The following is a 115,343-nucleotide window of genomic DNA, read 5'->3' as shown; positions in this document are numbered from 1 at the left end:
TCCGCGGACGCGAAGGCCAGCCTGGACCGGATCATCGACCCGAAGACCGCGTCGGTGGCCCGCTCGTACCTGGCGAACGTGTCGGCCGTCGACGCGCCCGACCCGCGGACGCTGAAGCTGAACCTCACCCGGCCGGACGCGTCGCTGCTGACCGCGCTGTCGTACACGGGGACGTCGATCCTGTCGGCCAAGGACATCAAGGCCGGCACCGTCGACAAGAAGCCGGACGGCACCGGCCCGTACTCGTGGAAGTCGTGGAAGCAGGGCCAGGAACTCGACCTCGCCGCGAACACCCACTACTGGAACGGCAAGCCGAAGAACGCGGGCGTGCAGTTCCGGGTGATCCCGGACGAGGCGTCGATCGTGTCCGGCATGAAGGCCGGCAGCTTCAGCCTCGGCATCGTCAGCGACCCGGCGCTCACCAAGCAGTTGTCGACCAACAAGAAGATGAAGCTGGTCGCCAACCCGACCCTGGACTACCACGTACTCCAGCTCAACGGTCGCCGCGGCCCGCTCAAGGACAAGAAGGTGCGCCAGGCGATCGCCTGCGCCGTCAACCGCAAGGACGCCATCGACACCGTCTACTTCGGACAGGCGAAGGAGACCGGGCCGATCGTGAGCCCCGCGTACCAGTTCGACGCGAACGCCGGGCTCGGCTGCACCGCCGGGGACACCGCCGGCGCGAAGGCGATGCTCGCGAAGGCCGGGTACGCCAAGGGATTCCACCTCAAGACGATCGTGATGACCGGGCAGTACTCGACGTCGACGAACCTCGCGCAGGTGCTCCAGTCGCAGCTCGGCAAGATCGGCGTCACGCTCGACCTGGACCGCCAGCAGACCAACGTGTACGTGCCGAACTGGTCCAAGGCGAACTTCGACGCGGCCGTCGCGCTCAACGGCGGCAGCACCGACCCGTACCTCCAGTACAACCGGTACTTCACGAGCGACGGCAGCCTGAAGGTGCCCGCCGGCCTGGCCGACCCGAAGCTGGATTCCTTGCTGCGCAAGGCGAACGGCACCACCGACGAGGCCACCCGCGAGCAGGTGTTCGGTGACCTGTCCAAGCAGCTGAACGACGACTCGCCGTGGGTCTGGCTGTTCCGCAACCAGACGTACTACCTGGAGTCGACGGGCCTGACCGGGTTCACCGCCACCCCGTCCGACTCGCTGGAGAACCTGCGCGTCGCGGGCCTCGCATGAGCCTGCGGTACCTGCTCGGCCGGGTGGCCGGCATGCTCGGCACCCTGGTGGGCGTGGCGGTGGTGGTGTTCGTCGTACTCCGGGCCCTGCCCGGCGACACCATCACCGCCAAGCTCGGTACCCAGGCGGCCACCCTCACCGCCGACCAGCGCGCGGCACTGCGCCACTTCTACGGGCTGGACTCCTCGCCGGTGACGCAGTTCTTCCGCTGGTTCGGCGGGTTGCTGCACGGCGACCTCGGCGTCTCCATGGACACCGGCGTACCGGTGACGCACCTGATCGGCGACGCGCTGCCGGTCACCCTGGAACTGGCCGTCCTCGCGATGGTCATCGCGGTACCGGTCGGCGTGCTGTTCGGCATGCTCGCCGCGAGCCGCCCCGGCGCCGTACGGGACCTGTCGGTCCAGGGCGTCGGGCTGCTCGGGCTCGCCGTACCGGAGTTCGTGGTGGCGACGGTGACCGTGGCGTGGCTGGCGTCCGCGTTCGCGTACACCCCGAGCGCCGGGACGTACGTGTCGATCGGCGACTCGTTCGGCGGGAACCTGCGCCAGATGCTCTACCCCGCACTGGTTCTCGCCATCGGCCTCGCGGCGACGGTCATGCGCACCACGCGCTCGGCGTACCTGGAGGCGGCCGGGTCGGACTTCGTCCGTACCGCGCGCGGCAAGGGCGTCACCGAGGCCCGCGTACGGTTCCGGCACATCCTGCACAACGCCGGCATCCCGATCGTCACCATGGTCGGCATCCAGTTCGGGTACCTGCTCGGCGGCACGCTCGTGGTGGAGCAGGTGTTCGCGCTGCCCGGCCTCGGACGGCTGCTGCTGGACGGGATCCTGCACCAGGACTACGCGATCGTGCAGGGCGTCACGCTGCTCGTGGCCGCCGCGTTCGTGGTCGTCAACTTCGGCGTCGACGTCGTCTACCGGCTGCTCGACCCGCGTACCCGAAGCGAAGGGAGGCGGGCATGACGCGCGCCGCGACCCTCGTCGCGCCGGCACCGCGTACCGCCGGTCAGCCCTCGCTGCCGCGGCGGATCGTCGCCGACCGCAACGGCCTGATCGGCGTCGTACTCGTCGGGCTGCTCGTCGTCGTCGCCGTCGTGTCCCTGGTGCACCTGGGCCAGGATCCGTTGGCACAGAACAGGACCGGCCAGCTCGCCGGCCCGTCCGGCGCGCACTGGCTCGGTACCGACCAGTTCGGCCGGGACATCGCGGCGCGGGTCGCGGCCGGCGTCTTCGCCTCGCTGCGCGTCGCGCTCGTGTCGGTCGGGATGGCGACGATCGTCGGCGGCCTGCTCGGCGTACTGTCCGGCTTCGCCGGCGGCGTACTCGACGCGGTCGTCGGCCGCTGCACCGACGTGCTCTTCGCGTTCCCGGCGACGCTGCTGGCGCTCGCCCTGGTCGCCGCGCTCGGCCACGGCTGGTTCAACACCGCGATCGCCATCGCCGTCGTCTACACCCCCATCTTCGTACGGGTCGCGCGCGGACCGGTGCTGACCGTCCGCGAGTCCGAGTACGTGAAGGCGGGGCGGGTGCTCGGGTTCTCGCGCAGCCGCCTGCTGTTCCGGCACGTGCTGCCGAACGTGGGCGCGCCGATCGCCGTACAGGTGGCGTTGGCGCTGTCGTGGGCGATCCTCACCGAGGCCGGCCTGTCGTTCCTCGGCCTCGGTACCCAGCCGCCCAGCCCGTCGCTCGGCCTGATGGTCTCCGACGCCCGGAACTTCTTCCCCGACGCGTGGTGGACGCTGCTGTTCCCCGCCCTCGCCGTGGTCGTCGCCGTGGTCGGCCTGAACATGGTCGGCGACGGCCTCCGCAACGCCCTCGACCCGAGGAGGTCCTGACCCATGGACGCCTGCCGCACCACGCCGGTGGCGGACCGATGACGGTACTCCGGATCGAGGACCTGCACACCGTCGTACGCTCGCGCGGCCGGGACCTCCCCGTCGTACGCGGGGTCTCGCTCGACGTGGACGCCGGCGAGATCGTCGGCCTGGTCGGCGAATCGGGCAGCGGCAAGAGCTTCACCGCCCTGTCCGTACTCGGGCTGCTGCCGGAGGGCGCCCGCGTCACGTCCGGCCGGATCCTCGTCGACGGCGAGGATCTGGTGGCGCTGCGCGAACGCGACCGCCGCACCCGGCGCGGCAGTACCGTCGCGATGATCTACCAGGACCCGATGACGGCGCTGAACCCGCTGATGACCGTCGGCGCGCAGATCGCCGAGGGCCTGCGGGCGCACGGGATCCGCGGCCCGGAGGCCAAACGGCGCACCCTGGCTGCGATCGAGGAGGTCGGGCTGCCGAAGCCGGACCGCATCGCGCGCAGCTACCCGCACCGGCTGTCCGGCGGGCAGCGGCAGCGGGTCGTCATCGCCAGCGCGCTCGCCCTCCGCCCCCGCGTACTCATCGCGGACGAGCCGACGACCGCGCTCGACGTGACGATCCAGCAGCAGATCCTCGCCCTCGTCGACGAACTGCGTACCGAGCACGACCTCGCCGTCCTGTGGATCACGCACGATCTCGGTGTGGTGGCACGGATCGCGGCCCGCGTCGCCGTCATGTACGCCGGCCGCGTCGCCGAACAGGCCGGCACCCGCGAGCTGTTCGCAGCCCCGCAGCACCCGTACTCGGCGGCCCTGCTCGCGTCGATCCCGTCGCCGACCGACACCGAACGCGGACCGCTGCCCCAGATCGGCGGCGCACCACCGGATCTGGCCGCGCTGCCGGCCGGCTGCCCGTTCGAGCCGCGCTGCGCGTACCGCGAGGACCGGTGCGCCACCGGCGAACCCGAGCCGGTGCACCGCGGCGGTTCCGACACCGCCTGTTTCGTACCCCGGGAGCGGTGGGGCGTGCGCGGCGACGCGATGGAGGAGCCAGCATGATCGAGGTGACCGACCTGGTCCGGCACTACCGGACCGGTGACGGCGTCGTACGCGCGGTCGACGGCGTGACGTTCTCGGTGGCCGAGGGCGAGACGCTCGGCCTGGTCGGCGAGTCCGGCTGCGGCAAGTCCACCACCGCGAAGCTGCTCGTCGCCCTGGAACGCGCGGACGGCGGGGCCCTCAGCGTCGGCGGCATCGACGTGCGTACGGCCCGCGGACCGCACCTGCGCCAGCTGCGCCGGACGATCCAGCTCGTGTTCCAGGACCCGTACGCGTCGCTGAACCCGCGGCGCCGGATCGCGGCGACCCTCGCCGAGGTGCTGACCGTACACAGGCTGGCGCGGGGCGGGACGGTCGCCGGCCGGGTCGCCGACCTGCTGGACATGGTGGGGCTGCCCGGATCCGTCGCCGACCGGTACCCGCACCAGCTGTCCGGCGGACAGCGCCAGCGGGTCGGCATCGCCCGCGCCCTCGCCGTCGAACCCCGCGTCCTCGTCCTGGACGAGCCGGTCTCCGCGCTCGACGTCTCGGTACGTGCCGAGGTGATGAACCTGCTCGCGTCGCTGCGCGCCTCGCTCGGCCTGACGTACGTGTTCATCTCGCACGACCTGGGCATGGTGCGGCACCTGTGCGACCGCATCGCCGTGATGTACCTGGGAAAGATCGTGGAGACGGGCGGCTGGCGCGACGTCTCCGACGAGCCGCTTCATCCGTACACCCGGTCGCTGCACGACGCGGTGCCGGTCGCGGACCCCGCGGTCGAGTCCGGCCGCGCCCACCGTACGTTGCGCGGCGAGGTGCCCGACCCGGCCGCACCGCCGTCCGGCTGCCGCTTCCACCCGCGCTGCCCGATCGCCGAGGACGCCTGCCGTACCGACGAACCGGTACTCACGGTGCGCGGTGACCGCGCGGTCGCCTGCCACCTGGTGTGACGACGGACGGTGGCCGGCGCGATGCCGACCACCGTCCGGTACGCGTCAGTTGCTGCTGTAGTTGTAGGTGCCGTCGCCGTTCGAGTCCGCCTCGCTGTACGTCCCCGTCGACGAGTCGTACTCCGACGCGCTGGTGACGTTGCCGTTCGCGTCGACGTGCTCGCTCGCCTGGTCCCCGTACTGGTCCTGCGCGTTCACGTCGTAGCTGCCGTCGGCGTTCTCGTGCGCGGAACCGGCGTCGACCACGTTGCCGCTGCTGTCGGTGTCGCCGGCGACGTAGTCCCCGCTGGCGTCGTGGCCCTCGACCGAGTACCCACCCTCGGAGTTCTGGTCCACGGTGTAGGAGCTGCCGTCGCTACCCTCCACGTGGTACTCCCCGCTGGAGTCCTCGCTCACCGAGTAGTCGACGCCGTTCTCCTCGTAGTCACTCACCGCTTCGTCCCCCTCTGTGTTTCCGTCCGCCGATCTGGCGCTGCCGGAAACGTACCGTCACCGGCAAAGCATGCAGATCCCTCGTTTGTGCCACGGCGGGCAAAAAGCTGGTAAGGGACATCAGGAGACGGTGAAGCGGCGCGCCGACGCAGGTCGACGCGCCGCTCCGGAGTACCTCAGGCTCGGCCGGACGCGCGCTGGCTGCGCCGGGAGATCGAGTCGATCACCACGGCCGCCAGCAGAACCACACCCGTCACCATGTACTGCGCGTAGTCGGTGATGCCGACCAGGTTCATGCCCGCCGCGATCGACTGGATGACCAGCACACCGAGCAGCGCCGAGTACGTGCTGCCCCGCCCACCGAACAGGCTCGTACCACCGATGACGGCCGCGGCGATCGCGTCCATCAGGATGTCCTGCCCGGTACCGGACTTGGTGATGTTCTGGTTGACCGAGGCGAAGAAGACGCCGCCGATCGCCGCCATCGTGCCGGAGATCGCGAACACGCTGATCCGGATCGCCGTCACGTTGATGCCGGCACGGCGCGCGGCCTCGACGTTCCCGCCGACCGCGAACACCTTGCGGCCGTAGCTGGTGTGCCGCAGCACGAAGTCCAGCCCGACCACGAACACCAGGAAGATGACCGGCGCCAGCGGCAGGCCGCGGGCCTGGTTGAACACCACGGCGATGCCGAACAGCACCACGCCGAGCAGTACCGACCGGACGATGATCTCCACCGGCCGCCGGGTCGGGATGCCCGCCTTCACCCGGCGGCGCCACCCGTACAGGCACACCGCCAGGTATCCGACGGTGACCACCCCGGCCAACCCGTACGCCCAGAAGGTCTCCGCGAAGTAGGTGCCGGTCAGCCGGTCGATCAGCCCGTCGGTGTTGGACAGGTTGTACGACCCGGTCGAGCCGAGCACCCACAGCATGAAGCCCAGCCAGCCGAGCAGACCGGCCAGCGTCACGATGAACGCCGGTACGCCGATCTTCGCGAAGAAGAACCCGTGGATCAGACCCATCGCGAGGCCCACCACCACGGCCATCAGGATGGACTCCCACTCGCTGAAACCCCAGCGCTGGTTGGCGACCGCGAGGATCGCCGCGCACGCGCCCGACACCGACCCGATCGACAGGTCGATTTCGCCGAGCAGCAGCACGAACACGATGCCCGTCGCCATCATGCCGGTGGCGACGATGTCGACGCTGATCTGGCTCAGGTACCCGGGTGCGAGGAAGCCCGAGTTCATCGTCTGGAAGATCGCCCAGATGATGATCAGGCCGATCACGACCGGGATCGACCCGAGCTCGCCGCCGCGGATCCGCCGCCACGTCTCGCTCAGGTACCCGGAGAGGCCGCGCTGCTGGACCACCAGCCGCGGGTCGGTCACGACCACCGCCGGCTGCGGTGCGCCGTCTCGGGTGGCGGTCACTGGCCCTCCTCCGTCCCGCTGGTCTCCGCGGCCACCGGGTCGGCGTCGGCCGCGCCCGGTTCGGCGCTGCGGGCGGCGCGGCGGGTCACCGCGTTGTCCGTGGCGCCGGTGATCGCCGAGATGATCTCCTCCTGGCTGGTCCCCCGGCCGTCGAAGAACCCGTTGTTACGACCCAGCCGCAGCACCGCCACCCGGTCCGCGACCGCGCGTACGTCGGCCATGTTGTGGCTGATCAGGATCACGCCGAGACCGCGGTCGCGCAGCCGCTCGACCAGGTCGAGTACCTGGGCGGTCTGCTCGACGCCGAGCGCGGCGGTCGGCTCGTCCAGGATCACGATCTTCGGGTCGCCGAGCAGCGACCGGGAGATCGCCACCGTCTGCCGCTGACCGCCGGACAGCGACGCGACCGGGATCCGTACGCTCGGGATCTTGATCGACAGCGTGTCGAGCAGCTCCCGCGACCGGCGTTCCATCTCGACCTCGTCGAGTACGCCGAACCGCCGGACCTCCCGGCCCAGGAACAGGTTTCCCACCACGTCCAGGTTGTCGGCTAGCGCGAGGTCCTGGTAGACGGTCGCGATGCCGAGCGCCTGCGCGTCGTGCGGCCTGCCGATGTGCACCGGCCTGCCCTCGAACTCGATGGCGCCCTCGTCCGCGGTGGTGACCCCGGAGATCGCCTTCACCAGCGTCGACTTGCCGGCACCGTTGTCACCCACCAGCGCGACGACCTCACCGGCGTGTACCTCCAGGTCCACCGCCGTGAGCGCCTGTACCGCGCCGAACCGTTTCGACACCCCGCGCAGCGCCAGTACCGGTGGATCGGTCCGGGCAGCTTGGCCTGTCACCTCTCACCACTCCCGTCGGAGCAAGTGGGCCCCGGCGCCGGACCACGGCACCGGAACCCGGTACGTCCACTTCGGACGGTCCACTGTGGACCGCCAGGTCACGCCGTACGGCGCCGCGGAGCGGGACCGCTGCGGCCCCGCCCGCGACCACCGCCTACTTGACGCCCGCCGCCGCGCAGTCCTTGGCGAACGCCGGCGTGCAGATCTCGGACGCCTTCCAGTACCCGTCGGCGACGACCGTCGACTCGATGTTGTCCTTGGTGACCGTGGTCGCCGGGACGATCTTCGCCGGCACGCTGACCGTGCCGTTGTTGACGGTGTCGCTGCCGTTGGTCCACTTCTTGCCCTGCGCGAACGCCACGGCCATCTCCGCGGCGGCCTGCGCCTGCGGCTTGATCGACTTGTAGATCGTCGCGTACTGCTCGCCCGCGAGGATGCGCTGCAGACCCGCCAGCTCGGCGTCCTGCCCCGTCACCGGTACGAGCGGGCTGACGCCGGCGGACTTCAGCGCGGCGATCGCGCCACCGGCCATGCCGTCGTTCGCGGCGTACACACCGATCACGTTCTTCGCGCCGATCTTGCTGATCGCGCCGCCGACCTCCTGCCGGGCACCGTCCGGGCTCCAGTCCGTCGTGTCGTACTCGGCGCCGACGTTGACCTTGCCGTCCAGGATCTTGTGCATGCCCTTCTTGAAGTCGGGCGCGTTCGGGTCGTCGGGCGACCCGTTCACCAGGATCACCTTGCCGCGCTTCGGGCTGCCCTTGGCGGAGATCGCCTTCAGGAACGCGGTGCCCTGCAGCTCGCCGATCTTCTCGTTGTCGAACGACGAGTACCCGGCGATCGGGCCGGTCGCGAGCCGGTCGTACGCCACGACCGGGACGCCCTGGGCCTTGGCCTTCGCCACCGAGGGCTGGATCGACTTGTAGTTGACCGAGTCGAGGATGAGCACCTTGACGCCGGCGGCCAGCACCGAGTCCACCTGCTGGCGCTGGGTGTCCGCGTTCTGGTTGGCGTTCCGGTACTCGATGGTGCACTTCGGACAGAGCTTCTTGATGTCCTGCTCCAGGTACGGCCGGTCGAACTTCTCGTACCGTGCCGTCTTGCTCTCCGGGAGCAGGATCCCGATCTTGAAGCCCTGGCTGGCGCTCACGCCCTTGCCGGAATTGTCACTACCGCCGGACTGCTTCGCCTTCCCACAGGCCGACACGCCCACGGCGATCACGGCGACAGCGGCGACGGCGAGCCCGCGACGCAAGTAAGTCCTCACGTGCTCGAAACCTCCCTGACACAGGCCGCACTGGCGCGGCCAGGTTCACGACAGTCAACCTCCATGTCGAAACACCGTCAATAAGTGAAGATGCTTCGCGCCCAAACCAGGCCCATTCGTTATCTTCCCGAACCGAACGGTCCCATCACCCGGTGATCATGAAGTGCACAAAGGACCGGCGTTTCGAACCCGACACGCCGACCCCACGCCATGATCCGCGTACGGACAGTTCATGATGCCGCTCAGCCGACGACCGCGTGGTCCGTTTCGGACATGGCGAGCGCCAGCGCCCCCAGCACCTCGGCCCGGTCGCCCAGCGTCCCCGGTACGACACGCAACTGGCGCGCCGCGCTCGGGATCGCGTACCGGGCGACCGACTCGCGCAGCGGTCCGATCAGCAGGTCGCCCGCGCCCGCCAGGTCACCGCCGATGATCGCGGTACGCGGGTTGAGCAGGTTGCACAGGCTCGCCACGCCGATCCCCAGGTGCCGCCCGATGTCCGCGAGCACCCGCCGGCAGCCCGGGTCGCCGGCCTCGGCCAGCTCCACCACCCCGGCCACCGTCAGGTCCGGACCGTGCGCGTCCGCCAGCAACGACAGCAGGTACTTCGCGTTCGCGTGCGTCTCCAGGCAGCCGCGGTTGCCGCACCGGCACACCGCGCCCGACTCGTCCAGCGTGATGTGCCCGATCTCCCCCGCCGTACCGCCGGCGCCGTGGTAGATCCGCCCGCCCAGCACCAGCCCGGCGCCCACCCCGGTCGAGACCTTCAGGTACACGAGGTCGCCCTGGTCGCGGCCGGCGCCGAAGACCAGCTCGCCGAGCGCACCGAGATTCGCGTCGTTGTCCGCGTGTACGGGCAGGTCGAGGCGTTGCGCGAGAGCTTCGCGCGGGCGTACGCCGACCCAGCCGGGCAGTAGCGCGCTGGAGCCGATCTCGCCGGTCTCCACGTCGATCGGCCCCGGTACGCCGAGGCCGACGGCGAGTACCCGGTCGCGTTCGACGTCGCTCTCGGCGAGCAGTACGCCGATCATGTGCTCGGCGCGGGCCAGGCACTCCTCGGCCGAGGCGTCCACGTCGACCGGCTCGCGGTCGGCCGCGAGTACCCGGTGGGAGAGGTCGCCGATCGCGACCCGCAGGTGGGAGTGGCCGAAGTCGACGCCGACCACCGCGCCGGCGGAACGGCTGAGCGTGACGCGGCGGATCCGCCGGCCGCCGACCGACGCGGTCTCCACCTCGACCGGGCCGGAGTCGGCGAGTTCGTGCACGATGTTCGACACCGTCGCCGCGGACAGCCCGGTACGGCGGGAGATCTCGGCCTGGCTGAGGGTGCCGGCGGCCCGGACCGCCCGCAGGACGCGGGTCACGTTCGCCCGGTGCAGCGACGGCTGCGATCCGGGCGGGTGTCCGTCGGAGGCAGGCATCCGCTCGTTCTCCTCCCTGGCCGCGACACCGGGTGCGGTGCGCGGGGCGTTCGGTGTCGGGCTTGTCTACAAGAACCGAAGCTATGGTGCTCCACCGCTACATACATCCGTCAAGAGGCGAATCCAGCCCGCGCCCCGGCCCGGTGCGGCACCTCACGCCCCCGGCACCCCGGATCCCCCGGTACGCGTCGGTAGCGTTGACGCCGTGGATCTCACCGCCGACGCCCTCCTGTTCGACCTCGACGGCACCCTCGTGGACTCGACCCCCGCGGTCGTACGCGCCTGGACCCGCTGGGCCGTGGAGCACGGGGTGACGGAGGCGCAGTTCCGGTCCGTGCACGCGCACGGGCGTACCGCGGCGGAACTCGTCGCCGACCTGCTGCCCGCCGAGCGGGTGGCCGGCGCGGTCCGGCGGATCGAGGAGCTGGAGCTGGCCGACGTCGACGGTGTCGTACCGCTGCCGGGGGCCGCGCGACTGCTCGCCGAGCTGCCCGCCGACCGCTGGACGATCGTCACCTCGGGCGTCCGATCCCTTGCCACCAAACGGATCCGGGCCGCCGGCCTGCTCGTACCGGAGCGCTTCGTGACCGCGGACGACGTCCGCCGCGGCAAGCCCGACCCGGAGCCGTACCTGGCGGGTGCGGCGCTGCTGGGCGTACCGCCGGAGCGGTGCGTGGTGGTGGAGGACGCGCCGGCCGGGCTGACCGCCGCCCGGGCCGCCGGCGCCGGCACCCTCGGCGTGGTCAGTACGCACCGGGCGGACGAGCTGAAGGCCGACCTCGTCCTGCCCGACCTGTCGTACCTGGTGGTCGACGGCACGGGCCCGCTGCGGCTCCGGGCCCGCTGACCGCCGCCGAGCTGGCCCGACCGGGCGCACATCGGCTACCCTGCGGCAACACCGGGTGAACCCCTACGGGCAGACCCCGACGACGGCCGGCCGCCCGCGAGCGTCCGGGGCCCGCGGATCCGAGAGGGGCCAGTCCCGCGCATGTCCGAGCACACCACCATCCACCTGCCCGCGCTGGGCGTACACCTGCGCCACGGCGTGAAGCACCTGCTGGAGGCCACGCTCATCCCGCTCGGGTTGTTCTACCTGGCGATGACGTTCGCCGGGCTGCACGGTGCGCTGTTCGCCGCGCTCGGCTGGTCGCTGGCCGCGCTGGGCTGGCGCGCCGTGACCCGCCGACCCATCCCGACCGTACTGGCGCTGATGACCGGTCTGCTCGTGGTCCGCACCGCCGTCGGGTTCGCCACCGGCAGCGTCTTCCTGTACTTCCTGTCCCCGTCACTACAGGACTTCGTGATCGGGCTGGCGTTCGTGGCGCTGCTGCCGTTCCGGCGGTCGCTGATCGCGAAGCTCGCCGGGGACTTCTGCGTCTTCCCGCCCGCGCTGACCGGCAACCCGCGGGTGAAGCGGTTCTTCCACCGGGTGTCCGTGCTGTGGTCGTCGGTGTTCCTGGCCAGCGGCGCGCTCACGCTGTGGATGCTCGCGAACGCAAGCCTCGGCTCGTACCTGCTCGTCGGCACCGCCGTGTCGTACGCGCTGATCGCGCTGGCGATCGTGGTGTCGCTGCTGTGGTTCCGGCGCTCGCTGCGCGGCGAGGGGATCCGGCTCCGGCTGCCGCTGCGCGCCGCCGCCGCCTGACTCAGGACACCAGGTCGGACCAGAACGGTACGGTGCACACCGCGCCCGCCGTCAGGTCCGCGCCCGTACCGGCGCCGAACTCGGCCCGCAGGTAGCGGGGCAGGTCCGCGCCGTACACGACGATGTCCGTCTGGTGCACCGACAGCACGGGATGACCGGCCCCGCCACCGGTGCCCGGCAGGTACCGGTGGCCGTACACGGGGACCAGGGGCGGGGCCGCCGCCAGCCGCTCCACCGCCACCGCCCGCGCCGCCGCGTCCCCGGACGGCCGCGCACCCCAGCCGTCGTACCAGAAGGCGTTGTGCTCGACGTCGAACAGCACGCCGTCGGCCGGGGCGACGAGCCGCCGCCGCAGGTCGTCGGAGTCGGTGCGCCAGTCCGGGAACCCCGGGCCGACCGGCAGCGCGGCCGCCAGCATCTCGCGGTGGTCGGCGGCGAAGCGGAACCCGTACCGGGACTCGACCTCGTCCAGGTACTCCTCGGTCAGTCCCGGCGCGAGCGGCTCCGGCAGCAGCGACATCCAGTCCGTCACGGTTCGCCAGCCTATGCGGTGAACCGGCGCCCCGCCCGCCGACTCGTCCGGCCTCCCGTACCGCTGTCGCCCGTCGGGTGTCCGGCGGCGCCGGCGACGCCCGCCTCGTGCCCAGCAGCCGACCTGCGCGGGCTCGTCGCCCGTCGGCGGTCGGTCAGTCCGGGATCCAGTGGCCGTCGCGCATCAGGTCCTGGCGGGCCTCCACGGGCGACTCGCGCCACGCCCGGATCCGCCGCGGCCGGACCCGGAAGTACCGGTAGGGCGTGGTGATCCGGCGCGGGTCGAAGCCGGTCGCCGCGGCGAACGCGTCGAGCTCGCCGGGTGGCAGGTCGGCCGCCGCCAGTACGTCGATGGTGCCGTCGACGAGGACGACGTCGCGCGTCGCGCCGAGCCCGAGGCGTACCTCGCCGGTGGCGGTGAGGTTCCGGGCGGTCGGTGTGTCGGCGCCGGTGGCGAGCAGCAGCGTCGAGCCGTCCCACCGGTACGACAGGGGCACCAGGTACGGCTCGCCGTCGGCGGTCGCCACCCACGCGTCGACGGTGGTCTCCAGCAGGTGCAGGGTGTCGCGGCGGCGTTCGGCGCGGGTCCGGGGCACGCCTCAGTCCGCCGGGGTGAACAGCGCGACGCACTCGACGTGCTGCGTCATCGGGAACGCGTCGAACGCGCGCAGCGTCGTCAGCCGCCACCCGAGCCCGGCGAACGTGCCGGCGTCGCGGGCGAGCGCGGCCGGATCGCATGCCACGTAACAGATCGCGCGCGGCGCGGCGCCGGCGAGCGCGGTGACGACCTCCCGGCCGGCGCCGGACCGCGGCGGGTCCAGCAGCACCACGTCGACGTCGCCGAGGGTCGGCAGTACCCGTTCGACCCGCCCCGCCACGGTACGCACGGCCGGCAGGTCGCCCAGGTTGTGCGCCGCGGCGGCGACCGCGGAGCGTCCGGACTCGACCAGGGTGACCGCGCCGTCCGGGCCGACCGCTGCGGCGAGCGCGGCGCTGAACAGGCCGACCCCGCCGTACAGGTCCCAGCAGCGTTCGCCGGGTCGCGGCGCCAGCAGGTCCAGGGCCGCGTCCGCCAGCGTGTCCGGCGCCGCCGGATGCACCTGCCAGAACGCCTCCGCCGGCACCCGGAACTCGCGCCCCACCGCCCGTTCGACGACCTCGCCCACGCCGTACGCCCGGCGGGTCACGGTGCGGCCGCGGACCGACCGGTGCTCCAGTACGGCCGGGTCACCCGCCGACGAACTCACCACCGACAGCTCCGTACGCGGGTGCCAGCGGCGGTCGGTGACCGGCAGCTCGCGTACCGCCGGGGTGGCGATCGGGCAGGCGTCCACCGCCACCACCCGGTGCGAACGGTGTGCGCGCAGACCGGGCCGGCCGTCACGGGCCACCGCGTACCGGACGCGGGTGCGCCAGTCGAGCGGACCGCCGGGCAGCTCCTCGACCGTGACGCCCAACGCGTCGACCTCGGCCGGGTCGAGCCGGCCCAGCCGGGTGAGCAGCTCCGCGACCGTGACCGCCTTCAGCTCGCGCTGCGTCGCCGGCGCCGCGTGCTGCCAGTCGCACCCCCCACAGTCCCCCGCGTACGGGCACGGCGGCGTGACGCGGCCGGCCGCCGGTGTCAGGACCTCGACGGTGTCGGCGCGCAGGAAACCGGAACGTACCTCGGTGACGCGGGCGTCGACCCGCTCCCCCGGCAACGTGTGCCGGACGAACACGACCCGCCCCTCGTACCGCGCCACGCAGTGCCCACCGTGCGCGACCCGTTCCACCGCCAGCCGCAGCACGTCCCCCACGACCGGCCCGCCGGTCCCACGCCCGGCGTCCGACGTACGATCCGGCTCAACCGCACCGTTCCCGGCCCGACCGGCAGTCGCCTCGTCGTGCGCCCGCTCGGGGTCCGCGGCACGATCCGGCTCAACCGCACCGTCCCCGGCCCGACCGGGGTGGTCGCCGGGCGCGCGATCCGTTGGTACGGCGGCGTTTCCGGGCTCGCCGGGGGTCGCACGGTCGGGGCTGGCGGCGCCGGTCACTTGCGCAGCACCAGGTCGTCGGCCGAGCCGGGCTCGGTCCCGTCGGTACCGCCGGGCTGCGGTCCGCGGACCACGCCGCGCTTCAGCCGCCGGTCGTACCGGGTGAGGTTCTTGTTCTCGGTGGAGGCGAGCTGCCACGGCACGCTCGTCACCATCACGCCCGGCTCGAACAGCAGCCGCGCCTTGATCCGGAGCGCGGACTGGTTGTGCAGCAGGTGTTCCCACCACTTGCCCACCACGTACTCCGGGATGAAGACGGTGACCACGTCGCGCGGCGAGGCGCGGCGCAGGTTCTGCACGTACCCGATGATCGGGCGGGTGATCTCCCGGAACGGCGAGTCGATGACGGTGAGCGGGACGGGCAGTTCCCTTTCCTCCCACTCGTTCTGGAGGCGGCGGGTGTCGGCCTCGTCGACGTTGACGGTCACCGCGGTCAGCGTGTCCGGCCGCGTCGCCCGCGCGTACTGCACGGCGCGCAGCGTCGGCAGGTGCAGCTGGCTGACGAGGACGACGGCGTGGTTGCGGGCGGGCAGCACGCCGCGCTCGTCCGGCGGGACGAGTTCGCGCGCGACCCGGTCGTAGTGCTTGCGGATGCCGACCATCAGCGCGTAGATGACGGCCATCGCGGCGATCGCGATCCACGCGCCCGCCAGGAACTTGGTCACCAGCACGATCACCAGCACGATCGCGGTCAGGCAGGCGCCGAACCCGTTGATCGCGCGGGACCGGATCATCCGCCGCCGTACGGCCGGGTCGCGTTCGGTGCGCAGCAGCCGGTTCCAGTGCCGCAGCATGCCCGTCTGCGACAGCGTGAACGACACGAACACGCCCACGATGTACAGCTGGATCAGGTGCGTCGGGTTGGCCTCGAACGCCACGATCAGCACGATCGCGAACGCCGCCAGGAACAGGATCCCGTTCGAGTACGCCAGGCGGTCGCCGCGGGTGTGCAGCTGCCGCGGGAGGAACCGGTCCTGCGCCAGGATCGACCCCAGCACCGGGAACCCGTTGAACGCGGTGTTCGCGGCCAGCAGCAGGATGATCGCGGTGACCGCGGCGACCACGTAGAAGCCGGGGGTGAAGCCGGCGAACACGGCGTGCGCGAGCTGCGCCGTCACCGTCTTCTGCTCGTAGTTCGCGGGCGCGCCGGTCAGCTGGGTGGCCGGGTCGTCCACGATCTTCACGCCGGTCAGCCGGGACAGCATGACGATGCCGACCAGCATCGTGATCGCCAGGACACCGAGCAGCAGCAACGTGGTCGCGGCGTTCCGGCTCTTCGGCTTCTTGAACGCGGGCACCCCGTTGGAGATCGCCTCGACCCCGGTCAGCGCCGCCGACCCGGACGAGAACCCGCGCAACAGCAGGAAGAAGAACGCGAACCCGGTGTACGAGTGCTCCGCCTTCAGGCCGAACCCGGCGCTCTCCGCCCGGACGTCCTGCCCCAGTACGAAGATCCGGAACAGGCCGACGCCGACCATGCCCAGGATCGCCACCATGAACGCGTACGTCGGGATGGCGAACGCGGTGCCGGACTCCTTCAGCCCGCGCAGGTTCGCCGCGGTCAGCACGAGTACGCAGACGACCGCGATGACCACCTTGTGCGTGGAGATGAACGGGATCGCCGAGCCGATGTTCGCGATGCCGGACGAGGTCGACACGGCCACGGTCAGCACGTAGTCGACCATCAGCGCGCTGCCCACCGCCAGGCCGAACTTTCGGCCCAGGTTCACGGTGGTGACCTCGTAGTCACCGCCGCCGGACGGATAGGCGTGCACGTTCTGCCGGTAGCTCGCCACCACGGTGATCATGACGACGGCGACCGCCAGCGCGATCCACGGCGAGAAGACGACCGCGGCACCGCCCGCCACCGACAGCGTCAGCAGGATCTCGTCCGGCGCGTACGCCACCGAGGACAGCGCGTCGGAGGCGAACACCGGCAGCGCGATGCGCTTCGGCAGCAGGGTGTGCTGGAGCCGGTCGGAGCGGAACGGCCGCCCCACCACCAGCCGCTTCAGCAACGAGGTCGGAGACTTCACGAGCGAAAGCCTACGATCCGCGGTCACGACCCGCGCCCCGGCCGTGCCGCGCGGGCCGGTCCCGGCCCGGAGGGCGCCCGCCGTGTACCGTCGCGCAGGCGGCCGGCGCGTCTGGCCACCGATGTCGGATACTCGAATTCGCCAGGCGGTCGAGCGCGGGAGGCCGAGTGCACGTCGTGATCATGGGCTGTGGCCGGGTCGGGTCGACCCTCGCGCACAGCCTGGAGGCCCGCGGCCATTCGGTCGCCGTGATCGACCAGAACCCGGACGCGTTCCGGCGCCTCGGTGACGACTTCGGTGGCATCACCATCACCGGGACCGGTTTCGACCAGCAGGTGCTCGTCGAGTCCGGGATCGAACGGGCCGACGCGTTCGCGGCCGTCTCGTCCGGTGACAACTCGAACATCATCGCCGCCCGGGTCGCCCGCGAGACGTTCGGCGTGAACAACGTCGTCGCCCGCATCTACGACCCGCGCCGCGCCGAGGTGTACGAGCGGCTCGGCATCCCCACGGTCGCCACCGTGCGGTGGACCGCCGACCGGATCCTGCGGCACATGCTGCCGGAGGGCCACGTCGAGATGTGGCGCGACCCGACGAACTCCGTCGCCGTCGTCGAGGTGCCGCTCGACCCGGGCTGGATCGCCCATCCGGTACGTGCACTGGAGGAGGCGACCGGCGCCCGCGTGGCGTACGTGATGCGGTTCGGGATCGGCACCCTGCCGACCAAGTCCGCCGTACTGCAGGACGGCGACCAGGTGTTCTTCCTGGTCACCGACGACATGCAGGAGACCGTCGCCCGGGTCGCGGGTACCGCCCCGGCGGAAGCCGCGCACTGAACGGAGAAGCCATGCGAGTCGCCATCGCCGGCGCGGGCAACGTCGGACGTTCGATCGCCCAGGAACTGATCGACAAGGGCCACCAGGTGATGCTCATCGAGCGGGCACCGACGGCCATCCGCCCGGAGCGCGTACCCGACGCCGAATGGGTCCTCGCGGACGCCTGCGAGGTCTCCAGCCTCACCGACGCCGAGCTGGACACCTGCGACGTGGTGGTCGCCGCGACCGGCGACGACAAGGTCAACCTGGTGGTCTCGCTGCTCGCCAAGACCGAGTTCGCGGTGAACCGGGTCGTCGCCCGCGTCAACCGCGCCGAGAACGAGTGGCTGTTCACCGAACAGTGGGGCGTCGACGTCTCCGTCTCCAAGCCGCGGCTGATGGCCGCACTGGTCGAGGAGGCCGTCAGCGTCGGCGACCTGGTGCGGCTGATGAGCTTCCGGCAGGGCCAGGCCAACCTCGTCGAGATCACCCTGCCGGACGGCGGCCCGCACGTCGGCAAGCCCGTCCGGGACGTACCGCTGCCGCACGACACGGCGCTGGTCAGCATCGTGCGCGGCAAGCGGGTCCTCGTACCCAGCCCCGACGATCCGGTCGAGGCCGGCGACGAGCTGGTGTTCGTCTGCGTCCCCGAGGTCGAGCCCGAGGTACGCCGGGTCATCCTCGGCGCCGTCAAGCAGCCCTGACCGGCGCCGCCCAGCGGGGTCAGGCGGGGTCAGGCTTCGGCGTGGTCAGGCTTCGCGACGGCCGGCGCGGCGGGCGGCCCAGAGCGTGACCGCGAGCTGCACGACGTACAGCGGCCAGGACAGCGCGATCCGGCTCACGCCGAGCAGCGTGGTCTGGTCCGCGTAGTAGAGCGCGCCCTGGACGGCGCCCCGCAGTACGAAGCAGCCGGCCCACAGCAGCGTCAGCCACTGGAACGTGCGCAGCAGTACGGCGCTGTCCCGCCAGGTGTGCCGCCCGCGCGTCATGACGACACCCCAGACGTACCCGATGAGGGGGCGTCGGGCGATCATCGACACGAGCAGTGCCGCCGCGTAGCCGAAGGCGATGAAGATGCCGGGGAGGTAGAAGTCCTTGGCGTGTCCGGTCTTCCAGGCGATGACGCCGCCCAGCGCGATGCCGAACAGGCCGTTCACCGCGTGCCGCACGGGCTGGCGCCGGATCAGCCGGAACGCGCCGATCAGCACCGCCACGGCCACCGCGGCGATCAGCGCGGGACGCAGCGAGACCGCGATGTTGACACCGATGAACACGAGCACCGGGATACACGACTCGACCACGCCGCGGACGCCGCCGAGCTGGTCGGCGATCTGCTCCGAGAACGTCGCCTCCGGCCGCTCACCGTCGCCGGCCCCACCACCCTCCTCCGCCGGTACCTCACCGGTACGGTCGTCGGCCGGGTCGCCGGTCAGCGCCTCGACGGCCAGGTCGTCGAGCGCCTCGTTCAGCGCGCCGTCGAGGGCCGGGTCGAGCGGCGGCTCCAGCCGTGGGTCGTCGGCCGGCGCGGACCCGGCGCGCTCGTCGGTCGGCACACGCTCACCTCGGCGTCTCAAGCTCGTAGTACGGGTTGTAGATGACCTTGCGGTCGTCGCGGACGGCGACCCGGCCGCGGACCGTCAGCATCCGACCCGGCTCGATGCCGGCGATGTGCCGGCGGCCCAGCCAGACCAGCGTGACCACGTCGCTCCCGTCGAACAGGTCGGCCTCCAGGGTCGGCAGGTTCGTCCGGGGCGTGTAGACCACCGTACGCAGCCGTCCCGAGACGGTGACGAGCTGCCCCCGAGCACAGGTCCGCGCCGGCGTGCAGCCGGACTCCGCGCTCTCCCGCTGGAGATCCTCCGCCTCCAGCTCGGCATCGCTCGCGGCGAGCCGACGCAGGAATCGCTTGATGGTCGACTCCCGTTGACCGGTCGTCATGACCGTACTGACACCTCCTCCGGCGTGCCGCCGTGCAGCAAGCGTACGCCCTGGGTCCGACGAAATGATGGGACGAGATGACCGGAAACGGACGTGACATGGCGCTGTGCCCGGTCGACGGAATCCGCGGCCGACCGGCCGCCGTACTTCTCCCCGGAACGGCCTCGACCGGGGACTTCGTGGCCGCCACCTTCGGCCCCGCCCTGACCGCCGCCGGGTACGCACTGGTCACCGGCGACCCGCCGCGCGGCCCGGATCCACTGACCGCCTGGTACGGGCAGCTCGGAGCCGCGGTCCGGCGGTACCGGCCGCTGCTGGTGGGTGGGATCAGCCTCGGCGCGCATCTCGCCGCGCGCTGGCTGGTGGAGAACGGACGTGGGACCGTACGGGCCGCTGACCCGTACGGTGCCGGTATCCGGGGGCTGGTCGTCGCGCTGCCCGGGTGGCTCGGCCGCCCCGGCGCCGACACCCCGGCCGCCGCGCTCAGCCGGGCCGGCGCCCTCGCCGTACGACGGGACGGGCTCGCCGCGACGCTCGCCCGCACCCGAGCGCACACGCCGGGCTGGCTGGGCGCCGAACTGGTGTCCGGTTGGTCGCGGTACCGGCCGGACGAGCTGGTGGACACCCTGCTGGCCGCGGCGTCGGCGGCGGCGCCGGACGCGGCCGGACTGGCGCGCATCCGTACCGCGGCGGGGGTGGTCGGGTTCGTCGACGATCCGGTGCATCCGGCCGGCATCGCCCGCGACTGGGCCCGGCTGCTGCCCCACGCCGGTCACCGTGAACTGCCGATGGCCGCGATCGCCGCGGACCCGGGCCGGCTCGGTACGGCGGCCCTGGCCGCGCTCGCCGACGCCGGCTGACGGCACCGTTCCCCCGCCGCCGGGTTTTCGGCGCGTCGACGGTACGGGTGTGTCCGTCGTGCCCCGGGGCACGACGGACATCCGCCGCGGGTACGTGACCTGCGGCGGAAGGGTGGGCCCGGCGTGACCGGGCCCGGTATGCGGAGGCACCCGGCTACCGCCCGCCGTCGACCTGCGAGCCGTCCGTGCCGTCGGCGTCCCCCGCCTCGGCCTGCTGCTGCGCGACGGCCTCCGGCGGCAGCTGCAACGGCAGCGGCTCCCGGACCGGCATGGCCTCCTTGCCGCGCTCGACCAGCATGTTCTCCAGGCACTCGATCAGCTGCGGCGCGGCGGACCGGTCGGTCGCGACCGCACCGTGGAACACCGCCCGGACGAACCAGCGCGGCCCGTCGATGCCCACGAACCGCACGTCCTGCGGGCCGTCGGGGGTGGCGATGCGCCCCGCCAGCTCCCTCCCGTACGGCCCGGACTCCTCGCGGACCTTGCCGCCCTCGGCCGTCAGACCGGTACGCAGCTCGGCGCGCACCTCGTCCCAGATGCCCTCGGTACGCGGCGCCGCGAACGCACCGACCTGTACCGCGCTGTTGCCCGCGATCAGCGCCACGGCGGCGATCTCGCCCTGCTCGTTCGCCTGGATCTGCACCTCGACACCGGGCATCGCCGGGATCTTCAGGCTGCCCAGGTCGAGCCGCTCCAGGTCGTCGTCCGGCGCGTCGTCCACGTCGTACGGCCCGGCCTCGGCCCGCTCGCCGGCCTCGTCGTCGTCCTCGTCGGAATCATCGGCGTCGTCGGTGTCGTCGACGTCCGCGGCGTCGTCCGCCGCGTCCGACTCCTCGGCGTCGTCCGGCTCGTCGGCGTCGTCGGCCACGGTGGGCTCGGCGTCGTCGGCCAGGTCGGCGGAATCCTCCGCGGACCTGCGCCGTCGGAACAGGCTCACTAACCCTCCAGCGTCGTCGTCTCGATCAGCCCGGCCGGAACGGTGAAACCGCCGGTCGAACCGTGCCCGCCGGCGCCCCGGCGGGACTCGGGCAGCTCGGCCACCACATGGAACCGGGCCCGTTCCACCCGTTGCACGACGAGCTGCGCGATGCGGTCGCCCCGGCTGATCCTGGCCGGCCGGTCCGGGTCGTGATTGACCAGGTTGACCAGAATCTCTCCGCGGTAACCGGCGTCGACCGTACCCGGTGCGTTGAGCACCGTCACACCCAGCCGGGCCGCGAGCCCCGAACGCGGGTGCACCAGCCCCACGTACCCGTCCGGGAGGGCGATCGCGACGCCCGTCCGGACCAGCGTCCGCGTACCCGGGGCGAGCTCGACGTCCTCGGCGGCGACCAGGTCGGCGCCCGCGTCACCGGGGTGCGCGTAGCACGGCTCGGGCAGCCCGTCGTCCAGCCGGCGGACCAGCACCTCCACCGTCCCCGACGCCGCGACCTCGGCATCCACGACCGACCCTCCCGTACGCTCGCTTGCGTGACGCATGACAGCACTCCCCGGCGGTACACGGAACGGTACGCGGTGCCCTGGTGGTTCTGGCCGGTCGGGCTGGTCATCGGGGTCCTGCTGGCCGCGCTGTTCGACGGGCCGCTGAGCACGTTCCCGGCCTGGCCGGCGTACGTGGTGGTGCTCGCGCTGACCGCCGGCGGGCTGTGGTGGGCCGGCCGGATTCGCCTCACCGTCACCGCCGACGAGCTGCTCGTCGACGACGCCCGGCTGCCGCGCGCGGTCGTCGCGGACGTACGCGAGCTGACGGCAGCGGACAAGCGGCGGCTGCTCGGCGTCGACGCGCACCCGCTCGCGTTCGTGGTGCAGCGGCCGTGGATCGCCGGCGCGGTGCGGGTCGAGCTGGCCGACCCCGACGACCCCACCCCGTACTGGATCCTCAGCTCACGCCACCCGGACCGGCTCGTCGCCGCGCTGCGCGCCACCGCCGACCAGCCCGCCTGACCCCGGCAGGTCAGCGCCCCCGACGCGGCGGCCCCGGGTACGGACCGGGCGGCGGCGGATACGGCCCCTGCGGCGGGTACGGACCGGGCCGCCCCGACGGCGGGTACGGCTGCCCCGGCGGCGGCTGCTGCGGCGGGTACGGCGGCGGCCCCGGGTACGGCACGCCCCCCGGGTACGGCTGCTGCGGCGGCGGGACTGGCATGCCGGGCGGCGGCTGGCGCAGCTGCTGGCGGGCGATCCGGGCCAGGTCGGCGCGGATCTCCTGGCCGACGGCGCGGGTGGCCCGGCGGTTCAGCTCGGCGCCGACGGCGGCACCGGTCAGCAGCGGCCCCAGCGTGGTCAGGTTGCGGCCGAACCGGCGCAGCAGCTTGTCGCGCAGCTCGCGCCGGGCGGCCAGGCCGAGCGACGCGGTCAGGCCGCGGCCGGCGGTGGTCAGGCTGACCCCGCGACGCCCCGCCCACGAACTCACCAGCGCGGCGGCCCGCTGCGTCGCGTTGCCGCGCACCGGCATCCGGTACACCTCGTGCAGCTCGCCGAGCAGCTTGATCTCGACCGCGACCACGGCGACCGTCTCGGCGGACAGCAGCACCGGCGCGGTCAGCAGGGTCGGCGGGGTGGCCCACTCGATCGCGCTCAGCCCGCCACCGGCGGCGCCGATCGTCGCGGTCACCCGGGACGCGTTGCGGATCAGGCGCTCGGCCAGCGCGTCGCCGTCGAGCCCGTGGTAGTGCCGGCGCAGCGTCTCCAGGTCCCGGATCGGGATGTGCGGCGCGGCGTCCATCACGGCGTCGGTGATCCACCGGAGCACCCCGCGCGGCCGGGACATCAACCGCCATCCCGTACGCCCGGCCTGGCCGGCCAGACGCCCCAGCAGTCGGCGCCGTTCGGCCGGCTCCAGCGTCTCCTCGGTCAGCCGCGCGACCGTACGACTGAGGTCGTCGGACGCCACCGGGCCGCCGTCACGCGACAGCAGCTCGCCGGAGAGCACCTCACCGTCGATCACGTCCGCCGGCCCGTCGTCGACGGGGTCTGCGGGGTCGCCAACCGGCCCCGTGCCCGGTACGGACGCGGGGTCGCGTCCCGCCGCACCGCCCTCCGGTGGTACGGAAGGGTCGGGTGCGGCGTGGTCCGCCCCCTTCGTGCGCTTGGCCACGATGTGTCCCTCCGTCCGACGTGCCGCCCTCACCATGGTGCCCCGGCCGGATGCGGATCAGCATCCGACCGGGGCACCAGGACGTACCAGCGGTCGCGGACCGGGCGACGCCGGACCGGGAACCGGGGCCGGGCCCCGGTGCCGGTCGGTCGTCAGGCTGCGCACTCCCGGCAGATCAGCTCGTTGCCCTTCTGCGCGGCGAGCTGGCTGCGGTGGTGCACCAGGAAGCAGCGCGAGCAGCGGAACTCGTCCTGCTGCATCGGCAGGACCTTGACGGTCAGCTCCTCGTCGGCGAGGTCGGCGCCGGGCAGTTCGAAGGCCTCTGCGACCTCCGTCTCGTCCACGTCGACGCTGCCCGACTGCGCGTCGGTGCGACGCGCCTTGAGCTCCTCGAGGCTGTCCTCCCCCAGTTCGACCTCGTCACGCCGAGGGGCGTCGTAGTCGGTGGCCATCGGTATTCACTCTCCCGTTTTTCTGTCTTGCGCCCGGTGTAACGCCGCGCGGACCGGTTGCAGTCCCGTACCGCACCCGCTTCCCCCCACGGATACGAGCGACCGGTCGTTCGGTCCTCCCCAGAAGCCCGTTGGAAGGAAACGACCCCGCCGGGCCGGGAACCTTACCTTCCTTCTCGGACTGATGTACGTCCTGCCTCCGTCCGTTGTTCCCGATGTGATCGAGGCGACACACTAAGGTGTCCAGTGGCCCGACGGTGTCCGCCGCGCCGGACAGGTACGCGTACGACCGGACCGCACACGCTAACCTCTCCGCAGGGCGCGTGCGAGGAGGACTCGGCGGGCCATTCGGGGGTACGGGGGATGGCGCGGTGACGGTTCACGTCGCCCTGGGGAGGCCGCAGATGTCGCTTGTGTGGGTGCACACCCGATGGGACCGGGTATGAGTCTGTCCAGGGTGCGGGCGCTCGCGATCGTGGGCGTGCTGCTGATCGCCGCGGCCGTGGTCGTCGTGTGGACGCTCGTCTCCGACGACCAGGGCACCCGGGCGAGCGGCGGGCGCACCTGCGCGGCCGGCGCGAAGCCGGCCGCGACGGCGGTGCCCAAGGAGAAGGACGTCACGCTCAACGTCTACAACTCCACCGACCGGTCCGGGCTGGCCCAGTCGACCGCGAAGAGCATGCGCGGCGTCGGCTTCAAGATCAAGTCCGTGAAGCAGGACCCGACCGGCGCCGTGGTGCACGACACGGCACAGGTACGGTTCGGCCGCAAGGCGGTGGGCGCCGCCCAGCTCGTCCGGGCGTACGTGCAGGGTGCCAAGCCCGCGTACGACCCGAACCGGGACGACGACACCGTCGACCTGGTGCTGGGCGAGGGCTTCACCCAGGTGCTCGGGCCCACCGAGGTGAAGCAGGCCGAGATCGCCCTCGGTGTGCCGTCGCCGCCGCCCGGCACCTGCTGATCAGACCCCGTCGACGCCCTCTCAGACCTCGTCGATGCCCAGCTCGACCAGCAGGTCGTGCAGGGTGTCGAACAGCTCGGGCCGCGCCGCGAGGACCAGCTCCCGGCCGGCCGGTGCGCCGCGCAGGCCGCCGACCCGCAGGCCCGCCTCGGTCGCCACGAGGGCTCCGGCGGCGTGGTCCCACGGCTGGATGCCGCGCTCGTAGTACGCGTCCAGGCGGCCCTCGGCGGCGAAGCACAGGTCGAGCGCCGCGGCCCCGATCCGCCGGATGTCCCGCACCCGGGGCAGCAGCCCGGCCAGTACGGCGGCCTGCCGTGCCCGCCGCTGCCGGTCGTACGCGAAGCCGGTGGCCACGAGGGCCTGTTCCAGCGCCGTACGCCGGGGCCCGGTCAGCCGCACGCCGTCCCGGTACGCCCCGCGCCCCCGGACCGCCGTGTACACCTCGCCGCTGACCGGGTTGCGCACCACCCCGGCGACGACCTCGCCGGCCACCTCGGCCGCCAGCGACACCGCGTACGCGGGCAGCCCGTACAGGTAGTTGACGGTGCCGTCGATGGGGTCGAGGATCCAGCGCACCTCGGCGGACGGCGCGTCGTGGCTGCCGCTCTCCTCGCCGAGTACCGCGTCGCCGGGGCGGGCGGCGAGCAGCCCGTCCACGACGAGCTTCTCCGCCGCCTTGTCCGCCGCCGTCACGACGTCGGTGGAGCTGCTCTTGGTGTCGACCTCGGTGATCGCCTCCTCGCGGGTCTGCCGGACCAGCCGGCCGGCGCGGGCCGTCAGGTCGATCGCGAGGTCGAGCAGTTCTTGCGGATCCGCCGGCACGGACACCTCCCGGTACTCGCGGCCCACGCTCCGCGGTACGCGGGCGCGGCGCCGCAGGCCGCGGACCGTCCGCGGCCGAGACTGCCGAATGCGACCGTATCGGCAGGTCGGCGGCGTACCGGGGGCAGCCCCCGTCGCGCGGACAGGATGAACCGGGCCGGCGAGCGTTACAATTCACGCCTGTCCCACGTGTGACGCCCCGCAACGCCGTGGGCACCGCAGTGCCCGGTCGTGCCGACCGGTCCGGCCGGGCATTCTCGTCGCCTCGGGAAGGTCGTTCGTGACAGACGCACACCACGCCACCGGCCCCGGGTGGGAAGGGCACGAACCGACGCCACCCTCGCCGCCGACGAGTCCCGCCAGGTCCACCACGCCGGCCTCGCGCGCCAGTACGGCGAAGGTGCCGGCACGGGCGAAACCGGCCAAGGCCGCGGCGCGCAAGGCGAAGCCGCCCGCGGAGCCGGACATCACGGACGAGTCGGCCACGCCGGAGCCCGAGTCGGGCACCGCTGCGAAGACCGCCGCGAAACGGGCTGCGAAGAAGGCCCCGGCGAAGAAGGCGACCAGGTCGGCGAACGGCAAGACCGCGACCGCGAACGGGAAGCCGGCGAACGGCAAGGCGGCCGCGAAGGACGGCGAGGAGGGCGAGGGCGAGCCCGGCGCCGCCGACTTCGACTGGGACGACGAGGACTCCGAGGCGCTGCGGCAGGCCCGTAAGGACGCCGAGCTGACGGCCTCCGCGGACTCCGTCCGGGCGTACCTGAAGCAGATCGGCAAGGTCCCGCTGCTGAACGCCGAGCAGGAGGTCGAGCTCGCCAAGCGCATCGAGGCCGGGCTGTACGCGGCGGAGCGGTTGCGCGAGAACGAGGACGGCATCCAGGAGATCGCCACGCAGATGCTGCGCGACCTGCGCTGGGTGAACCGCGACGGCGAGCGCGCGAAGAACCACCTGCTGGAGGCGAACCTGCGGCTCGTGGTGAGCCTCGCCAAGCGGTACACGGGGCGCGGCATGGCGTTCCTCGACCTGATCCAGGAGGGCAACCTCGGCCTGATCCGGGCGGTCGAGAAGTTCGACTACACCAAGGGCTACAAGTTCTCGACGTACGCGACGTGGTGGATCCGGCAGGCGATCACCCGGGCGATGGCCGACCAGGCACGTACGATCCGCATCCCGGTGCACATGGTCGAGGTGATCAACAAGCTCGGCCGGATACAGCGTGAGCTGCTGCAGGACCTCGGGCGCGAGCCGACTCCGGAGGAGTTGGCCAAGGAGATGGACATCTCCCCCGAAAAGGTCATGGAGATCCAGCAGTACGCGCGGGAGCCGATCTCGCTCGACCAGACCATCGGCGACGAGGGCGACAGCCAGCTCGGCGACTTCATCGAGGACTCCGAGGCCGTCGTCGCCGTCGACGCGGTGTCGTTCTCCCTGCTCCAGGACCAGTTGCAGCAGGTACTCCAGACGCTGTCCGAGCGGGAGGCCGGCGTCGTACGGCTGCGGTTCGGGCTGACCGACGGCCAGCCGCGCACGCTCGACGAGATCGGCCAGGTGTACGGGGTGACCCGCGAGCGCATCCGGCAGATCGAGTCGAAGACGATGTCCAAGCTGCGGCACCCGTCCCGGTCCCAGGTCCTCCGGGACTACCTCGACTGACATCGCCCGGCCAGCTCACCTGCCCGGGTGCCCGAGCACGGGCGGCACCAGGTCGGGCCGGTTGTGATGATGTTGGAGTCGACGGAGACCGCTCCGGCATGGCAGTCTGGCGGCACGGTCGGCTGTGACATTGATCCTTCACCGCGAGGCGGGGAACGATGTCGCTGGCTTCCGTGTTGGAGCATGGTGTGAAGCAACGACAGTGCAGCACAGAGTGCCTGGCAGCCGGTCGGGCATCCGCGGCAGCACGGTGACGAGCAGAGGAGGAGGCGTATGACCCCGACCCTGACCCCGCCGTCGGAAGCGGCGGTGCCGCCGGCCGCAGGCGAGCAGTGCGACCGGTGCAGCGCGGCGGCGAAGCTCCGCGTTGCCGTAGCGGGCGGCGGTGACCTGGTCTTCTGTGGCCACCACGCCAACAAGTACGCCGAACAGCTCGTCAAGATCGCCACGGATGTCTCCGTCGATCCGGAGCTGACCTGGCGCGGCACCCAGCTGATGAGCGAGAACTAGACCAGACAAACCCCATAACCGATCCGGAACGCCCCGACCCCCGTCGGGGCGTTCCGCCGTATCCGGCCCCTCCGTTTGTTCGCCCGTAGCGGAACCGGAGCCCACCCCGTAACCGGCGAAAGCCCCCACCCGACGCGATCAACGCTGCCCCACGCCCCGTCGGGTTGCTGCCCCACGCCCCGTCGGGTTCGGTTACCCGGATCGGCCGGAAGCCCTCCAATACCCCGCCGGGTTTCCCCACGACACCGGCCCCGGGGTTGCCACGCCGCGTCTGACCCACGCTCGGCCTGAGGGCGCCCGAGGCCGGCTGGGTTTTCCCTGATTCGGTCGGGTTCCACGGTGATGTGTGGGGACGGGAGCGAGCCGTGCCTGGGGCGTTCGCTCGCAAGGCGGAGGAGGGTCCGTGTGCGTCAAGCACTCGGGCCCGACGACAACGCCGCGAGCGGACGTCCCAGGTGCGGCGCAGCGCCAGCTACCACGACTGGATGGTGGCTATGCGCTCTTCGAGCTGTTCGACGGTGGCCTGGGCGCTCGGCGGGCCGCCGCAGGAGCGGCGGAGTGCGGCGTGGATCTGGCCGTGCGGCTTGCCCGTACGGTTGTGCTCGGCGCCGACGAGCGCGTTGAGCTGGCGGCGCAGCGTGACCCGGCGTTCGGCGGTGGTCATGTCCCGGTTGGGTCCGGACGGCGGCGGCGGGGTGCTCGGCGAGTGGGACTTCTGCCGGGCGAGCTGTTCGGCCTGGCGCTTGGACAGCAGGGTCTGCACCTGGTCGGGGGTGAGCAGGCCGGGCAGGCCGAGGAACTCCTCCTCCTCGGGAGTACCGGCGGCGATGGGGGTGCCGAACGAGGTGCCGTCGTAGATGACCTGGTCGAGTTCGGCGGTGGCGGAGAGGTGTTCGACGCCGCGTTCGAGTTCGCCGGCGGCGTCCTCGGCGCGCTGGGCTTCGGCGAGCGCGTCGTCGTCCCAGCCGTCCTTCTTGGGCGCGCCGAGCACGTGGTCGCGTTCGGCTTCCATGGCGCTGGCGAGTTCGAGGAGGGGGGTGACGGAGGGCAGGAAGACGTTGGCGGTCTCGCCGGGGCGGCGGGCCCGGACGAACCGGCCGATGGCCTGGGCGAAGAACAGCGGCGTGGACGCGCTGGTGGCGTACACGCCGACGGCGAGGCGCGGGATGTCGACGCCCTCGGAGACCATCCGTACGGCGATGAGCCAGCGCGCGTCGGACTCGGCGAACTCGGCGATCCGCGCGCTCGCCCCGTCGTCGTCGGACAGGACGACGGTGGGCGCCTCGCCGGTGATGGTGTGCAGCAGCTTCGCGTACGACCGGGCGGCGTTCTGGTCGGTGGCGATGACGAGGCCGCCGGCGTCGGTCATGCCCCCGGCGCGCAGGACGCGGAGCCGGTTGTCGGCGGCGCGCAGCACCTGCGGCATCCACTCGCCCCGCGGGTCCAGCGCGGTACGCCACGCCTGTGCGGTGAGGTCCTTGGTCAGCGGCTCACCGAGCCGTACGGCGAGCTCGTCGCCGGCGCTGGTGCGCCAGCGCGCCTCGCCGGAGTACGCGAGGAACATGACGGGGCGGACGACGCCGTCGGCGAGCGCGTCGGAGTAGCCGTACGTGCTGTCGGCGGCGGAGCGCAGCAGGCCGTCGCCGCCGCGCTCGTACCGGACGAAGGGGATGGGGTTGTCGTCGGACCGGAACGGCGTGCCGGTCAGCGCCAGCCGCCGGACCGCCGGACCGAACGCGGTGCGCACGCCGTCGCCCCAGGTCTTCGCGTCGCCGGCGTGGTGCACCTCGTCGAGGACGACCAGGCTGGACCGGGTCATGACGCGCCGCCTGTGCACGCCCGGGTCCATTCCGACCTGCGCGTACGTGATGGCGACGCCGTGGAAGTCGGCGGACGTGTGCACGTCGGAGTTGCGGAAGTTCGCGTCGAGCTGGATTCCGACCCGGGCGGCGGCCTGCGCCCACTGCGTCTTCAGGTGCTCGGTCGGCGCGACCACGGTGACCGAGTCGACGGTGCCGTCGGCGAGCAGTTCGGCGGCGATACGCAGCGCGAACGTGGTCTTGCCGGCGCCGGGCGTGGCGACCGCGAGGAAGTCGTCGCTGCGCCTCCGCAGGTACTCGACCAGGGCCTTGCGTTGCCATGCGCGCAACGGGGGCGCGGCATCGGGCGACGGTCTGACGGGCACGGCACTCCCCCTTCGACGTACGTGGTGTGGTGCGCCGCGTGACGGGCGGTGAGGTGGACGAGGCGGACGCCTGGGCACACGACACCCCCGCCTGGGCCGGTCCGCCGTGGTCGGCGCCGGGGTCGGGCGAGGGCCGTCAATCAGACTAGCGGCCGGTCGGGCGGGACGGCCGAGACACCCCGCCGCGGTGGTACCTGGCGCACACTGGAAGGGGGCAGCACGTACCGTTCTGCTCATGGCCTCGCATGCAGCGCCCGATGATGCCCCGGTCGGGCCGGTGGTGGGGATGTCACGTCATCGTGGTCGCCGGGTGGTCTCGGGCGTGCGTGCCGCGCTCTCGGTGAGCCGGCGCACGCTGGCGAAGGCGTGGCACGACCGCATCCTCGGCATGTCGGCCGAATCGGCGTTCTGGCAGCTGCTGTCGTTGCCGTCGCTGCTGATCGCGCTGCTCGGCACGCTGGGGTACGCGGCGCGGTGGATCGGGCCGGACGCCGTGGACCAGATCCGCGACTGGGCGCTGGACACCGCCGGCAAGGTGCTGACGCCGCGGGTGATCGACCAGGTCGTGGCGCCGGTGGTGAGCCAGATCCTGGACCAGAACCGTACCGACGTGATTGGGATCGGCACGATCATCGCCCTGTGGTCCGGTTCGTCCGCGACCGCGACGTTCGTCAACACCATCACCATCGCGTACGGCCAGCGCGACCTGCGCGGCGCGGTCCGCAGCCGGCTCGTCGCGCTCCGGTTGTACCTGTTCACGGTGGCGGCCGGGGTGGTCGTGCTGCCGGCGGTGGTGTTCGGGCCGGGCGCGCTCGACAGGCTGTTCTCCGGCAGCTGGCACCGGGTCATCTCGACCATCGTGCACGGCCTGTACTGGCCGGTCCTCGGCATCGTCGTGTTCACCGGGATCAGCACCTTCTACCACCTCGCCACGCCGGTACGGCTGCGCTGGCGGCGGGCGTTCCCCGGCGCGGCGGTGGCGCTGATCCTCTTCCTGGGCCTGTCGTACGGGTTGCAGGTCTACTTCACGGCCATCGCCACCAACCTGCGCGTGTACTCGACGCTCGCCGCCCCGATCCTGACCCTGATGTACTTCTACGCGCTGGCCTTCGCCGTACTGCTGGGGGCGGAGTTCAACGCGGCGCTGGAGGAGCGGTGGCCGCGGGGCACCCGGGCGCGGGCCGGCGAGTGGCTGCGCGAGACGGCGACCCGGGTCCGCAGCCGGCGTACCGACGAGAAGACGGCCGAGCTGCCGGAGCCGGCGGCGGCGAACCCCGGGGACGCGGACGGCGCGACACGCCACGAGGACGGCGCCGCCGACGCGCCGGGCACCCGCGCCAGGCCGAGCAGCGCCGCGGCCTCCTCTGTCGAGGACGGCACCATGCACGCCCCGGACGGTACGGAGCGGCGCCGGAACGGCGCCTCGGGTACGCCGGACATGACGAAGCGGCGCCGGAACGACGCCGCCGACATGCCGGAGGAGGCCGGAACGGACGGCTCGGGACCGCGCCGGGAGCGCGCCGCCGAACCGGACCGGGACCAGGCTCAGGCCGACATCGACTCGTAGATCTCCTTGCAGCGCGGGCAGACCGGGGAGCCCGGCTTCGCCGCCTTCGTGACGGGGAACGTCTCGCCGCACAGCGCGCGCACGAACGTGCCCATCACCGCGCTCTCGGCGATCTTCTCCTTCTTCACGTAGTGGAACATGTCCGGGCCGTCGTCGGTGTCGCTGTCCCGGGGCCGGACCTCGGGTTCGGTGAGCGTGCTCACGTATGCCTCCCTCCGGGCGCGTGACGCGCCTCGGCTCCGCCTACCTGGCCCCCAGTGTCGCAGGTACGCCGGGGCGGCTGCCAATGCCCACGCGCACAGTACGAGCGCCTGACGGCACGCCGGACAGGTGCCCGCCGTACCGTGACGGCGTGACGTACGAGATCAGCTTGGGTGACGAGGTGGCGGCGGCGCTGGCCGACGGACGGCCGGTGGTGGCGCTGGAGAGCACGATCATCTCGCACGGCCTGCCGCAGCCGGACAACCTGCGGGTGGCGCGCGAGATCGAGGCGACGGTACGCGCGGCGGGCGCCGTGCCGGCCACGATCGGGATGCTCGCCGGCCGGATCACCGTCGGGCTGGACGACGCGGCCCTGGAACGCCTGGCGAACGCCGACGGCGTCGTGAAGCTGTCCGTACGCGACCTGGCGCCCGCGGCGGCGGCCGGCGTCGACGGCGCCACCACGGTCGCCGCCACCTCCGCCATCGCGGTACGCGCGGGCATCGGCGTGTTCGCCACCGGCGGCCTCGGCGGCGTGCACCGGGCGGCGCGCGACTCGTGGGACGAGTCGGCCGACCTCACCGCCCTGTCACGTACGCCGATCTGCGTGGTGTGCGCCGGCGTGAAGTCGATCCTCGACGTGCCCGCCACGCTCGAACGGTTGGAGACGCTCGGCGTCACCGTGCTCGGCTACCGCACGACCCGCTTCCCCGGCTTCTACCTGACCGACTCCGGGTACGGGCTGGACTGGCAGGTCGACTCGCCCGAGCAGATCGCCGCAGTGCTCGCCGCGCGCGCCGGCCACGGCGTACAGGAGGGTGGGGTGCTGGTGGCGAACCCGTTGCCGGCCGACCAGCAGATCGACCCCGAGCTGCACGACCGGGTACTGCGCGACGCGCTCGCCGGGATGGCCGCCGACGGCGTCACCGGGCACGACGTCACGCCGTACCTGCTGTCGTACATGCACGAGCACACCGGCGGGGAGAGCCTCGCGGTCAACGTACGGATCATCCTGCGCAACGCGGACCTCGCCGCGCGCATCGCCGTCGCCCGCACCGATGCGCACTGACCCCACCGGCCGGGTGCTGGTGGTCGGCGACATCGCCACCGACATCCTCGCGGTACTCCCCGCCCCGCTGTCCGGTGGCCTCGCCCTCGGCACCGACACCGCCGTACGGATCGGGTTGTCCGCCGGCGGCTCCGCCGCGAACACGGCCGCCTGGCTCGCCACCACCGGTACGCCGGTGACGCTCATCGGCGCCGTCGGTACGGACGACGCGGGGGCCGCCCGGCTCGCCGAGCTGACCGCCGCCGGCGTCGACTGCGCGGTCGAACGGGTCGCCGGCAACACCGGCGCGATCGTCGTCCTCAGCGACCCGGCCGACCGCACCATGCTCTGCGACCGCGGCGCCAACCACCTGCTGTCCCCCGCCCACGTCACCGCCGCCGTACGGGACGCCGGCGCGCGGCACCTGCACCTCTCCGCGTACCCGCTGTTCGACGAGGGTTCCCGGCCCGCGGCGCTGGCCGCCCTCGCCGCCGCGCGCGACGCCGGGCTGACCACCAGCATCGACGCCGCGTCCGCCGGCCCGCTGCGCGCCGCCGGCGACGCCGCCGCCGACTGGCTGCGCGGTACCGATCTGCTGTTCGCCAACCTCGACGAGGCCCGCGTACTCGTCGGCGACCCCGCCGCCGACCCGGCCGACGCCGCCCGCGCCCTCACCGCGCTGGCCCGGTCCGTCGTGGTGAAACTCGGCCCGGACGGCGCGGTCCGCGCCACCGCCGACGATCTGGTCCGCGTACCGGCCGTCGCCGTCGAGGCGGTGGATCCGACCGGCGCGGGCGACGCGTTCGCCGCCGGGCTGCTCGCCGCGGAACTGTCCGGCGCGGACCCGGCCGCCTCGCTCCGGGCCGGCGCGACGCTCGGCGCCCGCGCCGTCGCCACCCTCGGCGCCCGCCCTCGCTGACCCGGCCCGGCGGTACGCCACGGGTCACGGTCGGCGTTGGCGCGGCGGCGGGAGCCGTGCGGTGGTTACGGTTCCTGGTCGAGGGTGCGGTCCGCGGCGGTGGGCAGCGCGGGGGGCTCGGCCGGCGGTTCCGGGGTCTGCCGGTGCAACCGGTGGCGGAGCGTGTGCTCCTGGCGCGGCAGCCGGTCGTTCGCGATGATCACGGCCATCCACGGCAGCAGCACCATGCCGACGACACACAGGCCGGACCAGACGCCCCACAGCGGCACCCGCGCGTACGCCAGGAGCGCGCCCGCGACCAGACACACCACCCGGATCCCCATCATCACCGCGTACCGGATCTCGCGGCTGTGCAGCTGCGCGTCCTGGCTCTTCTCCGCGTCGGTGATCAGCACCGGGCGACCGGTGGTGCGCTTCACGGGTGCCTCGATTCGCTGGGGTACACCCCGATCCTCCCACCGGTACCCCGGGCCGGCCACGGGTGGGGGCACGCGCGACGATGGCACGGTGATCGAACCGCTGCTGGGCTCCGACGGGGTACGCCGGCTCCGTGACGCGCTCTTCGCCGCCGGGTACACGGGGCCGGAGCTGTCGGCGCGGATGGACGCGCGCACCGCCGCCGCCGTACGGGCCGGTGAGGCTCCGCTGGTGCGCCGTTGGCTGACCGGCGACGACCCGCAGGCGACGCTGGCCCGGCTGTTCCTGGCCGGTTCGACCGAGCCGGCCGCCGCGGTCGCCACCGCGTTCGGTCAGGTGGACGTGTCCGACGCGCTCGCCGCCGGCCTCCTCGTACCGGACGGCGACGGGCTGCGCGCCGGCGTCGAGATCCACCCGTACGGCGACGTGGACGCGTCGGAGCCGGGCGACACCTGGTGGACGGTCGCGGACCTGCCGGCGACGCTGCGCGGCCCGCTCCCCGCCGACCACGTACTCGGGGTCGGCGGGGCGTCCACCACGCTCGCGCTCGCCACCACCCGGGTACCGGTGGGCACGGCTCTGGACCTCGGTACCGGCTGCGGGGTGCAGGCGCTGCACCTGTCGCGGCACGCCGGCCGGGTCACCGCCACCGACCTCAGCACCCGCGCCCTGCGGTACGCGGCGACGACGGCGGCGCTGTCCGGCCAGGACTGGGAACTGCTCGCCGGCGACCTGGTCGGTCCGGTCGCGGGCCGGCGCTTCGACCTGGTGGTGAGCAACCCGCCGTTCATCGTGGGGCCGACGAGCCGGGACCACTTCACGTACCGGGACTCGGGGCGGGCGGGGGACGCGGTCTGCGCGGAGCTGGTCGCGGCGATGCCCGGCCTGCTGACCGACGGCGGGTACGCGCAGTTCCTCGCGAACTGGATCCACCCGGCGGACGGCGACTGGGTGGACCGGCTCGCCGGCTTCCTCGCCGGTACGGGGCTGGACGCGTGGATCGTGCAGCGCGAGGTGAGCACGCCGGCGGAGTACGTGCGGATGTGGCTGGCGGACAGTACGGCGGGCGCGGGCGGTGGCGACGCGGCGGCGGGCGACTGGCTGGACTGGTTCGACGCGGAGGGTGTCGCGGCGGTCGGCTTCGGCATCGTGACGCTGCGCGCCGGCGGGCACGCGGTCCCGACCGTACGGATCGAGGACCTGCGGCAGCCGACCGACCCGATCGGCGGCCTCGTACCGGAATGGTTCGCGCGGCAGGACTTCCTGCGCGCGCACCCGGGCCCGGCACTGCTGTCGACCCGGCTGCGGGCGGCGGATTCCCTTGCGCTGCATGCCGAGTCGGCCCTCGGCCCGGACGGCTGGGCGGTGCACACCCGGCGGTTCGCGCTGTCCGCGGGCGCCCGCTGGGTGGAGGAGACCGACGAGCTGGTCGCCGCCGTGGTGGCCGGCTGCTCCGGCGCCCTGCCGCTCGGCGACGTGCTCGGCCTGCTCGCCGCCGCCCACGGCCTCGACGACACCGCCGTGTACGACGCGGCCCTGCCGGTCGTCGCCGGCCTCGTCGAACGCGGCATCCTGGTCCCGGCCGACGCACTCCCCACCGCGGAGGCCACCGCGAAACCGGCCGACGCGCTCCGCGCCGCGGAGGTCGTTTCGACACCAGCCGAGAGGGGTTGATCGCGTGCGCGCGGTGGTACAGACCGTCAGCCGGGCCAGCGTCACCGTCGACGACGTGACCGTCGGCGAGATCACCGACGGGCTGCTCGTACTGCTCGGGGTCACGCACACGGACACGCCCGAGGTGGCGGCGCGGCTCGCGGCGAAGGCGTACCGGCTGCGGATCATGGACGGCGAACGGTCCGCCGCCGACCTCGCCGCACCCGTGCTCGTCGTCAGCCAGTTCACCTTGTACGCGGACACCCGCCGCGGTCGCCGCCCGTCGTGGAACCAGGCGGCCCCGGCCGAGGTCGCCGAACCGCTCGTCGAGTCGTACGTGACGGCGCTGCGGGAGCTGGGCGCGACCGTCGAGACCGGGAAGTTCCAGGCGCACATGCTGGTGCACTCCACCAACGTCGGCCCGTGCACGATCCTGCTGGAAGACGGCTGATCACATCGTGTTGACGATCAGCCCGATGTGGGTGAAGTAGTTCAGCGCGCCGAACACGAGGAACCCCAGTCCGGACAGCCCCCAGGCGAGTCCGGTCAGCCCCACCACCAGCCGGTTCCGCCACCGCAGCGCGAACGGGAACAGCACCGCGCCGCCACCGACCCCCACGTACAGGAGGGACATGAAGGTGGCCTCGACCAGTGGGTGCGACGCGAACTGACCGGAGATCGGCTCCTGTGGCGGCGCGGCGAACAGCGTGTACCGCCAGCCGGCGGCGGCGATGCCGAAGCACGCCAGCCCCATCCCGAACACGAACAGCGACACCGGACCGGACACCCGGCCGACCGTCCCGGCCACGTCGTCGTCGGCGATGCGTTCCTTGGCGAGTACGGCGCCGCGCTTCCACAGCCACAGCGCCGCCGCCAGCATCAGCACCCCGAACGCCAGCGCCGGCTCGCCGAAGATCACGTTGTCGAACGGGAACCCGCCGGCGGCGAGGGGCCAGGTCAGCGTCATGTGCAGGCCGGTCAGCGTCAGGACGAGACCCAGCACCCCGAACGCCAGCGCCCAGCCGTCCGGCGTCACCCGCCGCCCCCGCACCAGCAGGTACCCGAGGGACACGACCAGCAGGAGCCCGGCGCCCGCCGCCACCGCCATGATCGTGTTGTACGTGGGCATCTGCGCCCAGTTGATCTTCAGATCCGCCGCCAGTACCGGCATGTCGGCCCCCCGTCGTGCGGTCGAACGCGGGGGGCGTCGACTCAGACGGTATCCACGCCGTGGCCCGACATGTCGTCAAACGCCGGACAACAGCAGCGCCGCGGTCGGCAGGGCGAGCAGCGTGACGGCGACCGTGACCAGCGCGTACCGCAGGCGGGGCGAGCGCGGCGGCGGGTCCAGCAGCCGGTGTACCCGGGTCAGCACGCTGCCGGTGCCGGTCGCCGCCAGCGCACCCGCCGGTACGCCCGCGGTCCCGAACCGCGCCAGCGCGCAGGCCAGCACCGTACGGTCGGCGTGCAGGCAGGCGCGGTCGTCGGCGACCATCTCCACCAGCCCGTCCACCGCCGCCCGCGAGCGCCGTACGGTCGGCAGCCAGGGCAGCGCGGCCGACCACGCCGCGAACGGCAGTACGACCAGGTCGTGGCGCTCGGCCAGGTGCGCGCGCTCGTGCGCCAGGACGGCGGCCAGCTCCGCGTCGTCGAACAGCTCCAGCGCGCCGGAGGTCAGCACGACCCGCGGCGTCCCGCCGGGCAGGCAGTACGCCGCGGGCGCCGGGTGGTCGAGCACCAGCCCGTCGCGGTCCGCGGTCAGCGGCGTACCGATCAGGTCCACCATCCGCCGGTGCCGACCGCGGGCCCGCACCGTACGCCACGCGGACAGGGCGAGCACGCCCAGCAGCCGGGCCCCGAGTACGACGGCGACCATGAGCAGGACGGTGTGCAGCGGCCCGAGCCCGCCGGTCGGCTCCCCCGCGACGAACCGCTCCGCGAACCGTCGCAGCGCGCCGAACAGCGTGTCGGACAGCGGCGCCACGGCGACCGCGGCGACCGCGCCCAGCGCGGCCAGCCCGGCGGACAGGCCGATCGCCTGCCACAGCACCAGCGTGGCGCGCGGCTCGGCCACCGCCCAGCCGGCCCGGGGCAGCAGGTGCGACACCGGGCCCAGCAGTACGACGGCCAGCAGCGCCAGCGTCACCGCGGTCACCACCATCGTCATCCGCCCCCGGTACTCCGGTCGTCCGGCGCCCTGCCCGCCCGCATCCTCATCCGCCCCCGGTACGCCGTCTGACCGCCTCGGCCAGGGCACCCGCCAGCGCCGCCGCCTCACCCGGGCTGACCTGGCTGGCGAAGCTCGCCAGCGCCGCGCTGCGGTCCTCCGCGGTGTCCAGCGCCTCGCGCATCAGGGCCGCGGCGTGCTCCTCCCGGCTCGCGGTCGGCCGGTACCGGTGGGCCCGGCCGTCGCGGTCGCGCGCGACCAGGTCCTTGCGCTCCAACCGGGACAGCACGGTGAGCACCGTCGTGGCGGCCAGGTCACGATCGGGCAGCGCCGTGACGATGTCGCGCGCCGTTACCGACTCCGGCGCGGACCACAGCACCTCCATGACCGCCCGCTCCAGCTCACCGAGCCGAGCCATTCGCGTACCCCTTCCGTCGTACCACGGTACTCATTCTACGCACCGTAGAAAGATCCGCGGGCACCGGGCCGGAGTGGCCACTTCACACCGATCTCACATCGGCCTCACCAGGGTTTCACGCGCGTACCGCGACCCTTGAGGGCAGAACGAGGCATTCTTGGGGCCGCGTGTCGCACATCGAGCCTTGTGCCTGATATGGGCGGCTCGCGACCCCGTCGAATACGGGGAGGCGAAGACGGTGGCCCTACCGCTGGTCGACGAGACCGCGACGATCTGGGACAGCGCCGGGCGAGACACCGACACCGACCGCGGCACGTCCGCGGACCTGGTCCGGGCCTATCTGAACGGCATCGGACGCACCCGGCTGCTGACCGCCGCCGAGGAGGTAGAGCTGGCCAAGCAGATCGAGGCCGGCCTGTTCGCCGAGGAGAAGCTGCTCGACACCGCGATCACCGACCCCGCGCTGCGCGGCGACCTCGCCACCGTCGCCGAGGAGGGCCACGCCGCCAAGAAGCGGATCCTGTCCGCCAACCTGCGGCTCGTCGTCTCCATCGCCAAGCGGTACACGGGGCGGGGGATGCCGTTCCTCGACCTGATCCAGGAGGGCAACCTCGGGCTCATCCGCGCCGCGGAGAAGTTCGACTACACCAAGGGCTTCAAGTTCTCGACGTACGCGACGTGGTGGATCCGGCAGGCGATCACCCGGGCGATGGCCGACCAGGCGCGCACGATCCGCATCCCGGTGCACATGGTCGAGCAGGTCAACCGGATGGTCCGCACCCGCCGCGAGCTGACCGCGACCCTCGGCCGGGAGCCGAGCCACGAGGAGATCGCCGCCGAGCTGGGCGTCACGCCGTTCCAGGTCCTGGAGCTCGCGTCGTACGACCGGGAGCCGGTGAGCCTCGACCAGACCGTCGGCGACGACGGCGAGAGCACCCTCGCCGACTTCCTCTGCCGTACCGAGGACCGGCACGAGGGCGACGACACCGTCTCGTTCGGGCTGTTGCGGCACACCGTGGAGCGGGTGATGGACCGGCTCTCCGACCGCGAGCGCACCGTCATCCGCCTGCGGTACGGGCTGGACGACGGGCGGCAGCGCACCCTCGACGAGGTGGGCCTGGAGTTCGGGCTGTCGCGGGAGCGGATCCGGCAGATCGAGAAGCACACCCTGATCAAGCTGCGCGAGCCGGAGAACGCCGTGCTACTCCAGGAGTACGTGTCCTGACGTGAACCGACCGCGGCCCCGGCGTACGACGTCGGGGCCGTGTCGTGTCCAGGGTCAGCGCAGCCGGCGCGGGCCGGAGTCGAGCCGCGACCCGGGCTGCCCCCGGTGTACGGAGGCGTGCAGCACGGCGACGCCACGCGGGCCGGCGAGTACCGGGTTGAGCTGGACGGCGCGGATCTCGGGCTGTTCGTCGGCGAGCAGCCCGACCCGTACGAGCAGGTCGGCGAGGGCGGCGGTGTCGGCGGGCGCGGCGGCGACGGGTGCCGGGTCGCCGGCGCGGGGCGTCTCGCCGAGCAGCAGCGGCGCGGCGAGCGGCGCCCGGACGAGAGCCTCGGCGTCGGCGACGGACAGCGGCGCGGCCCGCCAGGCGTGGTCGCCGAAGAGTTCGGTGGCGACGCCGGCGAGGCCGAAGCCGACGACCGGGCCGAACGCCGGGTCCTCCACCAGGTCGACCACGCAGGCGACGCCGGGCGGGCGCATCGGCTGCACCACCACCGGCAGCGTCCCGCCGAACCGCCCCGCCATGTCCGCGTACGCGCGGCGGACGTCGTCGGCGTCGGCCAGGTCGAGTCGTACGCCGCCGAGGTCGAGGCGGTGCCGCAGCGGGCCCTCGGCGACCTTCATCGCGACCGGGTAGCCGAGAGACTCGGCGGCGTCGACGGCGGCGCGGGCGTCGACGGCGCGCACCGACGCCTCCACCCGGATCCCGTACGCGGCAAGGATCGGCGCGGCGTCCGCGTCGACCAGGGTGGCGTCCCCGGGTGCGGCCGCGACCAGCGTACGGGCCCGCTCACTGTCCACATCGGACAGTACGGGGACGCGGCCGGCGGGGCGCCGCCGCCACTCGGCGTACCGGGTGACGCGGGCCAGCGCGCGCACCGCCTCCTCGACCGAGTCGTACGACGGGACGGTGCCGGGGCCGGGCGCGCCGTCCGGGCCCGGGCGTACCAGGCGGGCGTTGGGCGGGTCGCCGGGGCTCGCGTCGCCGGCGACGAACGTGGCGACCACCGGCTTGCCGCCGCCGACGGTCTCGTCCACCAGCACCGCGGCGTACGCGGCGCTCGGCACCGCCAGCGGCGGTACGAACACCGCGACCAGCGCATCCACCGCGTCGTCGTGCACCGCCCGGCGCAGCGCCGCCGCGAACTGCCGGGACGTCGCCGACGGCCCCACGTCCACCGGATACCCGTCCGGTACGGACAGGTCGGCCGCGGACAGCGCCTCGACCGCGAGTACGCCGAGGGCGGTGGAGTTGCCGACCACGCCGACCCGGGTACCACCGGGCAGCGGCTGGTGCGCGAGCAGCGCGCCGACGTCGAACAGTTCGGGCACGGTGTCGACCCGGATCACGCCGGACCGGGCGAACAGCGCCTCGACCGCGCGCTCGTCCGGCGCCGGGCCGACGCCGGCCAGCGACGGCGGGCGGGCCCGGCCGGCGACCGCCACGACCGGCTTGCGGCGCGCCAACCGCCGCGCCAACCGGGCGAACTTGCGCGGGTTGCCGAACGTCTCCAGGTACAGCAGGACGAGGTCGGTGGCCGGGTCGTCCAGCCAGTACTGGAGGAGGTCGTTGCCGGAGACGTCGGCGCGGTTGCCGGCGGACACGAAGCTGGACAGGCCGAGCCGGCGGCGGTGCGCCTCGGCCAGCAGCGCCACCCCGAGCGCGCCGGACTGGCAGAAGAACCCCGCGCGGCCGGGATCGGGCAGCGTCGGCGCGAGCGTCGCGTTCAGCCGTACGGCGGGGGCGGTGTTGGCGATGCCGAGACAGTTCGGCCCCACCACCCGCATCCCGTACGCGCGGGCCGTGCCGGTCAGGGCACGCTGCCGGGCCAGCCCCTCCGCGCCCAGCTCGCCGAACCCCGCCGACACGATCACCAGCCCGTGTACGCCGGCGCGCGCGCTGTCCGCCACCACCTCCGACACCGCCTCGGCCGGTACGGCCACCAGCGCCAGGTCCACCGGCCCCGGCACGTCCGCCACCGACGGGTACGCGGTGAGGCCCCGGACCGTCTTCGCGGTCGGGTGGATCGGGTAGACGGCGCCGGGGAAACCGCCCTCCCGCAGGTTGCGCAGCAGGGTGTGGCCGATCGTGCCGGGGCGGGTGCTCGCGCCGACCACCGCCACCGACCGGGGCGCGAGCAGCCGCGCGATCGACGCGGCCTCGGTGCGCTGCTCCCGGTCCCGCGCCACCTCGACCGAGCGTTCGGTCGGCGCGATCTCGAACGTCAGATGCACCACCCCGTCCGCGTACGACCGGTCGACGGTGTACCCGGCGTCGGAGAAGACGCGCAGCATCGTGCCGTTCTCCGGGAGTACCTCGGCGACGAAGCGGGCGATGTGCTCCTCGCGGGCCGCCGCCGTCAGGTGCTCCAGCAGTACCGAACCGAGGCCGCGCCGCTGGTGCGCGTCCTCCACCACGAACGCGACCTCCGCCGAGTCCGGGTCGATGCGGTCGAAGCGGCCGACGGCGATCAGCTCGCCCGCCAGTTCGGCGACGAACGCCTCCCGGTCGTGGTGGTCGACCTCGGTGAAGCGGCGCAGGTCCCGCTCCGGGATCCGCGGGTACGGCGAGAAGTAGCGCAGGTAGCGGGTGCGCTCGGAGAAGCGCGAGTGCATCGCCACGATCCGCGGGGCGTCCGCGGGCCGGATCGGGCGCAGGTGCACGGTGCCGCCGTCGGACAGCACCACGTCCGCGGCCCGGTGCCCCGGGTACCCGGGCGCGGCACGCCGGTCGGCGGGATCCGAGGCCGCGCCCATGTCAGTCCCTCGGGTCGTACGGGTCGAGGCCGAGCAGCGGGAAGACGGCGCGGCGGGTCGCCAGGATCGCGCGGTCCACGGCGTCCGGTTCGCCGGTCGGCTCCCACGGGGTGTGGTCGAGTACCAGGCGCGCGCCGCCCGGGAAGTCCGTCATCCGCACCGGCGGGTACGACCCCGGCACGCGTGCCTGCGCCAGCGCCCGCCACTCCGCCGGCGTCGCCGTGTCCGGGTCGATCGGCTCGCCGGTGGCGACCGCCAGCAGGTGCGTCCACGCCCGCGGTACGACCTCGACCACCGCGTACCCACCGCCGCCGTACGCGACCCAGCGGCCGCCGCACACCGCGTCGGCCAGGCCCCGGACCGCCAGGTACGCGGTGCGCTGGCAGTCCACGGACAGCCGCAGGTCGGCCAGCGGGTCGGACCGGTGCGCGTCGGCGCCGCACTGCGTGACCAGCAGGTCCGGCTTGAACGCCCGTACCGCGCCCGGCACGACGGCGTGGAACGCGCGCAGCCACCCCGCGTCCCCCGTACCGGGCGGGAGCGGCACGTTGATCGCGGTGCCGGTGGCGTCCGGACCGCCCGTCTCGCCGGGGAACCCGGTGCCGGGGAACAGCGCGTACGGCGTCTCGTGCAGGCTGATCGTCAGGACCCGCGGGTCGTCGTAGAAGACGTGCTGGACGCCGTCGCCGTGATGTACGTCGAGGTCCACGTACGCGATGCGGTCGGCGCCGCGGTCCAGCAGCCGGCGGATCGCGATCGCCGGGTCGTTGTACACGCAGAAGCCGCTGGCCCGGTCGGGCATCGCGTGGTGCAGGCCGCCGGCCACGTTGACCGCGCGCAGGCTCGCGCCGGACCAGACCGCCTCCGCCGCCGCCACGCTGGCGCCGACGATCAGCGCGCTCGCCTCGTGCATGTGGCTGAAGACCGGGTCGTCGGTGGTGTTGAGCCCGAACCCGGTGAAGCCCGGATCGCTCGGCGCCACCTGCACCGCCGACAGGTACTCGGGGGTGTGCACGGTCAGCAGCGTCGCGTCGTCCGCGGAGCGCGGCTCCACGATGCGCACACCGGGACGGTCGAGTACGCCGAGGGCGCGGGCCAGCGCGATGGTCAGCTCGACCCGGACGGGGTTCATCGGGTGGTCGCCGAAGTCGTAGTCGAGCAGGGCGGGGCCCCACACCACCGTCGTACCGGCGGGCTCCGCCATGCCTACCGTCCTTCGCGTCGACTGCCCACATCGTGTCACGGCCGGCTCCGGGCCGGCGGATTCGGCGCGATGATGGAGTACGGGCGAGGGTCGCGGCTAGAGTGCGAAGGATTCTCGCGTTGCCTCGGGGAAGGTGCCACACATGACCGAGCGACTCCCGGACGGGTTCCCCGCCGACTTCCTGTGGGGCGTGTCGACCTCCGCGTACCAGATCGAGGGCGCGGTGGACGCGGACGGGCGCGGACCGTCCGTGTGGGACACGTTCTGCGCCGAACCGGGGCGGATCGACCGCGGCGACACCGGCGCCGTCGCCTGCGACCACTACCACCGGTACGCCGAGGACGTGGCGCTGATGGCCGACCTCGGCGTCGGCGCGTACCGGTTCTCCGTGGCGTGGCCGCGCGTACTGCCGACCGGGTCCGGGCCCGTCAACCCCGCCGGCCTCGACTTCTACGACCGGCTCGTCGACGACCTGCGCGCGCACGGCATCGCCCCCGTGCTCACCCTGTACCACTGGGACCTGCCGCAGCCCGTCGAGGACGCCGGCGGCTGGCTCAGCGCCGACACCGCGCACCGGTTCGCCGAGTACGCGGGGGTGCTGGGCGAACGGCTCGGCGACCGCGTCGCCCTGTGGATCACGCTGAACGAGCCCGCCATGGTCACCATGCTCGGGTACGGCGCCGGCGTGCACGCGCCCGGCAAGGCGCTGATGTTCGACTCCCTGCCGACCGCGCACCACCAGCTCGTCGGCCACGGCCTCGCGGTCCGCGCGCTGCGCGCCGCCGGCGTCACCGGCCGGATCGGCATCGCCAACAACCACACCCCCGTCGTACCGGCGTCCGCGACGGCCGGCGCCGCGACCGGGCCCGCCGACCTCGCCGCCGCCACCGCGTACGACACGCTGCACAACCGGCTGTTCGCCGACCCCGTGCTGCTCGGCCGGTACCCGGAACTGCCGGCGGGTTTCGACGCGCTCGCCGACCTCACCCACGACGCCGACGCGCTCGCCACCATCGCCGCACCGCTCGACTTCTACGGCGTGAACTACTACCAGCCCACGCGGATCTGCGCGCCGAGCCCGGTCGGTACCGAGGTGCCGCCGGAACTCGCCGGCGCGCTGTCGGCGATCCCGTTCGGGTTCGCGGCGTTCGACGACGACGTGCCGCGCACCGGGTTCGGCTGGCCGGTCGTACCGGGCGGGCTGGCCGACCTGCTCGACGACTTCGCCACCCGCTACGGCGACGCCCTCCCCCCGGTGTACGTCACCGAGAACGGCGCCAGCTTCCCCGACCCGGTCGCCGCCGACGGCACAGTCCACGACGACGACCGCATCGCGTACCTCGCCGGGCACCTCGACGCGGTGGCCGCCGCCCGGGCCCGCGGCGCCGACGTCCGCGGCTACTTCGTCTGGTCGCTGATCGACAACTTCGAATGGTCCGCCGGCTACCAGCAACGCTTCGGCCTCGTACACGTCGACTACCCGACGCAGCGCCGCACCCCGAAGTCCTCGTACGACTGGTTCCGCCGGGTCATCGCCGCCAACCGCTGACGGCGCCGACCCGGCCGGTCACAACCGGTCCAGCAACGTACGGACCGCGGTGTTGAACCGCTCCGGCGCCTCCAGCGCGGTCAGGTGCCCGGCCGCCGGGATACGCCGCAGGTGCGCGCCGGGGATCCCGTTCGCCAGCAGGATCGCGTCCTCCGGCGGCGTCACCGCGTCGTCCTCACCCACGATCACCAGCGTCGGCACGGCGATCCCCGGCAGCAGGTCCGTCGAGTCCGGACGGGCCGCCATCGCGCGCTGCGCCCACGCCACCGCCGCCGGCGGCTGACCGACCGCCAGCGCCGCGACCGTCTCGTACACCTCCGGGCGCTGCCAGCGGGTCGTCGCACCGATCAGGTTCGGCACCACCTCGCGGCGCAGGACTCCCGCGTCGCCGTCGGCCTCCACCTGCGCGGCGATCCGCAACCGGTTCTCCGCGGCCGCAGGCTGGTCCGCCGTCGCCTTCGTGTCCGCCAGTACCAGGCCACGCACCCGCTCCGGATGACGCCGCAGGAACTCGAACGCGACGTACCCACCCATCGACAGGCCGCCCAGCACCACGTCCGGCAGCTCCAGCAGGTCCAGCAGGTCACGGAGATCATCGGCCGCCGTACCGAGATCAGGCTCGTCGTCCGGCAGCTTGCTGGCCCCGAACCCGCGCTGGTCCGGCGTGATCACCCGGCACGTGTCGGCCAGACCGGTCCGCTGCGCCACCCACATCGCCGCGGTGAGCGGAAACGCGTGCAACAACACCAGCGGTACGCCCCGGCCGGCCTCCGTATATCCGATCTCCATCCGCCCATCCTGCCGGTACCGCCGGCCGCGCGCAGCACCGTCCGGTGTGACGCACTTCCCTTCCCGCGGTCAGCGACCCGGTACCGGTTTGTCGCCGAACGCCGCCACCGTACGGTCCGCGTACGCCGAGGCGTCGCCGAACTCCATCGGCCCGTCCCACGTCCGCGGCAGCGGGAACGCCGCCGGCGCCACCCGCCGTACGATCTCGTCCAGCACCAGCTCCGCGTGCCCCACCCACAGGTGCCGCGCCCCCGGCACGCCCACCACCTCGGCCTGCGGAACCGCCGCGAACCGCTCCCGCGCCTCCGCCGGCCGCAGGTAGTCGTCCAGCTCCGGGACGAGCGCCGTGACCGGCTTGCCCGACTCCGCCCAGGTCGCCAGGTCCGAAGCCCCCGCGTACCGCAGCGGCGGCGACAACAGGATCGCGCCGCGCACCGCCGGATCGCAGCCGTACATCAACGTCAGATCCGTGCCGAACGACCAGCCGAGCAGCCACACGTCCGGCAGATCCTGGAACTCCGCGTACTCGATCGCGGCCGCCACGTCGAACCGCTCCCCCCGCGCCTCGTCGAACCGGCCGCCCGACGTACCACGCAGGCTCGACGTACCACGGGAGTTGAAACGCAACACCGCCAGACCGGCCAGCGCCGGCAACCGCCACGCCGCCTTCCGGTACAGGTGGCTGTCCATCATGCCGCCGTGCGTCGGCAACGGATGCAGACACACCACCGTCGCCACCGGCGGCCGGTCCAACGGCGTCGCCAGCTCCCCGACCAGCGTCACCCCGTCCGCGGTGTGCAGCTCGATGTCCTCGCGACGGGCCGGCAGGATCGAATTCGCCCGGATGGCAGCACTCACGATCCCCCAGTCTGGCACGCCATCCTCTCCCCTCGACGCGACGGTGGCCCGCGACCGTGTGCGCCCTGCTCGGGTCGGGCTCGGTCCGGCGCCGGGCAGCGGCTCGACTCGACCGGAGTGCGGGGTGGAGCCGTGACGGTCGCTGCGGCGGGGCCGACGGCGGCCGGGGTGCGCGCGACCGGCGAGCGGCGCAGCCGCGGTGGTAAAGCGCCGCGTGGGCCGACGCCGGGCAGGGGTGTGCTCGACCGAAGCGCGGGTGAGCCCTTACTGGCGGGCGCTATGGCGGGGCCCGACGCCGGCCGGGGTCCGACCGACCGCGGATGAGCCACGGACGGGCGGGGCCCGACGCCGGCCGGGGTCCGACCGACCGCGGATGAGCCACGGACTCCGACTCTGGGCTGGGATGCGCTCGACCAGACCGCGGGCGAGCCACGGCGGGGCGGGCACTGTGGCCCGACTCCGACGCCGGGCTGGGGTGCGTTCGACCAGAGTGCTGGCCATGACGGCCGGGCACGCGCTGTGGCGGGGCCCGACGCCCGCTGCGGTCCGCTCGACCAGAGTGTGGGGCAACCGCGGTGGTCGAGCACTGTGGTGGCTGCGGCGCGGCGTGGTCGCGGGAGGTGCGAGGTGCGGCGGTTGGTCTGCGGCGGGGAGGGGCGTCAGCCGTAGCGGGGCGCGTTGCGGGAACGCTGGAGTACGGGGGCGCGTCGCAGCCGGGCCCGCCAGCAGCCGGTGTGCCAGTGCCGGCGGTCGTCCACGGCACCGTCCGGCCAGCACACGAGATGGCCCGTACCGGGGCGGATCTCCTGGTCGCAGCCCGGACAGCGGTACGTCTTGCCCGCGTCACCGGTCACCGGGCGTACCCGCCACACGCCGTCCGGCCAGGACTCCGACGTCTCCACACCGCGCCGTACGCCGGAGTCGGGCTCCTGGCGGGCGGTGGAAACGTGGCGACGGTTGCGGCGGGGACTCACGGCGTCAAGCGTATTTCACCGCGCCAGCGGGTACGCGCGCCGATCGTGCCGGCGGCGCGGCGGTCAGCGGCGGTAGCGGTTGTAAATGAGGTTGATCATCGCGATGCCGATCCAGACCATCGCCACCGCGACCAGGCCGGCACCCTTGAACTGCGTGGCGATGCCCGTCAACGGGATGCCCGCCCCGAGCGAGACGATCGCCAGTACGAAAGGGGTGTGATCGGTGTGGGGAAGCGGCATGTTCGGGAGCGGCGGCGGGGGCGGGACCTGCTGCAGCCGCGCGTCCACCCGCTTGTCGATGGCCTGCCCGGTGCGCTCCAGGAACGCCTCGATGACCGCGTCCTCCGCGTCCGGGCCGAGCGCCCGGCGAGCCGCCAACGACCCGGCGACCTCCTCGGCGGACGGGCCCGATCCGTCCGACGTACCGCCATCTGCCATGCGGATCAGCATAAGACGCGCGGACGGGTCACCGCGGGCGCGCGACCCCGGAGAGGACCCTGATTTCCGAGCCGATCGGTACGACCGATTTTTGTTCAATTGTTGAACTGTTGGACAGTTGAACAATTGGACAATCGATAGCGCAGTTGATCTTGCTTCAAGCGCGCGAGACGCACCCAACGCACCCGACGCGACAAGCCGCGGCCAAGCCGACCAGCCCGACCGGGCCGACCGGGCCAACGCCGAGAAACTCGACCGCGAAACCTGGCCTGGTGTCCAGCCCCGCCAAGCCCCGCTCGGTCCATCAAATCCACACAGGCCGCCCAGCCTGTCCCCGGCAGAACAGGCCACCCAACCTCGCTTAGCCCGAACAGCCTGTCCCCGCCGACCAGGCCGCCCAGCCCCGCTCAGTCCATCCAAGCCGAACAGACCGCCCAGCCCGTCCCGGCAGAACAGCCCGAACAGCCTGTGCCGGCCGGCCAGGCCGCCCAGCCCACCCGGCAAGGCGGCCAGTCCCGGCCAGGCCAACGACGGCTCAGCGCCGCAGCGCCACCCCCGCCGCCACCACCTGCGACAGCAGCGGTACCGGCGCAAGGCTGGCCTCGCCGCTTTCCGCCCACAGCGCCCGGGCGATCTCCAGTACGGTCGCACCCCCGAGCCGGTCGGCGAGCGCGATGGGCCCTTCCGGGTATCCGCAGCCGAGGGTCATGGCGTGGTCGATGCCGTCGGCGTCGGCGTACTTGGCGGCGAGGAGTCCGACGGCGTCGTTGAGGTACGGGACGAGTAGTGCGTCGACGACGAGTCCGGCGCGTTCGGCGACGACGATGGCGCGTCGGCCGAGTGCGCCGGCGAGGCCGCGGGCGGCGGTGACGGTGGCGTCGGCGGTGAGTACGGTGCGGGCGATCTCGACGAGGTCGCCGACGAGGTGGAGGCCGGCGACGGTGTCGGGGTGTCCGGTGGCGGTGGCGAGTGCGGTGACGGGGTCGGTGGAGGAGTCGACGGCGATGACGGTGCCGGCGCGTACGACGGCCCCGAGGGTCCGGTACGTCTCGGCCGGTGCGCCGTGCCCGACCAGTACGAGGTCCACTGTGGACAGTGCGGGGTCGTCGGCCGCGGTGGCCCGGTGCACCCGTACGCCGGCGGCGGACAGCGCGTCGGCCGCGGCCGGATCGTCCAGTACCGCAACGGATTCCGGCGCCGGGGCCGCCTCGGCCACCAGCGGCGCGGTCGTCGGGTACGGGTGGAAGCCGTGTCCGGTCTTGCGGCCGAGCCGGCCTGCGGCGGCGAGCTGGCGCAGGATCGGCGCGCAGGCGTGCCGGCGGCTGCCCCCGCCGTACGCGTGGATGACGTCGAGGATCTCGACGATCGTGTCGATGCCGATGAGGTCCATGAGGGTGAGCGGCCCCATGGGCAGGCCGGCGCCGAGCCGCATGGCCTCGTCGAGGTCGTCGCGGCCGACGTACCCGTCCTGGACGAGCCAGGCGGCCTGGTTGAGGTAGCCGAGGAGCAGGTAGTTCGCGACGAAGCCGGGCCGGTCGGCGGCGGTGACGGGGGTCTTGCGCAGCGTGCCGCACAGGTCGGTGACGGCGGCGGCGACGGCCGGATCGGTGCGTACGGTGCTGATGACCTCGACGAGCTTCATCACCGGCGCGGGGTTGAAGAAGTGCATGCCGACGACGCGTTCGGGCCGGCCGGTGTGGTGCGCGATCTCGGTCACCGACAGCGAGCTGGTGTTGGTGGCGAGGATCGCGTGCGGCGGGCAGACCCGGTCGAGTTCGGTGAACACGGCCCGCTTGACCGCCATCCGCTCGGGCGCCGCCTCGACCACCAGGTCGACCCCACCCATCCCCTCGTACGAGGTGGTGAAGGTGACGCGGTCGTGGATCTCCGCGGCCTGTTCCGCGGTGAGCCGGCCCTTGGCGACGGCCCGGTCGGTGGACTTCACCAGCGTGGCGCGGCCCCGGTCCAGCGCCGCCTGGTCGATCTCCAGCGCGGTCACCGGCAGCCCGTTGCGGGCGAACACCTCCACGATCCCGGCGCCCATCGTGCCGAGCCCGACCACCCCGACCGCACCGATCCCGTCCGCCACCGTCGACCTCCCTGTACGCGACATCCGCCGGCGATCCTCCCACCCGTACCCGAACGCTCGTTCACCGCCCGTAGCATCGGCTCGTCGGGTACGGGACCGGGAGGGGTACGGATGGTCGCCACGGTACTGACCGGGGTGTCGCGCGGGCTGGGCCGGGAGCTGTTCGCGGCGCTGGCCGCGCGCGGGGACACGCTGCTCGCCGTGGGTCGCGGGTTCACCGACGAGCAGCGGCGGGCCGCGCGCGCCGAGCCGGACCGGATCCGCCTGGCCACCGCCGACCTGTCCGTACCGGAGGTGCCGGACGTCGCCACGTTCGTGGCCGCGACGGACGGGCCGCTCGCGCTGGTGCACAACGCCGGGTCGGTCGAGCCGGTCGGTGCGGTCGGCACGCTCGACGCGGCCCGGGTCACCGCGACCGTGCACGTCAACCTGCTCGCCCCGATGCTGCTCACGAACGCGCTGCTGGCCGCGGCCACCGACCGTCCGGTACGTGTCGTGTTCGTGTCGTCGGGTGCGGCGCGCCGCGTCATCGGCGGCTGGGCCACGTACTGCGCGACCAAGGCGGGCGGCGAGATGTTCTTCGACGCCGTCGCCGGGCAGTACGCGGAGGATCCGCGGGTGAGCGTCGCGAACGTGAACCCGGGCGTGATGGACACCGACATGCAGGCGCTGCTGCGCGGCAGTACCGACGTGTACTTCCCGGACCGGGAGCGCTACGCCGGGCTGGCCGCCCGCGGCGAGCTGCCCTCCCCCGCCGAGGTCGCCGCCCGGATCGTCGCCGAGCACCTGTGATCGTCGGTCTCGCCGGGGGTGCGGGCGCGGGCAAGTCGACGCTCGCCACCGCCCTCGCCGACCATCTCCGCGCCGCCGTCGTACGCCTGGACGACCACTACCGCAGCACCGACCGGGAGCTGGACCGGAACCGGCCGGACGCGTTCGACGTACCGGGTGCGCTGGCCGCGGTCCGCGCCGCCGGCCCGACCGTCGTCCTGGAGGGCCACTTCGTACTGGCCCTGCCCGCGGTGCGCGCGGTGTGCACGCACCGGCTCTGGCTGGAGACCCCGCCCGACGTACGGCTGGCGCGCAAGCTGCTGCGCCAGTCCCGTACGACCGAGCCGCCGTCGCTGGCCGACGCCGCCACCCGCTACCTGACCCGGGTACGCCCCGGCTACGAGCTGCACGTCGCCCCGTCCCGGGCGTACGCGGAGGTGGTGGTGGACGGGCTGGGTCCGCTCGCCGACCAGCTCGCCGCCGCCCTCGCCGCGCTGCGCTGAATCACCGGGTCGGTGCCGGGCCGTCCGGTTCTCGTGGTTACCGCCGGGTACGGAATCGGCCTAGACTCGCGGCATGACGACCGAGACGCACGCGACGGCCGGATCGCAGGCACCGGGCATGCCGGTGGTCGTGGACGGCCGGCTCCGGTCCACCAACCCGGGAACCGGCGCCCTCGTCGGGGAGTACCCGGTGGCCGGGCCGGGCGAGGTACGCGCGGCGGTGACGCGGGCGCGGGGCGCGGCCGACTGGTGGGGCGGCCTCGGCTTCGCCGGCCGGGCCGAACGCCTGCGCCGCTGGGCCGCCGCGCTCGCCCGCCGAATGCCCGAACTGGCCCGGGTCGTGCACGCGGACGGCGGGAAGCCGGTCAGCGACGCGCTGCTGGAGGTCACCGCCGCCGTCGAGCACGTGGCCTGGTCGGCCCGCAACGCCCGCCGCGTACTCGGCCCGCGCCGGGTCGGCGGCAGCCTGCTGATGCCCGACATGGGCGCGGTCGTGGAGTACCAGCCGTTCGGGGTGGTGGGGGTGATCGGCCCGTGGAACTACCCGGTCTTCACCCCCCTCGGTTCCATCGCGTACGCGCTGGCCGCGGGCAACGCGGTCGTCTTCAAGCCCAGCGAGTACACGCCGGCGGTCGGGCAGTGGCTGGTCGACTCGTTCGCCGAGGTGGTGTCGGACGCGCCGGTGTTCCAGGTGGTGCACGGGCTCGGTGACACCGGCGCGGCGCTGTGCGGTTCGGGCGTGGACAAGGTGGCGTTCACCGGCTCGACGCGTACCGGGAAGCGGGTCATGGCGGCGTGCGCCGAGACGCTGACCCCGGTGCTCGTGGAGTGCGGTGGCAAGGACGCGATGATCGTCGACGCGGACGCCGACCTCGACGACGCGGCCGACGCGGCCTGCTGGGCCGGCATGAGCAACGCCGGACAGACCTGCGTCGGCATCGAGCGGGTGTACGTGCTGGACGCGGTCGCCGACGAGTTCGTGGCGAAGCTCAAGGCGAATGCGGAGGCCCTGACGGTCGGCGACGAGGACGCCGATCTCGGCCCGATCACCATGCCCGGCCAGGTCGACATCATCCGCCGGCACATCACCGACGCGGTCGAGCGCGGCGGCACCGTCGTACTCGGCGGCCCCGACGCGGTGCAGCCGCCGTACGTGCACCCGACGATCCTGCTCGACGTACCCGAGGACGCCGCCGCCGTACGCGAGGAGACGTTCGGGCCGACGCTGACCGTCACCCGGGTACCGAGCCTGGACGAGGCGGTCCGCCGCGCCAACGCCACCCCGTACGGGCTGGGTTCGTCGGTGTTCTCGCGGCGCCGGGCGATGGCCACCGCGCGGCGGCTGCGGTCCGGCATGACCTCGGTCAACTCGGCGATGGCGTTCGTGGCGCTGCCGTCGCTGCCGTTCGGCGGCGTCGGCGACTCCGGCTTTGGGCGCATCCACGGCGCCGACGGGCTGCGCGAGTTCACCCGGCCGAAGGCGATCGCCCGCCGCCGCTTCCGTACGCCGCTGCCGGTGCTGTCGTTCCGCCGCGGCCGGCGTACCGACGAGTTCGTGCAGCGGCTCGTACGTTTCCTGCACGGCCGCGGCTGACGGTCGCCGCACCACAGGCTCCCGGACCTCCGTCCACTGTGGACGGATCGGTCAGAACAGGGTCAGCTCGTCCGATCCCATACCGCGCAGCTTGTGGTAGTCCACGGTGACGCAACGGATGCCGCGGTCGCCGGCGAGTACCTTGGCCTGCGGCTTGATCTCCTGCGCGGCGAAGATGCCGGCGACGGGCGCGAGCAGCGGGTCGCGGTTCAGCAGTTCCAGATAGCGGGTGAGCTGCTCGACGCCGTCGATCTCGCCGCGCCGCTTCACCTCGACCGCCACGGTGCCGCCGTCGGCGTCCCGGCACAGCAGGTCCACCGGCCCGATCGCCGTCGGGTACTCCCGCCGCACCAGCGTGTACCCGTCGCCGAAGGTGTCGGGGTGCTCGGCCAGCAGCTCCTGCAGGTGCGCCTCCACCCCGTCCTTCTGCAGCCCGGGATCCTTGCCCAGCTCGTGCTCCGAGTCGTGCAGCACCTGCTCGATCGTGATGCGCAGCTCCTCGCCCGCCTTGTTCACCACCCGCCACACGCCCGGCTCCTCCTGGACGCGGCACGGCGGGCTCATCCAGTTCAGCGGCTTGTACGCCCGGTCGTCGGCATGTACGGACACGGAACCGTCCGCCTTCACCATGATCAACCGGGGGGCCATGGGCAGGTGGGCGGTCAACCGCCCGATGTAGTCGACCTGGCAGACAGCGATCAGCAGACGCACCGCCCCACCCTACGCGGCGCCGGTCGCCCGCCCCGGTGCCGCACCCGCCCGGTCGTACCTGACCGGATCGTGGAACGCGGGCGGCGGAACGGCGCGTCGGCGTACGTCCCGGCGGTGTCTCGTGACCAGCGCGTCCGTCGGCGCCATCACGCTCCGGCCACCCCTCGACACCGGGTGTTGAATCTCGCACCTTCCGACAGGCGGCGCTCCGGACCATACTTGGGGAGGAACGAGACAGCGCACGCCGGTCCGGCAAGAATGTGGATCAACGACGACCTGGCAACAACTGACAGTGGCGATGAAGACGCGACACGTGAGGGAAAGACTGGTCGCCATTTGTCGTTCTTGACATGATTGATGCGCCCGCGCGTGCAGGCCGCCGCGGCAGTCCTGCTCCTGTCCGGACGTCGGCTCGAAGCACCTGCCTGTGCCAGCGCTCGTGAGGAGGGTGTACGTGACGATCAACGTCTCGGAGGTCAAGGCCGCCATCCACGCCGCCGTGACCGAGGTGCAGGACAGCCAGCAGGCCGTCCAGCTCGCCACGGAGAAGCTCGACGCCGCCCAGCAGAACCTCGCGCTCGCCGTCGAGGGATCCGGCGCCGAGGCGGTCGAGACCGCGCAGGCCGCGCTGGTCCAGGCCCGCGACGACCTCGACAACTGCCTGGCCACCACGGTCGGCGCGGTCGAACAGGCGCAGACGTACCTGGCCAGCCTGTAGCGCCGATGGCCGACGACCGGAGACATCCCCCCGTACCCGGGACCGCGCCGCTCGCCGCGCCACCCCCGCCGAGCGCGGACCGGGCGCACCACCGCGCGTCCCGCGTCACGTCGGCCGAGCCGCGCCGACTCCCGCCGACCACCCCCACCCGTCACCCGGTACGCCCGGGGGCGGCGACGCCGCCGCCCCCGACGGGCCCGGCGCCGCGGGGGCCGTCCCTGGTACAGGAGCTGGGCGAGCACCTGCGCGGCATCGGCGCGGACCTGCCGCTCGGTGAGCTGACCCGCGCGGCGACGCGGCTCAACGACGCCACGAGCCGGTGCGCGCAGGTGATGACCGAGTCCGGGCACGCCGAGTGGGTCGACCAGCTCACCGCCGCCGGTACGCACCTGGACAGCGCGATCACCGCCACGCTCGCCGCGCTGGACGGTCTCGACGGCTACCTGACCGGCATCGGTCTGCCCGGCGTACCGCGGGACGAGGTGCGGCGGGTGGCCCCGACGACGGCGGGGCCGCGGGCGGGCGGTGCCGGGCAGCGACCCGACGCCGTCCTCGCCGTACGGGTGTGGTGGGTGGACCGGGTCGACCTGCTGACCGGCCACGAGCCCGCGGCGGAGCGCCCCGCGACGGAACGTACCGGCGGCGACCGGCCGGACGGCGCGTCGCCTGAGGACCCGGCCGAGACGCTGCGCCGGCTGGTACGGGTGGCGCGCGGCGGCGGGCGCGACGCGTACCGGGAGGCGTTGCTGCGGACGCATCCGGCGAGCGGGCTGCAGCTGCCGGCGCCGGCGACGCGGGTGTTCCGGCCGCTGGCGACCGACCTGCTCGGGCACGCGCCGGGCCCCGACGACCGCCGGACGCTGACCGAGCGGTACGCGGGGCGGGTGCGCGAGCTGTTGCCGCGCGTACCGGAGAGGTTGGCGGCGGATCTGGTGGCGGAGGTGTGCGACCCGTTCGGCGGGCGCGGTGGTGGCCGCACGACGCCGCACCACCCGGTCGACGCCGCCGCGTCCTGGCCGGTACTCGTCGCCGAGCTGCTGCGCGCGCTGGGTCGCGACGACGCCGAGGTGACGAGGCTGACCGCGCTGGCGGAGCAGCGCCCGGACGAGACGTTGCAGCGCGATGGCCGGTAGACACCGCGAACTCGTCGAGGAGGTGCGGCAGACCCTCGGGTACGCGCGGGGTGCCGCGCGGGCGGCCGTCACCGAGGCCGAGGACCGTGCCGCGAAACGCCGGGCCGACCATGCCGCCGTCGAACGCGAGGCGCACCGTGCCGGGCAGCGGCTGCTCGCCGCGCACGCCACCCGCAGGGGCGCCGTGGACCGGCAGTGCCTGGCCCGGCTCACCGCGGCGGCGGAGGAGCTGACCGCGCTGGCCGACGAGCAGGCCCGCGGCGCGGCCGGCGCACCGTGGGACGGCTGGGCGCCGACCCCGCCGGCCCGCGACGAGTCCCCCGGCCTGTACCGGATCGGCCGGCTCACCGCGCGCGCCGCCGTACCGGGGCCGGCGGAGCCGGACGTACCGGCACTGGTGGGATTGCTCGACGCCGGCCACCTGCTCGTCGAGGACCCCGGCCACGACCGGCTGCCGGCCGTCGCCGACGACCCCGCGCCGCCGGTGACGCACCGGCCGACCGACCGGGTGCACGCGCTCGTCGGCGGCCTGCTGCTGCGCGTACTCGGGTCCACCGCGCCGGGCGCCGTCCGCCTCACCGTGTACGACCCGGAGCGGCTCGGCGGCAGTCTCGCCTCGTTCGCGCCGCTGGCCTCGGCCGACCTGCTGACGTTCGTCGGCCCGGGCGGTCTCGGCGGCGTACTCGACGAGCTGGTGGAGGAGATCCGCCGGATCAACGAGACCGTACTGGCCGGTGAGTACCGGTCGTTGCGGGAGCTGCACGCCGCGACGGGACGCCGACCCGAGCCCTGGCGCGTCGCCGTACTGCTGGGTGAGGGGTGGACGCCGGACGGCGGTGGCGCCGAGCTGACCGCCGCACAGCAGGCGCAGCTGGACCGGGTGATCCGTACCGGACCGGCCTGCGGCGTACACCTGGTGGTGTCGGGGGTGGGGCCGGCGGGCGACTGGTGCGAGCACCCGCTGGTGGACCGGATCGTGCTGTGGGGCGCGACGGCGTGGACGACCGCGACCGGCAACCGTTTCCTGGTGCAGCTCGACCCGCCGCCCGGCACCGACCTCGCCACCGGTACGTGCCGGGCCATCGCGGAGAAGGTGCTCGCCGGGCCGGATCCGGCGGTGTTCGCCGACCTGCTCCCGGCGGAGACGTGGACGGGCTCGTCGGCGGAGCGGCTGGTCGCCCCGGTCGGCGCCGGCCCGGACGGCCGGCTGGTCGACGTCGAGTTGGGCGACTCGCCGCCGCACGCGCTGATCGGCGGCCCGTCGGGCGCCGGCAAGACCAACCTGCTGTACGCGTGGCTCGGCTCCCTCGCCGCCCGCTACTCCCCCGACGAACTGGCGCTCTACCTGCTCGACTTCAAGGAGGGCGTGTCGTTCGCGCGGTTCGCGCCGGGGCGGCGGGATCCGAGCTGGCTGCCGCACGTACGGCTGGTCGGGGTGAACGTCAACGCCGACCGGGAGTATGGGCTGGCGTTGCTGGCGTTCCTGCACGACGAGCTGCGGCGGCGGGCCGAGGCGGCGAAGGCGCACGAGGCGACGAAGCTGTCCGAGCTGCGCGCCGAGGACCCGGACGGGCACTGGCCGCGGATCGTCGCCGTGATCGACGAGTTCCAGGTACTGCTGGACGGGCGTGACCCGGTGGCGCTGGAGGCCGCGCGGCTGCTGGAGGACCTGGCGCGGCGCGGCCGTTCCCAGGGCATCCACCTCGTACTCGCCAGCCAGGACCTGTCCGGCATCGACGCGCTGTGGGGCCGGGCGTCGATGGTCGCGCAGTTCACGTTGCGGATCGCGCTGCCGAAGGCGCGCCGGATCCTCGCCGAGGGCAACCTGGCCGCCGACACCGTGCCCCGGCACCACGCCGTCGTCAACCCGGACTCCGGTGCCACGCCGGCGAACCGCGTCGCGCACATCCCCGACGCCGGCAGCCGCGGCACGCTCGACGCGCTCCAGCAGGCGCTCTGGCGGCGGCTGCCCGCCGACACCGCCCCTCCCGTACTCTTCGACGGCGGTCGGGTGCCGCGGCTCGCCGAGGCCACCGAACTCGCCGAGCTGGCGCCGGACGAGCCGGGTGGCCGGGTCCGCGCGCCGGTCGCGCTGGTCGGCCGCACCATCGACGTCACCGGCCGGTCCGCCGCCGTACGACTGTCCCGGTCACCCGGCCGCAACCTCGCCGTCCTCGGCGCCCGCGGTACGGAGGCGTGCGACGTGCTCGCCACGGCCGCGCTGTCGCTGGGCCGGCAGTACCGGGCGGGCGGGGTGCGGTTCAGCCTGGCGTGCCTGGACGACGACGCCGTCGACGCCACCAAGCAGGTACTCGACGAGCTGCGCGTCCTCGGCCACGACGCCGACTGGTACGACCGGGACGGGGTGTGCGGGCTGCTCGCCGCGGCCGCCGCCGACCTCGGCACCGACCGAGCCCCGGACACCCGACCGCACATCCTCCTGCTGTACGCCGTGGACGCCGCGTCGTCGCTGCTGGAACGCAAGGACCCGGCGACCCGGCGCAGCGCCCGCGACGACCTCAAGGACCTCGTCGCCCGCGGCCCGGAGCAGCGTACGCACGTGGTCGGCTGGTGGCGTTCGGTCCCGCGGTTGCGCGACGACCTGGGCGGGGTGGGCGCGCGGCTGGACGCGTTCGGTGCGTGGGTCGCGCTCGACGTACAGGGGCCGGATCTGGCGCCGTTGTCGACCCAGCCCGGCGGCCCCGCCTGGTACCCGCGGACCCGCCGCGCGCTGTTCTTCGACCGCGCCGTGCACCGCCGCCCGGTCGTCGTCATCCCGTACGACACGACGGAGGCGCCGTGACCACCCGCCCGCACCGCACCGTTCCCGCCAGGTACGGGCAATGAGCGAGATCGGCGACCCCACCCCCCGCGACCGGTACCGCCGGGCGGTGGCCGCGCTCGCCGAGCCGCTGCACGACCGGGTGGCGGGGCACGACCGGGCCGACCAGGCGCTGCTGGCGGGGCGCCGGGAGATCGCCGCGCGCGTCGCCGACTCGGCCACCCTGGTCCGCGCGAGCGACGAGGACGTCGCCCGGGCCCGCGCGGGCGTACGCGAGACGGACGACGAGGCGGCCCGGATCTGGCGTGAGCTGCGCGCGTTCGCCGGTCGGCGCGGTGAGCTCGGGCCGCCCCCGCCGGCGTTGGCGCCCGAGCCGAACCGTCCCGCGTACCCGGCGGAGTTGCTCGCGCACGCCGACCGTACGGTGGCGCGGGCCCGGCGCGGGGAGTTGCGCATGCCGCCGCCGCTGCCGATCTGGCTGGCGATGCTGGCCGCGGGGCTGCTCGGCGCGCTGATCCTCGCCGGCGTCGGCCGGGCCCTGCTGGTCGCCGCGCACGGCATGCCCACCGGCGAACGGTCCGCCACCCGCATCGTCGCCGAGATCGCGTTCTTCGCCGCGCCGGTCGCCGGCATTCCCCTCGCCCTGGCCTGGCTCTCCCGGTACGGCCAGCCGATGACGCCGCGCGGGTTCGCGGTGGTGTTGGGTACCGGCATCGTGGTCGGGTGTGGTCTGTTCGGCCTGCTCGCGCATTGAGTGGTCACGACGGCGTGCTGCCAGGAAATTCACATCTGGTTGGTCGTAGGATGACATTCCCGGTGGGCGCTGGGCCGTGAGGGATGTCGAGATGTGAATTCGTGTGGTATTCCCCTGCGTGGGCAATTGTGCTTGACTTTGCCCACCACGCGGCTGACAGAACACTTCTGGCATCGAGGACGCCGATGGACGACATGCAGGGACTGAGCTTGGCCGAGGCCGCCCGCGAGGCGTACATGCAGTTGATCATGTGCGACCTGCCGCGGTCGGGCACCGAGGTCGAGGCCTGGGTGCCCGCCATGAAGGCGGTCAGCCGGATGAACGCGGTCGCCCTGCATCCCGCCCTGATCGCCATCGCGGATCAGCTCGAAGCCGGTTTCCACGATGCGGTGTGCTCGCAGGATCCGCACCGGTTGCGTACCGCGTTTGACGCGGCGGCGAAGCGCTTGCGCCCGCACACCGGAGCGGCCTGACTCTCGGTGACGCCGGTTCCCGAACGGGAACGGTGGCGTAATCACAATGCGTTGCGAAAACCGCGGATAAAGCCGCGGTGAATGAAGCGGGAATTGCGCATCGCGTCAGGCTGCCGAACTCACGGCCACCGCCGCGGCGTCCTCGTCCTCCGCCGGTACGGTCGGCAGGAACCGGTCCAGCCGGGTGACGTGCAGCAGGCGCGCCAGGCGCCGGGGCGTACCGCGCAGGGCGATGGGGCGGCCGGCGCGCTCGGCCAGCCGGTGCGTACCGACGAGGACGCCGAGCCCGGTGACGTCGATGGTGTCCAGCGCGGACAGGTCGATCAGCAGCAGCCCGTCACCCTCGCGTACGGCGGCGTGCAGGCGGTCCCGGACGGTGCCGGTGGTGTGCGCGTCGAGCCGCCCGGCGAGCCGCACGACGGCGTGCCGGTCCTGACGACAGGTGTTCACGACCATCCCCCCAACGGTCGACGGACCCTCCCCGGCAACGGCGCCACCCCCATGTCGCCGCCGCGCGGGAAGGATCCGCGGCTCCACGCTCCCCCGTGGTCGATCACCACGCTACGGTCGCGGCCGGTACGGCACGACCGGGGAACACCCTGAAATCTGCCAGGGCAACCCCGAGATTCCCTCCTCCACCGTGGCGATTCCGGCGTCCACCTTCCGGCGGACGCCGACTACGCCGGAGGTCCTGCACCCGGCCGCACCGTCCACAGTGGAGTTTCTACTCGTACGAGTAGAAACCCTGGCCGGACTTGCGGCCCAGGTGCCCGGCGGCGACCATGCGCAGCAGCGACTCGGGCGGCGTGAACTTGCCGTCCTTGGTGTCGGCCCAGATGTTCTCCGTCGCGTGGACGAGAACGTCGACGCCGGTCAGGTCGGTCGTGGCGAGCGGGCCCATGGCGTGCCCGAAGCCCAGCCGGCAGGCCGTGTCCAGGTCCTCCGCGCTGATGACGCCGTTCTCGACCAGCCGGGTCGCCTCCATGACCAGCGCGCAGATCAGCCGGGTGGTCACGAAGCCGGCGATGTCCTTGTTCACCACGACGACGGTCTTGCCGATCTCCTCGGAGAACGCCTTCGCCGTCGCCATCGTCGCGTCGCTCGTCTGGTACCCGCGGACCAGCTCGACGAGCGCCATCATCGGTACCGGCGAGAAGAAGTGGGTACCGACGACCGACTCCGGCCGGTTCGTCACCGACGCGATCGTGGTGATCGGGATCGCGGAGGTGTTGGTGGCGAGTACCGCGGTGTCCTTGCAGAGGCGGTCGAGTTCGCTGAACACCCGCTGCTTGATCTCCACCTGCTCGAACACCGCCTCGACCACGATGTCCGCCTCGGCCACCGCGTCGCCGAGGTCGGTGGTGGTGGCGAGCCGGCCGTACGCCGCGTCCGCGTCCTCGGCGGACAGCTTCTGCTTCGCGACGAACTTGTCCAGCGACGCCCGGATGCCGGCGGTACCGCGGGCGATCGCGGCATCGTCCACGTCGCGCATGGTGACCTGCCAGCCGGCCTGCGCCGCGACCTGTGCAATGCCCGAGCCCATCAGGCCCGCGCCGATCACCGCGAGTCGTCCCGCCATGTCCGCTTCCCCTCGTCCGAGCCAAAGCTACTGTCCAGTAGTTGGACTCTACCGAAGGGAACGGGCCGGACCGACCGCCCTGGCGACGACGCTCAGCCGTCGTGCCGCACCGTCAGCCCGGAGATGCGTACGAAGACGCGGGTCTCGGTGATCTCCAGGCCCTCGGCGAGCTCCCACCCGTCGAGGTACACCCAGCCCGGTACGGCCGGGGACGGCTGCACGCCGATGACCCGGAACCAGATCGGCCGGTCGAACTGCGAGCTGGCCTGCGCGTCCAGCCGTACGAGATCGCCCACTCTGGGCGCGATGCCGGTCACCGCCATGCCGCACCGCCGACGCCGGCCAGCTCCCGGGCGGTACGTACCGCGGCGTCGTCGGCCTGCGCGGCGGCCTGCGCCGCGACCCGTACCGTCGAGCACGGGAACGGCTGGTGGCAGCGCGGGTGCGCGCACCGTGACGGCTGCGCGTCGTCCGGGTGGTGCCCCCGGAGCAGCCTGTCGGCGGCGCGGGCGAGCAGCGGGTTGGCGGTGTGCGGGTCCATGGCCGTCTCCCGGCAGGGACTCGGGTCCGTCGGTATCTCTGGCGTCCACCGGTGGACGTGCCGGGACCGGGTCGGCACGCCCACCGGCCATCACGGGAGCAAGCCCATAGCCACTGGACGCAATCATGAGGCTACTTTCCGCGCTGCCGGAAAAGTTCACCAGAGTGAACTCTGTCTGAGTCGCCCAGTGAAGCCGTAAGGTCACTATCAGTACGTGAAGACCGGGTCACCTTGCCGAGTGTCAGATACACATAACCGTCCGAGTAGATCTTCCGCAACGGTCAAACCGTCCGTACCGTGGATTTATGGCTCGGGATTCGTACCTCCCCGATGACCGGCCGATCGTCGGGGAACGCATCCGCACCTGGCGGCGCTACCGCGGGATACCGCTGAAGACGCTCGCCGGTCTCGCCGGCATCTCCGTCGGTCTCCTCTCCGAGGTGGAGAACGGCAAGCGCATCCTCGACCGGCGCTCGCAGCTCACCGCCGTCGCGTCCGCGCTCCAGGTCTCCACCGCCGACCTCACCGACCAGCCGGGCACCCCGCTGTTCCCGGAACACGCGGCCGCGCTCGCCACCGTCCCCGCCGTACGGTCGGCGCTGGTGATGCTCGCCCTCGGCGACGAGAGCACCCCCGGCCGCGGCATCGACGAGCTGCGCGCCGCCACCGACGCACTCGGCCCCCTGCGCGCCGCCGCCAGGTACGACCGGATCGGGCCGGTACTGCCCGAGCTGCTGCGCGACCTGGGCGTGCTGTGCCGTACCGGGACGGGGCCGGAACGGGCCGAGGCGCTGCGGCAGATGGTCCGGGTCACCTACTGCACCACGTACACGCTGAAGTACCTGGGGCAGCGGGACCTGGCGATGACCGCGGCGGAGGCGTGCGGCCGGGCCGCGGGCGAGCTGGACGAGCCGGCCTGGACAGGGCTCGCCGACTTCACCCGGCTGCACTCGCTGCCGCCGGAGACGAAGACGCTGACCGGGCGGATGGCGGCCGAGGCGGCCACCAGGCTCCAGCCGCACCTCGCCGACCTCGACGCCGCCCAGGTGTACGGGATGCTCCACCTGTCCGCCGCGTTCGCCGCCGCGGTCACCGAACGACCGGGCGAGACGCGTACGCACCTGGCCGAGGCCGATGCCGTGGCCTCGCGTACCGGGGAGGGCGGGTTCGCGGGGTTGTGCTTCGGGCCGACCAACATCGGGTTCTGGCGCGTCGCGATCGCCGTCGAGATGGGCGAGGGCGGCCGGGTCGACGAGATCGCCCGGGACATCACGCCGGACGCGGTCGACTCCGCGTCCCGGCGCGCGTCGTTCTGGTCCGACCTCGGCCGCGGGTACGCGCAGGACCGCCGGGACGAGCGCGCGGTACAGGCGTTCTGCGTCGCCGAACGGCTGGCGCCGCAGCGGATCCGCGCGAGTACGACGGTGCGGGAGACCGTGGGGGACATCCTGCGCCGCGCCCGGCGGGAGGCCGGCGGCCGGGAACTGCGCGCCCTCGCCCGGCGCGTCGGCGTCGTCTGAACCAGCTCCGCGGAAGGCTGGGTGCGGGTGCTGGCCAGGCAGTGGCAGACTGGCGGGCGTGCCCGCCCCAGTCAGCATCCTGATCGCGTTCGGCCTCATCGCCGGCCTCGCGATCGTGCTCCGCTGGACGTACGGCAGCGACCTGGCCGAGCGTCGCTACCAGGTGTCGCCCGCGGACGACGATCCGATCACCCCGGCGGCGGCGACCGGTCCCCCGTTCCCCGCCCACGACCTCGTCCCCGACGGGGCGCACGAGGCGATCGACCCCGCCCCGCACGACCACCGCGTCGACGCCGCCGAGTCCGGCGACGAGGGCTTCGGGCTGCTCCGCACGGCGTACGTGGCGGACACCGACCGGGCCGCCTCGCTCGTACGGGAGGTGCTCGCGGAGGCCGGCATCCGCTCCACGGTGGCGCACCGCGCCGGCCGGCTCGCGGTCATGGTCTTCGCCGACCAGCTCGACGAAGCCCGCCGCCTCGTCGGCTGACCGACCTCAGTAGCGGTAGTCCTCGTCGGGGACGGTGACCCGCTCGGCCTTCACGCCCAGCGACCGCAGCTGGTCCACGAAGTTCGGGTACCCGCGGTCGATGTGGTGCACGTGGCTGACCTCCGTCGCCCCCTCCGCGCACAGTCCGGCGATCGCGAGCCCGGCGCCGGCACGGATGTCGGACGCCCGCACCGGGGCGCCGGACAGCCGCTCCCGCCCGCGTACGACGGCGTGGTGGCCATCGGTGCGGATGTCGGCGCCGAGCCGGGACATCTCGTTCACGAACATGAAGCGGCCGTCGAAGATGTTCTCGGTGATCAGCGAGGCGCCGGCGGACACCGCGCCCAGCCCGATCGCCATCGGCAGCAGGTCGGTCGCGAACCCCGGGTACGGCAGGGTCACCACGTCGACGGCGGTCGGCCGCGCGTCCATGCGTACCCGGAAGGCGTCGTCGGGAAGGTCCTCGACCTCGGCACCGGCGGCGGTCAGCTTGTCCAGCGCGGTGCGCAGGTTGCCGGCGCCGACGCCGCGGACGACCACGTCGCCGCGGGTCATCACGGTGCCGAACGCCCAGGTGCCGGCGACGATCCGGTCCCCCACCGTACGGTGCGCGGTGGGGTGCATGGTTTCCACGCCCTCGACGGTGAGCGTCGACGTACCTTCGCCGGTGACGTGCGCGCCCATCGAGTTGAGCATCGTGACCAGGTCGACGATCTCCGGCTCGCGGGCCGCGTTGTCGATCACCGTGGTGCCCTGCGCGAGAACCGCCGCCATCAGGATGTTCTCCGTGGCGCCGACGCTCGGGAAGTCCAGCCAGATCGACGCGCCGGACAGCCGCGTCGCCCGCGCCACCACGAAACCGTGCTCGCTGCCGATGTCCGCGCCCATCCGGGACAGCCCGGCCACGTGCATGTCCAGCCCGCGCGACCCGATCGCGTCGCCACCCGGATGCGCCACCCGGGCGTGCCCGCACCGGGCCAGCAGCGGACCGAGTACGCAGATGGAGGCGCGCAGGCGGCGGACCAGGTCGTAGTCGGCCTCGGGTTCGAGCCGCTCGGGCGTGTCGATGGTGATGTCGCCGCCGTCGAGCGTGACCTGGCAGCCGAGGCGACGCAGCACCTCCGCCATGATCGAGATGTCGGTGATCGCCGGCGCGTTGGCGATCGTCGTACGACCAGGCGCGAGCAGCGCCGCGGCCATCAGCTTGAGGGCGCTGTTCTTCGCGCCGGCGACGGCGACCTCACCGGCGAGTCGAGCGCCGCCGTAGACCCGGATGACATCCACGCGCGTCATCGTATTCGGACATCCGGTGCCGCCCGCCGCCCGGTCTGGGGTGCGTGGCGTACACCGCGGATAGGCTGGGCGGATGGCTGTCCACCTCACCCGGATCTACACCCGTACCGGCGATGACGGCACCACCGGGCTGAACGACTTCAGTCGCGTGCCGAAGACCGATCCGCGCATCGTGGCGTACGCGGACTGCGACGAGACGAACGCCGTGCTCGGCACCGCGATCGCCCTCGGCGGCCTCGACGACGAGCTGCGCGGCGTGCTGACCCGGATCCAGAACGACCTGTTCGACGTCGGCGCCGACCTGGCCACCCCGATCGAGGAGCAGCCGAAGCACCCGCCGCTGCGCATCACCGGCGAGTACGTCGAACGGCTCGAAACGTGGTGTGACGAGTTCAACGCGCGATGCTCGACGCTCGACTCGTTCATCCTCCCCGGCGGTACGCCCGGGGCCGCGCTGCTGCACCAGGCACGTACCGTGGCCCGCCGGGCGGAACGGTCCGCGTGGGCACTGCTCGACCGCGATCCCGAGCACACCAACGTGCTCACCGCGAAGTACCTGAACCGGCTGAGCGACCTGCTGTTCATCCTGTCCCGCCTGGCGAACCCGGACGGCGACGTCCTGTGGAAGCCCGGCGGCGAGCGGTGAGCGACGCGCACCGACCCGCGTCACCGGACGGCGGCTCGGCGAAGGCGCGGCCCGGTGGAGAGCGGCGCGCGGTGAAGGCGGCGCGGTGAAAGGCAGCCCGGTGAAGGGCAGCGCGGTGAAGGGCAGCGCGGTACAGGGCGGTGCGCGGTGAAGGGCGCGCTGCACCACCTGGAGCTGTGGGTTCCCGACCTGGCCCGCGCCACCGAGTCCTGGGGCTTCCTGCTCACCACCCTCGGGTACGAGCCGTTCCAGTCGTGGGACGCGGGACGGTCGTGGCGGCTCGGCGCGGGATACGTGGTGGTGGAGGAGTCGCCGGCGATGTCCGCCGACCGGCACGACCGCACCCGGCCGGGGCTCAACCACGTCGCGCTGCACGCCGGCGACCGCACCGAACTCGACGCGCTGGTCGCCGCGGCCCCACCGTACGGCTGGACGCTACTGTTCCCGGACCGCCACCCGTACGCCGGGGGTGAGGGCCACTACGCCGCCTACCTCGCCGACCGCGACGGGTACGAGGTCGAGCTCGTCGCCGAATGACCGCGGCCCGGCCGGTGCGGCAGCGGCTCAGCTCGCCTCGTCGGTCGGGAGCCGGAAACGACGCGAGGCCGCCCCCGGAGGGGCGGCCTCGAGCCAGGAGAGGAAGCCCGTGAGGGCGCCCTCGGTCATCGCTACCTCGACCGTGCTGCGGCTGCTGCTACAACACAGGATCAGGCTGTCGGCGGGAAGGCCGAGCAACTCCGGACCATCCGGCGCGCGCCGGGACCGGATCGCCAGATCCCGCCGGGAGAAGATCTCCCGCGGCCGGAGCGCGAAGCTGAACATCCGGTACCACCGGAGCTCGTCGCCGGAGAACCGGCCGAAGCCCGGCGCCCAGCCACGGCCGGGAACGCGCGAGGTGAGCCGGACGCTCACCTCGACGGTGCCGCCCCCGCGGGCAAGCACCGCGCGCCGCAGGAACAGCAGGCACAGCACGGCGAGCACGACGAGAACACCGATCCCGACCGCCTCGAAGAACCGCATCGGTGCCTCACGTCCGCCGTCTTAGTGGACGTCCGCGCCGGCCTCGGCGGGCTCGCAACTCTCGGCGAGCACCGTCACCCCGCGGTCGGTCACCGACAGGAAGCCACCGTTCACCGTGTACGCCAGGTCCTCGGCGCCGTCGCGCTGGATCCGGACCCGGCCCGGGTCGGCGAGCTGACCGAGCAGCGGAGCGTGGCCGGGAAGGACACCCAGCTCACCCTCGGTGGTCCGGGCGATCAACATGGTCGCGTCGCCGGTCCAGACTTTCTGCTCGACCGCGACGAGCTCGACGTGCAGTGGGTTGGCCACCTGGACTCCTAGCGCGACGGGGGTTTGGCTCCGCAGTCTAATGCGTGGCCGACCAGCGGAAACCGGCGGCCCGGTGCTCAGATCAGTGACGCGCCGCACGTGCCCGACCACGGGCCCGGCGGATCCGTACGGACCGGATCGGGCACCACGCGCGACCGGGTACGAACCCGGACCGAGCGCACCCGTACGTGGTCGGTGCCGTCGGCGTTGCGCCGGGTCGGGTACGTCCATGGCGCGGTGGAGTACGTCGCTGGCCGACGGCGGCGGCACGGTCCACCCCAACCGGCGACGTGCCGTCGGGAGCCGCCACCGGGGGCGTACGAGCGGCACGCGGGCGGTCGCCGCGCGGGCGGCGAGTACCGGGAAGGGGTGGAACGCGACCGGGCCGGTGTCCACAGTGGACGACCGGCCCGGGGCGGGATGCGCAGGTCTTACTCGTTCTTGGCGAGCTCGTGCGCGTTGCGCTCCAGGTCCTCCAGACCACCGCACATGAAGAACGCCTGCTCGGGGAAGTGGTCGTACTCCCCGTCGACGAGCTTCTTGAACGCCTCGATGGTCTCCTTCAACGGCACGAAGGAACCCGGGATCTGGGTGAACTTCTCCGCCATGAAGGTGTTCTGCGAGAGGAACCGCTCGATCCGGCGGGCCCGCTGCACGGTCACCTTGTCCTCTTCGGACAGCTCGTCCATACCGAGGATGGCGATGATGTCCTGCAGATCCTTGTACTTCTGCAGGATCTGCTTGACGGTCTCCGCGACCTGGTAGTGCTCGTTCCCCACGTACGCCGGGGCGAGCAGCCGGGACGTCGACGCCAGCGGGTCCACCGCCGGGTAGATGCCCTTGTCGGAGATCGACCGCTCCAGGTTGGTGGTCGCGTCCAGGTGGGCGAACGTGGTCGCCGGCGCCGGGTCGGTGTAGTCGTCGGCCGGCACGTAGATCGCCTGCATCGAGGTGATCGCCTTGCCCCGGACGGACGTGATGCGCTCCTGCAGGATGCCCATCTCGTCGGCCAGCGTCGGCTGGTAACCCACGGCGGACGGCATCCGGCCCAGCAGGGTCGACACCTCCGAACCGGCCTGGGTGAACCGGAAGATGTTGTCGACGAACAACAGCACCTCCTGGTTCTGCACGTCACGGAAGTACTCCGCCATGGTCAGCGCGGAGAGCGCGACGCGCAGACGCGTGCCCGGGGGCTCGTCCATCTGGCCGAAGACGAGCGCCGTCTTGTCGAAGACGTTCATCTCGGTCATCTCACCGATGAGGTCGTTGCCCTCACGGGTGCGCTCGCCGACACCGGCGAAGACCGACGTACCACCGAAGTTCTGGGCGACGCGGTAGATCATCTCCTGGATGAGCACCGTCTTGCCCACGCCGGCGCCGCCGAACAGGCCGATCTTGCCGCCCTTGACGTACGGCGTGAGGAGGTCGAGAACCTTGATGCCGGTCTCCAGCATCTCGGACTTCGGCTCCAGGTCGGCGAACGCCGGGGGCTCGCGGTGGATCGCCCACCGCTCGGCCGGCTCGAACTTCTCGCCGTCCTTCAGGTTCAGCACGTCGCCGATCACGTTGAACACGTGGCCCTTGGTGGCGTCGCCCACCGGTACCGAGATCGGGGCGCCGGTGTCACGCACCTCGGCGCCACGCACCATGCCGTCGGTCGGCTTCAGCGAGATCGCCCGGACCATGTTGTCACCCAGGTGCTGGGCGACCTCCAGGGTGATCTCCTGCTTGCCGGCCGACAGCTCCACGTCGACCTTGAGCGCGTTGTAGATCGCGGGCATCGCCTCGCGCGGGAACTCGACGTCGACCACGGCACCGATCACCCGGGCCACCCGACCCACGGCCGTCGACTTGTCCTGAGCAGTCGTGGACATCACTCTTCACTTCCTGTCGCGGCGAGCGCGTCCACGCCGCCGACGATCTCTGAAATCTCCTGGGTGATGGCGGCCTGCCGGGCCGCGTTCATCTCTCGGGTCAGCGACTTCGCGATCTCGTTCGCGTTGTCGGTGGCGGCCTTCATCGCGGCACGCCGCGCCGCCGACTCGCCGGCCGCCGAGTCCAGCAACGCCGCGTAGATCCGCGTGTTGATGTACTTCGGCAGCAGCGCGTCCAGCAGCGCGTCGGCCTCCGGCTCGAACTCGTACGCCGGGGGGATGCCGGTCGACGGGGTCGAGGTCTCCTCGATCTCCATCGGCGCCACCCGCGTCACCGTCGGCACCTGCGACACCATCGACCTGAGGTGCGTGTACACCACGTACAGCTCGTCGATGCCGGGCAGACCGTCCGGGCCGGCACCGGTGTCGGTGTCGTCCGCACCGGCGGTGAACGCGTCGATCAGCGTCTGGCCGGCCTCCCGGGCGTCGTCGAACGTCGGCTGCTCCGAGAAACCGGTCCAGCTCTCCGCGATGTCCCGGTTGCGGAAGCGGTAGTAGCCGACACCCTTGCGACCGATCACGTACAGCACCGGCTGCACGCCGTCCTCACGCAGCCGCGAGATGAGCTGCTCCGCGGTACGGATGACGTTGGCGTTGTACCCGCCGCACATGCCCCGGTCGCTGGTGACCACCAGCACGCCGGCGCGGCGGACCTTCGCCCGCGGCACCAGCAGCGGGTGGTCGACGTTGGCGCTGCCGGCCAGCGCCGTGAGCACGCCCGTGATCGCGCTGGCGTACGGCTGGGCCGCGGAGACCCGTTCCTGGGCCTTCGCGATCCGGCTCGTGGCGATGAGCTCCTGCGCCTTGGTGATCTTGCCGGTCGACCGGACCGACCTGACCCTCCGGCGGAGAACCCGTAGCTGTGCGGCCATGGGTTACTTCCCCGCCGCCGGCGGCACGTACTTCTGGACCTTCTCCTGGCCCTCGGAACCCTCGGCCAGCGCCTCGGCGGGAGCCTCGTTGACCCGCAGGTCGTCGCTGCCGGCCAGGAAGTTCTGCGTGAACTTCTCGATGGCCGACTCCAGCGAGGCGGTCGCGTCGTCGGACAGCGCACCCGACTCGGCGATCCCGTCCAGCACGTGCTTGTGGTTGTGCCGCAGGTAACCCAGGAACTCGGTCTCGAAGCGGCGCACGTCCGACACCGGCACGGTGTCGAGCTTGCCCGTGGTGCCGGCCCAGATCGAGACGACCTCCTCCTCGTACGGGAACGGGGAGGACTGGTCCTGCTTGAGCAGCTCCACCAGGCGCGCGCCACGGTCCAGCTGCGCCCGCGACGTCTTGTCGAGGTCCGACGCGAACGCGGCGAACGCCTCCAGGTCGCGGTACTGCGCCAGGTCCAGCTTCAACCGGCCGGAGACCTTCTTGATGGCCTTGCGCTGCGCGGCACCACCGACCCGGGACACCGACGTACCCACGTTGATGGCGGGCTTGGTGCCGGCGTTGAACAGGTCGGCCTCAAGGTAGATCTGGCCGTCCGTGATCGAGATGACGTTGGTCGGGATGTACGCGGAGACGTCGCCGGCCTTGGTCTCGATGATCGGCAGGCCGGTCATCGAACCGCCGCCCAGCTCGTCGGACAGCTTCGCGCATCGCTCCAGCAGCCGCGAGTGCAGGTAGAACACGTCACCCGGGTACGCCTCGCGGCCCGGCGGGCGGCGCAGCAGCAGGGAGACCGCGCGGTACGCCTCGGCCTGCTTGGACAGGTCGTCGAAGACGATCAGGACGTGCTTGCCGTCGTACATCCAGTGCTGACCGATGGCCGAGCCGGTGTACGGGGCGATGTACTTGAAGCCCGCCGGGTCGCTCGCCGGCGCCGCCACGATCGTCGTGTACTCCAGCGCACCGGCCTCCTCCAGCGTGCCCTTGACGGACGCGATGGTGGTGGCCTTCTGGCCGATGGCGACGTAGATGCAGCGGACCTGCTTGGTCGGGTCGCCGGACTTCCAGTTGTCGCGCTGGTTGATGATCGTGTCGACGGCGACCGTGGTCTTGCCGGTCTGCCGGTCGCCGATGATCAGCTCACGCTGGCCACGGCCGACCGGGATCATGCCGTCGATGGCCTTGATGCCGGTCTGCAGCGGCTCCTCGACGGGCTGCCGGGCCATGACGTTCGGCGCCTGCAGTTCCAGCTCGCGGAAGCCCTCGTTGTCGATGTCGCCGAGGCCGTCGATCGGCCGGCCCAGCGGGTCCACGACCCGGCCCAGGAAGGCGTCACCGATCGGCACGGAGAGGACGCGGCCGGTCCGGCGGACCGTCTGGCCCTCCTCGATCCCGGCGTACTCCCCCAGGACGACCACGCCGATCTCGCGGGTCTCCAGGTTGAGCGCCAGTCCCAGCGTGCCGTCCTCGAACTCCAGCAGCTCGTTGGCCATGGTCGAGGGCAGGCCCTCGACCTGGGCGATGCCATCACCGGCAACGGTGACGACACCGACTTCCTCGCGGGAGATCTCCGGTGTATAGGAGGAGACGTAACGCTCCAGTGCGCCGCGGATCTCCTCCGAGGAGATGGTCAGCTCGGCCATCTTTGCCAGTCCTCGTCCCTTGGTTCTATCGGTGGTTCCGCGCCCGACGCCGGGGATCGAAGCCGGACGCGGCCACCTGAAGCGGGTGATACATCGCCTATGTGCGGTGACCGGTCAGGGCCACCTGTTGTGAACGGTCCGCACCGGCTCACCGCCGGCCGAGCGCCGCCCGGGTCTCGTTGATGCGTCGCAGGATGGTCCCGTCGTACAGATCGGAACCGACCTGCACGCTCATTCCGCCCAACACCCGCGGATCGACCGAGACCTTCAGCGAGATCTCTCGACCGTATATCCGCCGCAGGGCAGTGGCCAGTCGCTCTTCGTCACCGTCGGACAGCACCGACGCGGCCGTCACGTACCCGATCTCGCGGTCGCGGCGCGCGGCGGCCAGCTCGACCAGCCGGGACAGCGACGCCTCGAAGCCCCGGCCACCGAGGCCGACGAGCGCCAGATCGACGAGCCGCCGGGTGACCGCGGTGACCTTGCCGTCGAGCAGCGAGTCGACGAGCGCCCGGCGCTGCGCCGGCTCCGCCGACACGTCACCGAGGGTGGCGGCCAGCCGCTCCTCCCCGGCCACGATCTGGCCGAACCGGAACAGCTCGTCCTCCACCTCGGCCAGCGACGCGTCCTTCTCGGACGCGGCCAGCAGAGCCTCGACGCCGAGCAGCTCGGTGCCGTCGAGCAGGTCATGCGCGGTCGACCAGCGGCCGGAGACGAGTACGCCGACGAGCGTCTGCGTACCGTCCGAGACCTGGCCGGCGAACAACGTGGTGGCCAGCCCGGCGCGGTCCTCGGCGGACCGGGCCGGGTCGGACAGCGCCCGCCGCAGCCGCGGCTCGCGGGACAGCAGGGACGCCACCGACAGCAGCTCGTCGGCCACCGTCGACAGCGTCTCCGACTTGGCCCGCCGGGCGTACGCGTTCAGCCGCTCGGTCGCGGCCGAGAACGCCTCACGGCTCGACGCCTCCATCAGCCACGCCCCGCCGTACCGGCCGGCTCGGACTCGATCTCGGCCAGGAACCGCTCGACCGTGCCGCGCCGGTGCGCCTCGTCGGCGAGCGACTCGCCCACGATGCGGCCGGCCAGGTCGACGGCCAGCGAACCGATGTCGGAACGCAGCTCACGGATCAGCGTCTGCCGCTCGGCGGAGAGCTGCTCCTTGCCCACCGCGATGATCCGGTCCCGCTCCTCGCCGGCCTTGGCGAGCATCTCGTCCCGGATCGCCGCGGAGTCGGCGCGAGCCTCGTCCCGGATCGCGGCGGCCTCGGTGCGCGCCTCCGCGAGCTGCTCACGGTACTGCTCAAGCAGCTGGTTGGCCTCCGCCTGGGCCTGCTCGGCCCGCTTCAGCCCACCCTCGATCGCGTCGACCCGGGCGCGGAAGGTCTCCTCCATGCGCGGGAAGACGAACTTCATCAGCACCAGGCAGACGAGGACGAAGGCGATCGCGCCGACGATGACCTCGGACCAGACGGGCAGCAGAATCTGCGCACCGCCACTTTCTGCGAGGAGTTTCATGCCTACTCCCGATGGGTTGCCGGATCCGGCCTAAGTCACTTCGACCAGATGAAGCCGAGCACCAGGCCGAACAGGGCGAGCGCCTCGACGATGGCGAAGCCAAGGAACATGTACGTACGGGTCAGGCCGGCCGACTCGGGCTGCCGAGCAGTGGCCGTGATGTACGCGGCGAACACGATGCCGACGCCGATACCAGGGCCGATCGCGGCAAGGCCGTAGCCGATGGAGCTGAGGCTACCGGTGACAGCGGCGAGGTCCATGTGGGGAATCCTCCTGGGTTCTCCGCGTGACCCTCACGCGGACGCTTCTGGTTGGTGGAACGTGCGGTGTTGCGTGGCGCCTCGCGGCGCCGGTGAGAGCTCGTGGCCTCAGTGCTCGTCCGCGAGCGAGCTCTCGACGTAGCTCGCGGTCAGGATCACGAAGACGTACGCCTGCAGGGCGGCGACGACCAGTTCGAAGAAGGTCATGACGATGGCGACCGCCCAGGACACCACCGAGAGCGGCCGGAACCAGATGGTCTCGGCGTTGATCAGGGCGACGCCGCCGAGCGTGAACACCAGCAGCAGCAGGTGGCCGGCGAACATGTTGGCGAACAGCCGGACCGCCAGCGAGATCGGCCGGACCAGGAACGTCGACACGAACTCGATCGGCACCAGCAGGAAGTGCATCGGCAGCGGCACGCCCGGCAGGATCAGCGAGTGCTTGATGTAGCCCCAGGCACCGTGTTTACGCACGCCGAGATAGATGAACATGACGTACGTGATGATCGCCAGGAACGCCGGGAAGGCGATGTGCGAGTTCGGCGAGATCTGCAGGAACGGCACGATGCCGAAGATGTTCATCACCAGGATGAAGCAGAACAGCGTCGCCAGGTACGGCGCGAAGCGCACGCCCTTCTCGGTGCCGATGACCTCTTTCGAGACCCCGTCGCGGATGAATCCGTAGACGGACTCCGCGAGCCACTGTGTCTTAGTAGGCACCAGCTTGGGCTTGCGGTACGCCACGAGGAAGAACACGATGATGATCGCGGCGGCGAGCCAGGCCAGCAGCGTGATCTTGGTGATGGCCTGCCCCAGGGGGGGAACCAGACTCTGGAAGTCGAAATCCTCGACGCCGGGAGGGAATCCACTGGCCAGGATCATCGGCTCTGCAGCCACCGAACCACCCTTCGCTAACTACTGCCAAGTCGCTTGACGATCAGGTAGATCGCCGCGGCCGCGCCGACCAGCATCCCGACGACGAGCCCGATGTGGGAGGGGATCCCGAGCCACCAGTCGACGAGCCCACCGATCACTGCCCAGACAGCGATTCCGCTGACGAGGTGTCCGGTGGCGATCCAGCCCGCCTCGGCGCCGGAGGCTACCGACTTCGTGGCTGGCTCCTTGCTGGTCATGATGGCTAGACGGTATCAGCCGGTCAGCGGCGCGCCGCATCGACCCCCGGTGATGGGTCGAAGGGGTTACTCACCGGTTGTTCGTCGTCTCTGTGGCCGGCTCGGCAGGCGGGATCTCCACGTACGGGATCTTGGCGTGCCACGTCCAGCCGGCCTGGGCCGCGGACCACGTTAGCGCAGCGGCCACGATCGCGAGACCCATCGGCGCGACTCCTAACCAGCCCGTTGCATTCAGGGCGGCCACGAACAGGCCGAGCAGCAACAACTTCGTCACGTACGTGACGAGGCCCACAGGAAGGACGAGTCGCGGGTTGACGCTGTCGGCCCAGGCGACCGCGAGCGTGGACAACACGTACGACACGGAGACGAGCGCGACGCCGACCGCGACGCCGGCGACACCGGTGAGCCCGCGCAGCGGCGCGGCCACCGCCGCACCGACCACCAGCACACCGGCCATGGCCAGCAACGGCACCGGCAGGTGCCGCAGTCGAACCCATCGCGTGCCCACGCTCGTCGGCCCCACCGTCAGTCCAGTCGTCACCACAGTTTTCCCCCCGAGACTGCCGACCAGGGTACCCGGCGGTCAGCGGCCGGTGAGGAGGCGGACCAGCCGGCGCAGCGGTGCCTCGATGTCGTCGGCGATCCGGGCGAAGAACCGGTCGCCGAGACCCCACGGGTCGTCGAGGTCGTCGTCCGGACCGGTGGGCCGGCCGTCGCGTACCTTGTCGGCGGCCTCGACCAGGGCCACTCCGCGGGCCAGCACCCCGTCCGGGGTCAGGTCCACGGACGGCAGCGCGGCGGCGTCCACGTCGGTCAGCAGCCGGGCGAACTCGCGCAGCGCGAACGTACGCCCGGCGGCGTCGGGGCGCAGGGCCGTGACGTAGCTGCACTGTTCGCCGGTGGCGGTGAGGATCAGTTCCGAGGTGTCGATGTGCTCGCCGTGCAGCTGGCGCGCGGTGAACCCGGTCGGGTCTCCCCCGCGCTCGGCGACCTGCCGCGCGGCCGGCGGGTTCATGTGCTCGCCGCTGTGCCAGCCGCCCGTACCGGCGCTGTGGCTCAACAGCAGCCCGGCCGGGTCCGGCCCGTCGTGGCCGACCGCGTCGGCGAACCGGGCGACCAGCAGCCGCTCGGCCATCGGCGACCGGCAGATGTTGCCCATGCAGACGTGCAGCACCGAGAAGGGTGGCACCGCCCGCTCCGTGAGACCCGACACCTCAAGCTCCTCACTCACCCGCCCGCCCCCGGGCGCCTCGCCAAACTACCGTGCTGCCGTCGACGACTCGACCAGATCGGGCAGCAGGGTACGCAACGCCCGTGCCGGTACCGCACCGGCACGGATCAGTCGTGGCCGGTCGCCGACCAGGCTGACCACGGTGGACGGCACCCCACCCGGACACGGCCCCGTCTCCAGGTACGTCCCGACCGCGGTGCCGAACGCCTCGACCGCGTCGGCCGCCGTCGCCGCCGGTGGCGTACCGGTGAGATTGGCGCTGGAGACGGCGAGGGGGCCGGTGCGGCGCAACAGCTCGACGGCCACCGGGTCGTCGGGCATCCGTACGCCGACGGTGCCGCCGGTGTCACCGAGGTCCCAGGCCAGCTCCGGCGCGTGCGACACGATCACGGTCAACCCGCCCGGCCAGTACGCCGCGGCCAGGTCGGCGGCGACCGGCGGCGCGTCCGGCGCCAGGTCGGCGAGCTGAGCGGCGTCGCCGACGAGTACCGGCGGGGGCATGTGGCGGCCGCGGCCCTTGGCGGCGAGCAGGTCCCGCACCGCGGCCGGGGCGAACGCGTCCGCGCCGATGCCGTACACGGTGTCGGTGGGGAGGACGATCAGGCGGCCGGCGCGGATCGTGTCGACGGCCGCGGCCAGCCCCGCGGCCCGACCCTCGGCGGTACGGCAGTCGAACAGCGTCATGGTGTACCAGTCTTCCCGGTGCGGCGCGCCGTCGCGTACCGGGGTCGGCCGGTGAGGTCGCGGTGCGCGGCGACGTCGACGAACCGGCCGTCCGCACGCAGCAGTGCCGGTACCGCGTCGCCGTGGGTGTCGTCGTGTTCCATCGCGAGACCGCCGCCGGGGCGCAGCAGCTCGGCCACGACACCGACCAGCGGGCGGATCACGGCGAGCCCGTCCGCTCCCCCGTACAGGGCGGGGTCGGGGTCGACGCCGGCCACGTCCGCGGGCAGCGCGGTGCCGGTCGGCACGTACGGCGGGTTGGCGAGGACGAGGTCGACCGCGCCGGCGATGCCGGGCAGCAGCTCGGCCGCCCGGGTCACGTCACCGTCGACCACGTGCACCGCGCCACCGGTCCCGCGCCGCGCCGCCACGTCCGCCGCGTTGCGCCGCAGGTACGCCAGCGCGGCCGGGTCCTGCTCCACCAGGTACACGATGGCTTCCGGAACCTCGTACGCGAGGGCGAGGCCGAGCGCGCCGGAACCCGCGCACAGGTCCACCACCAGCGGGGAAACGCTGTCCAGCAGGGCCCGGCCGGCGTCGACGAGCAGCTCGGTCTCCGGCCGCGGCACGAACACCCCCGGCCCCACCGCCAGCTCCAGGTACCGGAACGGCGCGCTGCCCGTCAGGTGCTGCACCGGTACTCCCGCGGCCCGCCGCGCCACCAGCTCCGCGTACGCCGAGCGCTGGGACGGGGTGAGGTCGGCGAGCACCAGGCGCCCTCGCGGTACGCCCAGGACGTGCGCGGCGAGCAGCTCGGCGTCGACCCGCGGGGAGCCGATCCCGGCTGCCGCGAGGGTGGTGGCGGCTCTGGCCAGAACCGGGCCCACAGGCGTACGGTCTGGCATATCCGGACCACCCGAGGTCCGGTCTTCTCGTTGCACGGACCCCATCATCCACCGTCGGGTGCGCACGGCCGGCCGCGGCGGGGCGCAGGCACAGGGGAGGTCGCCAGCAGTGGCATGGCCGGATGCCGGGTCCGCGACCGGCACCGACGACTTTCGCGACGAGGTCCGGCGGCTGATCCGGGCGGGTCGATCGGACGAGGCCGAGAAGGTCGTCGACGGCGTGCTCGGCGAGTCCCGCCACACCCCCGTCGTCGCGTACGCGATCCTGGCGAAGATCGGTTGCCTGCTCAACCTCGGCAGGTACGGGGAGTGTCCCGGCGCGATCGACCGGGCGTTCGAGATCATGCGCAGCCATCCCGACCCGGCGTACATCGGCGAGCTGCACGCGCACGCGGCCTACGTGGCGTACCTGGAGGGTTCGCTGGACCGCTGCGTCACCCACCTGGTACGCAGCTCGCGCTCGCTCGGCGGGGTGACCCGGCCGGGGCCGGATGCCGCCGACGCCTGGGTCGACCTCGCCCTGACGTACTCCTGCATCGGGTTCCACGGGCACGCGCTGGGGGCGCTCGACCGGGGGCGGCGGATGGCGGCGGCGGCCGGGCTGCCCGCCGCGGAGTACGTGATCCCCGAGGTACGGGTGCGGTTGGCGGTGTCGCTGGACCACCGCGGCGACTCCGACGGCTGCGTACGGATCCTCAGCGACGTGCTGTCCCAGCTGCCCGACGGGGCGAGCCAGCAGACGTTCCTGCACCTGCCCGAGATGGACCGGCCGTACGTGGGGTACGCGCTGGCCCGGCTCGCCGCCGTCGGCGAACCGGTGCCGATGCCGGCGTCCCGGTGGCTGGGCGAGCCCGGCATGCACGACCTGGAGGCGGCCGACCTGCGCGCGCTCGGCGCGGCCTGCCTGGACATCGCCGACCGGCGGCCCGCGCAGGCGCTCGCCCGGCTCGACGTGATGGCCGTCCAGGCCCGCACGCTCGGCGCGTCCGAGGTGCCGCGACTGCGCGCCATCGCGTACGCGGCGAGCGGCGACCACGCCGCGGCGAACCGCGCCGACCGCGAGGCGTTCCGGCTGACCGCGCAGGCCATCGACCGGCTGCGGGACCTGTTCATCGACGGCGTCGAGGCCCGCCTCGACCACGACGACCTCCGCCGCACCGTCGCGCGCTACGCCGACGAGGCGCTCACCGACCCGCTCACCGGCCTGCCCAACCGCCGGCACCTGGAACAGCACGTCGACGCCATGGCCCGGCGCGGCGAACGCGGCGTCATCGGCGTCCTCGACCTCGACTCGTTCAAGGCCGTCAACACCATCCACGGCCACCTCTCCGGCGACCTGGTACTCCAGCGCGCCGCCGCACTGCTCGCCCGCGTGATGCGGCGCGGCGACTTCGTCGCGCGGTACGGCGGGGACGAGTTCGTCGTCGTGCTGCCGAGTACGAAGCTGCCCGAGGCGTACGAGATCGCCAACCGGATCCGGTCCGCCTTCGCCACCGAGGACTGGGACTCGCTCGTCCCCGGTACCCCCGTCGGCGTCAGTATCGGCTGGTCCGAACTGGACCTGCGGTCCGGCGTCTCCTCCGGCTTCGAGGCCGCCGACCGCGCCATGTACGCAGCCAAGCACGCCGCCCGCGCTTCCTGATCGGGGCGCTGCGGCGGCGCGATTCGTCCGCTGGCCGCGTTGTCGTCGACCCCGAGTGCATTCGCACGCGGTGCCTCCTCCGCCTTGCCAGCGAACGAATCGCGCTCGCCTCGCTCGCGTCCCCACGGGGGTGAGGTCAGGGCAGACCTTTTCGAGAGCCGCCGCAGCGTCCCTGACCGGCTCAGTGGCGGGCCAGGTCCTCGCCGGCCAGGCGGGCGGCGCGGTCGGCCTCGGACAGGGCGTCCAGGACGGCGTCGAGGTCACCGTCGAGTACCTGGTCGAGGTTGTAGGCGGTGAAGCCGATGCGGTGGTCGGTGATGCGGTTCTGCGGGAAGTTGTACGTGCGGATGCGCTCGGACCGGTCGACGGTGCGTACCTGGGAGCGGCGGGCGTCGGACGCGGCGGCGTCGGCCTCCTCCTGGGCGACGGCGAGCAGCCGGGCGCGCAGGATCCGCATCGCCTGCTCCTTGTTCTGGAGCTGGGACTTCTCGTTCTGGCAGGAGACGACGATGCCGGTGGGCAGGTGGGTGATGCGGACGGCGGAGTCGGTGGTGTTGACGGACTGGCCGCCGGGACCGGACGAGCGGTACACGTCGATGCGCAGGTCGTTGGGGTCGACGGTGACGTCGACCTCCTCGGCCTCGGGCAGGACGAGCACGCCGGCGGCGGACGTGTGGATGCGCCCCTGCGACTCCGTCACCGGTACGCGCTGGACGCGGTGCACGCCGCCCTCGAACTTGAGCCGGGCCCACACCCCGATGCCGCCCTCGGGAATGCCCTTGGTCTTGATCGCGACCGAGATGTCCTTGTACCCGCCGAGGTCGGTCTCCTCGGAGTCGATCACCTCGGCGAGCCAGCCGTGGCGTTCCGCGTAGCGCAGGTACATGCGGAGGAGGTCGCCGGCGAACAGCGCCGACTCCTCGCCGCCCTCGCCGGCCTTGATCTCCAGGATGACGTCCTTGCCGTCGGAGGGATCGCGCGGCGCGAGCAGCTCGGCGAGCCGTTCCTCCAGCTTCGGCACCATCGTGGCCAGGGTGTCCACCTCGGTCGCGAACGACGGATCCTCGGCGGCCAGCTCGGTCGCCGCGGCCAGGTCGGCGCGCGCCGCGTCCAGCTCCATGGCGGTCTTCACCAGGGGCCCGAGCTCCGCGTACCGCCGGCCGACGCGGCGCGCCTCGTTCGGGTCGGCGTGCAGCGCCGGGTCGGCCAGCCGCTGCTCCAGCTCGCCGTACTCGGCACGCAGCGTGGTGAGCCGGTCCGTCTCCATCGCCAACCTCCGTTTCGCGGTACGGGCAGACGAAACGGCGCCCGCCGCCCGAATCCGTGCCGGATCGAAACGACGAGCGCCGTCGAGGTCGCTACTTGCCGGCGGCCTTGGCCTTCGCGGCCTGCGCCTTGGCGTACTTCTGCTGGAACTTCGCCACGCGGCCACCGGTGTCCAGGATGCGCTGCTTGCCCGTGTAGAACGGGTGGCAGACGTTGCAGGTCTCGACGTGGATCGAGCCGGACGACGCGGTGCTGCGGGTGTCGAAGGCGTTGCCGCACGAACAGGTCACGTGAGTCACCTGGTACTGCGGGTGGATGCCACTCTTCATGCCTCGGGGGTCCTCTCGGTGTGCAGGTCGCCGGGTCGCCCTGACGGACGTGAACCGGAACCTCTGACGGGCCGTCGTACCAGTGTGGCACGCGCTCCGCGTACTCACACCGCCTGGGTAACGTACCGCGGGGTGTGGTTATGCCCGGTCCCGTTGAACGGCGGCCGATCCGGACATCCAGCTGGAAAACCACCGGTGTCTGGGGTGTCGCGCGACGACCGTTCCTCCGGTGGTGGGCCACCTCACCCGGCACGTCGGCCCGGGACGCCCGGCGGCCGACGCGACACGGGCCGGGCACGCGCTGCCCGGCCCGCATCCTGTCCGCGGTGGGTCAGTGCACGGTCACCGTCGCCGTGGCGCGTACGCCGTTGACGTCGACGGCGAGCGTGGCGGTGCCGCGACGCAACCCCGTCAGTGTGCCCGTCACCGGGTCGTACCGGACGACGGCGCTCCCGCGCTCGTCGCCGAACGCGACGCCCGACGACCCCGACCAGTCCGCGCTCACCGGGTACGCCACCGGTACGTCGTGCCCCTGCTGGGACAGCGTCGCCGCGGCTTTCGCTTGCGTACCAACGGAAAGGGTGGACGGTGCGGTGAGCGTCACGGTGTCGGTCTGCGGCCGGATCCGGGCGGCGAGCCAGTCGGACGGCGCACCGTACGGGTCGGCGCGGCGGGCGGCCTGGTCGTGCGCGCTCACCGGGTTCACGCCGAACTCGGTCCAGCCGACGAAACCGCCCTGGTCGGCCGGCGCCGCCGGGTTCTTGCCCGAGTTGCCGTTGATCACGTACGGCACACCGTCCACATGGGACGCGTGGAACACGCCCACGTGACCGGAGACGAACCCGACGCCCTTCCCCGTCGTACGGCCGAAGTCGGCGAGCCAGTTCTCCACCAGCTCGGCCTCCTTACGGTCGCCCAGCTGGCTGCCCTGCTGCGGGGTCGGATCCCGCGGCGGTACGTGCTCCAGCAGCATCACCGAGTTGACCGACGGATCCTTCGCCGCGTCGTCCAGAGCCTTGCGCAGCAAGGCGATCTGGTCGAACCCGCCGCCCCGCAACGTCAGGCTGGACGTGTCCAGCGTGACGAACCGGGTGCCCTTGTGGTCGAAGACCCGTTGCGCCGCACCGAACTCCGCCGTGAAGTTCGTGATCTTGCCGCCCATCACCTCGTGGTTGCCGGGCACGTAGTACCAGGGCACGGCGTCGCCGAGTTCCTCGGTGAGCATCCGGTGCGCGAACGACAGGTCCTCCGGCGAACCCTCGTCGACGAGATCGCCGTCGATGACGAGGAAGTCCGGCTTCGCCGCGCGGATCTCCCGCAGCGTACGGCGGGCCGAGCGGGCGATGTCCGAGTCCGGGTCACGCGCCACGAACTGCGCGTCCGACATCACCGCGAACCGCCAGTTCCGGCCGGCGAGCGTGCCGTTCTGGATGACGACCGGGTCGCGCACGGTCGACGCGGCCGGCGTGTCCACCGCCGGCGGCACCTTCGCCACCAGGTCGTCCAGCATCAACGACCCCTGGTACTTCGTGTCCGCGCGGGTCTCCGCGACGTAGAAACGGCTCAACGTCAACGGGTACGACACCCCCGCCGGCACCGGGATCTCCACGTACTTCCAGCCGGTCCAGGTCATGTGGTCGCCGCGCAGCAACTGGTGCGTACCGGCCGCGTCGACGAAGTCCAGCGTCGGCCATTCGCCGTGACCGTTGCCGTACAACCACATCCCGAACGCGTGGGGCTGGCCCGGCACCGTGATCGGCTTCGGCGGGCTCGCGTACGCGGCGCGCGTCGCGGTCGACTGCGTGAAGTCGTACGACATGGTGAGCCCGGTGCCGGTGTGGCCGTCGCCGGCCTGGACCGACCCGGTGGCGCGGGCCGCGCTGAACGTCCACTGCGCGGCGTCGTCGAACGTGGCGACCGACTGGTCCGTCAGCCCCACCGTCACCGGCACCTGCACCGTGTACCCGCGGACCTTCGCGGTGACCAGCGTCGCGCCCGAGTCCTTCAGCGCCTTCACCGTGAAGTTGCCGTTCGCGTCCGACCCGACCGACAGCAGCGACCGGTCGTACTCCAGCGACACGTCCGACGGCTCGATCGGCGCGGTGAAGCCGGACGCGTCGTACCCGACGATGCCGAAGTGGCCCGTCGCGTTGCCGTTCGCCAGCCCCACCCGACCCGTGTCGGCGCCGATCCGTTGCAGTTGACCCAACACCGTCAGCGTGGTCCTTCCCCGTGCGGTACCGCGGTGCGCAGTCACCGTGACGGTGCCCGTACCGCGGGCGTGGAACGTACCGGCGCGGTCGACCGTACCCACCGCGCCGCTCGACGACAGCCACGTCGGCGACCCCGCCGCCGGACCGTACGTCTCGTCGTAGCCGGTAGCCGACAGCGACCGCGTCAGGCCCGGGAACACCCGGTCCGGATGCCCACCCGGCCGGGTGTCCACCGTCGGCGCGCTCTCCGCGTCCGCCTTCGTCGACACCCAGAACCCTTGCAGCGTCCCGGATCCCGCCGGCGCCGTCACCGCCAACCCGTTCGCGACCGGGCGCTCCGAACCGTCCGACGGGCTGTTCTCCAGCGCCAGCGTCGACGTACCCGGGCGGCGCGCCAGCAGCGTCGACGAGCCTCCGCCGTCGATGTTCACCGCGTTGTACGCGCCCATCTCCGCCATCATCCGGGCCATCTCCGGCACCGTGATGCCGACGCTGTCCGTCTGCTTGCCGTCCACCGTCAGCAGGTACATGCGCGAGCCGTCCCGGCTGAACCCGACCGCCGACCGGGCCGCCAGCGCGTCGTCCGCCGGCGACTGCACCGCGCCGTTCACGACCAGCAACTGGTTCGCCCCGATCGCGGTACGCACCGACGACCCGTCACTCGTCCGCGGCGCGTACGCCACCGACACCGGATCGCCGACCGTCAAGCCCCGCAACGCATCCGCGCCCGCCTCCCGGCCGACCAGTACGTAGTCGCCCTTCGCGATCGCACCCGAACCCGGCGCCCCGGCGGCGGCACTGACCTTCCCGTCATGCACCGTCACCTCCGCCGTGTCCGACGCGCCCTGCACCGGCCGGCCACGCGACATCGACCCCCACGCCGACGTGTACTCGCCGATCCCGCCCGACGCGATCCGCGTTCCGTTGTACTGCGCCAGTTTCCGCTCACCCGACGGCAACGTCACCGTGCCGTCGAAGTACAGCTGGAGGATGCGGCCGGCACCCTTCGGGTCGATCGACACCGCGTTGTTCCAGCCGTCGTTCGGCGACTTCACCAGATCACCGTCCGACACGCCGACACCCTCCGGCGCCCCCGTGTCGTTGATGTCGAAGAAATCCCCGTTGATCGCAGCCACCGCCCGCGGCCGCGCCTTCACCTGAGTACTGATCGGCTGATCGTTCGCGATCGGATCGGCCGACAGGTAGTCGACGCCGTTACCCCCCGACAGGTCCACCGACAGCGACTGCGCGCGCAGCCAACCGCCCGTCTCGTACCGGTCGAACGAGCTGAGCGTCACGCCCGGCGCCACCGGCCGGGTCGTCCGGTTGATCTCGATGGACGTCGCCGCGGCGGTCGACGCCCGCGGATGCGCGTCCGGCGCGCTGAAAGCGGGAGCCGCCAGGCCGAACGCGACGACCGACGTCACCCCCAGCGCAGCCGTCAGCCTGTGTAGACGCACGGTTGTCCTCCTGGACATGGACGCGAGAAAGGCAACCGCAGTCAACCGCAGGAGGTTACTTCCTACAAGACTCGACCATGAATCGGAAGGAAAACTTCAACGGCCGGACGCCCATCGATTGTTCAACAGTTCAACAATTGGACAGTTGAACAATGACACAATTGGACAATCGGGCGCGGTCCAGAAATGCCCGCTCACGATCGCTAAGTCCCATATGCGCCGGAGCGGTGATCCGACCCCGGTTCCAGCACGGCCGTGCGGCCCTGGCCCTGGCGCTGGCCGCGGCACGAACCCCCGGCCCTGGCCCTGGCCTCGGCCCCAGCCCCGGCACGAAAGCCCGCCAATGGCCCCGGCCCACGGCATGGGCGGCCGTGCCATGGGCCCGAGCCCCAGCCCCAGCCCCAGCCCCAGCCCCAGCCCCAGCCCCAGCCCCAGCCCCGAAGCAGCATCCACCCCCGGCCACCCGTATCCGGTCAGCCCAGAGCCCGTTCGTCGCCTGGCTCTCCGCGGCCCTCCCCCGGTGCCGAAGCCGCCCAACCCGGCCGCCGCCTCAGGTCTCCGGCGTCTCCCGTGGCCGCCGCGTACTCCGGGTCGCGCCGATGCTCGCGACGATCACGCACGCGATCGCGACCCACTGTCGTACGCCGAGCAGCTCCCCCAGTACGACCATGCCGACGAGCGCCGCCACGGCTGGTTCGACGCTCATGAGGATGGCAAAGACCCGAGCGGGCATGCGCCGTAGCGCCTCGATCTCCAGCGCGTACGGGATGGCGGAGGACAGCAGCCCGGCCGCCGCGCCGAACACGAGGAGCCGCGGGCTGAGGAGGTCGGTGCCGGCCTGGGCGACGCCGACGGGTGCGGCGAGCAGCGCGCCGATGGCCATGGCCATGGCGAGTCCGGACGTACCGGGGAAGCGGCGTCCGGTGGAGGCGCCGAGCAGGATGTAACCGGCCCATGCGGCGGCGGCGAGGAGCGCCCACAGTACGCCGATGGCGTCGACTCCCCCGCCGCCGCGGGCGAGCAGCAGGACGCCGCCGCCGGCGAGTACGACCCAGAGCGCGTCGCGTACCCGGCGGGATCCGGCGATGGCGACGGACAGCGGGCCGAGGAACTCGACGGTGACGGCGACGCCGAGCGGGATCCGCGCCATGGACTGGTAGATGGCGGAGTTCATGACGGCGAAGGTGAGGCCGAGCAACCCCACGACCGCCCAGTCGGTACGGCTGTGGCCGCGCAGCCGCGGGCGTACGACGCAGCCGAGGACGAGCGCGGCGGTGACCAGGCGTACGGACACGACGGCGGTGGGCGGGAACACGCCGAACAGGTTCTTCGCGAGGGCCGCGCCGACCTGGATGGACACGATGCCGAGCAGGATCAGGCCGGGCGGCGGCACCGCGCCGATCGCCGTACGCGCCAGCCGGGCCGGACCGCCGCCGCCCGCCGCCTCCGCCGAGCGCGCCACCACCTGGAGACTCATGCCCCGAGTGTTCATCGCCGGCCCCGGGCACCGTCAACCGGGCGCGCCCCGTCTCACATCCGCGTACGGACACGGCGGGGGCGGCCCACCGTGTGGCGGGCCGCCCCCAGTCCGGTCGTACCGGTCTATTCGCCAGGCGTGGACTTGGCGATCTGCATCAGGAACTCGACGTTGGTCTTCGTCTTCTTCATCTGGTCGAGGAGAAGATCGATGGCCTGCTGCGGGTCGAGCGCGTGCAGCACGCGGCGCAGCTTGTGCACGATGGCCAGCTCGTCCGGCGCGAGCAGGATCTCCTCGCGGCGGGTGCTGGACGCGTTCACGTCGACGGCGGGGAAGATCCGCTTGTCGGCGATCTTGCGGTCCAGCTTGAGCTCGGCGTTACCGGTGGCCTTGAACTCCTCGAAGATCACCGTGTCCATCACCGAGCCGGTCTCCACCAGCGCGGTCGCGATGATCGTGAGCGAGCCGCCGTTCTCGATGTTCCGGGCCGCACCCAGGAACCGCTTCGGCGGGTACAGCGCGGTCGAGTCGATACCACCGGACATGATCCGGCCGGACGCCGGCGCGGCCAGGTTGTACGACCGGCCGAGCCGGGTGATCGAGTCGAGCATCACGACGACGTCGTGACCCAGCTCGACCATCCGCTTCGCGCGCTCGATGGACAGCTCGGCCAGCGTGGTGTGGTCCGACGGCGGGCGATCGAACGTGGCCGCGATGACCTCGCCCTTCACCGACCGCTGCATGTCGGTGACCTCTTCCGGCCGCTCGTCCACCAGCACGACCATCAGCAGTACTTCCGGGTTGTTGCTGGTGATGCCGTTGGCGATCTGCTGCAGCACGGTGGTCTTGCCGGCCTTCGGCGGCGCCACGATCAGCGCGCGCTGACCCTTGCCGATGGGCTGGATCAGGTCGATGATCCGGGTCGCGAACACGTTCGGCTCGGTCTCCAGCCGCAGCCGCTCCTGCGGGTACAGCGGGGTGAGCTTGTAGAACTCCGGGCGCCGCTTCGACTCCTCGGGGTCCATCCCGTTGATCGTGTCCAGCCGCACCAAGGGGTTGTACTTGTCGCGCCGCTGCTCGCCCTCGCGGGACTGCCGCACGGCACCGGTCACCGCGTCACCGCGGCGCAGCCCGTACTTGCGGATCTGGGACATCGACACGTACACGTCGTTGGCGCCGGCGAGGTAGCCGGTCGTGCGGATGAACGCGTAGTTGTCGAGCACGTCGACGATGCCGGCGACGGGCAGCAGCACGTCGTCGTCGGCCACGGCCGGCTCGTTGTCGTTGCCGCGCTCGCGGTTGCTGCCGCCACGCCGACGGTCCCGGAACCGACGGCCGCGGCGACGCCCGCCGCCCTCGCCGTCGTCGTCGTGCCGGTTGTTGCCACCACGGTCGTTGCGGTCGCCGCGCTCGTTCCGGTCGCCGCGGTCTCCGCCACGGTCCCGGTCGTTGCGGTCGTTCGGCCGGTCGTTGCCGTGCCGTTCGCCACGCGGGCGGTCGTTGCGGTCGCCGCGCTCGTTGCGGTCGCCGCGCTCGTTCCGGTCGCCGCGCTCGTTGCGGTCGCGGTCGCCGCGCTCGCCCCGTGGGGACTCGGCACGCTCGCCGCGCTCGCCCTGCTCCGACGTGGAGTCGTCGGCCGCCCGCGAATCCGGCGCGCCGCCCTGGCGGGTGGCCCGCTGCCGGGTACGGCCGGTCGGGGCCGAGGACTCGGTGCCCGGCAGCGACTGCTGCCCGCTGTCGGACCGGGGGGTCTCGGGCTGCTCGGCCGGGGACGTCCGCTCCGCCTGGCGCGGTACGCGTCCCTCGGAGGCGGAACCGCCGCCCTGCTTCTCCTGGATGGCCGCGATCAGCTCGCCCTTGCGCATCCGGCCGGTACCCGATATGCCGAGCGACGAAGCCAGGGTCTGCAGCTCCGACAGGAGCATCGCCGACAGGCCGGTACCGGAACGCCGGCGCCGGGCCGTGCCGGTGGTCGCCGACGCCTGGTCGGTCGCACCGGCGTCAGGCGATCCCGACTTCAGGTCGGTGGTGTCGCTCAATGGATTCCTTCCCTCGTTCTGACCGGGGTTCCGGCTCGTGTCACGGAAGATCACCGAACCCCGGGTGCACCCTCGTCACTGGCGTCGAGGGTCTGGTACTGCCTGCCTTCTCGCCCGCGTGGAAGCGGTCGCTCCGTACCGGTCGCCGTGACCGGACCCGGTGGCGCCGCCACCGCGCCGGAACCGACCGCTCGCAACCCGTCCCCGCACAGGGATCCAGCACCGGACCGCGGTCGGTACACGCCTACCGGCATGTCCGCCGTTGGAAAGCACCGCCTTTGCTGGTAACCGTCTCTGGCGAAAGCCCTGTCTTCTCAGAAACCGCGTGGAACCTGTCTCCTGGAAGCCCTGACCGTGGGAAGTCGCCTCTTTGGGAAAGCCCACCCCGACCGGAACGGATCCGTTGCGACATCGGCTGCTCAGATGCGTGATCTGGACAGACACGCTGCCGGCGAAGAAACGCGGTCCTTGGGGGAGCACTTGCCCGGAGAGAGCGCGACGGGCGGCTGTACCACCGTTGAGCGTAGTCGCCGGTGCCTACCTGGGGCAACAACATCCGGCCCGGATGTCTTCCCGCGTGTTGTCCGCCGCGCCTGGCTGGCCACGGTGACGCACTCGGGTGGCAGGTACCGCCGACGGCCTCGCGGGCACGACGCACGGCAGACGAACCGCCGGCCACCCTGACCGCTTGACCTCTCAGAAGGAAACTCTAGCGCCTGCCCGGTCGACGGCCAGCGGCAGTGTCGCAAAACCTGTCCCGGCCACCGCAGCGACCCGTTCATCGATGTCCTGACCTGCGGAAACGAGGCAGAGAACGGTACCGCCGGCGCCCGACAGGACCGCCGGTACGCCGGCCTCGCGGAGCCGGTCGATGGCCGCCAGGCTGGCCGGCATCGCGGCCCGCCGGTACTCCTGGTGCAGCCGGTCCTCGGTGCCCGCCAGCAGGTACGCCGGGTCGGTCGTGAGGGCGTGCACGAGCAGTGCGGCGCGCGCCACGGTGGCCGCCGCGTCGCGGTGCGGCACCGTGTCGGGCAGCAGCCCGCGGGCCCGCTCGGTCAGCGTCCGATCCCCCGGTACGAGGGCGATCGGGCGCAGCGCGTCCACCGGGTCGAGGCGTACCGCGGTGGCTCCGTCGGGGGCGGTCCAGGCGATCGTGGCGCCGCCGTACAGGCAGGGGGCGACGTTGTCGGGGTGGTCCTCGATCTCGGCGGCCCAGCGCAACGCGGTGCCGGTGGGTACGTCGGCGCCGGCGAGCGCAGCCGCGGCAAGGATGCCGGCGACGATCGCGGCGGACGACGAGCCGAGCCCGCGCGCGTGCGGGATCCGGTTGGTACAGCGGAGTTCCAGGCCCGGTGGCCGGGTGCCGAGGCGGTCGAACGTGGCGAGCGCGGTCGCCGCCACCAGGTGCGTTTCGTCGTCCGGTACGGAGCCGGCGCCCTCCCCCGTCACCGTCACCCGTACGCCGGCGTCCGTGACCCGTGCCGCGACCTCGTCGTGGTACGCGAGGGCGAGGCCGAGGGTGTCGAAGCCGGGCCCCAGGTTGGCGCTGGTCGCCGGCACGCGTACGCGGACCGGGCCGGGTCGGAAGCCGTCTGCCATGCCGACATCCTCGCCGCGGCGGCGGCGATGCGGCCCGCCGCCCCGCCGGCCGTCCACGCACCGGTACGCGATCCGGTGTGGCGACACCCGACTTTCGGGACTTTTCCCTGTTCAGGCTTGAGAGTGCCGTAACTTCTGATGCAGTCTGCCTCGGACGGGCAGTCCCATCCCCAGTGTCCGTCCTCCATCGACCTCACACCAAGGGGTTCAGATGCCACAACCCTCCCGACCCGTCCGGGGTCGACGACGCCGTCTGCTTCCGGCCCTCGCGGGGCTCGGCGGTGTCGCGTTGCTCGCCGGCGCGCTGCCGGCACAGGCGGCGCCGCACGCCGACCGGTCCGCGCCGGCGACCCACGCAGACTCGGCGCTGCCGCTCACGAACTACGACGCCCGTACCGACGGTCCGGGCGCGCGGCGGGCGCTGTCGCAGCGTGACGCGCGCGCCGCGGCGGCACCGAAGGCGGGCGTCTCCTCGCTCAAGCACCAGCTCGGTACCGAGGGCATCGTCGACATCGACCCGCTCACCGGTACGGCACGGCAGGTCGCGAAGACCGACGGGTACCTGACGGGTGCCAGCCGGGCGAAGCCCACCGACGTGGCCCTCGGGTACGTGCGGAGCCACGCCGACGTGTTCGGGCTCGCGCCGGACGCCGTGGACCGGCTGACGCTGCGACGCGACTACACCGACATCGCCGGTACCCACCACCTGTCGTACGTGCAGGACGTCGAGGGTGTGCCGGTGTTCGGCAACGGGCTGGTCGCGAACGTGGCGAAGGACGGGCGGCTGGTCAGCGTGCTCGGTTCGCCGGTCGCGAAGCTGCCGTCCACCGTCGGGTCCGCCACGCTGTCGGCGACCGCCGCGCGCAACGCCGCGGTACGCAACGCCGGGCGTACGCCGACGAAGGTTGCGGCGCGGGCCGAGGGGCAGGGCACGACGTTCGCGGACGGCGACGAGGCCACGCCGGTGGTGTTCGAGACGCTGGACGGGCCGCGGCTGGCCTGGCAGACGCTGACCACGCCCGCCAAGGGCTCCATGTACCTGCACGTCGTGGACGCGAAGACGGGCCGCGTGCTGTACCGGCAGGATCTGGTGCAGCACGAGGCGCAGCAGGGCCTGGCGTGGGACAACTACCCGGGCTCGCCGCGCGGCGGGACGCAGTCCGCGCGCAACCTGACGGCGCCGGGCTGGCTGCCGGCCGGCTCCGACACGCTGAACGGTACGAACGCGCACGTCTACAGCGACGTGAACGACAACAACAAGGCCGACGCGAGCGAGGAGGTCCACGCGAACCCGAAGGGCGACTTCCGGTTCGGGTTCACGGGCTTCAACGCGCAGAACCCGGGCAAGGGCTGCTCCGCGGCGTACCAGTGCTCGTGGGATCCGAACACGAAGGACTCGTGGGAGACCAACCGTCAGCAGAACGCCGTGCAGGTGTTCTACTTCCTGGGCAAGTACCACGACCATCTGGAGTCGTTCCCGATCGGCTTCACCCGGGCGGCCGGCAACTTCGACGTACGCGACGGTGACGCGGTGCAGGCCGAGCCGGACGACGGCGCCGACACCGCCGACGGCCTGCCCGACCCGAACCACACCGACAACGCCAACATGGCGACCCCGCCCGACGGCACCCCGCCGCGGATGCAGATGTACCTGTGGAACGACCCGACGCAGCAGGACGACGGGTTCATCCCCAGCAACGGCGGCGACGAGGCCGACATCGTGTACCACGAGTACACGCACGGGTTGTCGAACCGGCTGGTGGTGGACGCGAACGGGCTGTCCACGCTGGGCAACGTGCAGGCCGGGTCGATGGGCGAGGCGTGGAGCGACTGGTACGCCAACGACTTCCTCGTCAACCAGGGGTACTTCACCGACAACACGCGGCGGTCCGGCGACATCAACGTCGGCATCTACGTCGGGCACGGCGACACGATCCGTACCCAGCCGCTGGACTGCGCGGTCGGCGCGGCCGCCTCGGTCTGCCCCGGTACGGCGGCGGCCGGTCCCGGCGGCTACACGTACGGCGACTTCGGGAAGATCTCGCGGCGCGGCACCGAGGTGCACGCGGACGGCGAGATCTGGGGCGAGACCCTCTGGGACCTGCGTACGAAGCTGGGCAGCAGGCTGGCCGAGTCGCTGGTCACGCGGGCGATGGAGCTGTCCCCGGCGAACCCGTCGTACCTGGACGAGCGGAACGCGATCCTGATGGCCGACACGGTCGTCAACGGCGGGCACGCGCACAAGGCGATCTGGCAGGTGTTCGCGAAGCGCGGCATGGGCTACTTCGCCGGCGCGCTCAACGGTGACGACGCCCAGCCGGTCGAGGACTTCTCGCTGCCGCCGGCGCCCGGCACCCCGACCGGGTCGCTGACCGGCAAGGTCACCTCCGACACCGGTGCCGCGGTGGCGGGCGCGACCGTCGCGTTCGGCGGGCACGCCTCCGGGTACCTGACCGACTTCGCCGGTACGACCGGCGCGGACGGCACGTACACGATCAGCGGGATCCCGGCCGGGACGTACCCGAAGGTGTTCGCGACGGGGCCCGGGTACGAACAGTCCGAGACCCGGACCATCTCCGTCTCGTCGCACGCCACCACCGCCAACTGGACGCTGACCCGCGACTGGGCGGCGGTCTCCGGCGGCGCCACCGTCGCCGACTTCAACGGCCCCGACTACACGCCCGACTGCGGCCCCGACGGGCTGTACGACGCGACGCAGGGCCACGGTTGGGGTTCCGACGCGGTCGGCGGTACCGACGGGGTCGGCATCGACCCGCGGCACGTCACGGTCCAGCTGCCGGTCGCGGTGAACATCAGCGAACTGCGCATCGACCCGTCCGCCACCTGCGGCGACGACGCGTCCGCGTCCACCGGCGACTACCAGGTCGAGACGTCCACCGACGGCAAGACCTGGACCGTCGCGGCGAAGGGCCACTTCACGCCGGCCGCGTACCACAAGTACACGACGGTGACGCTCTCCGCGGGCACCAGCAACGTCAAGTACCTGCGCTACACGATCCTCGGTACGCAGGTGAAGGACTACAACATCGTCTGCAAGACGCAGACGGTCTCCGGCTGCCTGTTCGCGGACAGCACCGAGGTGCTGGTGCACGGCTCGCCGAGCTGACACCGGGAGCACGACCACGCGGGGCGGGCCGGATCCACGGCCCGCCCCGCGCCACGTCCGTTCCCTTGCACCACAACCGATTCCCGGTACGTCACGGTCCGGTCGGCGGCGGCGCGGCGGGCCCGGACGGTGCGGCGCGACGGCGGGTGGTGAGGCCGAGCACGAGGCCGGCCGCGACGAGCAGGGCGCCGACGGCCTGCCCCGGACCGAGCCGGCCGGTACCGAGCAGCGGCGCGAGCGCGGCGGCGACCAGTGGGGTGAGCCCCGAGTACAGGGTGGCGCGGGCGGCACCGAGCCGCGGCAGCGCCGTGTACCAGCCGAGGAACGCCAGCACCGTCACCGGCAACGCCAGCCACGCCAGCCCGGCCGCCTCCACCGGCGTCGGCACCCGCAGTACGCCCGCGCCGTCGGTGACGAGGCCCACCAGCAGCGCCTCCACCGCCGCGAACGCGCACCCGTACCCGGCGACGCGGCGGGCGCCGAGCCGCGGCAGCAGCGGCGCGGCTTGCGCCGAGAACGCGACCTCGCCGAGCAACGCGAGCAGCGAGTACCCGAGGCCGGCGGCGTCGCTGCGGCCCAGCCCCTGCACGACCGCCGCGCCGGCCACCACGAGTACGGCCGCGGCGACCGGGCGCGCGCCAGGGCGGGTACGGGCGAGCAGCGGGCCGGCGAGGGCGAACACCACCGGACTGCACGCGACGAGTACGCCGGGGACGGCCGGCTCGGCGGTCCGCAGCGCGGCGAGGATCGCCAGGTTGAAACCGACCATGCCGGTCGCGGCGAGCAGCGCCAGACGTACCAGGTCGCCGGCGCCCGGGCGGCGCGTACCCGGGGCGGCACGCCGGGCTAGCGGCAGCAGGATCGCCGCCGCCACGCCGTACCGGAGGGCCTGGCCGCCCGCGTACGGGAAGGTCGTGAGCAGGCTCGACGCGGCGACCGCGGTGCCGATGAGCGCCATCCCGGCAGCGGCCAGCAGGTGCGGCAACGCAGACCGGACGCGCCGGCCCGCGTCGACTCCCGACGCGGACCTTGACACGTCGGATCCCGGCGCGCCGGGCCTCGACGCGGCAGCGGGCCTCGACGCGGCAGGGCCCGGCGCGGCGAGGCTCTTGGCGACGGGCCTCGGCACGTCGGATACCGGCGCGGCGGGCCCCGACGTGGCGGAGTCCGGCGGTGCGGCGGGCCTCGGCGCGGTGGAGTCTTGTGCCGCGGCGAGGGTGGTGCGTTCGGTCATGCCGGCACGCTAGCCAGCAGATCGGTACTCGAATAAGGTCCAATCCGATGGAGGATTCATGGACCAGTGCCGCCTGGGAACTTCTGCTCCCCGCGGTACGTGCACCCCGGCGCCAACGCCGCCGGCAGCTGGAAACCGCCCTGCGGGACGCCATCCGCAGCGGCCGCGTCGCCGCCGGCACCCGACTGCCCGCCTCCCGCGCCCTCGCCGACGACCTCGGCGTCTCCCGCGGCCTCGTCACCACCGTGTACGACCAGCTCCGCGCCGAGGGGTACCTGGTCGGCCGCCCCGGCGCCGGCACGTACGCCGCGCCCGGCCTCGCCCCGCCGCCACCTGGGATCCGCCGACGGGGTACGGGGAACCCGGGGGCGGGCGATGCCGAGACCGACGCGGAGGTCCACACCGGCACCGGGAAGCGCCTGCGGGACAACCGAAGCCGCGGATCGCGCGGTGGCGACGCCGGGACCGGGGCCGGTCCGGGCGTCTCCCCGGCCACCGGAGAACGTGACAGGTCGGGCACAGCCCGCGGTGCGGCCGGGACCGACGCGGGGGCCGTGGATCGTTTGCGGGAGAACGGAAACCGTGGACGGAGCAGCAGCCACGGCGGGACCACGGCCGGCCCGGAGTTCCCCACGAGCACAGGGAATCGCTGCCAAGGCGTCGCGAACCGTGAGCCAGGCACCGCCGGCCGCGGGACCGGAGCCGACGCGGATGCCACGAACCATGGACTCGCCACCGCCGGCCGCGGGACCGGAGCCGACGCGGATGCCACGAACCACGGACTCGGCACCGCCGGCCACGGGACCGGGACCGGCGTGGGAGCCGTGGATCGCTTGCGGGACACGGGAAACCTCAGTGCTGCGGGCGAGGCGGCCGCGCGGGTGGACTTCCGGCCGGGGCGGGCGGATCCGCGGCTGTTTCCGCGGGCGGCGTGGGCGAACCTGTACCGGCAGGTCGTGACGGGCGTGCCGGACCGGGCGCTGTCGTACGGGGATCCGCGTGGTGTGCCGGAGTTGCGGGAGGCGCTGGCGGGTCTGTTGGCGCGGCGGCGCGGGGTGCGTACCGGCGCGGAGCGGATCGTGGTGTGCGGCGGTGTCGCGCAGGCGGTGAGTCTGTTGTGCCGGGTGTTGGCGGCGTCCGGTCACGGCGCGATGGCGGTGGAGGATCCGGGGCCACCGGAGCACGCGATGCTGGCCCGTACCAACGGTTTGCGGCCGGTGGGGGTCGGCGTCGGGGCGCGCGGGCCGGACCTGTCGGGGGTGGCGGCGCGGGCGGCGCTGGTGACGCCGGCGCACCAGTTCCCGACGGGCATCGCGTACCCGCCGGAGACGCGGGCGGCGCTGGTCCGCTGGGCGTCCACTGTGGACGGTCTGGTGGTGGAGGACGACTACGACGGCGACTTCCGGTACGACCGGGCGCCGGTGGGCGCGATCCAGGGCCTGGCGCCGGATCGCGTCGCGTACGCCGGGTCGGTGTCGAAGTCGCTCGCGTCCGGGCTGCGGATCGGTTGGCTGGTGGTGCCGGCCGCGCTGCTCGACGCGGTCGTGGACCTGAAGCGGGCCGACGACCTGTGCGGGCCGGTACTGGAGTAGCGCACGTTCGCCGCGTTCGTCACCACCGGCCGGTACGACGCGCACCTGCGGCGCTGCCAGCGCACGTACCGGGCGCGAAGGGACGTGCTCGTCGCGGCGGTCCGGCGGTACCTGCCGGCGGCGCGGATCACCGGGATCGCCGCCGGCCTGCACGCCGTCCTGGTACTCCCCGGCGGCGACGAGGCGACGCTCACCGCCACCGCGCGAGCCGCCGGCGTCACCGTACTTCCGTTGCGGCGCTTCGGTTCCGGCCCGTCACCGGGCTTCGTTCTCGGCTACGCGCACCTCACCCCGGACGACGTGACCGCCGCCGTCGCCACCCTGGCGGCCGCGTGGCGACCGTTCCTGCCGCGGGCCTGAGGCGACCCGCGGCAGCGAGCCGGTGGGCCGGACGGGCGCCGGGCTGAGTCTTAGAGGTCCTGACAGAAAGGCGTCGGATGGCTGGCGAGGCTCAGGGCGGGGCTGCCAAGGCGGAGGTGCAGTCGCATACCGGTGTTGTATGCGACTGTGCCGACAACGTCGGCAGCGTCGTCCTGAGTCCGCCAGGCGCCGACAGTCCTTTCTGTGAGGACCTCTTAAGCGAGGCCGAGTGCCGCCGCGGCGGCGTGCGCGTCGACCGGGATCGTGGTGGGCGGCGGCGCGGTGGCGACCGCCCAGTCGGGGTCCTTGAGGCCGTGGCCGGTGACCGTGCAGACGATCCGCTGGCCGGGCTCGACGAGGCCGGCGGCGGCCGACTGGAGCAGGCCGGCGACGCTCGCCGCGCTGGCCAGTTCGACGAACACGCCCTCGGTCCGGGCCAGCAGCTTGTACGCGGCGAGGATCTCCCGGTCGGTGACCGCGTGGATCAGCCCGTGCGAGGCGTCCCGGGCGTCGACGGCCTTCGTCCAGCTCGCCGGGTTGCCGATGCGGATCGCGGTGGCGATGGTCTGCGGGTTGCGCACCACCTCGCCGTTGACGATCGGCGCCGCCTCCGACGCCTGGAAACCGAACATCCGCGGCGTACGCGTCGCGTTGCCGGCGGCGTGATCCTCGACGTAGCCCTTCCAGTACGCGGTGATGTTGCCGGCGTTGCCGACGGGCAGGCAGTGGATGTCCGGCGCGTCCCCGAGCGCGGCCACGATCTCGAACGCCGCCGTCTTTTGCCCCTCGATCCGGTACGGGTTGACCGAGTTCATCAGCGCGACCGGGTAGTCGATCGACAGCTTCGAGGCGAGCGCCAGGCAGTCGTCGAAGTTGCCGTCCACCTGGAGCAGCCGCGCACCGTGTACGAGGCCCTGCGCGAGCTTGCCCAGCGCCACCTTGCCCTGCGGGATCAGCACCGCGCAGGTCAGCCCGGCCCGTGCCGCGTACGCCGCGGCGGAGGCCGACGTGTTGCCCGTGGAGGCGCAGATGACGGCCTTCGCGCCGTCCTCGACCGCCTTGGACAGCGCGACCGTCATGCCGCGGTCCTTGAACGAGCCGGTCGGGTTCATGCCCTCGACCTTGAGGTACACCTCGCAGTTGGTGCGCGCGGACAGCTCCGCCGCCGGCAGCAGCGGGGTGCCGCCCTCCCCCAGCGTCACCACCGGCGTCTCGTCGGTGACCGGCAACCGCTCGGCGAACTCGGCGATCACGCCGCGCCAGACGTTCATTGTGCTGTTTCCCCTTCGACCCGCATCACGCTGGCGACCTGCCGCACGATGTCCAACGAGGCGAGGGCGTCCACTGTGGACCGCAACGCTGCGTCCGGCGCCCGGTGGGTGACGATGACCAGCAGCGCTTCGCCACCCTGGCCCCGCCCCTCCTGTCGTACCGTCTGGATGCTGACGCCGTGCTCGGCGAACACGGTGGCGACCGTGGCCAGCACACCGGCGCGGTCGGCCACGTCGAGCGAGATGTGGTAGCGGGTCTCGATCTCGCCCATCGGGCGGATCCGCAGGTTCGCGTACGCCGAGTCCGGGGTGCCGGAGCGCCCCAGCCGCCGGTTGCGGGCCACCGCGACGATGTCGCCGAGCACCGCCGAGGCGGTCGGCGCGCCACCGGCACCCGCCCCGTAGAACATGAGCTGTCCGGCGGCCTCCGCCTCCACGAACACCGCGTTGTACGCGTCGCCCACGCCCGCGAGCGGGTGGCTGCGCGGGATCATCGCCGGGTGCACGCGCGCCGAGACCGAGTCGGTACCGTCCGGGTCGGTGCGGCGCTCGGCGATGCACAGCAGCTTGACCGTGCAGCCCATCTCCTTGGCGGCGGCCACGTCGGCGGCGGTCACGTCGGTGATGCCCACCCGGTACACGTCGGCGGCGGTGACACGGGTGTGGAAGCCGAGCGAGGCGAGGATCGCGGCCTTCGCGGCGGCGTCGAAGCCCTCCACGTCGGCGGTCGGGTCGGCCTCCGCGTATCCCAGCTCGGTGGCCTCGTCCAGCGCCTCCCCGAACCCGGCCCCGGTACTGTCCATTTTGGACAGTATGTAGTTGGTGGTGCCGTTGACGATGCCGGTGATGCGCGTGACGCGGTCGCCGTGCAGCGACTCGCGCAGCGGGCGCAGCAACGGGATCGCGCCGGCGACGGCGGCCTCGTAGTACAGGTCGGTGTCGCCGTCGGCAGCGGCGGCCGCGAGCGTCGCGGTGTCCTCGGCGAGCAGCGCCTTGTTCGCCGTCACCACGCTCTTGCCGGCGCGCAGCGCGTCGACCAGCCAGCTGCGGGCCGGCTCCAGCCCGCCCACGACCTCGACCACGATGTCCACGTCGGCGCGCTTGACCAGGCCCACCGCGTCGGACGTGAACAGCTCCCGCGGTACGGGCAGCGCACCCCGGTCACGGTCCGGCCGGCGCACCGCGATCCCCGCGATCGACAGCGGCGCGCCGATTCGCGCGGTCAGGTCGTCGGCCTGCTCGTGCAGCAGCCGGACCACCTCGGTACCGACCGTGCCACAGCCCAGGATGGCGAGTTTGAGGGGCTCCATGCGTGTCATCACCCCACGTCCAGGCGGAGCAGATCGTCCTCGGTCTCGGCCCGTACGATCACCCGCGCCGTACCGTCGGCCACCGCGACCACGCCGGGCCGCGGTACGTGGTTGTAGTTGTTCGCCATCGACCGGGTGTACGCCCCGGTGCCCGGCACCGCGATCAGGTCGCCCGGCGCCAGGTCCGACGGCAGGAACTCGTCGCGCACCACGATGTCGCCCGACTCGCAGTGCTTGCCGACCACCCGGGACAGCGCCGGCGGCGCGTCCGACAGCCGCGAGGCCAGCGTGCAGGAGTACGAGGCGTCGTAGAGCGCGGTGCGGATGTTGTCGCTCATCCCGCCGTCGACCGACACGTACCGCCGGACGGCGCCGCCGTCGAGTTCCACGTCCTTGACCGTGCCCACCTCGTACAGCGTGAAGGCGGCGGGGCCGGAGATCGAGCGGCCGGGCTCGACCGAGATCCGCGGCACGGACAGCCCGTACGCCGTGCACTCGTGCTGCACGATGCCGGCCAGCGCCGTCGCGATCTCCACCGGCTCGAACGGGTCGTCCTGCGTCGTGTACGCGATGCCGAAGCCGCCGCCGAGGTCCAGCTCCGGCGGCTCGATCCCGTGCTCGTCGCGGATCTGCGCCTGGAGGCCGAGTACGCGGCGGGCCGACACCTCGAAGCCCTGCGCGTCGTAGATCTGCGAACCGATGTGCGAGTGCAGCCCCAGCAGCCGCAGGCTCGGCGCGGCCAGCACCCGCCGTACGGCCTCGGCCGCGTCGCCGCCCTCGCGGCCCGCCCGGCCACGGTTGAGCGAGAAGCCGAACTTCTGGTCCTCGTGCGCCGTCGCGATGTACTCGTGGGTGTGCGCCTCCACGCCCACCGTCACCCGCACCATGACCGGCGCGCGTACGCCGCGGTCGGCGGCCAGCGTCGCCAGCCGCTCGATCTCGTCGAACGAGTCGACGATGATCCGGCCGACCCCGGCCGACACAGCGCGGTCCAGCTCGGCGAGCGACTTGTTGTTGCCGTGGAAGCCGATCCGCGCCGGGTCGAACCCGGCCGCCAGCGCCACCGCCAGCTCGCCGCCGGAGCAGACGTCGAGGTTCAGCCCCTCCTCGGCGATCCACCGCACGACTGCCTTGCACAGGAACGACTTGCCCGCGTAGTACACGTCGGCGCCTGCGGGGAACGCCGCCGAGAACGCCGTCCGGTACGCCGCGGCGCGGGACCGCAGGTCGGCCTCGTCCACCACGTACGCCGGGGTGCCGTACTCGGCGGCCAGGTCCGTGACCGGGATACCGCCCACCCGCAGTACGCCGTCGGCGCCGCGCACGACGCTGCCCGGCCACAGCTGCGGCAGCAGCAGGTTGACGTCGTCGGGCTCGCGCAGCCAGGCCGGGCCGTGCTGCCCGATGTCGGCATGGAGGGCGCCGGCCTCGTGTACCCGCACCGTCTACATCCGATCCGGCGCCGAGACGCCCAGCAGGTGCAGGCCGTTGGCCAGCACGATCCGTGTCGCCTCCACCAGCCAGAGCCGCGCGCGCGTCAGCTCCGTGGGCTTCTCGTCGCCCTGCGGCAGGATCCGGCAGGAGTCGTAGAACCGGTGGTACGTCCCGGCCAGCGCGTGCAGGTAGCGCGCCACCCGGTGCGGCTCGCGCAGCTCGGCCGCGCCCGCCACCACCGCCGGGAACTCGGCCAGCGCCTTGAGCAGGTCGTGTTCGCGCGGCTCGGCCAGCAGCCCCGCGTCGAAGTCCGCGCCGCGCTCGACGCCCAGATCGGCGGCGTTCCGGCCGAGCGACGCGATCCGCGCGTGCGCGTACTGCACGTAGAAGACCGGGTTGTCCTGGCTGCGCTTGGCCCAGGCGTCCAGGTCGAGGTCGATCGGCGAGTCCACCGAGTACCAGGCGAGGGCGAAGCGGGAGGCGTCGGCGCCGAGCGCGGCCAGCAGGTCGGCGAGCAGCACGACGGTGCCGGCCCGCTTCGACATCCGGACCGGCTGGCCGTCCTTGACCAGGTTGACCAGCTGGCCGATCAGGATCTCCAGGTTCGCGTCCGGGTCGTCGCCGAAGCAGGCGGACATCGCGCGCATCCGGCCGATGTAGCCGTGGTGGTCGGCGCCGAGCATGATCACGACCTTGTCGAAGCCGCGCTCGCGCTTGTCCAGGTAGTAGGCGCAGTCGGCGGCGAAGTAGGTCCAGTCGCCGTCGGCCTTGACCAGCACCCGGTCCTTGTCGTCCCCGTACTCGCTGGTGCGCAGCCAGGTCGCGCCGTCCCGCTCGAACACGGTGTCCTGCTTGCGCAGCCGCTCCAGCGCCGCGGTCAGCTCACCCCGGTCGTGCAGGTCCTTCTCGTTGAAGTACACGTCGAAGTGCACGCCGAACTCGGCCAGCGACGTCTTGATCTCGGCGAACATCAGCGCCACGCCGTCGACTCGGAACGTCTCCAGCGCCTCCTCCGCCGGCGCGTCGAGCACGCCCGGGTTGCGGGTGACGACGTCCGCGGCGATCTCCGCGATGTACTCCCCCGCGTACCCGTCCTCGGGCACCGGCGCGCCCGTGGCCGACGCGTACAGCGAGCGGGCGAAACGGGTGATCTGCGACCCGGCGTCGTTGAAGTAGTACTCGGTGGTCACCTCGGCGCCGGTGGCGCGCAGCAGCCGGGCGAGCGCGTCGCCGACGGCGGCCCAGCGGACCGCGCCGATGTGCACCGGGCCGGTCGGGTTCGCCGAGACGAACTCCAGGTTGACCTTCTGGCCGGCGAGCGCGTCGCCCCGCCCGTACGCCTCGCCGGCGGCGACGATCGTGCGGGCCAGCGCGCCGGCCGCGGCGGCCGAGAGCCGGATGTTCAGGAAGCCGGGCCCGGCGATCTCGGCGCTGTCGACGCCGTCGGCGTCCCGCAGCTCGGCGGCGATCCAGCCGGCCAGCTCCCGCGGGTTGGCGCCGACCTTCTTGGCGAGCTGCAGCGCGAGGTTCGACGCGTAGTCACCGTGCTCCGGGTTTCGGGGTCGCTCCACCGTCGTCGTCGCCGGCAGGGCGGCGGTGTCCAGGCCGTGCGCGGCGAACGCGCTCCGGGCGGCGGACAGAACGGTGTCGGCAAGCTCGGCGGGAGTCACTGCGCCATGCTATCCGGGGTAGAGTCTGTCACCCGGCAACGCCCCACCGCCCCATACCACCTGGTGGTACTGCCTGGTGGTCGTGCAGTCGGACCCGAGTGGAGGTCGAGCTCGACGATGTCGATGATGATCAACCCCAGCGGTGGCGGGCAGATCATCGCCGCCGGTGAGCCGTTCACGCTGCGGCTGAAGAAGAAGCGCCCGGCCGCGGACAAGCCGGACGCGGCGGCCGAGGACACCGACCGCGACACCGGTGACGCCCAGGACGAAGAGGACGAGTGACCGGCCCGTTCGCGGGCGGGACACCGCTCGCGAACGGCCACCTCACCGCCGGGCAACCGTGACGTTCTGGCGATATCCGCCCCACGGCCTGGTTGCGCTGCGCTAACCGCGCGTTTGCCGCGACGCCGTTAGGCTCGAAGTGACTCGCCCGATGGGCCGATGATGCGCGCCCGTCCCACCGACCGGGACGACAATGGGCGTTGGCGATCATACGCGTACGGGTAGGGGCGGAGCGTGACCAGAGCGGCGACCGTACGGGACGAGAAGACCCGGGATCAGCAGGCCACCGGGTTGTGGGCCCGGCTCAAGCCGCGGGTGCCGTCACTGTTCGCCACGTACCTCGGCCTGCTCGCGCTGTACGGCTTCGTCCGGGCGCTGATCCCGCCGCTGCGCCTCTACACGTACTGGCCGACCTCGGTGGTCGAGGTGCTGGGCCTGCCGGCGTCGGTGAACCTGGCGTGGCTGGCGTTCCTGGTGATCCTGGCCGGCGCGGTGGCCCGGCGCAAACGGGTCGCCGGCATCATGCTGACGATCCTGCTGGGTCTCGCGCTGCTGCTGAACCTGGTCGGCGACGCGTGGGTGTTCGTGCTGCACTTCGTCGCGCACCAGGACATCGACCAGTACGGGCCGGACATCGCGTTCACCGCCGTCGGTACGGTCGTGGTGGCCCTCGAACTCGCGGTCCTGGTCGCCGCCCGGCACGAGTTCTACGCGCGGGTCCAGCGCGGCAGCTTCTGGAAGGCGACCGCGACGCTGGCGGTCGGGCTCGGCCTGTCGTTCGGCATCAGCTACCTGCTGGTCTCGATGTCGCCCGGCACCCTGCACGGCCGGCGCAGCCGCGCGTCCTGGGCGCTGCACAAGCTGCTCGGCTCCAGCGACCCGTTCCACGGCCCGGGCGGCGGGCCGCACTGGATCTCCACGCTGACCGGGTTCCTCGCCGCCGTCGCCCTGTTCGCCGCCCTCCTCGTACTGCTGCGGTCGCAGCGCACCCGGGCGGTGCTGCCGCCGGACGCCGAGGCGCGGATCCGGACGCTGCTCGCCGAGTCGGGTGAACGCGACTCCCTCGGCTACTTCGCAACCCGGCGCGACAAGTCGGCGATCTTCTCGCCCAGCGGCAAGGCGGCCATCACGTACCGGGTGGTGCAGGGGGTGTGCCTGGCCTCCGGCGACCCGATCGGCGACCCGGAGGCGTGGCGGCCGGCGATCGAGGCGTGGCTGACGCTCGCCCGGCGGTACGCGTGGACGCCGGCGGTGATGGGGGCGAGCGAGGAGGGCGCGCGGGCGTACCGGCGGGTCGGGTTGCGGGTGTTGCAGCTCGGCGACGAGGCGATCCTCACCGTCGCCGAGTTCTACCTGGACGGCCGCGAGATGCGGGGCGTACGCCAGGCGGTGCGGCGGGTCGAGCGGGCCGGGTACACGGCGCGGATCCGGCGGCATAGGGACATCCCGGCGAACGAGATGGCCGAGATCATCGCCCGCGCCGACGCCTGGCGGGACACCGAGACGGAGCGCGGCTTCTCGATGGCGCTCGGCCGCCTCGGCGACCCGAACGACAGCGAGTGCGTGCTGGTGGAGGCGATCGGGCCGGACGGTTCGGACGCCGCGCTGCTGTCGTTCGCGCCGTGGGGCCGGCACGGCCTGTCGCTCGACCTGATGCGGCGGGACCGGGCGGCCGACAACGGGCTGATGGAGTTCATGGTCTGCGAACTGGTGGAGGCCGCGCCGCTGCTGTCGGTGGCCCGGATCTCGCTGAACTTCGCGGTCTTCCGGTCGGCGTTCGAGGAGGGTTCCCGGATCGGCGCCGGACCCGTACTCCGCTTGTGGCGCAAGCTGTTGCTGTTCTTCTCCCGCTGGTGGCAGATCGAGTCGCTGTACCGGGCGAACGTGAAGTACCGGCCGCAGTGGCTCCCCCGGTACCTGTGCTTCGGCGAGGCGCGCGACGTGGCCAAGGTGGGGCTCGCGTCGGCGATCGCCGAGGGTTTCCTGACCGTGCCGAGCCTGTCCGCGCTGCTGAACCGCGGCCGGGACCGCGCGGCCGGCGAGCCGGTCCTGCCGTCCGAGCTGCCCGTCGAACCCGCCGGTACGCCCGGCGACGCGGCACCGCCGGCCGAGCGCCCCGGCCCCGTCGTACCGGAGCAGGTCGCGGTACGGGTCGCGACGATGGAGAAGATCCGCGCCTCCGGCTCCGACCCGTACCCGGTGACGGCGGCGGTGCCGGACACGTGCGCCGAGCTGTCCGCCCGGTTCGGCGACCTGCCGCCCGATACCCACACCGGGGAGTACGCGCGGATCGCGGGGCGGGTGCTGCTCAACCGCGACCTCGGCGGCGTGGTGTTCGTGAAGCTGCGGGACGCGACCGGCGACCTGCAGGTGATGCTGACCGGCGACCGGCCGGAGCTGGCGGCCCGCTGGCGCGCGGAGGCCGACCTCGGCGACCAGATCGCCGTCGACGGCGAGGTCGTGACCAGCCGCAACGGCGAGCTGTCGGTCCTCGCGCACGCCTGGACGATGACCGCGAAGTGCCTGCGCCCGCTGCCGAACAAGCACAGCGGGCTGGCCGATCCCGAGTCCCGGGTCCGCCAGCGCTACCTCGACCTCGCCGTCAACCCGACCGCCCGGCAGACCCTCGCGGTACGGTCCGCCGCGGTCCGCTCGCTGCGCGACTCGCTGCACGCGCGCGGGTTCATGGAGGTCGAAACGCCTGTCCTGCAACGGATCCACGGCGGCGCGAACGCCCGCCCGTTCCGTACCGAGATCAACGCGTACGACCTGGACCTGTACCTGCGGATCGCGCCGGAGCTGTACCTGAAGCGGTTGTGCGTCGGCGGGGTCGGCAAGGTCTTCGAGCTGGGGCGCACGTTCCGCAACGAGGGCGTGGACGCCACGCACAACCCCGAGTTCACGATGCTGGAGGCGTACGAGGCGTACGGGGACTACCGGACGATGCTGGTGCTGGCCCGGGAGATGATCCAGGAGGCCGCGACCGCCGCGTACGGCTCGCCGGTGCTGCGCCGCGCCACCGCCGACGGCGGACTGTCCGAAGTGGACATCTCCGGGGACTGGCGGGCGGTCACGGTCAACGACGCGGTCGGGGCCGCGCTCGACGCCGAGATCACCGCCGACACCGGCCACGCCGAGCTGGTCCGGCACGCCGACCGGCTCGACATCCCCGTCGACCCGGCCGCCACCCGCGGCGAGGTCCTGCTCGAACTGTACGAGCGGCTCGTCGAGCACCGTACCGTCGAACCGACGTTCTACCTGGACTTCCCGACCGACGTCTCGCCGCTCACCCGGCAGCACCGCGACGACGACCGCCTCGCCGAACGCTGGGACCTGGTCGCGTTCGGCGCCGAGATCGGCACCGCGTACACCGAACTGACCGACCCGGTGGAGCAGCGGCGGCGGCTCACCGAGCAGTCCCTCAAGGCCGCCGGCGGCGACCCCGAGGCGATGGAACTCGACGAGGACTTCCTCCGCGCGCTGGAGTACGGGATGCCGCCGACCGGTGGGCTCGGGCTCGGCGTCGACCGGCTCGTCATGCTGCTCACCGGCCTGTCGATCCGCGACACCCTCCCCTTCCCCCTGGTACGCCCGGCGTCGCGGTGACCGCCGTGGACGACCCGGGTACCGCGGGGACCGTGGGGCGGGCCGGCACGGTCGAGCTGCCCGGCGAGTCCCTGCACGTGGTCGTGAACGGCGACGGCCCGACCGTGGTGTTCGCGAACGGGCTGGGCGAGTCCTGGTTCGACTGGGACGCCGTCGTACCGCTGCTGCCCGGTCACCGGCTGGTCCGCTTCGACCGCCCCGGACTCGGCGGTACCCCGCTGCCCGCGCGCAAGCCCGACCTCGCCGCCGAACTCGCGCGCATCGGCGCCGTCGCCGACGCGTACTCACCCGACGCGCCCGTCGTCCTCGTCGCGCACTCGGCCGCCGCGCTGCACGCCGAGGCGTACACCCGGCTGCACCCGGCGCGGGTCGCCGCGCTGCTGCTGGTCGACCCCAGCTCCGAGCCGGACGCCGCGCCGCCGGTCACCCCGGCCCGCCGGCTCACCGACCTGCTGCTCACCGGCCTGCCCCGCGCCACCTCCGCGCTCGCCGCCACCCGCATCACGCCGCTGCTGGGGCCGCGCCTGTTCCGCCTCGCGTACCGGGGGCAGAACCGGCGGCGGCTGCGCGGGCCGGACGCCCCGGGCTGGCCGCCGCGTACCGATCCGATGCCGCACCCCGTGGACACCGTCTACGGCTCGCCCGCGGCCACCGTGACCATCCTCGCCGAACTCGCCGCGTACCGGTCGCAGGCCGCCGATCTCAACGCGCTGCGGCGGACCGCGCCGTACCCGGGGGTGCCGACGACCGTGCTCGCCGCGCTCGACGGCCTCACCCCGACCGGTACGACCGACCACCTCGCCGGCACCACGCACCTCGCGCACCTGCTGTCGGCCACCCACACGCCGCTGCCCGACGCCCGGCACCTCGCGATGCTCGACGAGCCGGCCGCGGTCGCCGACGCGATCACCGCCCTGCACACCGCATCCGGAAACTGAGGCGTCAGCCCCGGTTCGCCGGCGATCACGATCGCGGCCCTACACAAGACATTCCGCGACTGAACGCCGCGATCGCGGCGCCGCCGGTCGCGGTTGCGGTGCTACGAAAGGCATCCCGCACCGGAGGGCCACCGCCCTTGGTGCGTCCGTCGAGGGTCCTGCTGGTGCGGGCCCGGAACGAGACCGCCGCACTGTACAAGGCATTCCGCGGCTGAACCCCGCGATCACCGTGCCCTGAAAGGAATCCCGGAGCGGAGGTCAGGTCGGCTCGCCGAACCGGCCGAGCGCCAGCGCGCTCGCCACCGCCAGTACGAAACCGCCGATGGCGACCGGCCAGTATCCGGGGCGGGTCACGTCACCGAGCAGCAGTACGCCGATCGCCGCCGGCACGACCGTCTCCCCCACGACGAGCCCCGCCGTCCCCACGACCGCCCCGTACTGCAACGCGGTCGTGAAGCACAAGAACGCCACGACGCCCGACCCGACCAGCGCGTACGCGGCGGGGTCGCGGAGCAGTTCGCCCGGGGCGAAGCCGGGGAGGATCCGCGCGGCGATGGCGACCAGCCCGAAGCCGAGCCCGCCGACGAACCCCAGCCCCATCGCCCGCCCGCGGGTGGGGAGCCGGGACATCGCCAGCCCGACGAGCGCGAGCAGTACGGTGCCGCCGACCAGCGACCACGCGAACACGGTGCCGACCTTCGCCGCGCCCTCGACACCGGCGGACACGCCGAGCGCGGCGAGCCCGACACAGACCCCGAGTACGGCGGTCCACTCGCGGCGGGACAGCCGCGCGCCGAGCAGCGGTACGGCCACCACGGCGGTGACCGCGAGGGACGCCGCCACCGCCCCCTGTACGACGAACAGCGGCAGTTGGCGCAACGCCACCAGTTCCGCGACGAAGCCGAGGCCGTCGCAGAGCAGACCCAGCAGGTACACCCACTGGCGGGCGATGCGCAGCAGCCCGGACAGGCCGGACCCGACCGGTACGGTCGACGCGCCCTTCGCCTGGAGGGCCGACGCAACCCCGAAGAACACCGCCGCGAGCAGCGCTCCGGCCAGGCTGACGGTCATCCGGACAGACTACGGACCGCAAGATCGACGACGAGCGCCGCATGGTCGGAGTAGAAGGGGCCGGGACCGTGCATCGGCAGCCGCGTCCCGTACGTCCGGGCGCCGGTCACCGACACCCCCGGCCCGCCCGCGAACACGTAGTCGATCCGGTGCGGCAGCCGCTGCGCCGGGTTCAGCGGATCGAACGTGGCGCCCGGCCAGCGCCGCGGATCCGGCCACACCGACCGGTACGCGTCGACGAAGCCCGCCTTCTCCAGCCGCCGCGTCACCTGCCAGCGCGGTTTCACCTCCCGCCGGTACCGGCGCAGCTCGGCCGGTTCGTCGTCCGGCCCGTCCGCGCCGTCGGCGTCCAGGTGCGACTCGGTGTTGAGCCCGCCGGCCAGCACCACCGGCGTCTCCTCCGGTACGGCGGCCGGCAGGTGCTCGGTCAGGATCTCCTCGATGTTGGCCAGCTGCGGCAACTCCAGCAGCGCCAGCTCCCCGTCGGTACGGCTGCGGTCGCGCCCGGCGGCGATCTCCGCGGCGGTGCGCTCCAGCGCGTCGGCGATGGCCACGTCGTACCGCAGCCAGGTGTCGAAGACGGCCAGCTCGCCGCCGTCCGGCAACCCGACCAGGACCCCGCCCAGGTTGTAGCTGTCGACCGTCCGCCCCTCCGGGTACGGCAGGCGCGCGGTGACCGGCAGCCGCGTCACGACCGACAGGTTGTCGTCCGTACCCGCGGCGGCCAACGGATACCCCCGGTACGCGCCGCCCAGCCCGGCGACCAGCCGCTGGGTCGCGCCGTACGTCTCGGTGCAGCAGAGGATGTCGGGCGCCACCTCGGCGACGAGGTCGGTCATCTGGTCGAGGGTGTCACCGGCCGCGGTGCCGCGCCCGCCACGGCACAGGTTCCAGACCATGAGCCGGACGGGGGTCGTCGCGTCGCGCATCCGTCACCTCCGAGCCGGGCGGTGCGCCGGTCCGCGCCAGTGAGTCCCGGGCCGCTTGCGTGAAGTTGTCCGTTACCGCAGGACAACCATCCTGTCCGAACACGCAGCGCAGCCACCCCCGGGGTACTCCCGGCACCGGCGCCGTCCCATCCGCGCGACCGCGCCGCACACCGCCGTACCGCCGGGAATCCGCCCGCCACCACGGCCTGTCAGGCTATCGCGACGCGTCGATGTCCGCCCCGGTCCGGGCGACCGCCGGCCGGTACGCCCGATTTCGTCCCCGTCACGATCCGTGCCTTCCCCGGGTACGGCGGAGGGGGCCGCGCCGCGCGCGACCCCCTCCGCTCCCCGTACCGTCAGGCGCCGGCGCCCACCGGCTCCCGCGGCTCGGTCACCTGCTCCTTGGCCGCCTTCCGCAGCCGGCGCCGCTCCCGACGGCCCTCGACCGCCGTGTACAGCGCCGGTACGAGCAGCAGCGTCAGCAGCGTCGACGACACCAGGCCGCCGATCACCACGACCGCGAGCGGCTGCGAGATGAACCCGCCCTCGCCGGTCAGGCCGAGCCCCATCGGGATCAGCGCGCAGATCGTCGCCGCGGCGGTCATCAGGATCGGGCGCAGCCGGCGCCGGCCGCCCTCGACCACCGCGTCCGCCACGCTCATCCCCTGCGCCCGGTACTGGTTGATCAGGTCCATCAACACGATCGCGTTCGTGACCACGATGCCGACCAGCATCAGTACGCCGATGAGCGACGCGACACCGAGCGCGGTGTCTGTGGCCAGCAGCGCGACGATCGCGCCGGTCGCCGCGAACGGCACCGACACCAGCAGGATCAGCGGCTGCACCAGGCTCCGGAACGTGGCCACCATGATGATGAACACGATCGCGATCGCCGCCAGCAGCGCGATCCCGAGCGACGTGAACGCGTCGGACTGGTCCGAGCCGACCCCGCCCATCGTCCAGCTCGCGCCGGCCGGCAGGTCCAGCTTGTTCAGCTTCGTCGTCAGGTCGCTGGTGACCGCACCGGTGTTGCTGCTGTTCGCGGTACCGGTGATGGTCGCGCTGCGGTTCCGGTCGGTGTGCGAGATCGTGACCGGGCCGTTGACCTGCTTGACGGTGGCCACCGTGGACAGCGGCACCGTACCGGTCGCGGTCGGTACCGGAAGCGACCGCAACTGGTCCAATGTGGACGGTGCGGATCCGGTACGTACCACGATGTTCCGCTCGGAACCGTCGAGTTCGATCTTCGCCGCCGGTGCGCCCTGGAACACCTGCTGGACCAGCTGACCCACCGCGGCGTCGGTCAGCCCGTACCGGGCGGCCTTCGCGTGGTCGACGCTCACCTCGATCTGCGGGTTGTCCGGAGCCAGATCGCTCTGTACGTCGGTGACGTGCTTGATGCCACGGACCGTGCTCTCGACCTGGTCGGCCGCCTTCCGCAGGGTCGCGTCGTCCGGCGCGGTCACCACGACCTGCACGTTGCTGCCGCCGAACCCGCTCGTGTCCCCGAACGTCACCTTGCCGACGCCGGACAGCCCGTCGATGTCGTGCCGCAGGTCGTCCTGCAGCGCGGTCACGTCGGTGCCGTGCTTGGTGGTGAGCTGGAAACTGGCCTCGTTCGGGCTGCCCGCACCGAATCCCGCCGACCCCACCGTCACCTGGTACGAGGAGATCTCGGCGCGGTCCTTCAGCACGGCCTCGATCTTCTTCGACGCGGTACTCGTGGCCGCGAGGCTCGTACCGACCGGCATCTTCTCCGACATCGAGAGCGTGTCCTGGCCGGACGAGTCCAGCAGGTTCGTCTTCAGCGACGGCGCGAGCGCCAGCGTGCCGACGAACACCACGATCGCGATCAGTACGGTGACCGCCCGGTGCCGGGTGGCGAACCGGATGACCGGCACGTACGCCCGCTGGAGCGGGCTGCGCCGCTCCTTCTCCTCGGCACGTGCCCGTACCTCCGGGCCCGTCTGCTTCGGCGCCTTGAGGAACCAGTACGCCAGGACGGGCGTGATGGTCAGCGCCACCAGCAGCGAGGCCGCGAGCGCCACCACCACGGTGATCGCGAACGGCGCGAACAGCTCGCCCACCATCCCGCCGACCAGGCCGATCGGCAGGAACACCGCGACCGTGGTCAGCGTCGACGAGGTCACCGCGCCGGCCACCTCGCGTACGCCGGAGAGCACCGCGTCGCGCTTGGACTCGCCGTAGCTCAGGTGTCTCTTGATGTTTTCGAGGACGACGATCGAGTCGTCCACCACCCGGCCGATCGCGATCGTCAGACCGCCCAACGTCAACAGGTTGAGCGTGTCCCCCTTGGCCCACATGACGATCAGCGCGATCATCACCGACACCGGGATGCTGACCACGGTGACCAGCGTGGAGCGGACCGACAGCAGGAAGACCAGGATGATCACGATCGCGAAGACCAGGCCGAGCATGCCCTCGGTGAACAGGCTCTTGATCGACCGCTGCACGTACGGCGCCTGGTCGGTGACGATCGTCAGCCGGCCGCCGTCGCCCAGATCGGCCTTCAGGTCGGACAGCTCGTCGCGCACCTTCTGCGAGATGGCGACCGCGTTGCCGTCCGGCTTCATCGTCACCGACAGCCCCAGGCTCGGCCGCCCGTTGGTACGCGTCAGCGACGTCGCCGCCGAATCGGTGACCTCGACCTTCGCCACGTCACCGAGCCGTACCGGCTTGGGTGCGCCGGCCGCCGACTGCCCGCCGGGCTGCCCCTGCGCCCCGGAACCCTGCCCAGTGGAACCCTGCCCAGTGGAACCCTGCCCACTGGAGCCCTGACCGCCGGGCTGCTGACCGCCGGACTGGCCCTGCGCACCGGCCTGCTGGCCACCCGCCGCCGCGGCGGGCGTCAGGTACAGGTCCTTGATCTCGTCGACGGAGGCGAACTTGCCGCCGATCTGTACCGAGAGGCTCTTGCCGCCCTCGGTCAGCGTGCCGGCCGACACCGGCGTACCGCTGCCCTGGAGCGCGGTGACCACCGACGCGGCGGACAGGCCGGACCTCGCGAGCTTCTTCGCGTCCGGCGTGATCGTCACCTGCTCGTCGCGTACGCCGGTGACGGAGGCGTCCTTGACCCCGTCGATCTTGCGTACCTTGGGCGCGACGCTGTCGGTCAGCCGGTGCGCGAGGTCGCGCTGCGACAGCGATCCCGACGCCGCCAGCGTGATCACCGGCAACGAGTCGGTACTCCCCGCGAACACGCTGGTCTGCACCGAGTCCGGTAGCTGCCCCTGCAACCGGTTCACGGCCTGCTCGACCTTGCCGGTCGCCGAGTCCAGGTCGGTGCCGTAGTCGAACTGCACCAGAACGGTGGCGTTGCCGGCCTTCGAGGTCGACGTCACGCTCTCCAGCCCCGGTACGGCCTGGAGCCCGTCCTCGATCGGCGTGGTCGCCTGCTGCTCGACCACCTCCGGCGAGGCCCCCGGGTACGTGACCATGACCGCCGCGATCGGGAACTCCAGCGACGGCAGCAGCTGCTGCCGCAGCGACGGGATCGAGAACGCCCCGAAGCCGATGATCACGACGGTGATCAGCGCGACGAGACTACGGTTGGCGAGACTGAGCCGGGACAGCAGCCACATGGGCTCCCCCTGTCGTCCAGATCTTTAGTACGGTGCGCACGACGCCCCCTTGGTTCGGCGCACGGAAACAGTTTGGACGACACGAACCATTGCCCCGACACCGGGGCCACGGCATCACATAGGGTTTCCCGACCGGTACGCAAACGGCAACGAGGTGGCAGTGAACGAGACCGACGACCTGATCCGCCGCATCGTGGCCGACGGTCGCCGACTGCGGGACGCAGCCGCACCCATGCGCCCCAGCCCGCTGCTCGACCTCAACCTGACGATGCAGCAGCTCAAGGTACTCATCGCGGTCGCCCGCGGCGCGTCGTCCGGCCACCAGCTCACCGACGTCCTCGGCGTACGCCTGGCCACCGTGACCGGCATCGTCGACCGGCTCACCGCGCAGGACCTCGTCACCCGCCGCGAGGACCCCCACGACCGCCGGGTACGCCGGGTCGAGCTGACCCCCGCCGGCCGCGACGTACTCGACCGGCTCAACGAGGCGGGGGAACTCGCCACCCGCCGGCTGCTCGGCCACCTCGACACCGCCGAGCTGCGTACCGTCGCGGAGGCCACCCGGCTGCTCTGCGAGGCCGCCGAACGCGCCGCCGCCGAGGACTCGCCGCACTGACGCCCGCCGGTGCGGACGCGGGACGCGCGAAACCCTGACGGCACAGCGAAACGGCCGATCCCTCGCGGGACCGACCGTTTCGCGTTTCCGATCGACGGGTGGTCTGTGTCAGGCGGCGTCGAGGCCGCCGGCGCTGGCCAGCTCGCGCAGCCGGTGCAGCGCCTGGATCTCCAGCTGGCGGATCCGCTCGCGGGACAGGCTGAACCGCTGCGCGACCTCGGTCAGCGAGTGCTCCCGGCCGTCGTCCAGCCCGTACCGGGCGCGGACGATGCCGGCGGACCGGTCGTCCAGGTGGCCGAGCAGGCCGTCGATGCGCTCCCGCTCCATGCCGGCGAGGACCAGGTCCTCGGGGCTCGGCGCGTCGGAGTCGGCGACCAGGTCGCCCAGGTTGGTGTCGCCGTCGTCGCCGACCGGGGTGTCGAGCGAGACCGTGTCCTGCGACCAGCGCTTGAGTTCGTTGACGCGCTCCACGTCCACGCCGAGGGCCTTCGCCAGCTGCGCCGGCTCCGGGTCCTGGCCCAGCTCACGGGTGAGCTGGCGGGTCATGTTGCGCATCCGGTTGACGTCCTCGACCAGGTGCACCGGCAGCCGCACCGTACGCTCCTGCTGCGCGATGGCCCGGGAGATCGCCTGCCGGATCCACCACGTCGCGTACGTCGAGAACTTGAAGCCGCGCTCGTAGTCGAACTTCTCGACGGCGCGGACGAGGCCGGTGTTGCCCTCCTGGATCAGGTCGAGCATCGGCATGCCACTGCGCACGTACCGCCGGGCGATGGAGACGACCAGCCGCAGGTTGGCCTTGACGAACTGCTCCTTGGCCCGCTGGCCCTCGACCACGAGCCGGGTCAGTTCGGCCTTGGACGCGCCACGGACGGTCTGGCCAGCGTCGAGCAGACGTTCCGCGTACAGCCCGGCCTCGACGGCCTTGGCGATGTCCACCTCGCCGGCCGCATCGAGCAGCGGCGTCTTGGAAATCTCGTGCAGGTACACACCGACCAGGTCGCGCTCCTCGGCGACTTTGTCGGTGCGGATACCCGTGTCGTTCGCCACGTTCGCCGTCCTCCCGTGCTGTGCTGCCCCCGCTGTTGCGACCCTGCCACTCGCACAACGCCATGTCGATCGGGTTGATTCCGAGCTAGGGTGTATGGCCGATCACCGTTGTCGGCCCTACGTTCCCCGTGCGAGTCGACCCCTACCTCTTCATGGAACCCTGTCCAACTGCGGGCCAGCCTGGGAGAGACTGGGAGGAAGCTGAAAGCCACCCCGTCCGTACGGACTGGCACCGCGGTCGTTTATGTAGACGCCCGAGAGGGGCTGGTATGACGCACGGTGAGACGACCGCCACGTCGACCGGGGGCGGCACGTCCCTGTTTCGTACCGCTCGCGACTTTCTCCTCGCTCATCGCACCGACTACCCGACCGCCTACCAGGACTTCACGTGGCCGGAGTTCGACCGGTTCAACTGGGCGACGGACTGGTTCGACGCGGTACTCGCGGCCGAGCGGCCGGACCAGATCGCGCTGTGGGTGGTCGAGGAGGACGGCAGCGAGGTCCGGCTGACGTTCGCCGACCTGGCCGAGCGTTCCGCCCAGGTGGCCGGATGGCTGGCCGCCGAAGGTGTGGACGCCGGTGACCGGATCGTCCTGATGCTGGGCAACCAGATCGAGCTCTGGGAAGCCGTGCTCGCCGCGATGCGGCTCGGCGCCGTCGTGATTCCGGCCACCACCCTGCTCGGCCCGGACGACCTGCGCGACCGGATCGACCGCGGCCAGGCCCGGCACGTGATCGCACGCTCCGCCGACGCGCCGAAGTTCGCCGACGTACCAGGTGGGTACACGCGGATCGCGGTCGGCGAGCCGGTCGAGGGCTGGCTGCGCTACGACGACGCGTACGGGTTCACCGGCGACACGCCCGAGCCGCAGACGCGCGGCGACGACCCGCTGCTGCTCTACTTCACGTCCGGCACCACCGCGCAGCCGAAACTCGTCGAGCACACCCACACGAGCTACCCGGTCGGCCACCTCACCACCATGTACTGGATGGGGTTGCAGCCCGGCGACGTGCACCTCAACATCTCCTCGCCGGGGTGGGCGAAGCACGCGTGGAGCAACCTGTTCGCCCCGTGGAACGCCGGGGCGACCGTACTGGTCTACAACTACGCGCGGTTCGACGCGGCGGCGCTGATGGACGTACTGCGGCGGTGCCGGGTGACGACGTTCTGCGCGCCGCCGACCGTGTGGCGGATGATGATCCAGGCCGAGCTGGCCGCCACCGACCTGAGCCTGCGCGAGGTCGGTTCCGCCGGCGAGCCGCTCAACCCCGAGGTCATCGAGCAGGTGCGGCGCGCCTGGGGCCTGACCATCCGCGACGGGTACGGGCAGACGGAGACGACCGCGCAGATCGGCAACCCGCCCGGCCAGCCGCTCAAGGAGGGCTCGATGGGCCGTCCGCTGCCCGGGTACGTGATCGCGCTGGCCGACCCGGCGACGGACCGGATCGTGACCGAGCCGGGGGTCGAGGGCGAGATCTGCATCGAGCTGTCCAACCGGCCGCTGCCGCTGATGACCGGCTACCGCGACGATCCGGCACGCACCGCCGAGGTCACCCGCGCCGGGCTGTACCACACCGGCGACGTGGCCTCCCGCGACACCGACGGCTACCTGACGTACGTGGGGCGCGCCGACGACGTGTTCAAGGCGTCCGACTACAAGATCTCCCCGTTCGAGCTGGAGAGCGTACTGCTGGAGCACCCGGCCGTGGCGGAGGCCGCCGTCGTACCGGCGCCCGACCCGCTCCGGCTCGCCGTACCCAAGGCGTACGTGGTGCTCGCGGCGGGTGCGGAACCGACCGCCGAGACCGCCCGCGACATCCTGGCGTACGCGCGCGAGCACCTGGCGCCGTACAAGCGGCTGCGGCGGGTGCAGTTCGCGGAGCTGCCGAAGACCATCTCGGGCAAGATCCGCCGGGTCGAGCTGCGCGGCCGGGAGGTCGCCGTGCACGGCGACGGCAGCGACCGTACGGTGCGGGCGCCCGGCGAGTACTGGGAGGACGACTTCG

The 115,343-nt window shown here is 72.7% G+C and carries 104 protein-coding genes and 3 pseudogenes (1 of these 107 running past the window's edge); 43 read left to right on the top strand and 64 right to left on the bottom strand.

The window, feature by feature from the left end; genetic code table 11:
• The 5 genes in view from Aru02nite_RS18500 to Aru02nite_RS36735 are tightly spaced (at most 38 nt apart) and all read left to right on the top strand, a layout consistent with a single transcriptional unit that may run on beyond the window.
• Positions 1-1,200 carry the 3' portion of an ABC transporter substrate-binding protein gene (locus tag Aru02nite_RS18500; protein ID WP_203659255.1) on the top strand. Its footprint begins 348 nt before the window's first position, so 1,200 of the gene's 1,548 nt are visible here — the last part of the coding sequence; the start codon falls outside the window, past its left edge; it ends in the stop codon at positions 1,198-1,200.
• Positions 1,197-2,168, top strand: coding sequence for an ABC transporter permease (locus Aru02nite_RS18495; RefSeq protein ID WP_203659252.1), 972 nt, complete (start codon positions 1,197-1,199; stop codon positions 2,166-2,168). The genes Aru02nite_RS18500 and Aru02nite_RS18495 overlap by 4 nt, the downstream gene beginning before the upstream one ends.
• Entirely contained in the window at positions 2,165-3,040 is an 876-nt protein-coding gene (locus Aru02nite_RS18490) for an ABC transporter permease (RefSeq protein ID WP_203659248.1), read from the top strand. The genes Aru02nite_RS18495 and Aru02nite_RS18490 overlap by 4 nt, the downstream gene beginning before the upstream one ends.
• A 38-nt stretch (positions 3,041-3,078) precedes the next feature.
• Positions 3,079-4,077, top strand: a complete 999-nt coding sequence (locus Aru02nite_RS36740; RefSeq protein WP_239076779.1) for an ABC transporter ATP-binding protein — start codon at positions 3,079-3,081, stop codon at positions 4,075-4,077.
• Positions 4,074-5,009, top strand: a complete 936-nt coding sequence (locus Aru02nite_RS36735) for an ABC transporter ATP-binding protein (protein ID WP_239076778.1) — start codon at positions 4,074-4,076, stop codon at positions 5,007-5,009. Before Aru02nite_RS36740 ends, Aru02nite_RS36735 begins: the two co-directional genes overlap by 4 nt.
• Positions 5,010-5,054: 45 nt before the next feature.
• Here the strand turns inward: Aru02nite_RS36735 and Aru02nite_RS18480 are convergent, their stop codons facing one another.
• The 5 genes from Aru02nite_RS18480 to Aru02nite_RS18460 form a co-directional block, all read right to left on the bottom strand.
• The gene (locus Aru02nite_RS18480) at positions 5,055-5,441 is read right to left on the bottom strand and encodes a hypothetical protein (protein WP_203659245.1); all 387 of its coding nucleotides are present in this window, start codon (positions 5,439-5,441) and stop codon (positions 5,055-5,057) included.
• Between the two features lie 176 nt (positions 5,442-5,617).
• Positions 5,618-6,877, bottom strand: coding sequence for a sugar ABC transporter permease (locus Aru02nite_RS18475; protein ID WP_203659242.1), 1,260 nt, complete (start codon positions 6,875-6,877; stop codon positions 5,618-5,620).
• The gene (locus tag Aru02nite_RS18470; RefSeq protein ID WP_203659239.1) at positions 6,874-7,722 is read right to left on the bottom strand and encodes an ATP-binding cassette domain-containing protein; all 849 of its coding nucleotides are present in this window, start codon (positions 7,720-7,722) and stop codon (positions 6,874-6,876) included. The genes Aru02nite_RS18475 and Aru02nite_RS18470 overlap by 4 nt, the downstream gene beginning before the upstream one ends.
• Before the next feature lie 154 nt (positions 7,723-7,876).
• Complete coding sequence (locus tag Aru02nite_RS18465) at positions 7,877-8,989, bottom strand: sugar ABC transporter substrate-binding protein (protein WP_203659236.1); 1,113 nt, start codon at positions 8,987-8,989, stop codon at positions 7,877-7,879.
• Positions 8,990-9,231: 242 nt separating this feature from the next.
• Entirely contained in the window at positions 9,232-10,410 is a 1,179-nt protein-coding gene (locus Aru02nite_RS18460) for an ROK family transcriptional regulator (RefSeq protein ID WP_239076777.1), read from the bottom strand.
• Between the two features lie 205 nt (positions 10,411-10,615).
• Here Aru02nite_RS18460 and Aru02nite_RS36730 point away from each other — a divergent pair, with 205 nt between their 5' ends.
• The gene (locus Aru02nite_RS36730) at positions 10,616-11,257 is read left to right on the top strand and encodes an HAD-IA family hydrolase (RefSeq protein ID WP_239076776.1); all 642 of its coding nucleotides are present in this window, start codon (positions 10,616-10,618) and stop codon (positions 11,255-11,257) included.
• A 141-nt stretch (positions 11,258-11,398) separates the two neighbouring features.
• Positions 11,399-12,055, top strand: a complete 657-nt coding sequence (locus Aru02nite_RS18450) for a VC0807 family protein (RefSeq protein WP_203659227.1) — start codon at positions 11,399-11,401, stop codon at positions 12,053-12,055.
• 1 nt (position 12,056) lies between these two features.
• Here the strand turns inward: Aru02nite_RS18450 and Aru02nite_RS18445 are convergent, their stop codons facing one another.
• The 4 genes from Aru02nite_RS18445 to Aru02nite_RS18430 all read right to left on the bottom strand — a co-directional run bounded on the left by Aru02nite_RS18445 (position 12,057) and on the right by Aru02nite_RS18430 (position 16,655).
• Positions 12,057-12,587: a hypothetical protein gene (locus Aru02nite_RS18445; protein ID WP_239076775.1), complete on the bottom strand. Its 531-nt coding sequence runs from the start codon at positions 12,585-12,587 to the stop codon at positions 12,057-12,059.
• Between the two features lie 154 nt (positions 12,588-12,741).
• Positions 12,742-13,182 (bottom strand): pyridoxamine 5'-phosphate oxidase family protein, encoded by a 441-nt coding sequence (locus tag Aru02nite_RS18440; protein ID WP_203659224.1) that lies wholly within the window; start codon positions 13,180-13,182, stop codon positions 12,742-12,744.
• A gap of 3 nt (positions 13,183-13,185) precedes the next feature.
• On the bottom strand, positions 13,186-14,382 hold the full coding sequence (locus Aru02nite_RS18435; RefSeq protein WP_203659221.1) for a class I SAM-dependent RNA methyltransferase: 1,197 nt from the start codon (positions 14,380-14,382) through the stop codon (positions 13,186-13,188).
• Positions 14,383-14,615: 233 nt separating this feature from the next.
• Positions 14,616-16,655: an APC family permease gene (locus tag Aru02nite_RS18430; protein ID WP_203659218.1), complete on the bottom strand. Its 2,040-nt coding sequence runs from the start codon at positions 16,653-16,655 to the stop codon at positions 14,616-14,618.
• 167 nt (positions 16,656-16,822) lie between these two features.
• Between Aru02nite_RS18430 and Aru02nite_RS18425 the strand changes: the two genes are divergently transcribed.
• Both Aru02nite_RS18425 and Aru02nite_RS18420 read left to right on the top strand, forming a co-directional pair.
• On the top strand, positions 16,823-17,491 hold the full coding sequence (locus Aru02nite_RS18425) for a potassium channel family protein (protein WP_203659215.1): 669 nt from the start codon (positions 16,823-16,825) through the stop codon (positions 17,489-17,491).
• An 11-nt stretch (positions 17,492-17,502) separates the two neighbouring features.
• A complete protein-coding gene (locus Aru02nite_RS18420; protein ID WP_203659213.1) occupies positions 17,503-18,174 on the top strand; it encodes a potassium channel family protein in 672 nt (223 codons plus the stop codon).
• A gap of 45 nt (positions 18,175-18,219) precedes the next feature.
• On the opposite strand, the gene Aru02nite_RS18415 is transcribed toward Aru02nite_RS18420, so the two are convergent.
• Positions 18,220-18,903 (bottom strand): DUF3159 domain-containing protein, encoded by a 684-nt coding sequence (locus tag Aru02nite_RS18415; protein WP_203659691.1) that lies wholly within the window; start codon positions 18,901-18,903, stop codon positions 18,220-18,222.
• A 124-nt stretch (positions 18,904-19,027) separates the two neighbouring features.
• Positions 19,028-19,408 (bottom strand): OB-fold nucleic acid binding domain-containing protein, encoded by a 381-nt coding sequence (locus tag Aru02nite_RS18410; protein WP_203659210.1) that lies wholly within the window; start codon positions 19,406-19,408, stop codon positions 19,028-19,030.
• Positions 19,409-19,485: 77 nt separating this feature from the next.
• Here Aru02nite_RS18410 and Aru02nite_RS18405 point away from each other — a divergent pair, with 77 nt between their 5' ends.
• On the top strand, positions 19,486-20,268 hold the full coding sequence (locus Aru02nite_RS18405; RefSeq protein ID WP_203659207.1) for a hypothetical protein: 783 nt from the start codon (positions 19,486-19,488) through the stop codon (positions 20,266-20,268).
• A 154-nt stretch (positions 20,269-20,422) separates the two neighbouring features.
• Here Aru02nite_RS18405 and Aru02nite_RS18400 read toward each other — a convergent pair whose 3' ends face one another.
• Both Aru02nite_RS18400 and dut read right to left on the bottom strand, forming a co-directional pair.
• On the bottom strand, positions 20,423-21,205 hold the full coding sequence (locus tag Aru02nite_RS18400; RefSeq protein WP_203659204.1) for a DUF3710 domain-containing protein: 783 nt from the start codon (positions 21,203-21,205) through the stop codon (positions 20,423-20,425).
• Positions 21,205-21,711, bottom strand: coding sequence for a dUTP diphosphatase (gene dut / locus Aru02nite_RS18395; RefSeq protein ID WP_239076774.1), 507 nt, complete (start codon positions 21,709-21,711; stop codon positions 21,205-21,207). The genes Aru02nite_RS18400 and dut overlap by 1 nt, the downstream gene beginning before the upstream one ends.
• Positions 21,712-21,738: 27 nt before the next feature.
• Here dut and Aru02nite_RS18390 point away from each other — a divergent pair, with 27 nt between their 5' ends.
• Positions 21,739-22,212 (top strand): DUF3093 domain-containing protein, encoded by a 474-nt coding sequence (locus Aru02nite_RS18390; RefSeq protein ID WP_203659198.1) that lies wholly within the window; start codon positions 21,739-21,741, stop codon positions 22,210-22,212.
• A gap of 211 nt (positions 22,213-22,423) precedes the next feature.
• On the opposite strand, the pseudogene Aru02nite_RS18385 reads toward Aru02nite_RS18390, so the two are convergent.
• A pseudogene (locus Aru02nite_RS18385) lies at positions 22,424-23,200 on the bottom strand (hypothetical protein); the annotation flags it as partial.
• Between the two features lie 317 nt (positions 23,201-23,517).
• Positions 23,518-23,817, bottom strand: coding sequence for a DUF4193 domain-containing protein (locus tag Aru02nite_RS18380; protein WP_203659195.1), 300 nt, complete (start codon positions 23,815-23,817; stop codon positions 23,518-23,520).
• Between the two features lie 442 nt (positions 23,818-24,259).
• Between Aru02nite_RS18380 and Aru02nite_RS18375 the strand changes: the two genes are divergently transcribed.
• A complete protein-coding gene (locus Aru02nite_RS18375; protein WP_203659192.1) occupies positions 24,260-24,778 on the top strand; it encodes a LytR C-terminal domain-containing protein in 519 nt (172 codons plus the stop codon).
• 21 nt (positions 24,779-24,799) lie between these two features.
• Here Aru02nite_RS18375 and Aru02nite_RS18370 read toward each other — a convergent pair whose 3' ends face one another.
• Positions 24,800-25,600 carry an inositol monophosphatase family protein gene (locus Aru02nite_RS18370; protein ID WP_203659189.1) on the bottom strand — a complete coding sequence of 267 codons (801 nt, stop codon included), beginning with the start codon at positions 25,598-25,600 and terminating at the stop codon, positions 24,800-24,802.
• Positions 25,601-25,916: 316 nt separating this feature from the next.
• On the opposite strand from Aru02nite_RS18370, the pseudogene Aru02nite_RS18365 reads away from it, so the two are divergent.
• Positions 25,917-27,254: pseudogene (locus tag Aru02nite_RS18365) on the top strand (RNA polymerase sigma factor); the annotation flags it as partial.
• A 273-nt stretch (positions 27,255-27,527) separates the two neighbouring features.
• Positions 27,528-27,764, top strand: coding sequence for a DUF7455 domain-containing protein (locus Aru02nite_RS18360; protein WP_203659182.1), 237 nt, complete (start codon positions 27,528-27,530; stop codon positions 27,762-27,764).
• Positions 27,765-28,236: 472 nt separating this feature from the next.
• Here Aru02nite_RS18360 and Aru02nite_RS18355 read toward each other — a convergent pair whose 3' ends face one another.
• A complete protein-coding gene (locus tag Aru02nite_RS18355; protein WP_239076773.1) occupies positions 28,237-29,949 on the bottom strand; it encodes a DEAD/DEAH box helicase in 1,713 nt (570 codons plus the stop codon).
• A gap of 322 nt (positions 29,950-30,271) precedes the next feature.
• On the opposite strand from Aru02nite_RS18355, the gene Aru02nite_RS18350 reads away from it, so the two are divergent.
• Positions 30,272-31,516, top strand: coding sequence for a YihY/virulence factor BrkB family protein (locus Aru02nite_RS18350; RefSeq protein ID WP_203659176.1), 1,245 nt, complete (start codon positions 30,272-30,274; stop codon positions 31,514-31,516).
• On the opposite strand, the gene Aru02nite_RS18345 is transcribed toward Aru02nite_RS18350, so the two are convergent.
• Positions 31,495-31,719: a DUF3039 domain-containing protein gene (locus Aru02nite_RS18345; protein WP_203659172.1), complete on the bottom strand. Its 225-nt coding sequence runs from the start codon at positions 31,717-31,719 to the stop codon at positions 31,495-31,497. The two genes, Aru02nite_RS18350 and Aru02nite_RS18345, sit on opposite strands and share 22 nt — an antisense overlap.
• 149 nt (positions 31,720-31,868) lie before the next feature.
• On the opposite strand from Aru02nite_RS18345, the gene Aru02nite_RS18340 reads away from it, so the two are divergent.
• The gene (locus tag Aru02nite_RS18340; RefSeq protein ID WP_239076772.1) at positions 31,869-32,786 is read left to right on the top strand and encodes a pseudouridine-5'-phosphate glycosidase; all 918 of its coding nucleotides are present in this window, start codon (positions 31,869-31,871) and stop codon (positions 32,784-32,786) included.
• On the top strand, positions 32,776-33,684 hold the full coding sequence (locus Aru02nite_RS18335; RefSeq protein WP_203659166.1) for a carbohydrate kinase family protein: 909 nt from the start codon (positions 32,776-32,778) through the stop codon (positions 33,682-33,684). Before Aru02nite_RS18340 ends, Aru02nite_RS18335 begins: the two co-directional genes overlap by 11 nt.
• Before the next feature lie 65 nt (positions 33,685-33,749).
• Here Aru02nite_RS18335 and Aru02nite_RS18330 read toward each other — a convergent pair whose 3' ends face one another.
• Positions 33,750-34,103 (bottom strand): DUF3099 domain-containing protein, encoded by a 354-nt coding sequence (locus Aru02nite_RS18330; protein ID WP_203659163.1) that lies wholly within the window; start codon positions 34,101-34,103, stop codon positions 33,750-33,752.
• Positions 34,104-34,191: 88 nt separating this feature from the next.
• Between Aru02nite_RS18330 and Aru02nite_RS18325 the strand changes: the two genes are divergently transcribed.
• Together Aru02nite_RS18325 and dtd are read left to right on the top strand one after the other, a co-directional pair.
• Positions 34,192-35,775, top strand: coding sequence for a DUF7782 domain-containing protein (locus Aru02nite_RS18325; RefSeq protein WP_239076771.1), 1,584 nt, complete (start codon positions 34,192-34,194; stop codon positions 35,773-35,775).
• Positions 35,776-35,779: 4 nt separating this feature from the next.
• Positions 35,780-36,205, top strand: a complete 426-nt coding sequence (dtd, locus tag Aru02nite_RS18320) for a D-aminoacyl-tRNA deacylase (RefSeq protein ID WP_203659160.1) — start codon at positions 35,780-35,782, stop codon at positions 36,203-36,205.
• Here dtd and Aru02nite_RS18315 read toward each other — a convergent pair whose 3' ends face one another.
• The 3 genes from Aru02nite_RS18315 to Aru02nite_RS18305 form a co-directional block, all read right to left on the bottom strand.
• Positions 36,206-36,925, bottom strand: coding sequence for a DUF981 family protein (locus tag Aru02nite_RS18315; protein WP_203659157.1), 720 nt, complete (start codon positions 36,923-36,925; stop codon positions 36,206-36,208).
• A 75-nt stretch (positions 36,926-37,000) separates the two neighbouring features.
• Entirely contained in the window at positions 37,001-37,921 is a 921-nt protein-coding gene (locus Aru02nite_RS18310) for a M56 family metallopeptidase (protein WP_203659154.1), read from the bottom strand.
• 46 nt (positions 37,922-37,967) lie between these two features.
• Positions 37,968-38,339: a BlaI/MecI/CopY family transcriptional regulator gene (locus Aru02nite_RS18305; protein WP_203659151.1), complete on the bottom strand. Its 372-nt coding sequence runs from the start codon at positions 38,337-38,339 to the stop codon at positions 37,968-37,970.
• Positions 38,340-38,577: 238 nt separating this feature from the next.
• On the opposite strand from Aru02nite_RS18305, the gene sigB reads away from it, so the two are divergent.
• Positions 38,578-39,564, top strand: coding sequence for an RNA polymerase sigma factor SigB (gene sigB / locus Aru02nite_RS18300; RefSeq protein ID WP_203659148.1), 987 nt, complete (start codon positions 38,578-38,580; stop codon positions 39,562-39,564).
• Between the two features lie 54 nt (positions 39,565-39,618).
• On the opposite strand, the gene Aru02nite_RS18295 is transcribed toward sigB, so the two are convergent.
• Positions 39,619-42,321: a bifunctional acetate--CoA ligase family protein/GNAT family N-acetyltransferase gene (locus tag Aru02nite_RS18295; protein ID WP_203659145.1), complete on the bottom strand. Its 2,703-nt coding sequence runs from the start codon at positions 42,319-42,321 to the stop codon at positions 39,619-39,621.
• Between the two features lies 1 nt (position 42,322).
• Entirely contained in the window at positions 42,323-43,525 is a 1,203-nt protein-coding gene (locus Aru02nite_RS18290; RefSeq protein WP_203659143.1) for an acetoin utilization protein AcuC, read from the bottom strand.
• Positions 43,526-43,667: 142 nt separating this feature from the next.
• On the opposite strand from Aru02nite_RS18290, the gene Aru02nite_RS18285 reads away from it, so the two are divergent.
• Positions 43,668-45,074 carry a GH1 family beta-glucosidase gene (locus Aru02nite_RS18285; RefSeq protein WP_203659140.1) on the top strand — a complete coding sequence of 469 codons (1,407 nt, stop codon included), beginning with the start codon at positions 43,668-43,670 and terminating at the stop codon, positions 45,072-45,074.
• An 18-nt stretch (positions 45,075-45,092) separates the two neighbouring features.
• Here Aru02nite_RS18285 and Aru02nite_RS18280 read toward each other — a convergent pair whose 3' ends face one another.
• The 5 genes from Aru02nite_RS18280 to Aru02nite_RS18260 all read right to left on the bottom strand — a co-directional run bounded on the left by Aru02nite_RS18280 (position 45,093) and on the right by Aru02nite_RS18260 (position 50,246).
• Positions 45,093-45,863, bottom strand: a complete 771-nt coding sequence (locus Aru02nite_RS18280; protein WP_203659137.1) for an alpha/beta fold hydrolase — start codon at positions 45,861-45,863, stop codon at positions 45,093-45,095.
• 69 nt (positions 45,864-45,932) lie between these two features.
• The gene (locus Aru02nite_RS18275) at positions 45,933-46,721 is read right to left on the bottom strand and encodes an alpha/beta hydrolase (RefSeq protein ID WP_203659135.1); all 789 of its coding nucleotides are present in this window, start codon (positions 46,719-46,721) and stop codon (positions 45,933-45,935) included.
• A gap of 659 nt (positions 46,722-47,380) precedes the next feature.
• Positions 47,381-47,695: an Rv1322 family protein gene (locus Aru02nite_RS18270; RefSeq protein WP_203659133.1), complete on the bottom strand. Its 315-nt coding sequence runs from the start codon at positions 47,693-47,695 to the stop codon at positions 47,381-47,383.
• 63 nt (positions 47,696-47,758) lie between these two features.
• Positions 47,759-48,133 carry a hypothetical protein gene (locus Aru02nite_RS18265; protein ID WP_203659130.1) on the bottom strand — a complete coding sequence of 125 codons (375 nt, stop codon included), beginning with the start codon at positions 48,131-48,133 and terminating at the stop codon, positions 47,759-47,761.
• Between the two features lie 535 nt (positions 48,134-48,668).
• Complete coding sequence (locus Aru02nite_RS18260) at positions 48,669-50,246, bottom strand: 3-hydroxyacyl-CoA dehydrogenase family protein (protein ID WP_203659126.1); 1,578 nt, start codon at positions 50,244-50,246, stop codon at positions 48,669-48,671.
• A gap of 87 nt (positions 50,247-50,333) precedes the next feature.
• Between Aru02nite_RS18260 and Aru02nite_RS18255 the strand changes: the two genes are divergently transcribed.
• The 3 genes from Aru02nite_RS18255 to Aru02nite_RS18245 all read left to right on the top strand — a co-directional run bounded on the left by Aru02nite_RS18255 (position 50,334) and on the right by Aru02nite_RS18245 (position 53,090).
• A complete protein-coding gene (locus Aru02nite_RS18255; protein WP_203659124.1) occupies positions 50,334-51,014 on the top strand; it encodes an SDR family NAD(P)-dependent oxidoreductase in 681 nt (226 codons plus the stop codon).
• Positions 51,011-51,496 carry a uridine kinase family protein gene (locus Aru02nite_RS18250; protein WP_203659120.1) on the top strand — a complete coding sequence of 162 codons (486 nt, stop codon included), beginning with the start codon at positions 51,011-51,013 and terminating at the stop codon, positions 51,494-51,496. The genes Aru02nite_RS18255 and Aru02nite_RS18250 overlap by 4 nt, the downstream gene beginning before the upstream one ends.
• 73 nt (positions 51,497-51,569) lie before the next feature.
• Positions 51,570-53,090, top strand: coding sequence for an aldehyde dehydrogenase family protein (locus tag Aru02nite_RS18245; protein WP_203659117.1), 1,521 nt, complete (start codon positions 51,570-51,572; stop codon positions 53,088-53,090).
• Between the two features lie 51 nt (positions 53,091-53,141).
• On the opposite strand, the gene nucS is transcribed toward Aru02nite_RS18245, so the two are convergent.
• Complete coding sequence (nucS, locus tag Aru02nite_RS18240) at positions 53,142-53,801, bottom strand: endonuclease NucS (RefSeq protein ID WP_203659115.1); 660 nt, start codon at positions 53,799-53,801, stop codon at positions 53,142-53,144.
• A gap of 454 nt (positions 53,802-54,255) precedes the next feature.
• On the opposite strand from nucS, the gene Aru02nite_RS18235 reads away from it, so the two are divergent.
• The 5 genes from Aru02nite_RS18235 (at position 54,256) to Aru02nite_RS18215 (ending at position 59,661) form a co-directional block, all read left to right on the top strand.
• Positions 54,256-54,519, top strand: coding sequence for a hypothetical protein (locus Aru02nite_RS18235; RefSeq protein WP_373324901.1), 264 nt, complete (start codon positions 54,256-54,258; stop codon positions 54,517-54,519).
• A gap of 5 nt (positions 54,520-54,524) precedes the next feature.
• A complete protein-coding gene (locus Aru02nite_RS18230; RefSeq protein WP_203659112.1) occupies positions 54,525-55,652 on the top strand; it encodes a hypothetical protein in 1,128 nt (375 codons plus the stop codon).
• Positions 55,642-58,455, top strand: a complete 2,814-nt coding sequence (locus Aru02nite_RS18225) for an FtsK/SpoIIIE domain-containing protein (RefSeq protein ID WP_203659109.1) — start codon at positions 55,642-55,644, stop codon at positions 58,453-58,455. Before Aru02nite_RS18230 ends, Aru02nite_RS18225 begins: the two co-directional genes overlap by 11 nt.
• Before the next feature lie 40 nt (positions 58,456-58,495).
• On the top strand, positions 58,496-59,188 hold the full coding sequence (locus Aru02nite_RS18220; RefSeq protein WP_203659106.1) for a hypothetical protein: 693 nt from the start codon (positions 58,496-58,498) through the stop codon (positions 59,186-59,188).
• A 185-nt stretch (positions 59,189-59,373) separates the two neighbouring features.
• Complete coding sequence (locus Aru02nite_RS18215; RefSeq protein ID WP_203659104.1) at positions 59,374-59,661, top strand: hypothetical protein; 288 nt, start codon at positions 59,374-59,376, stop codon at positions 59,659-59,661.
• A gap of 105 nt (positions 59,662-59,766) precedes the next feature.
• On the opposite strand, the gene Aru02nite_RS18210 is transcribed toward Aru02nite_RS18215, so the two are convergent.
• The 4 genes from Aru02nite_RS18210 to Aru02nite_RS18195 all read right to left on the bottom strand — a co-directional run bounded on the left by Aru02nite_RS18210 (position 59,767) and on the right by Aru02nite_RS18195 (position 61,781).
• Positions 59,767-60,111 (bottom strand): STAS domain-containing protein, encoded by a 345-nt coding sequence (locus Aru02nite_RS18210; protein WP_239076769.1) that lies wholly within the window; start codon positions 60,109-60,111, stop codon positions 59,767-59,769.
• Between the two features lie 274 nt (positions 60,112-60,385).
• A complete protein-coding gene (locus Aru02nite_RS18205; RefSeq protein ID WP_203659098.1) occupies positions 60,386-61,240 on the bottom strand; it encodes a 3-hydroxyacyl-CoA dehydrogenase family protein in 855 nt (284 codons plus the stop codon).
• Positions 61,241-61,332: 92 nt separating this feature from the next.
• On the bottom strand, positions 61,333-61,563 hold the full coding sequence (locus Aru02nite_RS18200; protein ID WP_203659095.1) for a hypothetical protein: 231 nt from the start codon (positions 61,561-61,563) through the stop codon (positions 61,333-61,335).
• Positions 61,554-61,781: a hypothetical protein gene (locus Aru02nite_RS18195; RefSeq protein WP_203659094.1), complete on the bottom strand. Its 228-nt coding sequence runs from the start codon at positions 61,779-61,781 to the stop codon at positions 61,554-61,556. Before Aru02nite_RS18195 ends, Aru02nite_RS18200 begins: the two co-directional genes overlap by 10 nt.
• Before the next feature lie 305 nt (positions 61,782-62,086).
• Between Aru02nite_RS18195 and Aru02nite_RS18190 the strand changes: the two genes are divergently transcribed.
• Positions 62,087-63,301 carry a helix-turn-helix domain-containing protein gene (locus tag Aru02nite_RS18190; RefSeq protein WP_203659091.1) on the top strand — a complete coding sequence of 405 codons (1,215 nt, stop codon included), beginning with the start codon at positions 62,087-62,089 and terminating at the stop codon, positions 63,299-63,301.
• 58 nt (positions 63,302-63,359) lie between these two features.
• Entirely contained in the window at positions 63,360-63,788 is a 429-nt protein-coding gene (locus tag Aru02nite_RS18185; RefSeq protein WP_203659088.1) for a hypothetical protein, read from the top strand.
• Between the two features lie 6 nt (positions 63,789-63,794).
• Here the strand turns inward: Aru02nite_RS18185 and murA are convergent, their stop codons facing one another.
• Positions 63,795-65,081 (bottom strand): UDP-N-acetylglucosamine 1-carboxyvinyltransferase, encoded by a 1,287-nt coding sequence (gene murA / locus Aru02nite_RS18180; protein ID WP_203659085.1) that lies wholly within the window; start codon positions 65,079-65,081, stop codon positions 63,795-63,797.
• 73 nt (positions 65,082-65,154) lie between these two features.
• On the opposite strand from murA, the gene Aru02nite_RS18175 reads away from it, so the two are divergent.
• Together Aru02nite_RS18175 and Aru02nite_RS18170 are read left to right on the top strand one after the other, a co-directional pair.
• A complete protein-coding gene (locus tag Aru02nite_RS18175) occupies positions 65,155-65,727 on the top strand; it encodes a cob(I)yrinic acid a,c-diamide adenosyltransferase (protein WP_203659082.1) in 573 nt (190 codons plus the stop codon).
• Positions 65,728-65,874: 147 nt separating this feature from the next.
• Entirely contained in the window at positions 65,875-66,264 is a 390-nt protein-coding gene (locus Aru02nite_RS18170) for a VOC family protein (protein WP_203659079.1), read from the top strand.
• Positions 66,265-66,291: 27 nt separating this feature from the next.
• Here Aru02nite_RS18170 and Aru02nite_RS18165 read toward each other — a convergent pair whose 3' ends face one another.
• The 14 genes from Aru02nite_RS18165 to prmC form a co-directional block, all read right to left on the bottom strand.
• Positions 66,292-66,747 carry a DUF2550 domain-containing protein gene (locus Aru02nite_RS18165; RefSeq protein ID WP_203659076.1) on the bottom strand — a complete coding sequence of 152 codons (456 nt, stop codon included), beginning with the start codon at positions 66,745-66,747 and terminating at the stop codon, positions 66,292-66,294.
• A gap of 21 nt (positions 66,748-66,768) precedes the next feature.
• Positions 66,769-67,056, bottom strand: a complete 288-nt coding sequence (locus tag Aru02nite_RS18160) for a F0F1 ATP synthase subunit epsilon (protein WP_203659074.1) — start codon at positions 67,054-67,056, stop codon at positions 66,769-66,771.
• A 431-nt stretch (positions 67,057-67,487) separates the two neighbouring features.
• Entirely contained in the window at positions 67,488-68,930 is a 1,443-nt protein-coding gene (gene atpD / locus Aru02nite_RS18155; RefSeq protein ID WP_203659071.1) for a F0F1 ATP synthase subunit beta, read from the bottom strand.
• Positions 68,930-69,862: a F0F1 ATP synthase subunit gamma gene (locus Aru02nite_RS18150; RefSeq protein WP_203659068.1), complete on the bottom strand. Its 933-nt coding sequence runs from the start codon at positions 69,860-69,862 to the stop codon at positions 68,930-68,932. Before Aru02nite_RS18150 ends, atpD begins: the two co-directional genes overlap by 1 nt.
• 3 nt (positions 69,863-69,865) lie before the next feature.
• Positions 69,866-71,512, bottom strand: a complete 1,647-nt coding sequence (gene atpA / locus Aru02nite_RS18145; protein WP_203659065.1) for a F0F1 ATP synthase subunit alpha — start codon at positions 71,510-71,512, stop codon at positions 69,866-69,868.
• A gap of 148 nt (positions 71,513-71,660) precedes the next feature.
• The gene (locus Aru02nite_RS18140) at positions 71,661-72,485 is read right to left on the bottom strand and encodes a F0F1 ATP synthase subunit delta (RefSeq protein ID WP_203659674.1); all 825 of its coding nucleotides are present in this window, start codon (positions 72,483-72,485) and stop codon (positions 71,661-71,663) included.
• Complete coding sequence (locus Aru02nite_RS18135; protein WP_203659062.1) at positions 72,482-73,027, bottom strand: F0F1 ATP synthase subunit B; 546 nt, start codon at positions 73,025-73,027, stop codon at positions 72,482-72,484. Before Aru02nite_RS18135 ends, Aru02nite_RS18140 begins: the two co-directional genes overlap by 4 nt.
• 35 nt (positions 73,028-73,062) lie before the next feature.
• Positions 73,063-73,287, bottom strand: a complete 225-nt coding sequence (gene atpE / locus Aru02nite_RS18130; protein WP_203659059.1) for an ATP synthase F0 subunit C — start codon at positions 73,285-73,287, stop codon at positions 73,063-73,065.
• Between the two features lie 108 nt (positions 73,288-73,395).
• Positions 73,396-74,169, bottom strand: a complete 774-nt coding sequence (atpB, locus tag Aru02nite_RS18125; protein ID WP_203659672.1) for a F0F1 ATP synthase subunit A — start codon at positions 74,167-74,169, stop codon at positions 73,396-73,398.
• Positions 74,170-74,198: 29 nt separating this feature from the next.
• Positions 74,199-74,420, bottom strand: a complete 222-nt coding sequence (locus Aru02nite_RS18120) for an AtpZ/AtpI family protein (RefSeq protein WP_203659056.1) — start codon at positions 74,418-74,420, stop codon at positions 74,199-74,201.
• A 70-nt stretch (positions 74,421-74,490) separates the two neighbouring features.
• Complete coding sequence (locus tag Aru02nite_RS18115) at positions 74,491-74,961, bottom strand: hypothetical protein (protein ID WP_239076768.1); 471 nt, start codon at positions 74,959-74,961, stop codon at positions 74,491-74,493.
• Between the two features lie 42 nt (positions 74,962-75,003).
• Positions 75,004-75,609: an arsenate reductase/protein-tyrosine-phosphatase family protein gene (locus Aru02nite_RS18110; RefSeq protein WP_203659668.1), complete on the bottom strand. Its 606-nt coding sequence runs from the start codon at positions 75,607-75,609 to the stop codon at positions 75,004-75,006.
• A gap of 69 nt (positions 75,610-75,678) precedes the next feature.
• The gene (locus Aru02nite_RS18105) at positions 75,679-76,335 is read right to left on the bottom strand and encodes an L-threonylcarbamoyladenylate synthase (protein ID WP_203659053.1); all 657 of its coding nucleotides are present in this window, start codon (positions 76,333-76,335) and stop codon (positions 75,679-75,681) included.
• Positions 76,332-77,219, bottom strand: a complete 888-nt coding sequence (prmC, locus tag Aru02nite_RS18100; RefSeq protein ID WP_203659050.1) for a peptide chain release factor N(5)-glutamine methyltransferase — start codon at positions 77,217-77,219, stop codon at positions 76,332-76,334. The genes Aru02nite_RS18105 and prmC overlap by 4 nt, the downstream gene beginning before the upstream one ends.
• Positions 77,220-77,328: 109 nt before the next feature.
• Between prmC and Aru02nite_RS18095 the strand changes: the two genes are divergently transcribed.
• Positions 77,329-78,861: a GGDEF domain-containing protein gene (locus Aru02nite_RS18095; protein ID WP_203659047.1), complete on the top strand. Its 1,533-nt coding sequence runs from the start codon at positions 77,329-77,331 to the stop codon at positions 78,859-78,861.
• 181 nt (positions 78,862-79,042) lie between these two features.
• Here the strand turns inward: Aru02nite_RS18095 and prfA are convergent, their stop codons facing one another.
• The 6 genes from prfA to thrB form a co-directional block, all read right to left on the bottom strand.
• Entirely contained in the window at positions 79,043-80,128 is a 1,086-nt protein-coding gene (prfA, locus tag Aru02nite_RS18090; protein WP_203659044.1) for a peptide chain release factor 1, read from the bottom strand.
• Positions 80,129-80,219: 91 nt separating this feature from the next.
• A complete protein-coding gene (gene rpmE / locus Aru02nite_RS18085) occupies positions 80,220-80,456 on the bottom strand; it encodes a 50S ribosomal protein L31 (RefSeq protein WP_203659041.1) in 237 nt (78 codons plus the stop codon).
• 331 nt (positions 80,457-80,787) lie between these two features.
• Complete coding sequence (locus Aru02nite_RS18080; protein WP_239076767.1) at positions 80,788-84,129, bottom strand: phosphodiester glycosidase family protein; 3,342 nt, start codon at positions 84,127-84,129, stop codon at positions 80,788-80,790.
• A gap of 550 nt (positions 84,130-84,679) precedes the next feature.
• The gene (locus Aru02nite_RS18075; RefSeq protein WP_203659035.1) at positions 84,680-85,606 is read right to left on the bottom strand and encodes an EamA family transporter; all 927 of its coding nucleotides are present in this window, start codon (positions 85,604-85,606) and stop codon (positions 84,680-84,682) included.
• Between the two features lie 125 nt (positions 85,607-85,731).
• Positions 85,732-87,645, bottom strand: a complete 1,914-nt coding sequence (gene rho, locus Aru02nite_RS18070; protein ID WP_373324914.1) for a transcription termination factor Rho — start codon at positions 87,643-87,645, stop codon at positions 85,732-85,734.
• Positions 87,646-88,341: 696 nt separating this feature from the next.
• Positions 88,342-89,244: a homoserine kinase gene (thrB, locus tag Aru02nite_RS18065; RefSeq protein ID WP_203659032.1), complete on the bottom strand. Its 903-nt coding sequence runs from the start codon at positions 89,242-89,244 to the stop codon at positions 88,342-88,344.
• 211 nt (positions 89,245-89,455) lie between these two features.
• Here thrB and Aru02nite_RS18060 point away from each other — a divergent pair, with 211 nt between their 5' ends.
• Positions 89,456-92,371 (top strand): M36 family metallopeptidase, encoded by a 2,916-nt coding sequence (locus Aru02nite_RS18060; protein WP_203659029.1) that lies wholly within the window; start codon positions 89,456-89,458, stop codon positions 92,369-92,371.
• A gap of 91 nt (positions 92,372-92,462) precedes the next feature.
• On the opposite strand, the gene Aru02nite_RS18055 is transcribed toward Aru02nite_RS18060, so the two are convergent.
• Positions 92,463-93,407 carry a DMT family transporter gene (locus Aru02nite_RS18055; protein WP_203659027.1) on the bottom strand — a complete coding sequence of 315 codons (945 nt, stop codon included), beginning with the start codon at positions 93,405-93,407 and terminating at the stop codon, positions 92,463-92,465.
• 245 nt (positions 93,408-93,652) lie between these two features.
• Between Aru02nite_RS18055 and Aru02nite_RS36725 the strand changes: the two are divergent.
• From Aru02nite_RS36725 to Aru02nite_RS18045, 3 genes and pseudogenes are all read left to right on the top strand, one after another.
• Positions 93,653-93,898 (top strand): annotated as a pseudogene (locus Aru02nite_RS36725) (GntR family transcriptional regulator); the annotation flags it as partial.
• A gap of 531 nt (positions 93,899-94,429) precedes the next feature.
• Positions 94,430-95,197, top strand: coding sequence for an aminotransferase-like domain-containing protein (locus Aru02nite_RS36720; RefSeq protein WP_239076797.1), 768 nt, complete (start codon positions 94,430-94,432; stop codon positions 95,195-95,197).
• Positions 95,198-95,281: 84 nt separating this feature from the next.
• A complete protein-coding gene (locus Aru02nite_RS18045) occupies positions 95,282-95,557 on the top strand; it encodes a hypothetical protein (protein ID WP_203659021.1) in 276 nt (91 codons plus the stop codon).
• A 215-nt stretch (positions 95,558-95,772) separates the two neighbouring features.
• On the opposite strand, the gene thrC is transcribed toward Aru02nite_RS18045, so the two are convergent.
• The 4 genes from thrC to argS are packed head-to-tail and all read right to left on the bottom strand — an operon-like array spanning position 95,773 to position 101,242.
• Positions 95,773-96,828, bottom strand: coding sequence for a threonine synthase (gene thrC, locus Aru02nite_RS18040; RefSeq protein WP_203659019.1), 1,056 nt, complete (start codon positions 96,826-96,828; stop codon positions 95,773-95,775).
• Positions 96,825-98,147, bottom strand: a complete 1,323-nt coding sequence (locus tag Aru02nite_RS18035) for a homoserine dehydrogenase (protein ID WP_203659016.1) — start codon at positions 98,145-98,147, stop codon at positions 96,825-96,827. Before Aru02nite_RS18035 ends, thrC begins: the two co-directional genes overlap by 4 nt.
• Entirely contained in the window at positions 98,147-99,580 is a 1,434-nt protein-coding gene (gene lysA, locus Aru02nite_RS18030; RefSeq protein ID WP_203659013.1) for a diaminopimelate decarboxylase, read from the bottom strand. The genes Aru02nite_RS18035 and lysA overlap by 1 nt, the downstream gene beginning before the upstream one ends.
• Before the next feature lie 3 nt (positions 99,581-99,583).
• Positions 99,584-101,242 carry an arginine--tRNA ligase gene (gene argS / locus Aru02nite_RS18025; protein ID WP_203659012.1) on the bottom strand — a complete coding sequence of 553 codons (1,659 nt, stop codon included), beginning with the start codon at positions 101,240-101,242 and terminating at the stop codon, positions 99,584-99,586.
• A gap of 126 nt (positions 101,243-101,368) precedes the next feature.
• Between argS and Aru02nite_RS18020 the strand changes: the two genes are divergently transcribed.
• From Aru02nite_RS18020 to Aru02nite_RS18010, 3 genes are all read left to right on the top strand, one after another.
• Positions 101,369-101,524 carry a hypothetical protein gene (locus Aru02nite_RS18020; protein WP_203659009.1) on the top strand — a complete coding sequence of 52 codons (156 nt, stop codon included), beginning with the start codon at positions 101,369-101,371 and terminating at the stop codon, positions 101,522-101,524.
• 234 nt (positions 101,525-101,758) lie between these two features.
• Positions 101,759-105,130 (top strand): bifunctional lysylphosphatidylglycerol synthetase/lysine--tRNA ligase LysX, encoded by a 3,372-nt coding sequence (lysX, locus tag Aru02nite_RS18015; RefSeq protein ID WP_239076765.1) that lies wholly within the window; start codon positions 101,759-101,761, stop codon positions 105,128-105,130.
• 5 nt (positions 105,131-105,135) lie between these two features.
• A complete protein-coding gene (locus tag Aru02nite_RS18010) occupies positions 105,136-106,068 on the top strand; it encodes an alpha/beta fold hydrolase (protein ID WP_203659006.1) in 933 nt (310 codons plus the stop codon).
• Positions 106,069-106,326: 258 nt separating this feature from the next.
• On the opposite strand, the gene Aru02nite_RS18005 is transcribed toward Aru02nite_RS18010, so the two are convergent.
• The 3 genes from Aru02nite_RS18005 to Aru02nite_RS17995 form a co-directional block, all read right to left on the bottom strand.
• Positions 106,327-107,139 (bottom strand): hypothetical protein, encoded by an 813-nt coding sequence (locus Aru02nite_RS18005; RefSeq protein ID WP_203659003.1) that lies wholly within the window; start codon positions 107,137-107,139, stop codon positions 106,327-106,329.
• Positions 107,136-108,068 carry an endonuclease/exonuclease/phosphatase family protein gene (locus Aru02nite_RS18000; protein ID WP_203659000.1) on the bottom strand — a complete coding sequence of 311 codons (933 nt, stop codon included), beginning with the start codon at positions 108,066-108,068 and terminating at the stop codon, positions 107,136-107,138. Before Aru02nite_RS18000 ends, Aru02nite_RS18005 begins: the two co-directional genes overlap by 4 nt.
• Positions 108,069-108,424: 356 nt before the next feature.
• On the bottom strand, positions 108,425-111,670 hold the full coding sequence (locus Aru02nite_RS17995) for an efflux RND transporter permease subunit (RefSeq protein ID WP_203658997.1): 3,246 nt from the start codon (positions 111,668-111,670) through the stop codon (positions 108,425-108,427).
• Positions 111,671-111,830: 160 nt separating this feature from the next.
• On the opposite strand from Aru02nite_RS17995, the gene Aru02nite_RS17990 reads away from it, so the two are divergent.
• A complete protein-coding gene (locus Aru02nite_RS17990; protein WP_203658994.1) occupies positions 111,831-112,286 on the top strand; it encodes a MarR family winged helix-turn-helix transcriptional regulator in 456 nt (151 codons plus the stop codon).
• Between the two features lie 108 nt (positions 112,287-112,394).
• Here the strand turns inward: Aru02nite_RS17990 and Aru02nite_RS17985 are convergent, their stop codons facing one another.
• Complete coding sequence (locus Aru02nite_RS17985) at positions 112,395-113,336, bottom strand: sigma-70 family RNA polymerase sigma factor (protein ID WP_203658992.1); 942 nt, start codon at positions 113,334-113,336, stop codon at positions 112,395-112,397.
• Positions 113,337-113,605: 269 nt separating this feature from the next.
• On the opposite strand from Aru02nite_RS17985, the gene Aru02nite_RS17980 reads away from it, so the two are divergent.
• Positions 113,606-115,343: AMP-binding protein (locus Aru02nite_RS17980; RefSeq protein WP_203658987.1), on the top strand; the 1,738-nt coding region annotated here is incomplete at its 3' end.

It is taken from the genome of Actinocatenispora rupis, assembly GCF_016861975.1.
Classification (GTDB): Bacteria; Actinomycetota; Actinomycetes; order Mycobacteriales; family Micromonosporaceae; genus Actinocatenispora; species Actinocatenispora rupis.
This window is presented reverse-complemented; position numbering and strand designations above follow the sequence as displayed.

Excerpts from the sequence above, each read along its gene's own strand:
- Aru02nite_RS18495 (WP_203659252.1), top strand. The coding sequence starts at position 1,197 with ATGAGCCTGCGGTACCTGCTCGGCCGGGTGGCCGGCATGCTCGGCACC.
- Aru02nite_RS18490 (WP_203659248.1), top strand. The coding sequence starts at position 2,165 with ATGACGCGCGCCGCGACCCTCGTCGCGCCGGCACCGCGTACCGCCGGT.
- Aru02nite_RS36740 (WP_239076779.1), top strand. The coding sequence starts at position 3,079 with ATGACGGTACTCCGGATCGAGGACCTGCACACCGTCGTACGCTCGCGC.
- Aru02nite_RS36735 (WP_239076778.1), top strand. The coding sequence starts at position 4,074 with ATGATCGAGGTGACCGACCTGGTCCGGCACTACCGGACCGGTGACGGC.
- Aru02nite_RS18460 (WP_239076777.1), bottom strand. The coding sequence starts at position 10,410 with ATGCCTGCCTCCGACGGACACCCGCCCGGATCGCAGCCGTCGCTGCAC.
- Aru02nite_RS18450 (WP_203659227.1), top strand. The coding sequence starts at position 11,399 with ATGTCCGAGCACACCACCATCCACCTGCCCGCGCTGGGCGTACACCTG.
- Aru02nite_RS18420 (WP_203659213.1), top strand. The coding sequence starts at position 17,503 with ATGCGAGTCGCCATCGCCGGCGCGGGCAACGTCGGACGTTCGATCGCC.
- Aru02nite_RS18410 (WP_203659210.1), bottom strand. The coding sequence starts at position 19,408 with ATGACGACCGGTCAACGGGAGTCGACCATCAAGCGATTCCTGCGTCGG.
- Aru02nite_RS18405 (WP_203659207.1), top strand. The coding sequence starts at position 19,486 with ATGACCGGAAACGGACGTGACATGGCGCTGTGCCCGGTCGACGGAATC.
- Aru02nite_RS18380 (WP_203659195.1), bottom strand. The coding sequence starts at position 23,817 with ATGGCCACCGACTACGACGCCCCTCGGCGTGACGAGGTCGAACTGGGG.
- Aru02nite_RS18375 (WP_203659192.1), top strand. The coding sequence starts at position 24,260 with ATGAGTCTGTCCAGGGTGCGGGCGCTCGCGATCGTGGGCGTGCTGCTG.
- Aru02nite_RS18360 (WP_203659182.1), top strand. The coding sequence starts at position 27,528 with ATGACCCCGACCCTGACCCCGCCGTCGGAAGCGGCGGTGCCGCCGGCC.
- Aru02nite_RS18335 (WP_203659166.1), top strand. The coding sequence starts at position 32,776 with ATGCGCACTGACCCCACCGGCCGGGTGCTGGTGGTCGGCGACATCGCC.
- Aru02nite_RS18315 (WP_203659157.1), bottom strand. The coding sequence starts at position 36,925 with ATGCCGGTACTGGCGGCGGATCTGAAGATCAACTGGGCGCAGATGCCC.
- Aru02nite_RS18310 (WP_203659154.1), bottom strand. The coding sequence starts at position 37,921 with ATGACGATGGTGGTGACCGCGGTGACGCTGGCGCTGCTGGCCGTCGTA.
- Aru02nite_RS18305 (WP_203659151.1), bottom strand. The coding sequence starts at position 38,339 with ATGGCTCGGCTCGGTGAGCTGGAGCGGGCGGTCATGGAGGTGCTGTGG.
- Aru02nite_RS18295 (WP_203659145.1), bottom strand. The coding sequence starts at position 42,321 with ATGGGCGCGGCCTCGGATCCCGCCGACCGGCGTGCCGCGCCCGGGTAC.
- Aru02nite_RS18290 (WP_203659143.1), bottom strand. The coding sequence starts at position 43,525 with ATGGCGGAGCCCGCCGGTACGACGGTGGTGTGGGGCCCCGCCCTGCTC.
- Aru02nite_RS18285 (WP_203659140.1), top strand. The coding sequence starts at position 43,668 with ATGACCGAGCGACTCCCGGACGGGTTCCCCGCCGACTTCCTGTGGGGC.
- Aru02nite_RS18280 (WP_203659137.1), bottom strand. The coding sequence starts at position 45,863 with ATGGAGATCGGATATACGGAGGCCGGCCGGGGCGTACCGCTGGTGTTG.
- Aru02nite_RS18265 (WP_203659130.1), bottom strand. The coding sequence starts at position 48,133 with ATGGCAGATGGCGGTACGTCGGACGGATCGGGCCCGTCCGCCGAGGAG.
- Aru02nite_RS18260 (WP_203659126.1), bottom strand. The coding sequence starts at position 50,246 with ATGTCGCGTACAGGGAGGTCGACGGTGGCGGACGGGATCGGTGCGGTC.
- Aru02nite_RS18255 (WP_203659124.1), top strand. The coding sequence starts at position 50,334 with ATGGTCGCCACGGTACTGACCGGGGTGTCGCGCGGGCTGGGCCGGGAG.
- Aru02nite_RS18245 (WP_203659117.1), top strand. The coding sequence starts at position 51,570 with ATGACGACCGAGACGCACGCGACGGCCGGATCGCAGGCACCGGGCATG.
- Aru02nite_RS18230 (WP_203659112.1), top strand. The coding sequence starts at position 54,525 with ATGGCCGACGACCGGAGACATCCCCCCGTACCCGGGACCGCGCCGCTC.
- Aru02nite_RS18225 (WP_203659109.1), top strand. The coding sequence starts at position 55,642 with ATGGCCGGTAGACACCGCGAACTCGTCGAGGAGGTGCGGCAGACCCTC.
- Aru02nite_RS18220 (WP_203659106.1), top strand. The coding sequence starts at position 58,496 with ATGAGCGAGATCGGCGACCCCACCCCCCGCGACCGGTACCGCCGGGCG.
- Aru02nite_RS18215 (WP_203659104.1), top strand. The coding sequence starts at position 59,374 with ATGGACGACATGCAGGGACTGAGCTTGGCCGAGGCCGCCCGCGAGGCG.
- Aru02nite_RS18205 (WP_203659098.1), bottom strand. The coding sequence starts at position 61,240 with ATGGCGGGACGACTCGCGGTGATCGGCGCGGGCCTGATGGGCTCGGGC.
- Aru02nite_RS18200 (WP_203659095.1), bottom strand. The coding sequence starts at position 61,563 with ATGGCGGTGACCGGCATCGCGCCCAGAGTGGGCGATCTCGTACGGCTG.
- Aru02nite_RS18195 (WP_203659094.1), bottom strand. The coding sequence starts at position 61,781 with ATGGACCCGCACACCGCCAACCCGCTGCTCGCCCGCGCCGCCGACAGG.
- Aru02nite_RS18190 (WP_203659091.1), top strand. The coding sequence starts at position 62,087 with ATGGCTCGGGATTCGTACCTCCCCGATGACCGGCCGATCGTCGGGGAA.
- murA (WP_203659085.1), bottom strand. The coding sequence starts at position 65,081 with ATGACGCGCGTGGATGTCATCCGGGTCTACGGCGGCGCTCGACTCGCC.
- Aru02nite_RS18175 (WP_203659082.1), top strand. The coding sequence starts at position 65,155 with ATGGCTGTCCACCTCACCCGGATCTACACCCGTACCGGCGATGACGGC.
- Aru02nite_RS18165 (WP_203659076.1), bottom strand. The coding sequence starts at position 66,747 with ATGCGGTTCTTCGAGGCGGTCGGGATCGGTGTTCTCGTCGTGCTCGCC.
- atpD (WP_203659071.1), bottom strand. The coding sequence starts at position 68,930 with ATGTCCACGACTGCTCAGGACAAGTCGACGGCCGTGGGTCGGGTGGCC.
- Aru02nite_RS18150 (WP_203659068.1), bottom strand. The coding sequence starts at position 69,862 with ATGGCCGCACAGCTACGGGTTCTCCGCCGGAGGGTCAGGTCGGTCCGG.
- atpA (WP_203659065.1), bottom strand. The coding sequence starts at position 71,512 with ATGGCCGAGCTGACCATCTCCTCGGAGGAGATCCGCGGCGCACTGGAG.
- Aru02nite_RS18135 (WP_203659062.1), bottom strand. The coding sequence starts at position 73,027 with ATGAAACTCCTCGCAGAAAGTGGCGGTGCGCAGATTCTGCTGCCCGTC.
- atpE (WP_203659059.1), bottom strand. The coding sequence starts at position 73,287 with ATGGACCTCGCCGCTGTCACCGGTAGCCTCAGCTCCATCGGCTACGGC.
- atpB (WP_203659672.1), bottom strand. The coding sequence starts at position 74,169 with ATGATCCTGGCCAGTGGATTCCCTCCCGGCGTCGAGGATTTCGACTTC.
- Aru02nite_RS18120 (WP_203659056.1), bottom strand. The coding sequence starts at position 74,420 with ATGACCAGCAAGGAGCCAGCCACGAAGTCGGTAGCCTCCGGCGCCGAG.
- Aru02nite_RS18105 (WP_203659053.1), bottom strand. The coding sequence starts at position 76,335 with ATGACGCTGTTCGACTGCCGTACCGCCGAGGGTCGGGCCGCGGGGCTG.
- prmC (WP_203659050.1), bottom strand. The coding sequence starts at position 77,219 with ATGCCAGACCGTACGCCTGTGGGCCCGGTTCTGGCCAGAGCCGCCACC.
- prfA (WP_203659044.1), bottom strand. The coding sequence starts at position 80,128 with ATGGAGACGGACCGGCTCACCACGCTGCGTGCCGAGTACGGCGAGCTG.
- rpmE (WP_203659041.1), bottom strand. The coding sequence starts at position 80,456 with ATGAAGAGTGGCATCCACCCGCAGTACCAGGTGACTCACGTGACCTGT.
- Aru02nite_RS18075 (WP_203659035.1), bottom strand. The coding sequence starts at position 85,606 with ATGAGTCTCCAGGTGGTGGCGCGCTCGGCGGAGGCGGCGGGCGGCGGC.
- thrB (WP_203659032.1), bottom strand. The coding sequence starts at position 89,244 with ATGGCAGACGGCTTCCGACCCGGCCCGGTCCGCGTACGCGTGCCGGCG.
- Aru02nite_RS18060 (WP_203659029.1), top strand. The coding sequence starts at position 89,456 with ATGCCACAACCCTCCCGACCCGTCCGGGGTCGACGACGCCGTCTGCTT.
- thrC (WP_203659019.1), bottom strand. The coding sequence starts at position 96,828 with ATGAACGTCTGGCGCGGCGTGATCGCCGAGTTCGCCGAGCGGTTGCCG.
- Aru02nite_RS18035 (WP_203659016.1), bottom strand. The coding sequence starts at position 98,147 with ATGACACGCATGGAGCCCCTCAAACTCGCCATCCTGGGCTGTGGCACG.
- Aru02nite_RS18020 (WP_203659009.1), top strand. The coding sequence starts at position 101,369 with ATGATCAACCCCAGCGGTGGCGGGCAGATCATCGCCGCCGGTGAGCCG.
- Aru02nite_RS18005 (WP_203659003.1), bottom strand. The coding sequence starts at position 107,139 with ATGACCGTCAGCCTGGCCGGAGCGCTGCTCGCGGCGGTGTTCTTCGGG.
- Aru02nite_RS18000 (WP_203659000.1), bottom strand. The coding sequence starts at position 108,068 with ATGCGCGACGCGACGACCCCCGTCCGGCTCATGGTCTGGAACCTGTGC.
- Aru02nite_RS17995 (WP_203658997.1), bottom strand. The coding sequence starts at position 111,670 with ATGTGGCTGCTGTCCCGGCTCAGTCTCGCCAACCGTAGTCTCGTCGCG.